The following is an 81,383-nucleotide window of genomic DNA, read 5'->3' on the forward strand; positions in this document are numbered from 1 at the left end:
CACCGGCACCGCGATCGCACGCCCAGTGTTCTCGGCCACCAGACCACGCTTGAGGCCATCGGTCGAGCCCAGCGCGATGGTGCGAACCACGCCGTCACCCAGCTGCTGCTGCACTTCCAGCGTGATGTCGGTGCCCTGCACCTTCAACGCGTCGTACACCTTCGGCACGTGCTCGCGCGGGAATTCGACGTCGACGACCGCGCCGATGATCTGTACGACCTTGCCCTGGTTGCTCATGGTTGTTTCCTCGGGAACTCTTGAATGCTGCTTCGATGCTTGCTGGGATCAAACCGCCGCGGCGCCGCCGACGATTTCCGAAATCTCTTGCGTGATCGCCGCCTGACGGGCCTTGTTGTAGACCAGGTTCAGGGTGCCGATCAGCTTGGTCGCGTTGTCGCTGGCCGCCTTCATCGCCACCATGCGCGCGGCGTGCTCGGAGGCCACGTTCTCCATCACCGCCTGATACACCAGCGATTCCACGTAGCGGGTCAGCACGTGCTCCAGCACGCTCTCCGCATCCGGTTCGTAGATGTAGTCCCAGTCGTGGCGGGCCACCGGCACCTGCGCCGCGGGCAGCGGCAGCAGCTGATCGAAGGTGGCGCGCTGGGTCATGGTATTGACGAAATCGTTATAGGCCAGGAACACCTTGTCCACGCTGCCGGCAGTGTAGGCATCGAGCATGACCTTGATCACGCCGATCAGCTGCTCGACCTTGGGCGTATCGCCCAGATGGGTGACCGAAGCCAGCATTCCGACCTTCACGCGACGGAAGAACACCGAGGCCTTCTGGCCGATGGTGACCACGTCTACCTCGATACCCTGCTGCTGCAGCGCCCGGAACTCGGCCAGCAGCTTGCGGAACATGTTGTTGTTCAGGCCACCGGCCAGGCCGCGATCGGACGACACCACGATGTAGCCGACCCGCTTCACCTCGGCGCGCTGCACCAGGTACGGATGGCGATACTCGGAGTTGGCCTGGGCCAGGTGCCCGATCAGCTGCTTCATCGCCCGCGCATACGGACGCGAGGCCTTCATCCGGTCCTGCGCCTTGCGGATCTTGGAGGCCGAGACCATCTCCAGCGCGCGGGTCACCTTGCGGGTGTTCTGCACGCTTTTGATCTTCGTCTTGATTTCGCGTCCGCCTGCCATGCTCGTCTCGTCAGTATGGATCGACTGCGCAGGTCAACCGACCCGCGCGGATGCTTCCGGGGCTTACCAGCTGCCGGTCGCCTTGAACTCCTCGATGCCCTTCTTGAACGCGGCCTCGATTTCGCCGTTCCAGTCACCGGTTGCGTCGATCTTCTGCATCAGCTCGGCAGCGGTATTGGCGAAATGCGCCTGCAGGCCAGCCTCGAACGCCAGCACCTTGGCCACCGGAACATCGTCCAGGTAGCCGTTGTCCACCGCGTAGATCGACAGCGCCTGCTGCGCGACCGTCATCGGCGCGTACTGTTTCTGCTTCATCAGCTCGGTGACGCGCTGACCGCGCTCCAGCTGCTTGCGGGTGGCATCGTCGAGATCGGAGGCGAACTGCGCAAACGCCGCCAGCTCGCGGTACTGCGCCAACGCGATACGGATGCCGCCGGACAGTTTCTTCATGATCTTGGTCTGCGCGGCGCCACCGACGCGCGACACCGAGATACCCGCATTCACCGCCGGCCGAATGCCTGCATTGAACAGATCGGTCTCCAGGAAGATCTGGCCGTCGGTGATCGAGATCACGTTGGTCGGCACGAACGCGGACACGTCGCCGGCCTGGGTTTCGATGATCGGCAGCGCGGTCAGCGAGCCGGTCTTACCCTTCACAGCGCCGTTGGTGAAGCGCTCCACGTACTCCTCGGACACACGCGCGGCGCGCTCCAGCAGGCGGCTGTGCAGGTAGAACACGTCGCCCGGATAGGCTTCACGACCCGGCGGGCGGCGCAGCAGCAGCGAGATCTGGCGATAGGCCACGGCCTGCTTGGACAGATCGTCGTAAATGATCAGCGCGTCCTCGCCGCGGTCGCGGTAATACTCACCCATGGCGCAGCCGGAGTAGGCGCTGATGTACTGCATCGCGGCCGACTCGGACGCCGAAGCGGCCACCACCGTGGTGTACGCCATCGCGCCGTGCTGCTCGAGCTTGCGCACGATGTTGGCGATGGTCGAGTTCTTCTGACCGATCGCCACGTAGATGCACTTAATCCCGGAGTGCTTCTGATTGATGATCGTATCCACCGCCAGCGCGGTCTTGCCGGTCTGACGGTCGCCGATGATCAGCTCGCGCTGACCGCGGCCGATCGGAATCATGCTGTCCACCGCCTTGTAGCCGGTCTGCACCGGCTGGCTGACCGATTTGCGCCAGATCACGCCTGGAGCGATGGTCTCCACCGGCGAGCTGGTCTTGGCATTGATCGGACCCTTGCCGTCGATCGGCTCGCCCAGGGCGTTGACCACGCGACCGAGTAGCTCGGGGCCGGTCGGCACCGACAGGATCTGGCCGGTGGTCTTGGCGATGTCGCCCTCGCGCAAATGCTCGTAGTCGCCCAGCACCACCGCGCCCACCGAGTCGCGCTCGAGGTTCAGCGCCAGCGCGTAGGTGTTGCCCGGCAACTCGATCATCTCGCCCTGCATCACATCGGCCAGGCCATGGATGCGCACGATGCCGTCCGACACCGAGGTGACGGTGCCTTCGTTGCGCGCCTCGGCGGCAAGCGCGACCTTCTCGATGCGGGTCTTGATCAGTTCGCTGATTTCAGACGGGTTGAGCGTGGTGGTGGCCATCTTGGTTTCCTTGAGGCCGACGTCGCCGCCAGCCTGTTGCTAGATTCTGGATATTCGGATTACTGCGCCAGCGCCGCCTGCAGACGGGCCAGCTTGCCCTTCAACGAGCCATCGATGACGACATCGCCGGCATCGATCACCGCGCCGCCCAGCAGGGCAGGATCAACCGCGGTCTCGAGCTCGACCTCGCGTCCGAAGCGACGCCGCAGCGCGGTTTTGATCGTCTCCAGCTCGGGGGCCGGCAGCGCCACCGCCGAGGTGACCCTGGCGCGCATCGTGCCTTCCGCGTCGCGCCGTAGCGCATCGAACAGCCCGGCGATCTCCGGCAGCAGCGTGAGCCGGCGGTTGTCGAACAGCAGCCCGAGGAAGCGGATGAATGCCTCGTCCGCGCCCTCGGGCGCCAGCAGACGCAGCGCGTCGTCGCGGGTGAGCCTGGGATTGCCGAGCAACCTTGATACCTGCGGATCGGCCGCCACACGCGCGGCAAAGGCGAGGGCATCCGACCACGCCGGCAGACACGCGGCGCCGCGTGCCACCGCGAAGGCGGCGCGGGCGTAGGGACGGGCGAGAGTCACGGCCTGGCTCATCGATCTCCCCTCAGAGCTGCGCGGCCAGTTCGTCGATCAGCGCCTTCTGATCGTTGGCGTTGATTTCACGCTGCAACAGACGTTCGGCGCCCGCCACGGCCAGCGCCGCCACCTGCTTGCGCAGCTCTTCCTTGGCGCGATTGGCGGCGGCCTCGATCTCGGCTTCGGCCAGCGCCTTCTGGCGCGCCGCCTCGGCGACCGCCTCGCGCTTGGCGGCATCGATCAGCTGATTGGCGCGCTGATGCGCCTGCTCGATGATCTCATTGGCCTTGGCACGCGCCGCCTTGAGCTCCTCGGCGACCTTGGCATCGGCCTGCGCGAGGCTCTTCTGCGCATTGTCGGCAGCGGCCAGCCCTTCGGCGATCTTGCGCTGGCGCTCTTCGATCGCCTGCATCAACGGCGGCCAGATGAACTTGACGGTGAACCAGATGAGGATCGCGAACGAGATCATCTGGCCCAGCAATGTCATGAAGGTCGGGTTCATGTCGTACCTTGGATGTCGAACGGACGCCACACCGTGGCGCCCGCTGGGCAACGCCGCGACGGCATGCCGCGGCGCAGTGCAGCCGGTGCGCGCATCTCGCCGCGCGCACCACGAACAGCCGGGATCAGGCGCCGGTCGCCGCCTGGACGGCGGCCAGCAGCGGGTTGGCGAACGCGAACATCATCGCCACACCCACGCCGATCAGGAACGCCGCATCGATCAGGCCGGCGAGCAGGAACATGCGGCCCTGCAGCATCGGCACCAGCTCCGGCTGACGGGCAGCGGCCTCGAGGAACTTGCTACCCATGACGCCGATACCAAGAGCGGCGCCCAGCGCACCCAGGGCGACGATGATGCCGATGGCGACGGCGGTGAAAGCCTGGACGTTGGCGATGAATTCCATGGTGAATCTCCGGTTTTGGTACTGAACAGTGTTGAAGGGGTGGAACGGTGAACAGCGAAACGCGGTGTGCCGCAGGCGGCCTCAGTGATGCTCGTGCGCCATCGCCAGATAGACGACGGTGAGCACCATGAAGATGAAGGCCTGCAGCAGGATGATCAGGATGTGGAAGATCGCCCACACCGACTGGAACAGAACGCCGGGCAGGAAGGTCGCCCACGACATGAACAGCCCGGCGATCAGCATGAATACCAGCTCGCCAGCGTACATGTTACCGAACAGTCGCATCCCTAGACTGACCGGCTTGGACAGGTACTCGACCAGGTTCAAGAACAGGTTCGGCACCGCCAGCACGATCTTGCCGAGCACGCCGTGGGCATGGAACGGCGCGGTGAACAGCTCCTTGACGAAGCCCCAGCCGCCCTTGGCCTTGATCGAATAAAAGATGATCAGCAGAAAGACGGTGATCGATAGCGCGAAGGTGGTATTGACGTCCGCGGTCGGCACCACGCGCAGGAAGGTGTGATGCGCCGCCTCTTCGCCCGCGACGGCGGCGATCACGGCCGAGGGCAGATCCAGCGGCAGCAGATCCATCGCATTCATGAACGCGACCCAGACGAAGATCGTCAGGGCCAGTGGCGCGATGAAACGGCGATCGCCGTGGAAGGTATCCTTGACCTGGGAGTCCACGAACTCGACCACCAGCTCGACGAAGGCCTGCCCCTTGCCCGGCACCCCCGAGGTCGCCTTGCGCGCATACAGCCACAGCCACAGGCAGGCCAGCAGACCCAGGCCCAGCGCGATCGCCCAGGAATCCAGGTGAAACCCGGCATCACCGGCGACGGTGGTGGTGTTGTGAGTGAGGTGGTGGACAATGTAGCCGGTCAGGCCGCCGCCTTCGCCACCTTCGGGAGCCAACCCCATTGCTTCCAGGATCACGCGTTCGTCCTCGTCGTACTGCGCTTTGCCACGAATCTCATCGACACCAGAAACGCCGCCGCGGCCATCGCCGCCCCAGCCAGCACAGGCACCGGCGGCAGCTTCCAGACCGCCATCGCCAGGTACAACCCGACGACCACGATCAACCACTTGACCGCCGTCCCCAGCAGCAGGCGCGCGAGCGCGACGCCACCACTCGAGACACCCACTCCGAACGCTCCCCAGGCTGCCACCAGGCTTCCCAGCGCCAGCGTTCCACCTCCGGCCAGCGCCGCCAGGGCAGCGCGCGGCCCGAGGGTCATGCCGGCAGCGGCGGTCGCCAGCGCGGCGGCGACTTGGAAAGCCACCGCCCGCAGCGCCAGCCGCCAACCTGCCTTGGCGGAGTTCAGCACGCGGATGTTTCCCGAGCAGGACCAAACGGAGGGTTCGGCATGTCCGCAGGCCGCCGAAGCGCCCCGCGAAGCTGGAAAAGTCTAGCAGCCCGCCCCCGCCCCGGGCAACCGCCAAAGGCGGGCCCGCCGGCCGCGGCGCGGAGCGGGAACTTGGCCGGCCCGCGGCGGTCGCAGACGCCGCCGCCGATGCTTTCCTCGTCGATCGTCCTGTCGTTTTCGGCGGCCAGCGGATGCCCCGGCGCCTTCCCGGGCCGGGGCATTCGATCACGACCCCTGCTTACGCGACTATTTGCGCCTGGGCAGGTAAAGATCAGTGATGGTGCCGTCGTACACCTCGGCCGCCATCCCCACCGATTCGCTCAGGGTCGGGTGCGGATGGATGGTGTGGCCGATGTCCTCGACCTCGCAGCCCATCTCGATCGCCAGCGCGATCTCGGCGATCAGCTCGCCCGCGTGCGCGCCGACGATGCCGCCGCCGATCACGCGATGGGTGGCCTCGTCGAACACCAGCTTGGTGAAGCCTTCGGTGCGCCCCAGGCCGATCGCGCGGCCCGAGGCCGCCCACGGAAACTTGCCCACGCCGATCTTCAAGCCCTTGGCTTTGGCCTCGGCCTCGGTGACGCCGACCCAGGCGATTTCCGGATCGGTGTAGGCCACGCTCGGGATCACCCGCGCCACCCATTCCCTCTTCATGCCGGCGGCAACTTCGGCCGCGAGCTTGCCCTCGTGGGTGGCCTTGTGCGCCAGCATCGGCTGCCCGACCAGATCGCCGATGGCGAAGATGTGCGGCACGTTGGTGCGCATCTGCGCATCCACCGGGATCAGTCCGCGCTCGCCGACGCGCACCCCCGCCTTCTCGGCCCCCAGCTTGGCGCCATTGGCGCTGCGCCCAACCGCCACCAGCACGCGATCGAACAGCTTGACCTCGGGGATGGACTCGCCCTCGAACGTGCAGGCGATGCCGTTCTTCTGCGCCTTCGCCTCGACCACCCTGGTCTTGAGGTGGATGGCCACGCCCTGTTTTTTCAGGCGGTCGGCCAGCGGCTTGACCAAGTCGGCATCCGCGCCGGGGATCAGCTGCGGCATGAACTCGACCACCGTCACCTCCGCGCCCAGCGCACGATAGACGGTGGCCATTTCCAGCCCGATGATGCCGCCGCCGACCACCAGCAGCTTTTTCGGAATCTCAGCCAACTGCAGCGCATCGGTGGAATCCATGATGCGCGGATCGCCCCACGGGAAGCCCGCCAGCTTCACTGGCTGGCTGCCCGCGGCGATGATGCACTGACCGAAGCGCAGCCGCTGGACGCTGCCATCCGCGGCGGCAATCTCGAGCTCATTGGCGGAAACGAACTGCGCCGTACCCTGCACGGTGCGCACCTTGCGCTGCCTGGCCATGCCGGCCAGGCCCTGGGTGAGCTGACCGACCACCTTGTCCTTGTACGCGCGCAGCTTGTCGAGATGCAGCTTCGGTTTGCCGAACTCGACGCCGTAGTCGCTGGCGTGCGCGGCCTGGGCGATCACCTCGGCAGCGTGCAGCAGCGCCTTCGATGGGATGCAGCCGACGTTGAGGCAGACGCCGCCGAGCGTGGGGTAGCGTTCGACCAGCACGGTGTCGAGCCCGAGATCGGCGGCACGGAACGCGGCGGTATAGCCGCCGGGGCCGGCGCCGATCACCACCAGCGCGCATTCGATGTCGGCTTTGCGGCCGGAGGTGGCGGCCGTCTGCAGCAGGGGCGCCGCCTGCTCCGGCTTCGCAGCCGGGGCGGCGGCAGGCGCTGGCGCTGGGGCCACCACCGGCGCCGGCGCCTGCTGCGCATCGCCGCTCGCCGCGGTCTCGATGATCGCGATCACGCTGCCTTCCGACACCGTATCGCCCAGCTTCACCTTGAGCGCCTTGATGACGCCGTCGGCGGCCGCCGGCACCTCCATGGTCGCCTTGTCGGACTCCAGCGTGACCAGGCCCTGGTCCTTTTTCACCGTATCGCCGACCGCCACCAGCACTTCGATCACCGGGACATCGGCATGGCCGCCGATGTCGGGCACCTTGCTTTCGATCTCCGCCATCCGAGTTCTCCTCACGATTCAGAGCATGGCCCGACGCAGGTCGGCCAGCAGTTGCCCCAGGTAGCTGGTGAAGCGCGCCGCCGCGGCGCCGTCGATCACGCGGTGGTCGTAGCTGAGCGACAGCGGCAGCATGAGGCGCGGCTGGAACTGCTTGCCGTCCCACACCGGCTTGGTCTCCGACTTGGAGACGCCGAGGATGGCCACTTCCGGCGCGTTGATGATCGGCGTGAACGCGGTGCCGCCGATCCCGCCCAGCGAACTGATGGTGAACGTGCCGCCCTGCATCTGCTCGGGCTTGAGTTTGCCCTCACGCGCCAGCGCCGCCAGCTCGCCCATCTCGCGCGCGATCTCCAGCACGCCTTTCTGATCCGCATCGCGCAGCACCGGCACCACCAGCCCGTTCGGCGTATCAGCCGCGAACCCGATGTGGTAGTAGCGCTTGAGGACGAGATCATCCCCTTCCAATGATGCGTTGAAGGTCGGGAACTTCTTGAGCGCCGCCACGCAGGCCTTGATCAGAAAGGCCAGCAACGTGACCTTGCCGGCCTTGCCCGCGGCGATGGCCTTGGCGTTCTCCTCGTTGAGCGCCACCCGCAGCGCCTCCAGCTCGGTGATGTCGGCCATATCGTGCTGGGTGACGTGCGGGATCATCGCCCAGTTGCGCGCGAGGTTGGCGCCGGAAATCTTCTGAATGCGCGACAGCGGCCGGGTTTCGACCGGGCCGAACTTGGCGAAATCCACCTTCGGCCACGGGATCAGGTTCAGCCCGCCACCACCTGCCACCGCCGGCGCGGACGCAGGCGCGCCGCCACTGGCCAGCGCCGCCTTCACGAACGCCTGCACGTCTTCTTTCAGGATGCGGCCACCGCGTCCGCTGCCGGTCACGCGCCCAAGATCCACGCCCAACTCACGCGCGAACAGGCGCACCGCAGGACTCGCATACGGCACCTTCTCGGGCAGTATGGCCTCCGCCTCGAACCGCATCGGCGGGATGCCGGGCTGACCCGGCTCGGCCACCGGCGCCAACGCCGGCACCGGCGCGCCGCTCTCCACCGCGAGCGCAGGCGTTGGCACTGGCTTGGGCGGCTCCGGCACGGGCGCGGCCGGCGCCGCCGGCGCGGGCGCTTCTGTCGTGGCCTGGGCGATCTCGATCAGCGCCACCAGCGTGCCCTCGGAGACGGTATCGCCCAGTTTCACCTTCAACTCGCGCACCACCCCAGCGAACGGCGAGGGTACTTCCATCGTCGCCTTGTCCGACTCCAGCGTGACCAGCCCCTGGTCCTTGGCCACGGTATCGCCGGGCTGCACCAGCAACTCGATCACCGGCACGTCGGTATGCCCGCCGATGTCGGGCACGCGCGCTTCTCTCAGTTCGGCCATGTCGTCAGTCTCCGCCGCAGGGAAAGCGCTATGGGAGCACATCCCGCCATACCCAGCAAATCGAACAGCGCGAAAGCTTCAGTTTTACCCGGATTTTTCATTCGAGCGCACGATGATGCGCCGAAAAACGCCTCATCCCGCGCGCAAGAGGCATTTCACCCCCGGCAAAACCCGCCCGCTCAGCGCGCCCCCAAGGCACGCACCTGGAAACTCACCGGAACCGCACCAGCGCGCTCGAACACCAGCGTAGCCGGCACCTGCATCCCCGGCATCAGCGCCTGCCGCGGCTGGATGAACATCAGGTGATAACTGCCGGGCTTGAGCTCCACCTGCCCGTGCGCCGGCACGGTCAGGCCGTCCGGCAGGGCACGCATGCGCATCACTCCGCCGTCGGCGAAGGTTTCGTGCAGTTCCACCCGCGCCGCCTCGGGGCTTTCCACCCGCAGCAGGCGGTCGGCCTGATCGCCGGGATTGACCAGGATGGCGAACCCGCCGGCCACGCGCGCGCCCGGCGGAGTGGCGCGCATCCACGGGGCCTGCACCTGCACTCCGACCGGACCGGCGGCCAGCGCCGGCAGGCTCAGCCACAGGGCCAACAGCGCGGTCATGATCACTCGCATCGCATCGCTCCTCACATTTGACGTTGCCATGAGTCAAGCATCGCGCGGGCGTGAGCGGCTCACGCTGAACCCGACCCGGTCACAGCGCGCGCGCCGCCGCGACGATGTGCTCGACGGTGATGCCGAAGTGCGGGAACAAGGCCTCCGCCGGGGCGCTGGCGCCGAAGCTGTCGATGCCCACCACCGCGCCGTCCAGGCCCACGTACTGGCGCCAGAATCCGGTGATGCCGGCTTCCACCGCCACCCGCCTGCGGCAGGCCTTGGGCAACACCGATTCGCGGTAGGCCGCGTCCTGGCGCTCGAACACGGTGGTCGAGGGCATCGACACCACGCGCACGTGGTCGCCCAGCTGCTGCGCGGCCTGCATCGCCAGCCCGACCTCGCTGCCGGTGGCGATGAGGATGAGCTCCGGCGCGCCCACGCTGTCCTTCAGCACGTAGCCGCCGCGCGCGATCGCGGCCAGCTGCGCCTCGCTGCGCGTCTGGTGTGGCAGGATCTGACGGCTGAATACCAGGCAGGACGGACCGTCGGTGCGGGCAATCGCCATTTTCCAGGCCACCGCCGATTCCACCGCATCGCACGGACGCCAGACGTCGTTGTTCGGGATCTGGCGCAGCGAAGCCAGGTGCTCCACCGGCTGATGGGTGGGGCCATCCTCGCCCAGACCGATCGAGTCGTGGGTATAGACGTGGATCGCGCGGACCCCCATCAATGCGCTCATACGCACTGCGTTGCGGGCGTAATCGGAAAACACCAGGAAGGTGGCATCGAATGGAATGAACCCGCCGTGCAGGGCCAGGCCGTTGCTGATCGCGCTCATGCCAAACTCGCGCACGCCGTAATAGACATAGCGGGCGTCGGGATCCATGCGGGTCACTGATTGGCAGCCCTTCCAGAGCGTCAGATTGGAATGGGCCAGATCCGCCGAGCCGCCGACCAGCTCCGGCAGCAACGGCGCGAAGGCTTCGATCGCGTTCTGCGAAGCCTTGCGGCTGGCGATGGAAGGCCCCTCCTGTGCGGTGCGGGCGATGAAGGCATCGGCCGCGGCGGCGAACCCGGCCGGTAGCGCGCCGGACAGGCGGCGCTCGAACTCGGCCGCCGCCTCCGGATACGCGGCCTTGTAGGCGGCGAAACGGGCGTTCCAGTCGGCTTCGGCGGCGGCGCGGTCGCGCCGCCGCCAGCCGGCATAGATCTCGGCCGGGATCTCGAACGGCGCGTGCGGCCAGCCCAGCGCCTGGCGGGTGGCGGCGACCTCGTCCTTGCCCAGCGGCGCGCCGTGGCTGGACTCCTTGCCGGCCTTGTTCGGCGAACCAAAGCCGATCGTGGTGCGGCAGCAGATCAGGGTCGGCCTGCCCTCGGACTTCAGCGCGGTCTCGATGGCGGTCTTGATCTCCACCGGGTCGTGCCCGTCCACTCCGCGGATCACGTTCCAGCCGTAGGCCTCGAAACGCTTCGGGGTGTCGTCGGTGAACCAGCCGACGGTGTCGCCATCGATGCTGATGTGGTTGTCGTCCCAGAACGCGATCAGCTTGTGCAGGCCCCAGGTGCCGGCCAGCGAGGCGGCCTCATGCGAGATGCCTTCCATCAGGCAGCCGTCGCCCAGGAACACCCAGGTGCGATGATCGACGATGGTATGCCCATCGCGGTTGTAGCGCTGCGCCAGCAGCTTTTCCGCCAGCGCGAAGCCGACCGCATTGGCCAGACCCTGCCCCAGCGGGCCGGTGGTGGTCTCCACCCCCGGGGTGACATGGTTCTCCGGATGCCCCGGAGTGCGGCTGCCCAGCTGGCGGAAGCGCTTGAGTTCCTCGATCGGCAGGTCGAAGCCGGCCAGATGCAGCAGCGCATACTGCAGCATCGAGCCGTGCCCGTTGGACAATACGAAGCGATCGCGATCCACCCAGCCGGGATTGGCCGGGTTCACTTTCAGATAGTCATTCCACAACACCTCGGCAATGTCGGCCATGCCCATCGGCATGCCCGGGTGGCCGGAGTTGGCGGCCTGCACTGCGTCGATGGCGAGGAAACGGATGGCGTTGGCGAGATCGCGGCGGCTGGGCGTCGTCATGGCGGAAGGCGAATCGTAGGGAATGCCTATTGTCCCATCCCGGACGGGGCGCTGTCGCGCGGCGGGCCCGCCAGCGCCGTGCAGGCCTCAGCGCACGATGTCGTCCAGCTTCTCCGCCGCGGAATCGCCCAGCTCGCTCTCACCGCTGCGATTGGCCACCACCACCGCCATCGCCAGATCGCCGGTCACGTTCAGCGAGGTGCGACACATGTCGAGGAACGTGTTCACGCCCAGGATGATGCCGATACCCTCGGGCTTGAGGCCCACGATGCCGCAGATCATCGCGATCACCGGCAGCGAGCCGGACGGGATGCTAGCAGTGCCGATGCCGCCGAGGATGCACAGCACCAGCACCAGCGCCTGCTCGCCCAGCGGCAGGTGCATGCCATAGACCTGCGCCAGGAACAGGATGGTGATGCCCTCGAACAACGCCGAGCCGTGATGGCTGGCCGAGGCGCCCACGGTCAGCACGAAGCGGCTGATCTTGCGCGGCAGCTTCAGGTTCTCCTCGGCCACGCGCAGCGTCACCGGCAGCGTGGCCGCCGAGGACGCGGTGGCGAACGCGGTCAGCGAGGCTTCCTGGGAGCCGCGGAAGAACTCGCGGATGCCCATCCCGCCCATGAACTTCACCCACAGCGGCAGCACCACGAACCCGTGGATGGCCAGCGCCAGCACCACCGTGACCACGAACCAGCCTAGCCCGACCAGCACATCCCAGCCCAGCTGCGCGCACAGGATGAACATGAAGCAGGCCACCGCATAGGGCGCGAGCTTCACGAACATCCCGATCAGGTGCATGCACACCTCGAACAGCCCATGCAGGGTGTTCTTGAACGCCTGGGTGCCGGGAGTGGGCCGCATCACCAGGCCGATGCCGAACATCAGCGCGAAGAACACGATGCCCAGCTTCTTGCTGTCGTCGCCCATGGCGCCGACGATGTTGTGCGGGACGATGTCGACGATGATGTCGACGATGTGCAGCTCGCGGCCCTTCTCGACGATGGCGCCGGTCTTCGCCGCGTTGCTGCTCAGTGCCTGCTCCACCAGCGCCGGGTCCATGTGCGTCCCCGGCTGCAGCAGGTTGGCCATCACCAGCCCGATCAGCACCGCGATCCCGGTGACCACCGCGGTATAGACCAGCGTGCGCCAGCCCAGCCGGCCCAGGCTGGCGACATCGCCCAGCTCGGCCACGCCCAGCACCAGCGCCGAGAAGATCAGCGGCACCACCATCATGAACAGCAGGTTGAGGAAGATCGTGCCGAACGGGCGCGCAGCGTACTGGATCACGTCGCTCACCCAGCCGGCGCCGGGCGCGACCACGTGCACCGCCAGCCCCAGCAGGGTGCCGAGCAGGAAGCCGATGCCGACTTTCAGATGCAACGGCAGGCCCTTGGCAGACGCGACGGGCGTGGAATCGGTCGTGTGCATGGGAAGCTCACAAAAAGGCAGAGCCTGCAGCTTAGCAAAGCCTCAGCGTGGCTCCGGGTAGAGCGGCGGCAACGCATCATCTGCCGTCGCCCGCGCCGCCGCGCGCCAGCGCGGACCTTTGGCGAAGGCCTGGCGCAGGGCCTGTAGCGCGGCCTCCGGCGCGCCACCGCCCCAGCGCGCGGCCTGCAGGGCGCGCACGGCCCGCACCTGCTCCGGACTCTCCAGACGCGCGCAGACTGCGTCCAGATCCTCACCCGCCGCCCCAACTTCTGCGGACAGGGCGCGCGCGATCGCCGCCAGATCGCCGCTGGCGAGCGCCGCCGGCAGCTCCGGCGCGGCTGGACGCGGCGCGGAAACCTGCGCAGCGGGACTCGGCCTGCGCAGCCGCCAACCGGCCAGGCCGATCGCCAGCAGCGCCAGCGTCAGCACTCCCAGCCACAGCCAGAACGTTCGCTCCTCCCGGGCCCCCGCCACAGCCGGCGCCGCAGGCAGCGGCCGCGCTATCGCTGGCGCCGGCGCGGGCGCAGCAGCGGCAGGCGCCGGTGCGCCCGTGCTGGCCAGCCCCGGCGCCACCTGCAGCGATAGCGGCGGCAATGCCGTCACCCGCCGCAGGCCATGCTCGGCATCCCACCACGCCACCCGCGGCCCCGGCAGCGACAGCGCGCCCGGCTGCTGCGGCACCAGCGCAAACACCTGGCGCACGCTGACCCGCGGCCGTCCATCGACGAAACGCTCCTGCACCTGCGCCGGCTCCGGGAACACCTGCACCCCCGGCGTGGCCGGCCAGGCGAGCGCCGGCGCCTGCGCGGCGGTGGCGCCATCCGCCTCCAGTTCCACCTCGACATTCGTCGCCGCGCCGGCGAAGGCCTGGGTCGGCGCGCGCAGGTAGCGCAGCTGCAGCGCATGCAGCGGCAGCCACGGCGAGGGTGCATCCGCCGGGATTGGCCGCACTTGCAGCAGCCGCGCCGGGGCCGCGGCGGCCACCGGCGTGCGGTCGTCCTCGAACAGCGGGCCGGTGAATCCGGCGCCACGGATCGCGTTCAGGCGCGCGCCGGGCAGCAGCAGCGGGCCGCTGCGCTCCGGCACCAACAGGTAGCGCCGCTCCAGCACCTGGTAGCGGCGGCCACCGAGCATGCGCTGATAGCTGATGTCCTCGCCCACCCGCTGCAGGCTGGCGCCAGCCGGCGGCTCCAGATCGAGCTGGCCGGACAGCAGCGGGATGGCGTAGTTCAGCCGCACGGTGACGCCCACGGTCTGCTGCACGTAGGGATGCTCGGTATCGACCGTGGTTTCCACGAACACGTCCGAGTCCGGCGTGGCCGGCTGCACGGTGGGCGCGCGCACCACCAGCCGCAGCGGCGCGGTGCTGGCCTGGCCCACCCGCAGCGCCGGCACCGTCCAGGTGCCCGCGCCGCGCGGCCGCAGCCCCACCGAAAAAATGGTCTGGCGGCGGGTCTGCCCGTTCACCCATTCGAACTGGCGGCGCACGCTCTGTCCCCCCAGTTCGAACTGTGCGCGCAGCGGGGCATCGTCGATCTGGTCCACGGCCTGGTCGGTGGCGATGTTCAGCACCACCGTCTCGCCCAGGCTGATCTCATCGCGATCCAGCCAGGCGCGGGTCTGCGCCGCGGCCGGCAGCGCGACCCACGCCAGCAGCGCCAGCAGGCCAATGGCGAAGCGCCGGATCACGGCCCGCCCGCCTCGGCCCGGTGCCGGGCCTCCAGCTGCAGGCGCGCGCGCAGCAGCGCGCCCGGGTCGTCCGGCACCCGCTGCAGCCACGCCTGATTGGCCAGGCGGCGCTCGCGTTCTTCGGCAGTCTCCGCACGCGGCGCCGGCGCACCCTGCACCGGCGCGGCCCCGGCCGGGCGGCCCTGCAGCGCCTGCTGCATGCGCGACCGCAGCGCGGCATCGGCCCGCGCTTGCGCACGCGCCTGTTCTGGCGATGGCTGCGATGGCGACGGCCGAGCATCATCCGGTGGCCTGCCGGCTGCTGTCTGCGCTCCGGGGCGGTTCCGTGCAGACGGCGACGGAGGCACGCCGCCCCTGCCCGCCGCGTCCGTGCGGCTCTCGTCCCCTCCTTTTTTCGCAGCCTGCCCGGGCGGCGGCTGGCCGCTGCCGGCGCGCGGCGGCGCGGCGTTGCCGGACGAAGACGAGGCAGAAGGAGGCGGCGACGTCCGCTGTCGGGCCTCCTCCACCCGCTTGCGGTTGTAGATCGCATCCGGCATGCCGGGGCGCAGGCGCAGCGCGCGGTCGTACGCGGCGATCGCCTCGTCGTAGCGCCCCGCCTGGGCCAGCGCGTTGCCGAGGTCGTACTGGCTGTCGGCATCGGGCAGGCCCGAGAAATGCGCGATGGCGGCGGCGTAGTCGCCGCGCCGGTAGGCCGCCACCCCCTGCAGCCGGCGCGCATATGCCACCTGATCGGCGCGTTGCCATAGGGTGCCGCGTGGGGCCTGCGCGGCGACAGGCGGCGGCAACGCGGCCTGCGCCGTGGCCGGAGGCGCGGATCCAACGGCGGCCACCACCAGCAGCAGGGCGAGCACCCCGCGCCGGAACAGCGGCAGCACGCACAGCAGCACCAGCGGCAGCAGCCAGTAGCCATCGTCGCGCCAGATCTGCGCCGCCTGCCCCGATGCCAGGCCTTCGGCCGACCGCGGCTGCAGCACGCCCAGCGCGCGCAGGTCGGTATCGTCCGCGGTGATCGCCTGGTAGCGGCCACCGCCGGCCGCGGCCAGCGCCTGCAGCGAAGCCGCATCCAGCCGCGCCTGCGCGAGCCCGCCCGTCCCCGCAAAGACGCCGCCCTGCGCGCGGCCCACGCCCAGCGCGGAGACGGCATAGCCGGCCGCATGCGCCTGCGCGGCGGCCGCCAGCGCGGCGGCGTCGGCATGGTCGGTGAGCAGGAGGATATCGCCGTAGGCGAAGCCGGCCTGCTGCAGCAGCCGCTGCGACCAAGCGATCGCGCGCGCGGGCTGCTGGCCGTCGGCAGGCATCACGTCCGGGGACAGCGCATCGAGGAACAGGGCGACGTTTGCGGCGTCGTCGGTCAGCGGCGCCACCGTGTAGGCATCCTGCGCGAACACCACCAGCGCGACCTCGCCGCCGCTGCGCTCGCGCAGCAGTGTGGCCAGCTTGGCCCGCGCCTGCACCAGCCGGCTCGGCGGCAGGTCGCGCGCCAGCATCGCCGACGACAAGTCGAGCGCCACCACCAGCGGCTGCCGGCTCTGCCACAGCGGCTGCGCGCGCTTGCCGGTACTCGGCCCGGCCAGCGCCAGCAGCGCCAGGGCCAGCCCCAGCAACCCCAGCCACTCTGCCCAAGCGCGGCGCGCGCCGGTGGCACCTTCCAGCAGATGCGGCAGCAGATGCGGATCCACCGCCTCCTGCCAGGCATCACCACGGCGCTCGGCGCGACGCAGCCAGACCGCCAGCACCGGCAGCACCACCAGCCCCAACAGCCACCACGGGCGCAGGACATGCAGCGTGCCCAGCAAGGTCAGCGGCGCGTTCATCCCCGCCTCCGCGCCCAGAACACCGCCAGCAGCCCCACCCCCAGCGCCGCCGCCAGCGGCAGGGGATAGCGCTCGATCCGCGGCCGCACCGCCTGCCCGGCCTGCGCAACCGGCTCCAGGCGATCGATCTGCGCATAGATGCCAGCCAACTCGTCGGTGGCGCGCGCGCGGAAGAAGTGGCCGCCGGTCAACCGCGCGATGCGCGCCAACCCGGCTTCGTCCACGTCATCTCCCGCACCCAAGGGCAGCCGGATGCCGAATACCGAGAGCGTATCGCCATCCCCGCCGAAGGCAATGGTGTGGATGCGCACCCCGGCATCACGCGCGATCCGCGCCGCCTTTTCGGGCTCCAGCACCCCGGCGGTATTGACCCCGTCGGTGAGCACGATCAGCACGCGCTCCGCTGCCGGGACCTGCTGCAGCCGTTTGACCGCCAACGCGATCGCGTCGCCCAGCGCGGTGCCGCGCCCGGCCAAGCCCAGCACCGCATCGCCCAGCTGCTGGCGCACGCTGGCCAGATCCGCCGTCAGCGGTGCCAGCACATAGGCGCGATCTCCGAACACGATCAAGCCGACCCGGTCTCCGCTGCGGCGATGCAGAAAATCCGCGAGCACCGCGCGCGCCGCGGTCAGACGATCCACCTGCTGCCCGCCCAGCTGCATATCCTGCTCGCCCATGCTGCCGGACAGATCCAGCGCCACCATCATGCCGCGCGCACGCTGTGGCGGCAGCACCGGCGGCCCCCATTGCTGTGGGCGCGCCGCGGCCACGCACAGCAGGACCCACGCCAGCCACGCCAGCCAGAGCGCGGCACGGGCGGACCTGACTGCCGAAACGCCGGCGGCGATCCGACCCAGGCGCGCGCCCCACGGCACCCGCAGCGCCGCGCCGGTCGCCGCACGCGGTGGCCACAGCAGGCGCGCCAACAGCGGCAGCGGCGCGGCCAGCAGCAGCCACGGCCAGGCGAACGTCAAATCCGACAGCCCGCCTTCGCTCATGTCGCCGTCATCCACTGCACGAAGCGACGCCGCGCCAGACTCCGCAGCGCCTCCAGCGCAGCCGGATCGATCTCCCGCCGGTACATGCCTTCGAGCAGCAGCTCTCCCGGCCCTGCGGCGAACGCCGGCACCTTCCAGCCGGAGTCCAGCAAGCGCAGCCAGTCCTCACCCTGCAAGCGATCGGCCTGGGGATCGATCCGGCGCGCTGCGCGCCGCAGCAACGCCGAAATCTCCGCCACCTGGGCGGCGGCGGTCGGGGCCTGCCGCAGCGTCTGCTCGAAATATGCCCGCCAGTGACGCTCTTTCCGGGCGCGCCATCCGCGCCACGCCGCGAGCACGAGCAGCACCAGCAGCGTCCCGCCGAGCAGCCACCACCAGCCAGGTGCCGGCGGCCACCACGGCGGCGCCAGCCCGGGATGCACATCGCGCAGCGGCAGTGGCGTCTGCGGACTCATCGCCACCTCCGCTGCCTGGGCGCATCCAGCAGCGGCAGCCACGCATCGCTGGGCGCATCGCCCGCGAGCGCCAGCGCGCGCACGCCAGCGCCCTGCAGCTGCGCTTGCGCCTGCGCCAGCGGCTGCGCGAAGGCATCCTGCCAGCGTCGGCGCACCTCCTTGTCATCGAACGCCAGCGTCAGGCGCCGATCGCGCGCCGGAGCGAACGTCAGCGTGCGTGCCGGCGGTGATTGCTCCAGCGGATCAGTCAACAGCAGCACGAGGGATTCGAACTGCGCAAGCGCCGTCCACAGCGACGGCGGCACCGCAAGCACGCTGGCCGGCTCTGCCAGCACCAGCACGCGCGCGCCGGGCCGCAGCAGCCGGCGCGCATGCTCCAGCGCCGCCGCCAGCCCGGCATCGTCCTGCGGCGACCGCGCGTACCAGCGCACCAGGGCATCCAGCACGCGCAGCACGCCGCGCATGCCTGCCGCCGGCGGCACCGGCCCCTCCTGCAGACTCCCACGCAGGGCCGCCACGCGATCGCCGTCGCGCAGCGCCAGCCATGCCATCAGCGCCCCCGCGCGTGCCGCCTGCACCGACTTGAAGCGCACCCGCGTGCCGAAATACAGCAGCGGCGAGGTATCCGCCACCAGCAAGGTGAGGCGCTCGCGCTCGGCCTGGAACAGCTTGGTATGCGCCTTTCCGCTGCGCGCGGTGAGTCGCCAGTCGATATGGCGGGCATCGTCGCCGGGGCTGTATTCGCGCGATTCGGCATATTCCATTCCGCGCCCGCGCAGGGTGGACAGGGCGTGCCCCTGCACGCCATGCGCCCCGCGCCGCGACGGCCGTCGGCCCTGCACCCGCGCGCGCAGGGCCAGCAGTTCGGGCAACCGTGGGGCGATGCCTGTTTCGCCCTCTGTCGCCTGAGCGCTCCTGTGCATGGTCGCGCGTGCCTCCATCGGCTTACGGCAGCGGCACCCGCTGCAGCAGTTCCTCCACCAGCCGCGCGCCGTCCCAGCCTTCCGCGGTGGCCTCGAAACTGGGCAGCACCCGGTGCCGCAGCACGTCGGGCGCGACCGCGCGCACGTCCTCGGGGGTGACGAAATCGCGCCCGGCCAGCCAGGCGCGCGCGCGCGCGCAGCGCTCCAGCGCGATCGAGCCGCGCGGACTCGCGCCCCAGGCGATCCGGCGCGCCAGCGCGGAGTCGTAGCGGCCGGGATCGCGCGAGGCCAGCACCAACTCAACCAGATAACGCTCCAGCGCAGGTGCCAGATGCAGATCGAGCACCGCCTCGCGCGCCGCGAATACTTCCTGCTGCGTGATGCGCGATGCCAGCGCCGGCGAAACCGCCGCGCCCTGCAGGGCGCCACGCGCGCGCTGGCGCGCCAGGCGCAGGATCTCGGTTTCGGTCGCCGCCTGTGGATAGCCGATCCGCACGTACATCAAGAAGCGGTCGAGTTGGGCTTCCGGCAGCGGAAACGTCCCCTCCTGCTCGATCGGGTTTTGGGTGGCCATGACCAAAAACAGCGGCGGCAGCGGGTACGTGTGCCGGCCCACGGTCACCTGACGCTCGCCCATCGCCTCCAGCAGCGCCGACTGCACCTTGGCCGGGGCGCGGTTGATCTCATCCGCCAACAGCAGGGAATGGAAGATCGGCCCTGGCTGGAACTCGAACTTTCCGTCCTGCGGGTGCCAGACCTCGGTTCCGGTGAGATCGGCCGGTAGCAGATCAGGGGTGAACTGCACGCGCGCGAAATCCGCTTCCAAGTGCGCCGCCAGCGCCCGGATCGCGGTGGTCTTGGCCAGCCCTGGCGCGCCTTCCACCAGCAGATGGCCATCCGCCAGCAGCGCGATCAGCAGGCGTTCGACCAGGGCGGCCTGGCCGATGATGTCCTGCTGCAAGGCCTGCTGCAGCTGCAGAAACCGGGCATGCAGGGACGACGAGGGCGCGTGTGCGGTATCCATAGGCGGGGCGTGTGTGGGTGGCGATTGGACCACGCGATGCGGCAAAGGTTCATCCATGCGACTGCCGCACAAACGAAAACGGGAGCCGCAGGGCTCCCGTTTTCCGATATCGCCAGCGTCTCAGCGCTGGGCGACGCGCATGACCTTCGGGGTGACGAAGATCAACAGCTCCGCCTTGGTCTTGGAACGGCTCTTGTTCTTGAACAGGTTGCCGACGATCGGGATATCCCCAAGGAATGGCACCTTGGAGATATCGGTGGAGTCGTTGAACTCGTACACGCCACCGATCACCACGGTCTGCCCGTCGTCCACCAGCACGGCGGTGTTGACCTCGCGGCGGGCGATCTGCGGCACTCGGCCGTAGTTGCCCAGGTCGATGAAGCCGTCCAGCTCGTCCTTCTTCACGCCCATGTTGAGGAACACACGGCCATCGTTGGTGATGGTCGGGGTGACCTTCAGCTCCAGCAGCGCTTCCTTGAACTGCACGGTCGGGACGTTGCCGCCCTGGCCACCGGACACGGTCAGGTAACCGACTTCCTTACCCTGCCGGATGGTGGCTTCCTTCTGGTTGCTGGTCACCACGCGCGGGTTGGAGATCACCTCGGCGCGGCCCTGCTCCTGGATCGCCGACAGCTCCACGTCCAGCGCATAACCGGCGTTGAGGATCGACAGGGCAAGCGAGCCACCCGGGTTCTGCAACACGGCCGGCATGTTCCAGTTGAGGCCACGGGTGATGGTGGGCACCGCCGGCGGGCTGGGCGGCGGCGTGGTGCTGTTGGCCAGCGCGGCGTTGATGATCGCGTTCTGGTTGGCGATGTTGTTGGCGACGCTGCTGCTATAGAAGATCTTGTTGTTGTTGCCGGTGCCGGTGATACCGAACTTGGCGCCCAACTCACGCGCCACGTTCTCGTTGGCGATCACGATGCGGGCCTCGATCACCACCTGATCGACCGGTTTGTCCAGCTCCTGCACCAGCTTCTTGATGTTCGCCACCCGCTGTGGAATATCGATCACCAGCAGGGTGTTGGTGCGCTTGTCGAAGCTGATGCTGCCGCGACCGGACAGGAAGCCGCGGTCGAGCGCGCCTTGCCCCTGCTGGACGCCCTGCTGGTTGCCCTTGCTCTCCTCGGTGAGCAGACGGGCGATGTCCTCGGCATTGGCGTAGTTGACCGGGATGTATTCGGTGACTTTCTCGGCACGCTCCTCGAGGCTGATGCGGGCGTCTTCCTTGGCCTGCTCGAAGTCCGCGATCTCCTTCTGCGGCGCCACCCACACCACGTTGCCATTGCGGCGCTTGTCCAAGGATTTGGCCTGCAGCACGAGATCCAGCGCTTGATCCCAAGGCACGTTCACCAGGCGCAGGGTGACATTGCCCTGCACGGTATCGGCCGCGACGATGTTGAGGTTGGACTCTTCGGCGATCAGTTGCAGGACGGTGCGCACCGGTACGTCCTGGAAGTTGAAGGTGACCGGCTTGCCGCTGTAGCGCACGCCCGTGGTGCTGCTGGCGGCATCCCCGCTGCTGACCGCGCCCATCGCCTTGCCGGCGCCGGCCGTGGCGGCGGCAACCGGATTCGCGCGCGGCACGATCTCGACGATGTACTCATTGCCGCTCTGATAGGCCATCGACTCGAACAGGCCCTTGGTGCCCAGTACCAGCTGCGCCCCGCTGCTGGTGGCATGCGCCTCGACCCGTTGCACCGGGGTGGCGAAGTCCACCACATCGATCGGACGCTGCAGCGAGGCCGGCAGCAGGGCGTTGCCGATATCGATCACCACGTTGGAGCCCGTGGTGCGCAGGTCGGGAGCGGCACCATTGCCGGAGAAGCGCAGGATCAGCTTGCCGGAGCCGCCATCGCCACGCTTGAAATCGATCGCGGACACGGTGACGGCGTCTGGCGCGCGCTTGGCCGGGTCGGCCATGCCACCGGTCGCGGTCTGACCGATGCCGGCCGCACGCACCGGCGACGAGGCGGTGCCTGCGCCGACCGCGGCCAGACCGAGCGCAACGGCAACGGCAAGGGCCCTCGTGGGCAGGTGGCGCCGGACAGGCTGCATTTGCTTGGCGTTGGTGAAAGTCATCTGTCTAGTCCCCAATCAATTGTCGAGCGCCATCTTGGCGGGGCGTTCCAACCAGCCGCCCGCGCCATCCGGTACCAGTTCGACCAGTTCAATCCGGTCTTCGAACACGCCGGTCACCCGGCCATCGCTTTGCCCCATGTAGTCGCCGGGTTTCACGCGGTAGGTGACCTTGTCGGGCGCCATCACCAGCGCCACCAGGTTCTTGCCGCTACCGAGCGTCCCCACCATCTTCAGGCTGTCCAGCGAAAACATCTCCAGCGTCTGCTTGGGCCGCGCCGGATCCGGGCGCGGGCCGCCGGCGCCCTCTCCGCTGAACGTCTGGTCGAACGGATCGCGCAGATCCTGCGCGGTGTATTCGAACGTCTCGAACTGCTGTATGGTCGGCAGCGGCTCCAGCGGCGGCGCCGGCCTGGCCTTGACCTCGGCGACCCACTTTTCGAGATCCCCGCGGCTGCCGCCGCAGGCGGTCAGCGACAGCGCAACCAGCAGGGCGACCGCGCCAGTGACGCGACGAAGCATAGACGTGCGCATGCTCACTTGCCTCCCTTCTTGTCGCCGCTCTCGCCGGCGTCTGCCTGGGCCTCGGCCGCCTCGTCCTCGTCCAGATAGCGGTAGGTCTTCACCGTACCCGCAAGCTCCAGCGGCGTATTGGGGCCGATGCGTGCATTCGGATTGGATTTGTTCTTCGGCTGCAGGGAGATGTCATGCATGGTCATGATCACCACCCGCGGCAGCGAAGCCACCCCGCTCACGAAGGCGCCGAACTGGTGATAGGTCCCCACCATCCGCAGCATGATGGGCTTCTCGGCGTAAAACTCCTGCTTGGTCTCCGGCCCCGGCTGGAACAGATCGTTCTGGATGCCGGTGGCCAGGGCCGTCTGCGAGATATCCACGATCAGGTCCGGCATCTCGGTCTTGCTCGGCAACTGCCGCAGCATCTGCTGCAGCTGCTGCTCCATCTGCGCCAGCTGCTGCTTGAGCGGCTCGAGATTGGCGGCGCGTCCCTGCTTGTTCTCGAACTCGGTGCGCAGGTCGGCTTCCTGCGCCTCCAACCGCTTGAGCTCATCACGCTGGCCGCTGATGGCCACGAACCAGGCCAGCACCACGATCACCAGCGCGAGCAGGCCGCAGAACACCAGCTGCGCCTCGCGCGGCCAGCTGCCGATGTTGTTGAGATCGAGTTCGCGCAGATTGATTTTCTTCTTCGTGCTCACGACGCATTCCCTCCGGCAGCAGGCGTGGCGGGGGCGGCTGCAGGGGCCTTCTGGACTGGCGCGTCGCCTGGCTGGGCAGCCCCTTCCTGCTGCGCCTGCTTGACCGCGCTGGGATTGGCCAGGCGCACCTTGAGCGTGAACTCGTAGGGCAGGGCCGGATTACCCTCCTTGGCCTCGATCACGTTGAGGTCGGGATTGGTCATCCAGCCCGAGCCTTCCAGATTGCGCATGTAGGTGGACACCCGCGCATTCGACTGCGAACGCCCATTGAGGGTGAGGATGTCGCCTTCTTGCTTGATGGAGGTCAGCGCCACGCCGTCCGGGATGGTGCGCACCAGCGAGTCGAACAGATGCACCATCTGCGAGCGGTTGGCCTGCAGCTGCTCGATGACTTCCTTGCGCTTCAGCAGCTTTTCCTTCTTTTTGTCCAGTTCCTGGATTTCCTTGATCTGGTCATCGACCTTGGCGATCTCGCCGCGCAGGTACTCGTTACGTGCGTTCTGCCCGGCGATCCAGCCACCATAGAGACTGTAGATCAGGATCGACAGCAGGACGCCGGCCAGCACCGACAGGCCGAGCATGCCGTAGAACTCTTTTTGCCGGGCCTTGCGGCGCTCTTCGCGCCACGGGAGGAGATTGATGCGTGCCATCAGTCGAAGCTCCTGAGTGCGAGCCCGCAGGCGATCATGAGTGCGGGCGCGTCCTGCGCCAGGGCGTTGGCCTGGACCCGCGGCCCCAGGGTCATCTGCGCCAGCGGATTGGCTACCACGCTGGGAATGCCGAGCTGCTCCTCGACCATCGCCGCGACGCCGGGAATGGAAGCGCAGCCACCGGCCAGCACCACCTGGTCGACCCGGTTGAATTCACTGCCGGCGTAGAAGAACTGGAGCAGACGGCTGATCTGCTGGACCATCGCCTCCTTGAACGGCTCCAGCACCTCGATCTCGTAACTTTCCGGCAGGCCGCCCCGGCGCTTGGCCAAGCCGGCCTCCTCATAGCTCAGGCTGTAACGGCGCATCACCTCGTCGGTGAGCTGCTTGCCGCCGAACACGTTCTCGCGGGTGTAGATGCTGCGATTCCCGCGCAGAACGTTGAGGGTGGTCATGGTGGCGCCGACATCGACCAGCGCCACCAGACCATCGCGCGGGATGTTCAGGGTCGGCGCAATCAGCGCAAAGGCATTCTCGATGCAGAAGGCCTCGACATCGATCACCTTGGCCACCAGGCCGCCCAACTCGAGCGCCGAGGCCCGCATTTCCACATTCTCCGAACGCGAAGCCGCGAGCAGCACCTGCACCATTTCATTGTTGCCAGGCACCGGGCCGAGCACTTCGAAGTCGAGATTGACCTCTTCGATCGGATACGGGATGTAGTTGACCGCCTCGAGCTGGATCTGGGACTCCATCTCGTCTTCGTCCAGCGCCGCCGGCATGGTGATGACCTTGGTGATCACCGAGGAGCCCGACACCGCGGCGGCAGCATGCTTGACCCGCGTGCCGGAGCGCGCGACGGCGCGCCGAATGGCCTCACCAACCGCCTCGACCTCGACCAGATTCTTCTCGACCACGGCGTTCGGCGGCAGCGGCTCCACCGCGTAATGTTCGACCCGATAGCGGTCACCGGTACGCGATAGCTGCAGCAGTTTGACCGCAGTCGAACTGATGTCCACGCCGATCAGCGGCGTTTGCGTTTTCGTCCCCAGCCTCACGGCATCTCCCCTTCCCACGGGCGCTTACGCGCACCTTGTGCAGTACTACATGAATAACGGAGTTTTCACCCCAAGGCAAGCCTTGCGGCATCGCCCGCGTGCATCCGCCATCTTCTGCCCCGCTCGGCCGCACCGACGCCAGCGTCGTCTGCGGACCAGCCCCCCGTGGGCCAGTGGATACCAACGGCTCCATCATATACTGCGCAGCCTCGTTTGCCGCAACCGGAATCCCGATCCCCATGCTCCGCCTTCCCCGCCTGCTGCGCTGGCTGCTGCTGGCCGTCCTCGCCATTGGCCTGCTGGGCGCCGGAGTGCTCGGCGTGATGGCGTACGCCGTCAATGCGCGCCTGCCCGACGTGCAAACCCTGCGCAATGTCGAGCTCCAGGAGCCGCTCTATGTGTATGCCCGAAACGGTGGGCTGATCGGCCTGTTCGGGGAGATGCGGCGTTATCCGGTGCGGATCGAGCAGGTGCCGCTGCGGGTGCGCCAGGCGTTTCTGGCTGCCGAGGACGCCAACTTCTACGAACACCACGGCGTGGATTTCACGGGCGTGGCCCGCGCGGTCTGGCTGCTGATCAAGACCGGCGGACAAGAGCGCGTCCCAGGCGGCTCCACCATCACCCAGCAGGTGGCCAAACAGTTCTTCCTGAGCTCGGAATACAGCTTCCGGCGCAAGTTCGCGGAGATGCTGCTGGCGATGAAGATGGAGCGCGAGCTGAGCAAGGACGAGATTTTCCAGCTCTATCTCAACAAGAGCTTCTTCGGCAACCGCGCTTACGGCATCGCTGCTGCCGCCGAGTATTACTACGGCAAGACGCTCGACCAGCTCACTCTCGACGAGGCCGCGACCCTGGCCGGCATCCCCAAGTTTCCGTCCAGCGGCAACCCGATCAGCAACCCCGAGCGCGCGCGGTTGCGCCGCGACAACTACATCCTGCCGCGCATGGCCGAGCTCGGCTTCGTCAGCCGCGCCGAGGCGGAGGCGGCGCGCCAGGTCCCGATGCACGCCGCGCCGCACGAGCCCAAGGTCGAGGTGTATGCCCCTTACGTGGCCGAGATGGTGCGCCAGCAGATGGTGGACCGCTTCGGCGGCGACGTGCTGAACAAGGGCTACCGCGTGATCACCACGATCGATCCGGTGCTGCAGGCCGCCGCCGACCGCGCGGTGGTGGACGGCCTGCGCGTGTACGACCGCCGCCACGGCTGGCGCAAGCCGGAGCAGAGCGTGCAGATCCCGGCCGGCGCCGACCCGCGCGCGATCGGCCAACTGCTGCGCGCCATCCCCGCCCAGGGCGGCCTGCTGCCGGCGGTGGTGGTGGACAACGGCGGCGGGGCGCTGCGCGTGGTGCTGACCGATGGCCGCGAGCTGGCGTTGACCGGCAGCGCGCTGGCCTGGACCGGCAAGCCGGCGGCGGCCCTGGCCCAGCGCGGCGACGTGGTACGGGTGCGCCGGCTGCCCGCGGACAAACCTGACGTATCGCCGCAGTGGGAGCTCGACCAGATCCCGCGAGCGCAGGCCGCGCTGGTGTCGCTGGATGCCGATACCGGGGCGCTGCGCGCGCTGGTGGGCGGCTACAGCTTCGCCGGCAACAAGTTCAACCGCGCCACCCAGGCCCGCCGCCAGCCCGGCTCCAGCTTCAAGCCGTTCCTGTACGCAGCGGCGTTCGAGCGCGGCTTCAACCCAGCCTCGGTCGTGCTCGACGCGCCGGTGGTGTTCAAGGATCGCAAGGGCCACGAGTGGCGGCCGCAAAACGATACCGGCGACTTTGCCGGTCCGATGCGCCTGCGCGAGGCCCTGGTGCAGTCGCGCAATCTCGTCTCGGTGCGCCTGCTGGATGCCATCGGAGTGGACTACGCGCGGCGCTACATCAGCCACTTCGGCTTCGACGAGGCCAGCCTGCCCCCCAACCTGTCGATGGCGCTGGGCACCGCCTCGCTGACCCCGCTATCGATCGCACGCGGCTATACCACCTTCATCAATGGCGGCTATCTGGTGACACCGTGGCTGATCGACAGCGTGCGCGACCGCGCCGGCAAGATCATCTTCCAGGAGCAGCCGGCCATCGCCTGCCCCAGCTGCCTTTCGCCCGCTGCGCCCGGGCAGCCGGCCGGCAGCGACGGCAAGGTGGACGGCTTCGATCTCGGCCCGGTCGCCGCCGCGCCGGCGGCCACCCGTCCTCCTGCGCAGGCCGCCAGCCCCGCGCCGGCATCCACGATGCCGAAACAGCCCGCGCAGCCGCTGGCACCGCGCGCGATCGATCCACGCGTGGCCTGGCAGCTGGCGTCGATGATGCGCGACGTGGTTCGCCGCGGCACCGCCACCGCCGCGCGGGCGCTGGGACGCGACGATGTGGGCGGCAAGACCGGCTCCACCAACGATCACCGCGACGCGTGGTTCTCCGGTTTCGGTGGCCCGTATGTCACCACTGTCTGGGTCGGCCGCGACGACTTCCAGTCTCTGGGCTACCGCGAATACGGCGGCAAGGCCGCCCTGCCGATCTGGATCAGCTACATGCAGGTGGCCCTGAAGGACCAGCCGCCGCGGCTGCCGGATCCGCCCGCCGGAATGGTGCAGGTCGTGGTCGGCGCTGACGGCCGGCTGCTGCCTCCTGGCAGTAGCGGCCCGGTGGAGTGGATCAAGATCGAGGACCTGCAGCGCCTGCAAGAGGAGGCATTGACTCCGCCCGAGCCGCAGGATCAGGCGAACGACACCGAGCAGACGTTCGACATCTTCTGACCGCGCGCCCGTCATCCGCCGCGGATGACGCCCAGGCCCCGGCTCGGGTACAGTCGGGGCAGGCCACCGCGGAGGATCCGACGATGCCTGGACCGCGTCCACATGCGCCCGCGCATGCCCACACCCATGCCGTCACCCGGGTACGCGAGCGTCGCCAACGGCTGGCTACCGAAGCCGCCCGGCTGATGGTCGAAAGCGGCCTGCGCGACTACCACCTGGCCAAACGCAAGGCCGCGCAGCGGCTGGGGATCTTCGACGACGCCTCGCTGCCGGGCAATCGCGAGATCGAGCAAGCCCTGCGCGAATACCAGCGCTTGTTCCAGCGCACCCAGCAGCCAGAGGCGCTGCGCCTGCGGCGCCAGGCCGCGCTGCCGGCGCTGGAGTTTTTCGCCGCATTCCAGCCGCGGCTGGTCGGCCCGGTCTGGGACGGCACTGCCGATGCGCATTCCGTGATCGCCTTGCACCTGCACAGCGACGACCCCGAAGCGGTGCCGCGTTATCTGGCAGAGCACGGCATCCCCGCGCGGCCCCGCCACCACCGCCTGCGCCTGGATCCCGAGCGCGAGCTGGACGCGCCAGCCTGGCTGTTCAGCGCCGACGGCCTGGAGTTCGACGTCACCGTGCTGCCATCGGTCTGCCTGCGTCAGGCGCCGCTGTCCGGCGTGGATGGCCGACCAATGCGGCGCGGTAGCGCACGCCGGCTGCGCGAGCTACTGGCCGCGGAGGAAATCGCCGGCTACGAGGCCGACGCGCTGCCGCGCTGAACCTGGGAGGGCGGGCCTTCCGGTCTCCACCCGGAAACGCAACGCCCCGCGCGGAGCGGGGCGTTGCGGGCACCTGCCGGGACTTCTTCTCTGCGCGCTGGGCTTCAGCGCTTGTCGACCGGGACGTAATCGCGCTTGGCGTAGCCGGTATAGAGCTGGCGCGGACGCCCGATGCGGGAGCCGGGGGTCTCGTGCTGCTCGATCCAGTGCGCGATCCAGCCGGCGGTCCGCGCGATCGCGAACATCACCGTGAACATCTCGGTCGGGATGCGCAGCGCCTTGTAGATGATGCCGGAGTAGAAATCCACGTTCGGATACAGCTTGCGCTCGATGAAGTATTCGTCCTTGAGCGCCGCCTCTTCCAGCTTCATCGCCACTTCCAGCAGCGGATCGTTGACGCCCAGCTCGGCCAGCACCTTGTGGCACATCTCGCGAATGATCTTCGCGCGCGGGTCGAAGTTCTTGTACACGCGATGACCGAAGCCCATCAGACGGAAGCTGTCGCTCTTGTCCTTGGCGCGCCGCACTGCGGATTCCACGTTGTCGGGCGTGCCGATCTCCTCCAGCATCTTCAGCACCGCCTCGTTGGCGCCGCCGTGCGCCGGGCCCCACAGGGCAGTGATGCCGGCCGCGACCGAGGCATACGGATTGGCGCCGGTCGATCCGACCAGACGCACCGTGGACGTCGAGGCGTTCTGCTCGTGATCGGCATGCAGAATGAACAGCAGATCCAGCGCCTTGGCCGCTACCGGGCTGAGCTGCAGCGGCTCACTGGGCACCTCGAACATCATGTGCAGGAAGCGGGTGACATATTCGAGGTTGTTGCGCGGATAGCGGAACGGCCAGCCGATCGAATAGCGATAGCAGGCGGCGGCGATGGTCGGCATCTTGGCGATCAGGCGGATCGCAGCCATCTTGCGGTCGGCCGGGTCCTCGACGTCCAGCTTGTCGTGATAGAACGCCGACAGCGAGGCCACCGCCGCTGCCAGCATCGCCATCGGATGCGCATCGTGATGGAAGCCCTGGAAGAAGTTCTTCAGGGACTCGTGCATCATCGTGTGGTGGGTGATCTGATGCTCGAACTCGGCGAACTGCTGCTTGCTGGGCAACTCGCCATTGAGCAGCAGGTAGGCCACCTCCAGGAAGCTGGACTGCTCGGCCAGCTGCTCGATCGGATAGCCACGGTACAGCAGCACGCCCGCATCGCCGTCGATGTAGGTGATCGCGCTCTTGGTGCTGGCGGTGGCGCCGAAGCCCGGATCAAAGGTGAAGCAGCCGGACTCCTTCGGCAGCGCGGCGATGTCGATGCAGGGCTGGCCCAGGGTGGGCTGCAGCACGGGCAGGTCGAAGGATTTCCCGCCCGCGGTCAGGGTGATCTTGTCGAGTTCGGACATGGCGCAACTCTCCTTGTGGGGTAGTGGGCGCGGGCGCGAGCGCGCCATGCGCCGGCGCATGGGAAGCATTCATTATCGCATACGGCATACGCAACCCGACGGCGAACCTCGTCGCGGATCACAACGCCCGCATCCGGCTTCTCCCGCTTCTCCCGGAAAACGCAAAGGCCACCCGCCGGGGTGGCCTCTGTGATGCTGCGTGGGCGCACGCGCGCCGCGCGCGATGCGTCGCGGCGGGCTTACTTCTGGTAACGCTTGCGGAACCGGTCCACGCGGCCGCTGGTGTCCACGATCTTGTTGCCTTGACCGGTGTAGAACGGATGCGAAGAGGACGAGACTTCCACCTTGATCAGCGGGTACTCCTTGCCGTCCTCCCACTTGATCGTCTCCTTGCTGGAGAGGGTGGAACGGGTGAGGATCTTGAAGTCCGAGGTCACGTCCTGGAAGACGACTTCGCGGTATTCGGGATGGATGCCGGCTTTCATGGGCAGACTCTGGCAAATGGCGGCAGGAAAGAGCCGCATATCATAACGATGATCATGGCCGCTGCGCAAGCCGCGTTTCGGCGCTGCGCTTATGCCGCCAGGGCGGCGGCGATCATGGCCTCGAAACGCGCCTGGTCATAGCGCAGCAGGATGTCCACGTTGTCGGCCCGTCCGGTCTGGCGGTTCCAGTCCACCACGGTGGCGCCGCGGGTATGCAGGCCAGCCGTTTCCACCACCAGCGGCCGTGAGACCGACTCCAGCACACCCTCTGGCTGCAGCGCCAACGCCATCGCCAGCGCGTCGGCGGCATGCCAGCGCTCGCCGCGGCCGGCGCGCGACCAGGCCCGCGCATGCGCGGAGATGTCGGCATAGAAGCGCGCGCGCGGGGAATCGGCCGCCAGCCAGCGCTCCACGTCGGTGTGCAGAAAGCCGTGCGCCAGCACCGCCTCCCAGTCGGCCAGCTCGATCCTGGGGAACTGGCTGAAGACCACGTGCGCTGCCTCCGGGTCGAACGCGATGTTGAACTCGGCGGCCGGAGTGATGTTGCCATGTGCAGTGACCGCCGCGCCCATCACCACGCAGCGCGCGATGCGCTGCGGCAGGCTGGGGTCGAGCTTGAGCGCCAGCGCCAGATTGGTCAGCGGCCCCAGCGCCACCAGCACCAGGCGCCCGGCATGTGCGTGCGACAGGCGCAGGATCGCCAGCGCCGCGTGCTCGGCCTCGGCGCTGCGCGCGGCCGGCGCATAGCCGGTATCGCCGAAGCCGTCGCGGCCATGCACGTAGGCGGCGTCGCGCGCCGGGTGCACCAGCGGCGCGTCGGCGCCGGGGAACACGGGCACATCGACGCCCGCCACCTCGCACAGCTTGAGCGCGTTGGCCACGGTATGGCGCAGGCCGACGTTGCCGGCGGCGATGGTCAACCCGACCAGGCGATGGCGCGGATCGGCGAAGGCCATCAGCAGGGCCAGCGCGTCGTCCACGCCGGGATCGGTATCGATGAGCAGCGGAATGCGGGCGTCGTCCATCGCCGGATTATGCGGCAGGCGCGCGCCCGCGCGCAGACCCCATAAACGCCGACGCCCTCCCCGCGTGCGGGAAGGGCGCCGGAGACGCGCGCTGCGATGGCTTAGCCGGCCAGGCGCCGCGCCATCGCTGCGCCGAGATCGCCCGGAGAACGCACGGTGGTGACGCCCGCCTTCTCCAGCGCCGCGAACTTGCCCTCGGCGGTGCCGGAGCCGCCCGAGGCGATCGCCCCGGCATGGCCCATGCGCTTGCCCTTGGGCGCGGACGCGCCGGCGATGAAGCCGACCACCGGCTTGGTGACGTACTGGGCGATGAACTCGGCCGCCTCTTCCTCGGCGCTGCCGCCGATCTCGCCGACCATGATGATGCCTTCGGTCTGCGGATCGTCCTGGAACCAGCGCAGGGCGTCGATGAAGCTGGTGCCGTTGATCGGGTCGCCGCCGATGCCGATGCAGGTGCTCTGGCCCAGGCCGGCGTCGGTGGTCTGCTTGACCGCCTCGTAGGTCAGGGTGCCCGAGCGCGACACGATGCCCACCTTGCCGGGCATGTGGATGTGGCCCGGCATGATGCCGATCTTGCACTCGCCCGGGGTGATCACGCCGGGGCAGTTGGGGCCGATCAGCACGGTGTGCGGGTGGCTCTTGAGCACGTTCTTCACGCGCAGCATGTCCAGCACCGGGATGCCTTCGGTGATGGCCACGATCACGCGGATGCCGGCGGCCACCGCCTCCAGGATGGCATCGGCCGCGAACGGCGGCGGCACGTAGATCACCGAGGCATCGGCGCCGGTGGCGTCCACCGCCTGCTGCACGGTATCGAACACCGGCAGCCCCAGGTGCTGCGTGCCGCCCTTGCCGGGGGTGACGCCGCCGACCACCTGGGTGCCGTAATCCAGCATCTGCTGGGCATGGAAGGTACCCTGCGCGCCGGTGAAACCCTGCACGATCACCTTCGTATTCTTGTTGACGAGAACGGACATGGAATGATTCCCTCGCGCGTGGTCAGGTGGCGGACTTGACGGCGGCAACCGCCTTCTTCGCGCCATCGTTGATGTCATCGGCCGGGATGATGGCCAGGCCGGAGTTCGCCAGCAGGGACTTGCCGGCCTCCACGTTGGTGCCTTCCAGACGCACGATCACCGGCACCTTGACGTCCACTTCCTTGACCGCGGCGATGATGCCTTCGGCGATCATGTCGCAGCGGACGATGCCGCCGAAGATGTTGACGAAGATCGCCTTCACCTTGTCCGAGGACAGGATCAGCTTGAACGCCTCGGTGACCCGCTCCTTGTTGGCGCCGCCGCCGACGTCGAGGAAGTTGGCCGGCTCACCGCCATTGAGCTTGATCACGTCCATGGTCGCCATGGCCAGACCGGCACCGTTGACCATGCAGCCGATGTTGCCGTCCATGGTGACGTAGTTGAGGTCGTGCTGGCTGGCCTTGACCTCGGTCTCGTCCTCCTGCCGGATGTCGCGCATCGCGGTCAGCTCGGGATGGCGGAAACTGGCGTTGTCGTCGGAGTTGATCTTGCCGTCGAGCACCGCCAGGCTGCCGTCGGTGAGGATCGCCAGCGGGTTGAGCTCGATCAGCGCCAGATCCTTGTCGTTGAACAGCTTGAACAGGCCCAGCATGATCTTGGTCAGCTGGCCGACCTGCTTGGCGTTCAGGCCGAGCGCGAAGCCGAGGTTGCGGCATTCATAGGGCTGCAGGCCCTGGACGTAGTTGACGTGCAGGGTCTTGATTGCCTCCGGCTTCTCGCGCGCGACCTGCTCGATGTCCATGCCGCCTTCGGACGAGGCGATGAAGGTGATCGACTTGCTGCCGCGATCGACCAGCACCGACAGGTACAGCTCCTTGGCGATGTCGGTGGCCTGGGTCACCAGCACCGCATCCACCGGCAGGGCGACGCCGGCGGTCTGATAGGTCGCCATGCGGGTGCCCAGCATCGCCTTGGCGTGCTCGCGCACCTCATCGAAGGACTTGGCCAGCTTCACGCCGCCGGCCTTGCCGCGGCCGCCGGCATGGATCTGGGCCTTGACCACCCAAAAATCACCGCCGATCGCCCTGGCCGCATCGACCGCTTCTTCCGGCGTGCGCGCGACGCGCCCGACCGGGACCGCAATGCCGTAATCGGCAAACAACTGCTTCGCCTGATACTCGTGGAAGTTCATGGATCACCCGGGGAAAGGGATGGGAACGCCGGGCCGCCGGCATCTTCCCGGCCCGACCCGGGCAGACCGCCATTTTAGCGTGTTGCGCCGCATCATGCCGCAGCCTGGGATTGCTTGCCGCATACTCGCCCCACGATGACCGCCGACCGCACCCCGGACGCCACCCCGTCCGCCCTGCAAGCCGCCATGCGCCGGGAACTGCATTTCTTCGCCCTGTACCGGGTGTTCGAGGCGGCCCTGCTGTGCCTGGCGGTGTTCAGCCCGGTCGCCGGGCTGTTCGCCGAACCGCGCCACCCGCAGCTGGCGATGGCGGTGGCCAGCGGCTACCTGCTGCTGGCCTGCGGCCTGTTCGTGCTGCGCCGGCACGGCGCGATCGCACCCCAGGTAGCCGCGGGCGTGGCGATCGACATCGCAGTGACCGCGCTGGCGATGCACGCCCTGCCCGGGCTGGCTTCCGGCATCGCGATGATGCTGCTGTTCAACATCGGCGCGGCGGCCCTGCTGCTGCCGCTGCGCGGCGGGCTGACGGCGGCGGGCCTGGCGGGCCTGGCATTGGCGCTGGAATTCGTCTGGAGCGCGCTGGTCGACACCCCGCAACGACCGGCCGCGGAAGTGCCGATGTTCGTGGCCAGCTACCTGGCGATCGCCACCCTGACCAGCCTGCTCGGCCGCCAGCTGCGCGCCAGCCAGGCGCTTGCCGAGCAGCGCGGCAGCCAGGTCGCCAATCTCGCCGAGATCAACGAACTCATCATCCGGCGCATGCGCACCGGCGTGCTGCTGGTGGACGGCGAGGGCGAAATCCGGCTTGCCAACGAGGCCGCGATGCTGCAACTGGGTGACGCCGGCGAGGGCCGGCGCCTGCTGGCCACCGCCGCACCCGCGCTGGAGGCCCGCCTGCGCCGCTGGCTGCGCGACGGCCAGAACGAGGCCACCCCGCTGCGACTGATGCCCGACCTGCCGGAAGTGCTGCCGCGCTTCACCCGCCTGCTGGCCGAAAGCGACCAGGTGCTGGTATTTCTGGATGATGCGGAACTGGCCTCGCGCCGCGCCGAGACCCTGACTCTGGCTACCCTCGGCCGGTTCTCGGCCAGCCTCGCGCACGAGATCCGCAATCCGCTGGCAGCGATCAGCTATGCCACCCAACTGCTGGAGGAATCACGCGAGATCCCGGAGGCCGACCGCCGCCTGCTGGAGATCATCTACCAGCAGACCCGGCGCATGAACGGCATCATCGAAAACGTGCTCAGCCTGGCGCGGCGCGAGCGCGCCCAACCCGAGCCGGTGGAACTGGGCGAGTTCGCCCGCCAGTTCGTGGACGACTACCGACAAAGCCACCCCCTGGAGGACGACCGCCTGGAAGCGCGCCTCCCGCCGCAGCCGGTGCACTGCCTGGTGGACCGCCGCCAGCTGCAGCAGGTGGTGACGGTGCTGATCCATAACGCGCTGATCTACGGGCGCATGCCGAACCAGCCCGCACACGTGGTGCTGCACGTCCATCGCGACGACCGCGGCCATCCGATCCTGGACGTGCTCGATCACGGCCCCGGGATTCCGGAGGGCATCGCCAGCCAGCTGTTCCGGCCGTTCTTCACGACCTCCGCCCACGGCACCGGGCTGGGCCTGTACATCGCCCGCGAAATCTGCACCGCCAACCAGGCCGATCTGCGCCATGTCCCGCTGCCGGGCGGGGGCGCCTGCTTCCGCATCCGCCTGGCCGGGGTACGCGCGATCACCACCGCCTGAGCATCCACCAGCTGCCGCTACGCGTCGCACTTGGACGCAGCGCGGCAAGCGGGTATCGTGATGGCGCCATGAGCGCCCCCGCCCGCAGTCCGCACATCCCGCACGTGCTGATCGTCGATGACGAGCGCGACATCCGCGACCTGCTGGTGCTCACCCTCGGCCGGATGGACCTGCATTGCGACACCGCCTCCTCGCTGCAGGACGCACGCACGCTACTGAAGCGCCATTCGTACGCCCTGTGCCTGACCGACATGCGCCTCCCCGACGGCTCCGGGATCGAGCTGGTGCAGGAAATCGCCCAGCTCTACCCGCACACCCCGGTGGCGATGATCACCGCCTTCGGCAATCAAGAGGCGGCGGTGGAGGCACTCAAGGCCGGCGCCTTCGACTTCGTCAGCAAGCCGGTGGACCTGGCGGTGCTGCGCGGGCTGGTGCAGCACGCCCTGAAACTGGCGCCGCCGCGCCCGGCCGAGCCCGAGGCCGGCCGCCCGGCCAGCGGCGCGGCCGCGCGCCTGCTCGGCCAGTCCGCGGCCATGCAGGCGCTGCGCGCCACCCTGGCCAAGGTCGCGCGCAGCCAGGCGCCGGTCTATATCACCGGCGAATCCGGCAGCGGCAAGGAACTGGTGGCGCGCCTCATCCACGCCGAGGGCGCGCGCGCGGCCGGCCCGTTCGTGCCGGTCAACTGCGGCGCGATCCCGGCCGAGCTGATGGAAAGCGAGTTCTTCGGCCACAAGAAGGGGAGCTTCACCGGCGCCCACACCGACAAGACCGGCCTGTTCCAGGCCGCGCAGGGCGGCACCCTGTTCCTGGACGAAATCGCCGAACTGCCGATGGCCATGCAGGTCAAGCTGCTGCGCGCCATCCAGGAAAAATCGGTGCGCCCGGTCGGGGCCAATGCCGAAGTGCCGGTGGACGTGCGCATCCTCTCGGCCACCCACAAGAACCTCGCGGCCCTGGTGGAGGAAGGCAAGTTCCGCCACGACCTGTACTACCGCATCAACGTGATCGAACTGCGGGTGCCGCCCTTGCGTGAGCGCCGCGAAGACCTGCCAGTGCTGATCGAGGCCATCCTGACCCGGCTGGCCGCAGCCCAGGGCCGCCCGCGCCCGCCGCTGCACCCCGAGGCGATGGAGGCGCTGGCGCACTACACCTTCCCCGGCAACGTGCGCGAACTGGAGAACATCCTCGAGCGCGCCTTCGCCCTGGCCGACGAGGACGGCATCCGCGCGGCCGACCTGCGCCTGCCGGAACACCGCCCGGCCCCACCGCTGCCGGCGCAGGCCATCGCCGCGGCCGCCACCCTCGACCCCAGCAAGATCGACCCGCGCGAATCGGCCGCCAGCGCCCTGCCCAGCTTCATCGAGGAAATCGAGCGCAAGGCCATCGAGCAGGCGCTGCAGGACAACCGCTACAACAAGACCAAGACCGCCGCGCAGCTGGGCATCACTTTCCGCGCGCTGCGCTACAAGCTCAAGAAGCTGGGCATCGAGTGAATGCCAACGCCGGCCGCCGGCAAGACCCCCCTCGGCGCGCGGCGAGGCCCAATGCCGTCCCCTGCCCGCCGCGGCGGGCCGCGCCCGTCATCGGCACGCTGCGTGACCGGGTCGAGGGTTCCGGCGGAAACTGCCGCAATACGTCAGCAACTGACAAAAAATGTCGTAAACTTCGCCGGCGCCAGCCCGACGCATCCGTGATGGATGCCGCAAATGCAGGCGCGCCGCGGGAATCTCCGCATTTGGCACGATTCCTGCGTTATAACGGCTGCACGTGTCGCCACGCCCGTGTCGGGACCGGTACCGGCGGGCAACGCAGCACGTGAACCACCCAACCACACCCTAGGGGATACACCATGAACAAGCAGCAAGGCTTCACCCTGATCGAACTGATGATCGTGGTCGCGATCATCGCCATCCTGGCCGCCATCGCGCTGCCGGCCTACAACAACTACCGCATCCGTTCGGCCGAAGGCGCCTGCCAGGCCGAGGCCAAGGCCTATATGAACTCGGCCGTGGCAGCGGTGATCTCGCAGTTCTCCAGCATCCCGGCGCCGCCGCAGAAGGCCTGCACTTCGCCGACCGCGGCCATCACCTCGAGCGATGTCACCAGCAGCGCCGCCATCACCTTCGTACCGAAGTCTCCGGGCGTGGCGTCGACCATCTGCTACGCCGATTCGGCCACCTGCTCGATGACCCCGTCGGTCTAAGGCAAGCCGCACGCAGCACCGGAACCCCGCCGCAGGGCGGGGTTCTTTTTTGCGCGTCTGGCAGCGCGCAGCCCCCTTATTCCTGGCCCGATCCTTGCTTGGATTTCGCCGCCAGATGCCACCCAGGGGTTGACCATGCGCCGCACCGCCGCCGGTTTCACGCTGATCGAACTGATGATCGTGGTTGCGATCATCGCCATCCTGGCCGCCATCGCGCTGCCGGCCTACAACAACTACCGCATCCGCAGCGCGGAAGCGGCGTGCCAGGCCGAAGCCAAGGCCTACATGAACCAGGCCGTCACCGCCGTGATCGGCCAGTTCTCCGGCTTTCCACCGCCGGCCAACAAGGCCTGCGCGTCGATGACCGGAACCATCGATTCCGCCGCCGTCGCCGGCAGCGCCACCATCACCTTCACGCCGCGCGCGCCGGGCAGCGCTTCGACCTACTGCAAGGCCGACACCACCAACTGCTCGCTGACACCGTCGGTGTGAAGTCCGCGCGATATCGCACTCGCGTCCCGGGCGCGCCGGATCCATCTTGACTGCTGGCATACTGCACAGATGAATCTGCTCCGCCGTTTGCTGGCTTCCGACCTGCCGCGCTATTTCATCGCCTCACTGATCGCGCTGGCAGTGGATACCGCCACCTTTTCGTTGAGCCTTCGCCTGCTGCACCTGCCGCTGGCGCTGGCCGCCACTGCCGGCTTCACGTTGGGCGCACTCATCGCCTATCTGCTGAGCATCCGCTGGGTGTTCCGCCAGCGCACCCTTGCGCGCGCGCCGATGCTGGAGTTTCTGACCTTCGCTGCGATCGGTATCCTTGGCCTCGGCGTGACCCAGCTGGTGCTGTGGGTCGGGGTCGCCGAACTGCATCTGCTGCCGGAAGCGGTCAAGCTGGCCGCCGCTGCCATCACCTTCGCCTTCAACTACTTGGTGCGCAAGGCGCTGCTGTTTGCCGCTGCGCGCCGCATTGCCCCCGCCACGGAGAGCCCGGTTTGAACCCACAAGGAAACGGCGAACACGCCATTGTCATCATCGGCGCCGGCCCGGCCGGCCTGACCGCCGCGCTGGAGCTACAGGCCGCCGGCATTCGCAACATCACCGTACTGGAAGCCGATACCCAGGTCGGCGGCATCTCGCGCACCGTGGCGCACCATGGCAACCGCATCGACATCGGCGGCCACCGCTTCTTCTCCAAGTCCGACTGGGTGATGGACTGGTGGCGCGCCCTGCTGCCGGTGGCCGCGCCGGCCGACCCCGAGGTAGGGCGCGAGCTGCGCTACCAGGGTGCCAACGCCTCCGTGCCCACCGCCGAGGCCCGCGAGAGCGACGAGAACGTGCTGCTGATCCGCAGCCGGCTCTCGCGCATCTATTTCAACAAGCGCTTTTTCGATTATCCGCTCAAGCTCAATCCAGACACCCTGCTCAAGCTCGGCCCGTGGAAGACCTTCACCTTCGGCCTGAGCTATGTCTGGGCGCGTCTGAATCCGCGCAAGCCGGAAACCTCGCTGGAAGATTTCCTGGTCAACCGCTTCGGCAACAAGCTGTACCGGCAGTTCTTCAAGGAATATACCGAGAAGGTCTGGGGCGTTCCCTGCAGCGAAATCAGCGCGGCCTGGGGCGCGCAGCGCATCAAGAGCCTGTCCATCACCAAGGCCATCGCGCATGCGCTGAAGAAGGCGCTGGGGCTGGGCGGCAAGGCCGAACAGACGTCACTGATCGAGAGCTTTCTGTATCCCAAGTACGGCCCCGGCCAGATGTGGGAAACCGCCGCCCGCAAGTTCGTCGCCCAGGGCGGAAGCCTGCGGATGCAATGCCGGGTGGAGGGCCTGGACATCCGTGAAGGCCGCGTGCAGGGCGTGCGCTACCGGGACGCGCAGGGGCACACGCATGAGCTCGCCTGCACCCACGTGCTGTCCACGATGCCGATCAAGGAGCTGGTGCAGGCCGCCGGCGATGCTTTCCCGGCGGCCGTGCGAGAAATCGCAAGCCGGCTGTCCTACCGCGACTTCATCACCGTCGGCCTGCTGTACCCGCGCAGCGCCTTGCCGCGCCAGCTCGACGACAACTGGATCTACATCCAGGAGCCCGGGGTCAATGTCGGCCGCGTGCAGATCTTCAACAACTGGAGTCCGTACATGGTGGCCGACCCATCCACCGTATGGATGGGCCTGGAGTTCTTCTGCAAGGAATCCGACCCGCTCTGGCAGATGGACGACGATGCCCTGAAGGCATTGGCCCACCGGGAAATGGTGCAGATCGGCCTGATCCGGGCGGAGGCCCCCAAGGATTCCCTGGTGCTGCGCGTCCCCAAGGCGTATCCCGGCTACTTTGGCGAAGCCTATGCCCGTTTCGGCGAGCTGCAGGCGGCATTGGATGCCATTCCCAACCTGTTCCTGATCGGCCGCAACGGCATGCACCGCTACAACAATCAGGACCACTCCATGCTGACCGCGCGCGAAGCCGCGCGCCAGATCGCCAGCGGCACCGTGGACAAGGCCGCGATCTGGGCGATCAACGTGGATGATGAATATCACGAGGAAAAATCTGGATGAGCATCCTCAAAGCAGCCTTACTGTCAGTCACGCTGCAGCTCATTATCTTCATCATCATTCGCAGACTCTTTCCTTCCGGAATCATCTTTTATCAAGGGCTACTCACCGCCCTCATTGTTTCCTGCCTGCACGCCAGCATCGCAATCCATCAGCGCGGTTTCGAGACGGGAGTTCCGGAAGCGCTGCTTGGGTTCTTCATGGGCTACAGTTTTTTCTTCACCATCCCCACGACCGTCGATCGCGCTTATTCGGTCAAATTTCTGCAAGCCCTGAATGCACGAGGGGAAATGCAATCACAGGAGATCAAATCCTGGTTTGCTGAACACTTCCTTGAGGACGGCGCTGTCGAAAAACGCCTAAGCGAACAAGAGGCTACCGGCACCATTATCCAGACCAGCACCGGAACGTACGTACTAACTATCAAGGGGCAGACGCTGGCGCGCCTGTTCGACCTCTCATGTCGAATGTTCAATTGTCAAAGTCGAATCCCATCGACATCGCCGGACCAATCCTGATCTATCTGGCGATTCCAAACTTGATATTTTTGATCGGCTTCATCGACCTGCCGATCGCCTACTTTCTAACACCCCTGCTTGGCTGGTCGGTGTGGCGCCTGATCCGGCAAACCGGACCCATCCAGCGCACCGGCTGGCTCATCGCACTGTTACCAACATTGGCGCTATTGATTCTGGCTGGCCTGCCGTACGGCGGCAACACGTACGACTGGATCAAACATTGGACTCTGCTCGACCTGCTGACCGACGCCCCGTGGCCGCCGCATCCTTCTATCGACGGACACATTTATTGGCTACGCTACTACATCGCCGCTTATCTTCCCGCCGCACTCATTAGCCACTGGCTCAACTGGCTGCCAGGTGCTATTTCCCTTACTTTGTGGCTGGGACTTGGCCTCTCCCTGCTATTCCGCAGCTTACTGGCGCTGGTGGGCAATGATCGTCGGCGCGGTCTGCTGCTAATACTCCTCACCGTTCTCGCTTCTGGCCTCGAGTTTCTACTTGCTCCGCACAAAATCGGGCAAACGACCGAGTGGGTCACCGCTTACAAGCTTGGACTGCAACTACAGATCTCATCTCCATTGACGCAACTGGTCTGGGCCCCCACCCAGGCGGTCCCTGGAATGCTGGTAACCTTACTCATCGGCTTTGACCGTACAGAAGGCTATCGTCAGCGCATCGTGGCAGCCTTGTGCCTGTTGTTGCTGTGGACCCCGTTTGCCATGCTAGGCCTTGCACCCTTGGCCGCCTGGGCAATCCTGGACAAGCAGAGCCGGAACGTTAGCTCACCACGCACGGCCATCGCATTGCTGCCATTCTTAGCCATGGCAGCCATATCGGCCATCTATTTCGCCGGGGCCGCCCAGGCCAAGCCTTATGATTTTCACTCATTGCTTCCGCGCACCCTCCTGATGCCCAAATATCTGCTGGCGTTCCTGATTGAGCTGGGACCGCTGCTTCTTCTATTGGGCCGCCAAAACCTGCGCACCCCTCCCGTTCTCATCAGCCTGGCGACACTTCTGGTGCTGGCGCTGACAACTGGACCCAAAGGCGACTTAATCATGCGCGGAGGAATCGGACCTGTTTTCCTACTCGCAGTGCTCGCCATCCGTCATTGGCTGGATTCACCCTGGCGCACCAAACATACGGTGCCCCGAGTAGCATTGATCGCGATGCTACTGACTTCGAGCAATGAAATGATTTACTTCGTGACGAAAAATTTCTCCACACCAAATCAATGTGATTTTCAGTCAGGCATATATGATAGACATTTCACCGTGACCGAGCTAGGGGCGATGTGCGGCGCTTGGGTGCTCCCACAATATTTCTCTCCACAAAAACCCTTGCCTTTACGATGATCTCCCAGCGTCCATACACAAAACTCTCCCTGGCAGCAGGATGGTTGCTGGGTGCCGCACTGCTCCTACTGATCCACCGCTACCCCGGCGTGAATCACGACAGCTCGATCTACTTCGGGTTGACCCTGTTCCGGCTGCGGCCGGACATCTTCGGGCAGGACCTGTTCTTCGCCTTCGGTAGCCAGGGCAGCTACACCCTGTTGCCCTGGCTGCTGGCGCAGCTTGCGCCCTACGTCAGCCTGCCAATGCTGTTCATGCTCGGCGCACTGCTCGGGCTGCTCGCGTTCGCCGCGGCCACATGGCTGTTCCTGCGGCGTCTGCTGCCATTCCCGCAGCGGGCCTGGGCGTGGCTGGCGGTGATCACCCTGCACGGCATGTACGGAGTCATCGTGGTCTTCACCTACGGCGAGCCGTTCCTGACCGGACGCCCGCTGGCAGAAGCCCTCAGCCTGCTGGCGCTGGCCCTGCTGGTCGGGCGCCGATGGGGGTGGGCGGCGCTCGTCCTGGCCGTGGCCGGCGCGCTGCATCCGTTGCAGGCCTTGGGTGCCAGCCTGATCGCCTGGCCGTGGCTGGTGATGCAAGATCGCCGCTGGCTGCACCTGGCCTGGCTGGGGCTGCCGATGCTGCTGCTCGGCTTCACACCGATCAAACCGTTCGCCGATCTGTATCGGGTGCTGGATCCTGCCTGGTATCAGGATCTGGCCGATTTCACCCGGCAGCTGTTCATCACGCACTGGTACCCCTCCGACTGGGCGACGCTTGCATTCGACGTGCTGCTGCTGGGCTATGCCGCCTGGCAGCTGCGCGATGCCTTCGGGCGCTGGTGCCTGGCGGCGCTGATCGGTCTGCTGCTGGGTTGCACGGCCAGCCTGGTGCTGGTCGATGGCCTGCATCTGGCCTTGCCCACCGCGCTGCAGCTCTGGCGCGCGCAGTGGCTGGCGCATCTGCTCGCCAACGCAGCCGTCGGCGTGCTGCTGCAACGCGATCTGGCGCAGCGCGCGGGCGGCCGCGCTTCCGTGCTGGCGCTGGCCGTGCTGATGGTCAGCAGCGGCTTTCTCTGGACCTGGATCCCGATTCTGGGCGTGTACGCGGCCTGGCCATCGCTTGCGCCTCGGATGACGCCGCTGTTTCGCAGAACCCTCGTCGCGCTGGCCTGGCTGACCATGCTCGGCCTGCTGGCCTTCTACGTGGCGGAAGAATGGCTGCCGTTCCGCCTGGCGCACTACCGCTTCGATCTGTATGCCATCGACCGCCGCATCCTGGCCTTCCCGCTGATCGGGATGGGCCTGGGTCTGCTTGGCCTGTGGTCATGGAATCGCTGCCGCACCGTCTGGCAGCGTGCCGCCTTGACGGGTCTGGCGGCACTGCTGGCGATCATCGGCGCGGCGCGCTGGGACGCGCGCTCCCCCGTCGCCCGCGCGATCGAGGCGCAGTCCTTCAATCCGGCCCTGTTCGGCACGCCGCTGCCGGAACGGGCGCAGGTATTCTGGGATCTGCCGATGTATCCGGCCGTATGGGTCGCGCTGCAGCGCGCCGATTACTTCAGCCCCTGGCAGCTGGCAGGCTCGGTGTTCAATCGCGGCACGCCCGAGGAAGGCCGTCGCCGCCTCGAACGCATGCGCGATGTGATCGAAGAAGACATGTACTGTCAGGATCGCTCGGTTCCGGCACAGGAGCGGGCGCATTGCCGGATCAGCAACGCCACCCTGTATCGGGCCTGCCGCCCGGGCCGCAGCCCGCCACCGGATTACCTCGTCTTGCCCTATCGGCAGGATCCGCCGGCGCTGGGCCGCTGGCGCATTGCAGACCCGGTCACTGGCGACACGGCCGCCACGTTCTGGCTGTATGCCTGTCCGACCATTCTGCAATCACTGTCTCACGCCACCTCTGCATCCAAGGATCCGGTGCCGCCCCGATGAACGCGCATGCCGATCGCTCCGTCCTGACCCCCGTGGCGGGGGCTGCGCTCGGGCTGGGCCTCCTGTTCATGACCCAGGCCTATTTCGGGATCGATCATGATTCCGTGCTGTACCTGGGCGAGGCCTTGCGTCTGCGCCTGCCGGACATCCTCGATCACGATCTGTTCTTCGCGCACGGCAGCCAGGGCCGCTATACCGCCTTTCCGCACCTGGTGGCAGCGCTCCTGGCCGCTGGAGCAGATGCATCTCAGCTATTCATGGCCGGCACGATTCTCGGCCTGCTGCTGTTCGCCGCAACCAGCTGGTTGGCATTGCGCGCGCTCCTGCCCCCTGGCCAGCGCTGGCTGCCCTGGCTGGCGCTGCTATGTCTGCCGACTGCCTACGGGGCCTATCGGATCTTCGGCTACGGCGAACCCTTCTTCACCCCGCGGGGGTATGCCGAATCGCTGTGCCTGCTGGCGCTGGCGCTGCTGACTCGACAACGCCTGCGGACCGCGGCGGCCTGCCTGCTGGCCGCCGGACTGCTGCACCCGCTGCAGGCGCTGGGCGCAGCACTCGTATTCTGGCTATGGCTGGCCCTGGCGGACCGCCGCTGGCTGCACGCGCTCTGGCTGGCACCGATCCCATTCGTACTCGGGCTAGCGGGGATTGCCCCTTTCGATGGGCTGCTGCATCCACTCGACGCGGCTACCTACAAACTGGCCTACCAGTTCAGCCGGCATCTGTTCGTCGGTGGCTGGCGCGCCGAGGATTTCCAGACCCTGGCATTCGATCTTTTGGTGCTGCTGCACGTGGCGCGTACGCAACCGCCTCCGCTGCGCCGCTGGAGCCTGGCGGCCGCGATCGCCATGCCGCTGGCCTTGGCGACCAGCTATGTCTTGGCAGATGTGCTGCGGCTGGCGCTGCCGGCCGGTCTGCAGCTCTGGCGCGCCCACTGGCTGGCGCACTGGCTGGCGATGGCCTCTGTGGGCGCACTGATCCAGCGCGACCTGAGCGCACGCGACACGCCGCGCCTGCTGCTTCTGGCGCTGGTCGTGACTCTCGCCTACGGTCGCCCGGGCTGGGCATGGATGCCGTTCGGGCTGCTCTACGTTTTCTGGCCACACCTCCAGCCTCGCCTGCGCCCTGCCCTGCAGCGGCTCGTCGGCGCCGGCTGCCTGCTCGCCGTGCTTCTGTTTTTCCTGGATTACATCGCGGGGGTGCATGCGGAGTTCGTGAAGGCGCACCGGCAACTGGCTCAAGTGCCTTTCGATCGCGCGTTTTTCACATTTCCTGCCTTGACCTTGACATTGGCCCTGGCGGGAAGCGCGCTATGGCAGCGCGCCGCGCGCGCGGGCCGACTCGTCCTGCTGGGCCTGCTGCTGCCCTTCTGCGCTTATGCCGGGCTGCGCTGGGACGCCCGGCCAGCCCTGTACAAAGCGCTGGAAGCGCATCCCTTCCGGCCGGGCCTGTTCGGAGTGCCGCTGCCCGAGCACGCGCAGGTGTACTGGGAACGTGCCAGTTCAGTCGCCAACTGGCTGGTCATCAACCGGGCCGATTACTACAGCCCGCAGCAGCTCAGCGGGCTGGTATTCAGCCCGGGGGCGGCAGCCGATGCACGTGCCCGCATGGACCGCCTGCGCCCCCTGCGCCAGGACGTGCAGAAATGCCTGGATGCTCCCGCGACGTCCGCCGTACCGGAGGCCAAGGCGCCGTGCCGGATTTCCTCGGCGGCGCTGCGCGCGGTCTGTGCGCCAGGGACTTCCGCCGCGCCCGCGCCGGATTATCTGATCCTGCCCTATCGCCAGTCGCCGCCCGCGCTGGGGCAGTGGACCGTGCGGCTCGGATTGGCGGAGGAACCCACCCGCACCTACTACCTGTACGACTGCCGCGACCTGCGCTGATGCCCGCGCGGGCGATGCCCCATATCGCAAACGTTCCCCGTCACTCTGCAATCGCGTGCGGAAATCCCGGCGTTTACGCTAAAGTCCCGCCAATGCTGCGGGAGGGCTTCTGACCAATGAACACCGCCACCACTCCGAATCTGATGGGCATCACCGGCATCGCCCGCCGCCTGGTGCTGGACGGCGCGCTGGACGAGGCTACGGCGCGGCGTGCCATGGAAGCCGCCACCGCCGAAAAGACGCCGCTGGCCACCTATCTGGCCGAACGCCGGCTGGTATCTCCGGCGGCGCTGGCGGCCGCCAACTGCGTGGAGTTCGGCATGCCGCTGGTGGACGCGCTGGCGATCGACCCGGCCTACACCGCCATGTCGTTGGTCAAGGAGGAACTGCTGCACAAGCACAACGTGCTGCCGCTGTTCAAGCGTGGCAACCGGCTGTTCGTCGGCACGGCAGATCCAACTAACAATCGCGCGCTGGAGGACCTGAAGTTCCACACCAATCTGGCGGTGGAGCCGATCCTGGTGGACGCCGACCAGATCCGGCGCTGTCTCGAGCTGTGGCAGGAGGCGGCCAATGCGCTGGAGGAGGATCTGGATGACGCCGAGGGGCTGGAAGGCCTGGAATTCGGCGACGCCGATGACGACTTCGGCAGCGATGCCGGGATCGATGCCAAGGGCGAGGACACGCCGACCGTCAAGTTCGTCAACAAGGCGCTGACGGAGGCCATCCGGCGCGGCGCTTCCGACATCCATTTCGAGCCTTACGAAACCGAATACCGGGTGCGCTTCCGTATCGACGGCATCCTGCGCGTATACAAAAAAGCGCCGGTGAAGCTGCACGCCCGCATCGCCGCGCGCCTGAAGGTGATGGCCAAGCTGGACATCGCCGAAAAGCGGGTGCCGCAGGACGGCCGCATCAAGCTGAATCTGAGCAAGGGCAAGCAGGTGGACTTCCGCGTCAGCACCCTGCCCACCATGTTCGGCGAGAAGATCGTGCTGCGCATCCTGGACGGCAACGCCGCCAGGATCGGCATCGATAAGCTCGGCTACGAGCCGGAACAGCAGAAGCTGTTCCTGGAGAACATCCACAAACCCTACGGCATGGTGCTGGTGACCGGCCCCACCGGCTCGGGCAAGACGGTGAGCCTGTATACGGCGCTCGGCATCCTCAATGACGAGACCCGCAACATCAGCACGGTCGAAGACCCGGTGGAAATCCGCCTGCAGGGCGTCAACCAGGTGCAGCAGAACGCCAAGCAAGGCATGACCTTCGCTGCCGCGCTGCGCAGCTTCCTGCGCCAGGACCCGGACGTGATCATGGTCGGCGAAATCCGCGATCTGGAAACCGCGGAGATCGCCATCAAGGCGGCCCAGACCGGCCATATGGTGCTGTCCACCCTGCATACCAACGACGCCCCGCAGACCATCGCCCGCCTGATGAACATGGGGATTGCGCCCTACAACATCACCAGCGCGGTCAACCTGGTGATCGCCCAGCGCCTGGTGCGCCGCCTGCACGACTGCAAGCGCGCCGTGCACCTGCCCGAACACGCGCTGCTGGCGGAGGGGTTCACGCCGGACGAGGTCCACGCCGGCATCACCGTGTACGAGGCGGTGGGCTGTCCGGACTGCACCGAAGGCTACAAAGGCCGCATCGGTATCTACCAGGTCATGCCGATGACCGAGGAAATCCAGCAAATCGTGCTGGCCGGTGGTAATGTCCAGCAACTGACCGAGGCCGCCCTGCGCAGCGGCGTCCGCGACCTGCGGCGCTCCGCGCTGGACAAGGTGAAACAGGGGATCACCAGCCTGGTCGAGATCAACCGCGTCACCAAGGATTGAAGGGGAGCCCCATGTCCGCACGCAGAGCCGCGATCAACAAAGCCCGCGAGAAAGCCGAAACCCGCCGCCTGAACCCCCTGGAAGAGTTCGTCTGGCAGGGCCGTGACCAGCGCGGCAAGATCATGAAAGGCGAGCAGCTGGCGCGCAACGCCAATCTGCTGCGTGCCGAGCTACGCAAGCAGGGCATCAACCCGATCATGGTCAAGCCCAAGCCGAAACCGCTGTTCGGCGGCGCGACCAAAAAGATCAGCTCGCGTGACATCGCCGTGTTCAGCCGCCAGATCGCCACCATGATGAAATCCGGCGTGCCGATCGTGCAGGCGCTGGAGATCATCGGCGGCGGCAACAAGAACCCGGCCATGAAGAAGATGGTCAACAGCCTGCGCAACGACATCGAGGGCGGTTCCTCGATCTACGAGGCCATGAGCCAGTTCCCGGTGCAGTTCGACGAGCTCTACCGCAACCTGGTGCGCGCCGGCGAGGCCTCGGGCGTGCTGGAGACGGTGCTGGAGACCATCGCCGACTACAAGGAAAACATCGAGAGCATCAAGGGCAAGATCAAGAAGGCGCTGTTCTATCCGGCGGCGGTGATCGCGGTGGCGATCATCGTCTGCGCCGTGCTGATGATCTATGTGGTGCCGATCTTCAAGGAAACCTTCGCCGATTTCGGTGCCGACCTGCCGGCTTTCACCAACCTGGTATTCGGCATCTCCGACATCCTGGTGAAGTGGTTCTGGCTGATCGGCCTCATCGCCGCCGCCGGGATCGGCTTTTTCATCTTCAGCTACAAGCGCTCCGATCGCCTGCGCTATACCGTCGACCGGCTCATGCTCAAGCTGCCGGTGATCGGCAAGGTGCTGCACGAATCGGCGATCGCCCGCTTCGCCCGCACCCTGGCCGTCACCTTCAAGGCCGGCGTGCCGCTGGTGGAGGCGCTGGACAGCGTGGCCGGCGCCACCGGCAGCGTGGTGTACGAGCAGGCCGTACACAAGATGAAGGACGACGTCGCGGTGGGCTATCCGGTCAACGTGGCGATGAAGCAGGTCGGCCTGTTCCCGCACATGGTGGTGCAGATGACCGCGATCGGCGAGGAGGCCGGCGCTCTCGACTCGATGCTGTTCAAGGTGGCCGAGTTCTACGAGGAAGAGGTCAAGAACACGGTGGATGCCCTGTCCAGCCTGATCGAACCGATGGTGATGGTGGTGATCGGCGGGCTGGTCGGCTCGATCGTCGTGGCCATGTACCTGCCGATCTTCAAGATCGCGATGACCGTGATGTAAGCGCAGGGCACATACGGCAGATGGCATTTCTCGACGCGCACCCCGGCCTCGGCTATCCCGCTGCGGCCGGGCTCGGCCTGCTGGTGGGCAGCTTCCTCAACGTGGTGATCCTGCGCCTGCCGCGCCGGCTGGAATGGCAGTGGAAGCGCGAGGCGCGCGAGATCCTGGAGATCCCCGAACTCTACGAGCCGCCGCCGCCCGGCGTGGTGGTCGAGCGCTCGCATTGCCCGCATTGCGGCCATCAGCTGGCGTGGTACGAGAACATCCCGCTGCTGAGCTGGCTGGCCCTAGGCGGGCGCTGCCGCAGTTGCAAGACCCCGATCTCGCTGCAATACCCGCTGGTCGAACTGCTGACCGGGCTGCTGTTCCTGGCCTGCGTCTGGCGCTTCGGATTCGGCTGGAAGGGCTTTGGCGCGCTGCTGTTCACCAGCTATCTGATCGCGCTGGCCGGGATCGACTTGCGCACGCGCCTGCTGCCCGACCAGCTCACCCTGCCGCTGCTGTGGCTGGGCCTGGTGGCGGCGATGGAGCATCTGTACGTGCCGCTCAAGCCAGCCGTGCTGGGCGTGATGGCCGGCTATCTCAGCCTGTGGTCGGTGTACTGGGTGTTCAAGCAGCTCACCGGCAAAGAAGGCATGGGCCACGGCGATTTCAAGCTGCTGGCCGCGATCGGCGCCTGGACCGGGCTGGCCGGGGTGCTGCCGACGATCCTGCTGTCCTCGCTGGTCGGCGCGGTGGTCGGCTCGCTGTGGCTGCTCGCCCAGGGCCGCGACAAGGCCACTCCGATCCCGTTCGGTCCATATCTGGCCATCGCCGGCTGGATCAGCTTCATGTGGGGCCCTGACCTGGTGCGGCTGTACCTGCGCTGGGCCGGGCTGGCCTGACCCCTCGATATCCAGATGAGCGCCTATGTGATCGGCCTGACCGGCGGTGTTGCCTCCGGCAAGAGCCTTGCAGAATCGGCGTTTCAGGCGTTGGGAATCGTCGTGACGGATGCCGATGCCGCCGCGCGCGCGGCGCTGGCCGTAGGCAGCGCCGGGCTGGACGAGGTGGTGGCGGCGTTTGGTTCGGAGGTGCTCGCCGCGGACGGCAGCCTCGACCGTGCGGCGATGCGGCGGCGGATCTTCGCGGATGCCCAGGCCAAGCGCGTGCTCGAAGGCATCGTGCATCCGCGCGTGCGTGCCGCCCTGCACGCCGCCTGTCAGGCCGCCGCCAGCCCGTATGCGATCGCCTCGATTCCGCTGCTGGCCGAGGTCGGCGGTCGCAGCGCATACCCCTGGCTGCGCCGCATCCTGGTGATCGACGCCGACGAAACGACGCGCCTGGCGCGCCTGCAGGCGCGTGACGGTATCGACGCCGGGCTGGCCAGGCGCATGCTGGCGGCGCAGGCCAGCCGCGCGCAGCGGCTGGCGATCGCCGACGACGTGATCCGCAACGACGGCACGCCGGAAGCGTTGCTCGCGCAGGTCGCAGCGATGGATCGGCTATACCGGCGGCTGGCGGCAGCCTGAGCGCACGCGCGCCGCTTCAGCCGGCTGCGCCCTCGAGCAGACGCTCGACCACCGGTCGATCCGCCGGCGGCATCGGGTAGTCCGGCAGCTTGTGCAGCGGCACCCAGGCCAGTGCCTGGCCCTCGGCACCGCGCGGCTTGCCACGGAAGCGCACCTCGCGCACGTCCAGCCGCACCCGCTTGCCGGGACTGTCGGCCTCCACGCAGGCGACCGGGGCGCCGACCTCGGCCTCGATCTCCAGTTCCTCGCGCAGCTCGCGCCGCAACGCATCCTCTGGGGTCTCTCCTGGCTCCACCTTGCCGCCGGGAAACTCCCACAGGCCGGCGAGGTCGCGCCCCTCGGTGCGCCGGGTCAGCAGGATCCGCCCGCGCGCATCGCGCAGCACCGCAGCTACCACGTGCACCGGCGCCGCGCTCATCCTTGCCGCCACCCGACTTGCCACCCGCGCTCCCGGCACGTCGCCGGGAGGATCGACAGAGCGTCTGGCTCAGGCCAGCTGTCCATGGCAGTGCTTGAACTTCTTGCCGCTGCCGCACGGGCACGGATCGTTGCGGCCGATCCGGCCGGAGGCGATCAGCTGCCGCAACTGGACTTCCGCCGCTTCCTCGTCGGCGCCAAGTCCGCCCGTGGCGGGATGCTGGAACTGCATCTGCCGCGCGACCGCCTCGGCGCGGGCGCGCTCCTGCGCCTCGGCCTCGGCCACCTCCTGCTCGCTGCGCACGCGAATGCGCGCCAGCAGCGAAATGACTTCGCGCTTGACCCGCTCCAGCAGTTCGGTGAACAGCTCGAACGCCTCCCGCTTGTATTCCTGCTTGGGCTGCTTCTGCGCATAGCCGCGCAGGTGGATGCCCTGGCGCAGGTAATCCATGCGCGCCAGATGCTCCTTCCAGTTCTGGTCGAGCACGTTCAGCATCACGTGCTTTTCCAGCATGCGCATGGTCTCGCTGCCGATCTGCGCCTCCTTCTCGGCGAACAGCGCTGCCATCGCCTGCTGCACGAACTCCAGGATCTGCGCGGCATCCACCTCTTCGCGACCCTTGACGAATCCGACCAGATCCAGCTGCAGCCCGAACTCGGATGCCAGCTCCGCCTCCAGCCCGGGCAGATCCCACTGCTCGTCGATCGACTCCGGCGGCACGAAGCGGGCCACGGTATCCGCCACCACGTCATGGCGGATGCCGTCGATGTTGTCCTTGATGCTGTCGGCCTCCAGCAGCTCGTTGCGCTGCTGGTAGATGACCTTGCGCTGATCGTTGTTGACGTCGTCGAATTCCAGCAGATTCTTGCGGATGTCGAAGTTGTGCGCCTCGACCTTGCGCTGGGCATTGGCGATCTGGCGGGTCACCAGCGGCGACTCGATGATGTCGTCCTCTTTCAGGCCCATGCGCTCCATCACCTTCTTCACCCAGTCGGCGGCGAAGATGCGCATCAGGTTGTCTTCCAGCGACAGATAGAAGCGGCTCGATCCCGGATCGCCCTGGCGTCCGGAACGGCCGCGCAGCTGGTTGTCGATGCGGCGCGATTCGTGGCGTTCGGTGCCGATGATGTGCAGACCGCCGGCGGCGACCACCGCGTCGTGGCGCTGCTGCCATTCGGCCTTCACCCGCTCCTTCTCGGCGTCAGACGCCTCCGGCCCGAGCGCTGCCAGCTCGGCGTCCAGCGAACCGCCGAGCACGATGTCGGTGCCGCGGCCGGCCATGTTGGTAGCGATGGTCACCGCTCCCGGACGACCGGCCTGCGCCACGATGTGCGCCTCCCGCTCATGCTGCTTGGCATTGAGCACCTCGTGCGGAATGCCGAGCTGGCGCAGTTGCTCGCTCAAGAGCTCGGAGACCTCGATCGACGTGGTGCCGACCAGCACCGGCTGGCCGCGCGCGACGCAGTCCTGGATGTCGCGGATCACCGCGCGGTATTTGCCCGCCTTGTTGAGGAACACGAGATCGGAATGATCCTTGCGGATCATCGGGCGGTGGGTCGGGATCACCACCACTTCCAATCCATAGATGCTCTGGAACTCGTAGGCCTCGGTATCGGCGGTGCCGGTCATGCCTGCGAGCTTTTTGTACATGCGGAACAGATTCTGGAACGTCACCGACGCCAGGGTCTGGTTCTCGCGCTGTACCGGCACCCGCTCCTTGGCCTCCACCGCCTGGTGCAGACCATCCGACCAGCGCCGCCCCGGCAGGGTACGACCGGTGAACTCATCGACGATGATCACCTCGCCGTCGCGCACGATGTAATCGACGTCGCGCTGGTAGATCGCATGCGCGCGCAGGGCCGCATTGAGATGGTGCACCAGATGGATGTTGTGCGCGGCATACAGGCTCTCGTCTTCGCCCAACACGCCTGCCTGCCGCAGCAAGGCCTCGGCATGCTCCTGGCCGACTTCGGACAGATGCACCTGCTTCTGCTTCTCGTCCACCCAGTAGTCGCCCTCGGATTCCTCGGTCTCCTGGCGCACGAGCGACGGCACGATCGCATCCACCTTCACGTACAGCTCCGGCGATTCGTCGGCCGGGCCGGAGATGATCAGCGGAGTGCGTGCTTCGTCGATCAGGATCGAATCCACCTCGTCCACGATGGCGTAATGCAGACCGCGCTGGACGCGGTCTTCTTTGGCCAACGCCATGTTGTCGCGCAGGTAATCGAACCCGAATTCGTTGTTGGTGCCGTAGGTGATGTCGCAGGCATAGGCGGGGGCCTTGTCGGCGTGGTTCATGCCGGGATAGATCACCCCGACCGACAGCCCCAGCCAGTTGTAGAGCTTGCCCATCTGGGCCGCGTCGCGGCGGGCCAGATAGTCGTTCACGGTGACGACATGCACGCCCTTGCCTTCCAGCGCGTTCAGATAAACCGCGAGGGTGGCGGTCAGGGTCTTGCCCTCGCCGGTGCGCATTTCGGCGATCTTGCCGTCGTGCAGCACCATGCCGCCGATCAGCTGCACGTCGAAATGGCGCATGCCGAACACGCGCACGGAGGCTTCGCGGCAGACCGCGAACGCTTCGGGCAGCAGCTTGTCGAGCGACTCGCCCTTGGCGATGCGGGCCTTGAACTCGGCGGTCTTGGCCTTCAGCGCCTCGTCGGAGAGCGCCTGCATCTGCGGTTCCAGCGCGTTGATCTTCTTGACCACGGCGCCGTACTGCTTGAGCAACCGTTCGTTGCGGCTGCCGAAAATACTGGTGAGCAAACTATTGAGCATCGGTGGGGCAATCCCTGCGGGATGGGCGCCTGCGGCGCGGCATCGTAGATGTGGACGGCAATGCGCCCGACCGCGGCAAGCCCGGCGATCGGGAATCTTCAAGTTTAGCGGGTCGCGGCCTGCCGTGTCGGCGCACCCAGCGTCGTCAGGCGGCGACCGGCCCGTGCCGCGCCAGCGCCGCGTTGTGGCCGAACAACGTGCGCGGATCGCGCACGACCCCCTCCTGCCAGTCGCGGGCGCCGCCCGCGCCACCGGCAGGCTGCACGCAACGCTCATTCGGCAATCGCGCAAGCGCCCGGCTCGCCGCTGAGGTCTGGCCCTGCCCGCACGCCTGCACCCTGCGCTGCGGCGGACTATGCACGCCGGCGGCGGTGACCGCCGCTGCCTGCATGCTCTGGACCCAACCGCCTCCGCCGCGCACCCCCGCACCGCACAGCATGCCAGCGCCGAGCAACAGCGCCAGCGCGGCCCATGGCCGCTGCCAGATCCAGCCCGGCAGACCCCAAGCCTGCGCGAATGCGCGGCGCGGAGTATCGTGTGCCTGGTTCGTTCTGGTCATGCCGGCATGCCCCTTTCCCGCTCCTCGCCCAGCCCCGCCGCGCGCACCGCGCTGGAAGTGCTGCTGACCGGCGCCTCCAGCCGGGACACCCTGCGCCGCGCGCAATGGCTGCGCGCGCTGGACCAGCTGCTGCGGCCACATCTGCCCGCAGATCTGGCGCCGCACGTGCGCCTGGCCAACGTGCGCGGGCGGCGGCTGGTGCTCCTGACAGACACCGCCGCCTGGCACACCCGACTGCGCATGGTCACGCCCACACTGATCGCCGCGGCGCGCGCGCTCGGGGTGGAGGTGGATGCGATCAGCATCAAGGTGAGTCCGCCGCCGCAGCTGCCTCCGGCGGCGCCCGCCGCACGCGTCTCGCCAGCCACCCGCTCCGGCCTGCAGGCCGCGTTGGCCCTGCTGCGCGCGATCGATCCGCCAGAACGCCGGATGTCTGCCGAACGGGCCGCAGCGGCTCGCGACGCCCCTCCAGCCGCGAGCAACCCCGCCGAAAAATCGTGATGGCCGCGCACGCAGGCAGCATGTCTCGACGGGCTCATCGGCCGCCCCACGGGTGGTGGTCGGGCCTGCGAGGCGTTGCCGCGGCCGGCCTTCGCCTCACGCGCTCGCTGGCGCCAGGGCCAGCCCATACCCCGGCGCTGCCTGCGCCGGGTCGGTGAAACTCACTTCCTCCCAGGCCTCGGCATCGGCCAGCAGCGTGCGCACCAGCTGGTTGTTCAGCGCGTGCCCAGACTTGTAGCCCTGATAGGCGCCGAGGATGGGATGCCCGGCCAGGTAGAGATCGCCCACCGCGTCGAGGATTTTGTGGCGCACGAACTCATCCGCGTAGCGCAGGCCGTCCTCGTTCAGCACCCGGAAGTCGTCCAGCACGATGGCATTGTCCATCGAGCCGCCCAGCCCCAGGTTGCGCTCGCGCATGTATTCGAGGTCGCGCATGAAGCCGAAGGTGCGCGCGCGGCTGACCTCGTGGATATAGTTGCCGGTGGAGAAGTCCAGGGTGGCGCGCGACAGTGCCTCCGGGATGGCCGGATGGTCGAACTTGACCGTGAACTCGAGGCGAAAGCCGTCGTATGGCTCGAAGCGGGCGAACTTGTCGCCATCGCGCACCTCGACCGGCTTGCGAATACGCAGGAAGCGCTTGGGCGCATCCTGCTCGAGGATCCCGGCGGATTCCAGCAGGAACACGAACGGCCCGGCCGAACCGTCCATGATCGGCACCTCCGGCGCGGTCAGCTCGACGTAGGCGTTGTCGATGCCCAGCCCGGCCAACGCCGAGAGCAGATGCTCCACCGTCTGCACCTTGGCGCCGTCGCGGCTCAAGCCGGTGCACAACGTGGTCTCGGTCACCAGGGTGGCGCGCGCGGGGATCTCCACCACCGGCTGCAGATCGACCCGGCGAAATACGATGCCGGTCTCCACCGGCGCCGGACGCAGCGTCAGGAAGACTTTTTGGCCGCCGTGCAGGCCTACGCCAGTGGCGCGGATGACGTTCTTGAGGGTGCGCTGGCGTAACATCGGCGCACTTTAGCACGCCTCCGGCTGAACCTGAACGTAAACGCTGCGTTGCGTCAATGCCGACACTGCCTGCCTGCGGCCGACCGTACGCGGCGGAGGAAATGGCCGGCCAGCGCACGGCTGGCCGACCCAAGTCCCGCCGGGGCGGCCCCCGGCGGCAATCGGACACGGACCCTTCGCCCTGCGGGGTCGCGGCAGGCTCAGTCCGCCTGTCGGCGCAAGAACGCCGGGATGTTCAGATAGTCGTCCTTCGGCAGTTCCACGGCGACTGGCGCCGCGTCTGCGTTGCGCCGCAATGCGCTGGCGAGGCTGGAGGCGGGCGCCGCCGAATAGCCGTCCGCGATCGCATCGATCGGCAGCCCGGTGGTGCCGTCGCGCTTGCCCTGGGTGTTGATCAGCTCCACCTGCGGGCGCCGCGGACGCTCCTGGCTGGCATCGAACCGGCTGGACCGCAGATGCCCCTCCACCGGCGCCTGGCGCACCGCCGCGCGACTGAGGCCGGTGGCGACCACGGTGACCTTGACCTCGTCCTGCATCGCCGGATCCAGCGAGGTGCCGATGATGACGGTGGCATCCTCCGAGGCGAACTCGCTGACCACGCGGCCGATCTCGTCGAACTCGGCCATGGTCAGGTCGGTGCCGGAGGTGATGTTGACCAGCACGCCGTTGGCGCCATGCAGGTTGACATCGTCCAGCAGCGGGTTGCGGATCGCCGCCTCGGCCGCAGCCTGCGCGCGGTCGTCGCCGCGGGCCACGCCGGTGCCCATCATCGCCAGCCCCATCTCGCTCATCACCGTGCGTACGTCGGCGAAGTCCACGTTGATCAGCCCCGGGCTGACGATCAGGTCGGCGATGCCCTGCACCGCGCCCTGCAGCACTTCGTTGGCGGCGCGGAAGGCCTGGATCATGGTCGCGTTGCGGCCGAGCACGGTGATCAGCTTCTCGTTCGGGATCGTGATCAGCGAGTCGCAGTGCTGGCTCAGCTCCTCGATGCCCTTCTGCGCCACCTGCATGCGGCGGCGACCCTCGAACGGGAACGGCTTGGTCACCACCGCCACCGTCAGGATGCCCATCTCCTTGGCCAGCTGCGCGACCACCGGCGCCGCGCCGGTGCCGGTACCGCCGCCCATGCCGGCGGTGATGAACACCATGTCCGCGCCCTGCAGCGCGTCGATGATCGCCTCGCGGTCTTCCAGCGCGGCCTGACGGCCGACTTCCGGGTTGGCGCCCGCGCCCAGCCCCTTGGTGACATTGCTGCCGAGGGTGAGCTGGATGCTGGCGCCGCAGTTCTTGATCGCCTGCGAGTCGGTGTTGGCGGTGATGAACTCCACCCCCTCGACGCCGCTGTTGACCATGTGCGCCACCGCGTTGCCGCCGCCGCCGCCGACACCGATGACCTTGATGACCGCGTTGGGTGCTACTTGGTTGATCAGTTCGAAATGTGCCATGTCCGTGTCCTTTGTTGTTGTAGATACCTAGCCAATCCTTGACCCGCCTGCCGTCCTTCGACTGCTCCGCCGCCGCGGGCGCAGCCTCTCAGAACTCTCCGCGGAACCACTTCAACGCCTTACCCAGCACGCCCCCCACCTTGCCGGTGGGCAGCGTCGCGCGCTTCGGGCTCTCCATGCGCGCGCCCATCAGCAGCAGGCCGACCCCGGTGGCATGCACCGGGTTGCCCACCACTTCGCCAAGTCCGCCGACGTGCTGCGGAATGCCGATCCGCACCGGCATCTGCAGCATTTCCTCGGCCAGCTCGGCCACGCCCTCCATCTTCGCGGCGCCGCCGGTGAGCACCATGCCGGCGCGCACCCGCTGCTCGAAGCCGCTGCGCCGCAGCTCCGCCTGCACCATCTCGAAGATTTCCTCGTAGCGCGCCTGCACCGCCTGCGCCAGCGCGTGCCGCGGCAGCCGCCGCGGAGGCCGGTCGCCGACACTCTCGACCTGGATGCTCTCCTCCGCGCGCGCCAGCTGCGCCAGCGCGCAGGCGTACTTGACCTTGATGTCCTCGGCGTGCGGGGTCGGCGTGCGCAGCATGTGCGCGATGTCTTCGGTCACGTTGTCGCCGGCCACCGGCAGGCTGGCGCTATGCGCGATCGCGCCGCCGACGAACACCGCGATGTCGGTGGTGCCCGCGCCCATGTCCACCAGCACCACGCCCAGTTCGCGCTCGTCGTAGGTCAGCACCGCATGGCTTGAGGCGAGCACGCTCAGCAGCAGCTCGTCCACCTGCAGCCCGCACTTCTGCACGCACTTGGTGATGTTGGCGGCAGCCGCCGCGGCGCAGGTCACCAGATGCGCATGCACTTCCAGACGCACGCCGGTCATCCCGATCGGGTTGCGGATGCCTTCCTGCGAGCCGTCCAGCACGTAATCGCGCGGGACCGCATGCAGGATCCGCTGATCGGCCGGGATCGCCACCGCCTTGGCCGCGTCCAGCACATGCACCAGATCGGCCTGGGTCACCTCGCCGTCGCGGATCGGCGCCACGCCTTGCGAGTTGCGGCACTGGATGTGACTGCCGGAAATGGAGACGTAGGCGCTGCTGACTTCGCAGCCCGCCATCAGCTCCGCTTCTTCCACCGCGCGCTGGATGGAATGCACGGTGGAATCGATGTCCACCACCACGCCGCGACGCAGGCCGCGCGATTCGTGGGAACCAATGCCGATCACCTCGACCGGCTCGCCGGGCGCGTATTCGCCCACCAGCGCGGCCACCTTGGAGGTGCCGATGTCGAGTCCGACGATGAGGGTCTTGTCGCCTTTACGATTCATGTCTTGGAGCCAGTATTCGAGTGGGGGATGGAGGCGGCTGCGGCAGGCGTGGCGCCTGCGGGCGCAGCAGGCCCGGGCGCGCTAGCCCAGCTCAGCGCGAACCCATTGGTGTAGCGCAGGTCGGCGCGCAGCAGGCGCCGCTGCGGATCGTGTGCGATCAGCTGCGGCAGCAGCGCAGCGAAACGTTCCAGCCGGGCGGACGGCGCGTCGCGGCCGAGCACCACCTGGGTGCCGTCGGCGAGCGTGATCGACCAGCTGCCGCGCCTGTCGATCACCACCCCGCGCACCCCACCGACGCTGGCCAGCTGCTCGCGCGCCTGGTCGTAGAGGGCCACCACCTCCGGCACCCGCGCCTCCGGTCCGTCCAGCAGCGGCAGCCCGGCAGGCACCTGCACCTTACCGGCCGGAAACAGGTGGCCACGCTCCGACAGCAGGCGCGTCGCGCCCCAGCGCGCGAACGGCCGGTATTCGCTGATACGCAGCTCCAGCACATCCGGCCAGTGCTTGCGCACCTGCACCCGCTCGACCCACGGCAGGCGGCTCACCGCGCGCTGCACCTGGCCCAGGTCCACGGCGAAGAAGCCGCGCTGCGCGTACGGCAGCACGGTCGCACGCAGCTGCGCGCGGTCCACCCGCTGCAGCTCGCCCTGCACGCGCAGGGTCCGCAGCGGGAAGTGCGCGGTCAGCCACCAGCCGTCCACCACGCCCACCACCGGCAACGCGACGGTGACCAGCGCGAGCAACCAGATCAGCGGCATCCGCCACGCGCTCATAGCGTCTGCTCCAGAATGCGCCAGCACAGCTCCTCGAATCCGATGCCCAGCTGCGCGGCGGCTTTGGGAAGTAGCGAGTGGCTGGTCATGCCCGGCGCGGTGTTGACCTCCAGCAACAGCAGGCGGCCATCTTCACGCGCGCGCATCACGTCCACCCGGCCCCAGCCGCTGGCACCGGCAGCGCGGAACGCGTCCAGCGCCAGCGCGCGAATGGCCTCCTCCTCGGCGCCCTCCAGTCCCGGGCACAGGTACTGGGTGTCCTCGGCCACGTACTTGGCCGCGTAGTCGTACCAGCCGCCCTTGGGCACGATCCGGATCGACGGCAGCGCAAGCTCACCAAGGATGCCGACGGTCAGCTCGTCGCCGATCACCATCTCTTCCATCAGCATCTCGCCGCCGTAGGCGCGCGCCACCTCGACCGCGGCATCGAGATCGGCCGCGTCCTGCACCCGCGCCACGCCGACGCTGGAGCCTTCGCAGGAGGGCTTGACGAATACCGGCAATCCCAACTCGTCAGCGGCGGCCACCAGATCGGCGCCAGGCGCCAGCCGCACGAAGCGCGGAGTCGGCAGACCGGAGGCGATCCACACCTGCTTGGTGCGGATCTTGTCCATGGTCAGCGCGCTGCCCAGCACGCCGGAGCCGGTATGAGGAATGCCGAAGGCCTGCAGCAGACCCTGCAGCACCCCGTTCTCGCCTTCGCCGCCGTGCAGGATGTTGAACACGCGGTCGAAGCGCCCCTGCAGCAGCCCTTCGCGCAAAGCAACGAGACCGTCCACCGGATGCGCGTCGATCCCGCGCGCGCGCAAGGCCTCCAGCACGTTGCGGCCGGAATCCAGCGACACCGCACGCTCGCTGCTGGTGCCCCCCAGCAGCACCGCGACCCGCCCGAACGCGGCCGGGTCATGCGTGCGCAGTGGCGGCAGCGGCCGGCTCATACGCCACCTCCGGCGAGGCCGTCGCGGGCCAGCTGCTGGGCGACGGCGCCGATGTCGCCGGCGCCCATCATCAGCAGCAGATCGCCGTCGCGCAGCACGCCCGGCAGCGACTGCGGCAGCTCTGCGGCGCTCGCGACCAGCACCGGCTCGACGCGCCCGCGGGTGCGGATGGCGCGCGCCAACGACTTGCCATCGGCGCCGGCGATCGGCGCCTCGCCGGCGGGATACACCTCGGTCAACAGCAGCGCATCCACGCCGGACAGCACCGCCGCGAACTCGTCGAACAGATCGCGGGTGCGGGTGTAGCGATGCGGCTGGAACGCGACCACCAGCCGGCGCTCGGGCCAGCCGCCGCGCGCCGCCTCGAACACCGCGGCCAGCTCCTTCGGATGATGGCCGTAGTCATCCACCAGCAGCACCTTGCCGCCTCCGGGCAGAGTCAATGTGGCCAGCTGATTGAAGCGGCGACCGATGCCCTGGAAGCCTTCCAGCGCGCGCGCGATCGCCGCATTCGACACGCCCAGCTGCCAGCCGATGGTGGCCGCGGCCAGTGCGTTCTGCACGTTGTGGCGCCCCGGCAGGGCCAGCGTGCAGGGCGTGCGGCTGCCGTCCGGCAAGCACAGGGTGAAGTGCATGTGTCCGCCCTGCTGACGCACGTCGGCGGCGCGCACGTCAGCCTCCGGCCCCAGCCCGTAGGTCAGCACGTGGCGCGGCGTGGTGCGCGCCAGCTGCGCCACTTCCGCATCGTCGCTGCACAGCACGGCCAGACCATAGAACGGCAGCCGGTGCAGGAACTCGGAGAAGGCCTGCTTCACCCGCGCGAAGTCGCCGCCGTAGTTCTCCAGGTGGTCGGCATCGATGTTGGTGATGATCGCCGCCACCGGGTTCAGGCGCAGGAAGCTGCCGTCGCTCTCGTCAGCCTCCGCCACCAGCCAGTCGCCGCTGCCCAGGCGCGCATTCGCGCCGGCCGCGAGCAGCTTGCCGCCGATCACGAAGGTCGGGTCCAGCCCGCCTTCGGCCAGCACGCTGGCGGTCAGCGAGGTGGTGGTGGTCTTGCCATGGGTGCCAGCCACCGCGACCCCGCGCTTGAAGCGCATCAGCTCGGCCAGCATCTCCGCGCGTGGCACCACCGGGATGCGCTGCGCGCGCGCTTCCAGCAGCTCCGGGTTGTCCTCGCGGATGGCGCTGGAGACCACCACGCAGTCCGCATCCAGCACGTTGGCCGAGGCGTGCCCGTGATAGACGGTGATGCCCAACGCCGCCAGACGCCGGGTGGCGGCGTTGTCGGCGCTGTCGGAGCCGCTGACCTGATAACCGAGGGTACGCATGACCTCGGCGATGCCGCTCATGCCAACGCCACCGATACCGACGAAGTGCACCCGCGGCCGGGCGCGATCTGGATCGTCGAGCTGCTGCAGATGCAGACGCTGCGCGCTCATTCAGATACCTCATGGGGAATTTCGGACAAAACCGCCGCGGCGACCTGCGCGGCGGCATCGGGCTTGGCCAGCGCACGCGCCGCGCGCGCCATCGCCAGCCGCCGCGGCGCATCACCGGCCAGCTCGGTCAGCACCGCGCGCACGCGCAAGGCCAAGTCATCGGACTGCGGCAGCAGCACGGCGGCGCCGCGCTCCACCAGATATTCCGCGTTGCGGGTCTGGTGGTCGTCCACCGCCTGCGGGAACGGCACCAGCACGCTGCCGACGCCGACCGCGCACAGCTCGGCCAGGGTCAGCGCACCCGCACGGCAGATCACCAGATCGGCCCAGGCATAGGCCGCGGCCATGTCGGCGATGAAAGCGTCCACCCGGGCCGGCACGCCCGCTTCCACATAGGCCTGCCGCGCCTCATCCAGCAGCTTTTCGCCCGCCTGATGCCACACTTCGAGCGCCACGCCGAGCCCCGCCAGCGCCTGCGGCAGCGCCGCGTTGAGCGCGCGCGCGCCCTGGCTGCCGCCCAGCACCAGCAGGCGCATCGGGCCGGAATGCATGAACTCGCGCCGATCCGGCGGCGGAACCGCGGCGATCGCTTCGCGCACCGGATTGCCGACATGCACCTCGCGCGCGAAGGTCTGCGGGAAGCCCACCAGCACCTGCCGCGCCAGCCGCGCGAGCACTTTGTTGGTGAGCCCGGCCGCGCGGTTTTGCTCGTGCACCAGCAGCGGAACGCCAGCCAACCACGCCGCCAGGCCACCGGGGCCTGCGGCATAGCCGCCAAAACTGATGACCACATCCGGGCGGCGCATGCGCAGGATGCGACGCGCGCCGCGCAGCGCGCGCGCGAGCCGCAGTGGCGCTGCCAGCAGGGTGCGCAGCCCCTTACCCCGCAGCCCCGTGATCGGCAGGGTGTCGATGGCGATACCGTGCGCCGGCACCAGCCGGGTCTCCATGCCGCCGTCCGCGCCCAGCCAGCACACCTGCGCGCCGCGCTCGCGCAGCGCCTGCGCCACCGCCAGGCCCGGGAAAATATGGCCGCCGGTGCCGCCGGCCAGCACCATCACGTTTGCGATGCGCACGCTCATCGCGCCCTCCGCAACGCCGCCAGCGCGGCCGATTCCACGCGCGCCGGCTTGCCCATCACCGGCTCCACCCGCGCGCGCGCCGGCTCCACCCGGGCGGTGGCCGGCGCGAACGCGGCACCGGTGGTCGCGCCACTGTCCGCCGCGGCCGCCGGCGCCAGCGCGCCGACGGCCTTGCGCCGCGCCACCTGGCGCACGGCGCGCTCGTATTCCCATGACACCCGCAGCAGCAGCCCAAGCGCGGCGCAGGTCATCACCACCGAGGAGCCGCCGTAGGACACCAGCGGCAGGGTCAACCCCTTGGTCGGCAGCAGGCCGAGGTTGACCCCCATCGAGATGAAGCTCTGCATCCCCATCCACAGCGCGATTCCGAATGCCAGGTAGCCGGCAAAGTGGCGGCGCAGCTCGATGCATTTCAGGCCAAGCCAGAGCGCGCGCCCGACCAGCAGCGCATACAGCCCGACCACCAGGGTGACCCCGAGCAGCCCCAGCTCCTCGGCCACCACCGAGAAGATGAAATCGGTATGCGCCATCGGCAGATAGGACAGCTTCTGCACCGAGCCGCCCAGGCCGACCCCCAGCCATTCGCCGCGCCCGATCGCCATCAGCGCGTTGCTGAGCTGATAGCCGGCGCCGAGCTGGTCCTGCCAGGGATCCATGAACGAGGTGACCCGGCGCATCCGGTACGGTTCCAGGACCACCAGTGCCACCGCGCCCGGCAGCAGGACGAGCCCCGGCAGGATCAGCCGCTTCAGCGGCGCGCCGCCCAGCACCAGCATGCCCACGGTGATGCCCAGCAGCAGCATCGAGGAGCCGAAATCCGGCTGCAGCATCAGCATCGCCACCAGCAGCAGCGCCACCCCGGCCGGCTTGAGCATGGCATACCAGCGCTCGGCCACGTCCTCGCTGTAGCGCTTGAGGTAGCTGGCCAGCCACACCAGGTAGAACACCTTGACCAGCTCCACCACCTGGAAGCTGGCCGGCCCGAGGTTCAACCAGCGGCGAGCACCGTTGATGGTCTTACCCACGTGCGGCACCCACAGCACCAGCAGCAGCAGAATGCAGGACAGCAACAGCCAGTGCGCGTGCTGCTCGACCTGCTTCAGCTCCAGCCGCATCACCAGCAGCGCCGCCGCGATACCGGCGGCGAGATAGACCACATGCCGAGACAGGAAATACCAGGGCCCGACGTTCTGGCCTCCGCCGGCGATCGCAGCCGAGCCGACCATCACCACCCCGAGGCAGGCCAACGCGATCACCGCGCCCAGCAGCCACGGGTCGAAGCGCCCGCCGATCTCGTCCAGACGGGTCGCCTGCCCTGTGGTGTCGAAGCCGATCGCGGCCATCTCAGCGCACCTTCAACGTCGCCAGCCCGACCAGCACCAGCACCACGCTGATGATCCAGAAGCGCACGATCACCCGCGGCTCCGGCCAGCCCTTCAGCTCGAAGTGGTGGTGGATCGGCGCCATCCGGAACACGCGTCTGCCGGTGAGCTTGAAGCTGGCGACCTGGATCATCACCGACAGGGTCTCGATCACGAAGATCCCGCCCATCAGCACCAGCACCAGTTCCTGCCGCACGATCACCGCGATCGTGCCCAGCACCGCGCCCAGCGCCAGCGCGCCGATGTCGCCCATGAACACCATGGCGGGGTAAGTGTTGAACCACAGGAAGCCCAGCCCCGCGCCGGCGATCGCGGTGCAGATGATGATCAGCTCACCCGCGCCCGGCACCCGCGGGATCTGCAGGTAGTGGGCGAAGGTGGCGTTGCCGGAGGCATACGCGAACACGCCCAGCGCGCAGGCCACCAGCACGGTGGGCATGATGGCGAGCCCATCGAGGCCGTCGGTCAGATTGACCGCGTTGGAGAAACCGACGATCCAGAAATAGGCGATCGCCACGAAGCCCGTTCCGGCCAGCGGCAGCGCGACGGTCTTGAACAGCGGCACGTAGAAGGTGGTGGCCGCGGCGACGTCGGCGTTCACGTACAGGAAGATGCCGGCCGCCAGCCCCAGCAGCGACTGCAAGGCGTACTTGGTACGCGAACGCATGCCGTTGGGATCACGCTTGACGATCTTGATCCAGTCATCGGCCCAGCCGATCGCGCCGAAGCCCAGCATCACCGCCAGCACCACCCACACGTATTTGTTGCGCAAATCGCCCCACAGCAGCACGGATGCGGCGATCGCCAGCAGGATCAGAGCGCCGCCCATGGTCGGGGTGCCGGCCTTGGAGAAATGCGACTGCGGACCATCCTTGCGGATCGGCTGGCCGCCGCTCTTGAGCCCGGCCAGATAGCGGATCATCCCCGGCCCCCACCACAGCGACAGCGCGAGCGCGGTCAGCGCGGCCAGGATGGCGCGGAAGGTCAGGTAGTTGAACAGGTTGAAATGCCTGTGCAGCTGTTCCAGCCAGCGGATGAGCTCAAGCAGCATCGGTTCCCTCCTCACTGCCGCGCGCGGCATCCCGCGCCAGCAGCGCGGTTACGATCGTGTCCATCGCGCTGCCGCGCGACCCCTTCACCAGCACCCGCACGCCCGGGCGCAGCGCCGGCGCCAGCGCCTGCAGCAGTGCTTCGTGCGACTCGAACTGCTGCGCGCCCGGCCCGAATGCGGCGCTGGCATGCGCGCTCAGCGGCCCCAGCGTGAACAGGCGGGCGATGCCCGCCTCACGCGCGCGCGCGCCGGCCTCGGCGTGCAGCGCGACTTCGCGCTCGCCCAGCTCGCGCATGTCGCCCAGCACCAGCCAGGCCTCGCCACCGCCTTCGGCCAGGGTGTCGATGGCGGCCGCCAGCGAGTTCGGGTTGGCGTTGTAGCTGTCGTCGATCAGCAGCGCGCCATTACGCAGGGCATGCGCTACCAGCCGCCCGCCGACGCGCTCGCAGGCGGCAAGGCCGGCCTGGATCTGCGCCAGATCGGCGCCCACCGCCAGCGCCATCGCCGCCGCCGCCAGCGCATTGCGCACGTTGTGCCGCCCCGGTAACGGCAGCGCGATCTCGATCTCACCGGCAGGCGCCACCAGCGCGAAGCGCGAGCCCTCGAGGCCAGTCCGGATCGCGCGCGCGCCGACCTCGGCCGCAGACTCGATTCCGAACGTGATGACACGCCGCCCGCGCAGACGCTCGCGGAAATACATCGCGAACGCATCGTCCGCATTCACCACCGCCACCCCGTCCGCAGGCAGGGCCTGGTAGATCGCGCCCTTGGTCTGGGCCACGCCGAGCAGGCTGCCCATGCGCTCGAGATGGGCCGCGCCGACGTTGTTCACCAACGCCACGTCGGGACGCGCAATCGCGCACAGATACGCAATGTCGCCCGGCTTGCCGGCGCCCATCTCGTACACCGCGAAGCGCGCATCGTCGGGCGCCTCCAGCACCGCCAGCGGCAGCCCGATCTCGTTGTTGCGGTTGCCCGGATTGGCATAGGCGCCACCGAGCTGGCGCAGGATCGACAGCAGCAGGGTCTTGACCGTGGTCTTGCCGTTGCTGCCGGTGACCGCCAGCACCTTGGTGGCGCGCCCAGCCTGCACCGCAGCGGCCAGGCGACCCAGCGCGCGCTGGGTATCGGCCACCACCACCTGCGGGATGTCCACCGCCTGCGGCTGCGCGACCAGCGCGGCCACGCAGCCGCCGTCGGCCGCGGCCTGCACGTGGGCATGCCCGTCGAAGCGCTCGCCCTTGAGGGCGACGAACAACGCATCCCCACCCGGCAGCGCGCGGGTGTCGGTAGCGATCGCATCCACCGTGCGGTCGGCGCCGTGCAGGCGGCCGCCCGTGATCTGCGCGATCCAGCTGAGCTGACGCGGCTTCATTCACGACCTCCAGCGCGCCGGCGCAGGCATTCGCGCACGACGGCGGCATCCTCGAACGGGTGCTTGACCCCCGCGATCTCCTGATACGGCTCGTGGCCCTTGCCGGCCACCAGCACGACGTCTTCACTCCCTGCCTGCGCGATCGCCGCCGCGATCGCGGCGGCGCGGTCGCGCTGCACGTGCGCGGTCTGCGGCGCCGTCATCCCAGCCAGGATGTCGGCCACGATCGCATCGCCATCCTCCCCGCGCGGGTTGTCGTCGGTGACGATGACCACATCGGCCAGACGCTCGGCGATCGCGCCCATCTGCGGGCGCTTGCCGGCATCGCGCTCACCACCGCAGCCGAACACGCAGACCAGCCGGCCGGCGGTATGCGCGCGCAGCGATACCAGCGCCTGCTCCAGCGCATCCGGCGTGTGCGCGTAATCCACCACCACCAGCGGCAGCCCCGCCTCGCCGCCCAGCCGGTTCATGCGGCCATCCACCGGCAGCAGCTGCGACAACGTTTCAGCGATCAGCGCCGGCGCCACCTCCAGCGCATGCAGGGTGGTCGCCACGCCCAGCAGGTTGTCCACGTTGAAACGCCCCAGCAGCGGCGAGCGCACCGGATGCGCCTGACCGCCGGCGTGCAGCATGAACGCGATGCCGCGCCCATCCAGCACCAGTTCTTCGGCGCGCACGCTGGCGCCGGGAGCGCCACGCGAGGAAAAGCCGAGCGCGCGCACCTTGCCCTGCACCGCCGCGAACAGCTCGCGCCCGAACGCATCGTCCAGATTCACCGCCGCCGCGCGCAGGCCCGGCCAGTCGAACAACCGCGCCTTGGCCGCGCCATAGCGGGCCATGTCGCCGTGGTAGTCGAGGTGGTCGCGGGTGAGATTGGTGAACACGGCCACGTCGAAATGCACGCCGTCCACCCGCCCCTGGTCGAGCGCGTGCGAAGACACCTCCATCGCCACCGCTGCCGCGCCCTGATCGCGCAGTTCGGCGAGCAGCGCATGCAGGCGCAGCACCAGCGGGGTGGTGAAGCCGGTCGGCACCGCCTGCGGCCAGATCCCGGCGCCCAGCGTGCCTACGGTCCCTGCCTTCTGTCCGCGCAGCGTCCACGCCTGCGCCAGCAGCTGCACGGTGGAAGTCTTGCCGTTGGTGCCGGTGACGCCAACGGTGGTCATCGCTGCGCTGGGATGGCCGTGGAAGGTATCGGCCAACGTTCCCAGCCGCGCGCGCAGATCACGCACCGGGATCGCATCGGCAGGCACGGGCAACCCCTCCGGGGCCGGCGGCTCGTACAGCACGGCGGCCGCGCCGGCGGCCTTGGCGGCGTCGGCGAAGTGCAGGCCGTGCGCGCCGAAGCCGCCGATCGCCACGAACGCATTGCCAGGCCGCACCTCGCGGCTGTCCTGCGCCAGCCCGGTGATGGCCAGCTGCGCAGACAGCCCTTCCAGCTCGGGCAACAGTTCCCCCAGCAACATCTGGCGCACGCGCTCGGCGCTCATCGCGCACCTCCTGCGACCGGGGACGAAACCAGCGCCGCCAGCGGCGCTGGCCCAGCGCTCTTCTGGCGCCGCGCTTCGGCCGCCTGCTGCGCGGCCAGCCATGCCGGCAGATCGTCGGGCGCCACGTCCATCAGGCGCAGCGCACCTTCCATCACATTGCGGAACACCGGGCCGGCGACCACGCCGCCGTAATAGCCCTTGCGCGTGGGATCAGGATCATTGATCGCCACCACCATCGCAAAGCGCGGATGCGCCACCGGCACCAGCCCGGCGAAGTAGCCGATGTAACGGCGCGAATAGCCGCCGGCGCTGGCCTTGCGCGAGGTGCCGGTCTTGCCGGCCACGTGGTAGCCCAGGATCGCCGCCTGGGTGGCGGTGCCGCCCGGCTCGGTGACGGTCTGCATCATCTTCAACACTTCCTGCGCGATCTTGGGGTCCAGCACCCGCCGCGGCGGGTTGTGCTGCCCCTTCACGAAGGTCGGCTGGTGCAACAGCCCGCCGTTGCCCAAGGCGGCATAGGCCACCGCGATCTGCAGCGGAGTGACGCTCAGGCCGTAGCCGTAGCTCATGGTCTGCTTGGTGGTGCCGCTCCAGCGCTCCGGCGGCGGGAACAGTCCGGCGGCCTCGCCGGGGAAGCCGCTGCCGGTGGTGCGGCCGTAGCCGAAGCGGCGCACGAACGCATTGAACTGGGCATTGCTCAGGCGGCGCGCGATCAACGCCGCGCCGACGTTGGAACTCTTGCGGATGACGCCGGTGGTATCCAGCACCCCGTAGTTGTGCGTATCCGTGGTGCGGTAGTTGCCGTTCGGAATCCAACCCGGATTGGTGTCGAACAGCGTGCTCGGCGTGATGACGCCCGCCTCCAGGGCTGCCGCCACCGTGATCGGCTTCATGGTGGAGCCCGGCTCCATCAGGTCGGTCACCGCGCGGTTGCGATGGGCATCGCGCGGACTGCCGCCGACCGCGTTCGGATTGAACGACGGAATGTTGGCCATCGCCAGCACTTCGCCGGTGGCCACGTCCAGCACTACCGCCGAGCCGCTGCTGGCGCCGGTTTCGGCGATGGCGTTGCGCAGCTCGCGATAGGTCAGGTACTGGATGCGGCGATCGATGCTCAGCACCAGGTCATGCCCCGGCTGCGCCGGCCGCACCAGGTCCACGTTCTCGACGATCCGCCCCTTGTTGTCGCGAATCACCCGCTTGGCTCCAGGCTCACCGCGCAACCAGTCGTCGAACGCCAGTTCCAGCCCCTCCTGACCGCGATCATCGACGTTGGTGAAGCCCAGCACGTGCGCCAGTACTTCGCCCTGCGGATAGAAGCGGCGATACTCGCGCTGGCTGGCGACCCCGGGGATATCCAGCGCGAGGATGCGCGCGGCCTCGTCGGGATTGATCCGGCGCTTGAGGTACACGAACTCGCGGTCGGCGCGCGCGCTCAGGCGGCTGGCCAGCTCATCCAGCGGCATGCCCAGCGCCTGCGCCAGCTGCGGCAGGCGCTCGGGCGACTTCAGCAGCTCGCGCGGATTGGCCCAGATCGATTCCACCGGCGAGGAGATCGCCAGCGGCTCGCCGTTGCGGTCGGTGATCATCCCGCGCGAGGTGGGGATCTCGATCTCACGCACGAAACGCGCATCGCCCTGCCTACGGTAGAACGCCTGGTCCACCACCTGCAGATTGAAGGCGCGCACCAGCAGCGCCACCGAGCACAGGCCGAGCCCGGCGCCGATCAGCAGCAACCGCTTGCGCAAATCCAGCTGTAGACGCGCGCGCTCGCGGCGATCGCCACCCGCGCCGGCCTTGCGTTGCCGTCGAAGCCCGAACCCCATCATCGCTGCAGCACCACCACATCTTCGGTGCGCGGGAACACCATGCCCAGCTGGGTGCGCGCCACCTGATCCACGCGATTGCTCTCGGCCCAGGTCGCCTGCTCCAGTTGCAGGCGGCCGAACTCGATGTTCAGATCATCGCGCGCCTTCTCCAGCCGGGTCAGCGCGATGAACGCCTGCCGGTGCTCGTGACGATCGCGCACGATCAGCAGCGCGCTGACCAGATTGGCCAGCACCAGCGCGGCGATGAGCAGAGTGCGGATCATGCCGCCACCCCCAGCTTCTCGGCGACGCGCAGCACGGCGCTGCGCGCGCGCGGATTGGCGGCCAGCTCGTCCGCTCCGGCCTTCTGCGCCCCGCCGATGAGGCGCAGCGTCGGAGTGAACGCAACCTCCACCGGCAGGCGCCGGTTGGCCGGCGGCGCCTTCGCATGGCGGGCCATGAACTGCTTGACGATGCGATCTTCCAGCGAATGGAAGCTGATCACCGCCAGCCGCCCACCGGGCTTCAGGCGCGCCAGCGCGGCGTCGAGGCCCGCTTCGAGATCGACCAGCTCGCGGTTGATGTGGATGCGGATGGCCTGGAAGCTGCGGGTGGCCGGATGGGTCTTGCTGTCGCCGCGCGGCATCACCTGCGCGATCAGCTCGGCCAGCTGCGCGGTGCGCACGATCGGCTGTTCGCGGCGGCGGGCCACGATCGCGCGCGCGATACGGCGGCTCTGACGCTCTTCGCCATAGGCCCACAGCACGTCCGCGATCTCCTGCTCGGACGCACGCGCCAGCCACGCGGCCGCGCTTTCGCCGGCCTCGGGATCCATGCGCATGTCCAGCGGGCCATCTTTACCGAACGAGAAGCCGCGCGCGGCCACGTCCAGCTGCGGCGAGGACACGCCCAGATCGAGCAGGACGCCATCCAGCCCGGCCGCGGTCTCCTCCCAGTCGGCCAGGGAGGCGAAACTGCCGCGCCGCCAGCGCAGGCGCGCATCGGCCTGCGCCAGACGCATGGCCTCCGCAATCGCCTCGGGATCCTTGTCCATCACCAGCAAACGCCCTTGCGGCCCCAGCCGCCGCAACACCCCGCGCGCGTGCCCGCCGCGCCCGAACGTGCCATCCAGATAGCGTCCATCCCCCTTCACCGCCAGACCGTCCATGACCTCGGCAAACAGCACCGGCAGGTGGGCGGACGCGCTGTCCGCGCCACCGCCCGTCACAGCGGCAAGCCCAACAGGTCATCGTCCATGTCCTCATCCCCGAGGACCTGATGGACCTGACCCAGATGTGCCTGCTCGCTGCGCAGCTCGAACTTGTCGCCACTGCCCTGCAGCACGACCCGGCGATCGATCCCGACCGCCGCGCGATGGCTGGCCGGCAGCGAGATGCGGCCACTGCCATCGGGCTCCACGAACGTCGCCGCGCCGACCAGCTTGAACTGCAGGATGCGGTTGGCGCGCTTGGCCTTGGGTAGCGCGTTGACCTTCTCGCGCAGCACCTCCCAGACGTGATGCGGGTAGATGTAGAGCGCGTCGGTATCGAACGGGCTGTAGGTCACCACCAGACGGTTCCCGCACGCACGCGCGATCAGGTCCCGGTAGCTGGTCGGAATCGCCAGCCGGCCTTTGTCGTCGATGGTGATGGCGGTCTCGCCGTGAAACATTGCCCGTTGCCTGCCCCGTCTGTCGCGGAGTTCACCCGGGAAAACCACTTTTTTCCCGGTTTTCCCACGAAACGCCACATTAGCAGGCAATCACCTGCTGTCAACAACTTCGTGCAGGAAATTTCCCAAGGCCGGTCAAGGACTTGCAGCAAAGTTCAAGAAGTTTTTCAAGGTTTATCCACAAGCTTATGTTCCGCATCATTTTTTGCAGAAAGCCGCGCATCCCGTGCGGACCATTCAGGCGCGCGCCGGAACTCCTCCAGAATGCTGCATCGCAACAAATCCTGTCTCACCGCATCCGGCACACTGCGCGCATGTGCATCGTCGCCCTCGCCTGGAACACCCACCCGCGCTGGCGCCTGATCGTGGCCGGCAATCGCGACGAGGCACACGCACGCCCGGCCGCCGCGCTCGCCGCCTGGCCGGGCCGGCCGATTCGCGCCGGCCGCGACCTGCAGGCCGGCGGCACCTGGCTTGGGCTGGGCCCGGACGGACGCATGGCGGTGGTGACCAATGTACGCCTCGGCCTGCCGCGCCCGTTCGCCGGCCCCTCGCGCGGCGACCTGCCGGTGGCGTTCCTGGCCGGCGACCTCTCCGCTGCGGACCACGCCGCGCAGGTCGCGACGCAGGCGGCCCGCTACGCGCCGTTCAACCTGGTGCTGGCCGATGCGCAGGACTGCCTGTACGTCGGCAATCATCCGGCGCCGGCATGGCGCCATCTCGCGCCTGGGGTGCACGCGCTGTCGAACGGCCCGCTGGATGCCGACTGGCCGAAGATACGCCGCCTGCGCGCGGCGCTGCAGGCCTGGGTGGACGCCGGCGACGACGACCTGCAGCCGCTGTGGCAGGCACTGGCGGATGACACTCCAGCCGCGGACGCGGAGCTGCCGGATACCGGCGTCGGGCTGGCGCTGGAGCGGCAGCTGTCGCCCTGCTTCATCCGCGGCCCGCGCTACGGCACCCGCGCCAGCACGGTGCTGCGGGTGGATGCCGCCGGGCGCGGGCGCATCAGCGAGCGCCGGTTCGGGCCGGACGGCGTGTTCCTGGGCGAAACCACGTTGGCCTACTGAGTGCGCGCGGCAGCCCCGTATCCCGCCCGATCAGGCCGCGAGCAGGCGGCGCATCGGCGCCAGCCGCACCCGCGCCTGCGCGAGCCACTCGTCCAGCGCGGGCGCCGCCAGCACCGCGAACTCGGCCTGGCGCGCCGCCGCCAGCGCATCGCCGGCGCGGTCGCCGGGATGGCACATCAGCAGATCTCCGTCGCGCGCCGCCGCCAGCCAGCCGCGCAGCAGCCCGGCGTAGCGCGCCTGCCCGCCGGTGAAGCCGTACACGCCGAGGAAGCCGCGGTTCTTGCGGAACCCGGCGCGACGCGCGCCGGCCGCCAGCGCCCGCGCGCCCAGCGCCGCGATCACCCCGGCCTTGGCCGCATCCTGCAGGCCCGCCACCCGCATCCCGGCCCAGCGCCCGCGGGTGTCACGCAGCCACGGCCGCGGGCCGGACGCCGGATAGCGCCGCGCCAGTTCCTCCAGCAGCGCGCGCCGGATCACCGGCAGCTGGTGCACGTGCTGATGGCCATCGACGAAGGCCGGCGCGCACCCCAGGCCATCCTCGAACGCGTCGAGCTGGGCGCGGATCTCGGTGCGCACCATCGCGGCATCGAGCGAACCCACGTAGGATTGCGCGATCAATGCCGGCAACCGATGGCGCGCCCCCGGCGTCAGCGGCGCCTCGGTGAAGTCCAGATGCAACCCCACCTCCAGCCCGCCGACGGCCCCGTCGCGCAGCCAGTGCAGGCCCTGCCGCCAGGCCGGCGCGCCCACCAGCGCCCCGGTGGCCTGCAGGCGGCCGCGCCCGGCCAGCTGCGCCACCGCGGCATTGACCCCCGCATCCAGCCCGTAATCATCGGCGCAGATGCACAGCCCCACCTCCGGCAGTTCCTCGACCATCCGCATCGTCTCTTCAAGCCCTGACCCCGCCATGGTGCACCACATCCCGCGCCCCTTGCGCTTCATCGCCGTCGGCTGCGCCGCCGCCGCCGTGCACTGGCTGGTGGTGGTGGCGCTGGTGGAACACTCCGGCCTGGCGCCACTGGCAGCGAACGTGCTGGGCTGGTTGGTGGCCTCCACGGTGTCGTTCGCCGGCCACCATCACCTGACCTTCCGCGGGCACGGGGTGCCGGTGCACGATTCCGCGCGCCGGTTCTTCCTGCTCTCGGCCTTCGGCTTCGCCCTGAACGAGGCGACCTACGCGCTGGCGCTGCATCTGAGCCGGATTGGCTACCAGCTGCTGCTGGGCGCGGTGCTGGTGTTCGTGGCCGGGATCACCTGGATACTGAGCCGGCTGTGGGTGTTCCGGGACAGCCCGGCGCCGCCCTGACCGCAGGCGTCTCCGGTGTGATCCGCCACAGCGCGGCCTCGCCGCTCGCCGCCACTTGGCGCGCCTGCCCCAGCAGCGGGAAGGCCTGCGGCGCGGTCTTCGGCCCCACCAGCCAGGCCACCGGCGCCCGGCACAGCGCCGGCGCCAGCTGCGGCGGGCGCAGCAGCAACCGGGCCGCCAGCGCCGGGTCGAAATCGCCGGCATCGGCCAGCTCCTTGCGCCAGGTGTCGCGGCGGCGGATCGCCGGGTCGTCCCAATCCAGTACGTAAATCTCCGGCTGTTCCAGGCGCGCGTAGATCGGCAGGTCGAAGTAATACTCGCCCAGCAGGAACACCGGCTCGCCCGCCTGCCGCTGGGCGCGCAGCTCCAGCCCCAGCCCCTTGCTGGAATGCGGCGTGCGCGCCACCAGGACGCCGATCACCAGCACGCAGAGCGCCACCGAGACGCCCGCGCTCACCCAGACTCCGCGCCCGAGGCGGCCATGGCGCTGGCGATGCGCAGCGATGCCGTCCGCCAGCAGCGCCGCCAGCGGCGGGATGGCCGGCAGGATGTAGCCCACCAGCTTGGACGCCGGCAGCGAGAAGAACGCGGTCACCACCACTACCCACAGCCACATCAGCCGGCGCAGGTCGGCGCGCAGCGGATCCACGGCCTGCCCGCGGGCCAGCAGCGGTTTCAGCCAGGGCAGCCACGGCAATGTGGCCAGCACCAGCACCGCCGGGTAGAACCAGAACGGCTGCACGTTGTTGAAGCCGGTCTGCGCGAAACGCTCAAAGTGCTGGACCACGAAGAAGTAGTGCAGGAATTCCGGGAACCGCTGCTGCATGGCGATGAACCACGGTGCGGCGATCAGCGCGAACAGCACCAGCCCTGGCAGCGACAGCAGCCGCAGCCAGGTGCGCCAGCGCCCGCCCGAAAGCAGCCAGACGGTCACCACCAGGCCCGGCAGCACCATCCCGATCAGGCCCTTGGCCAGCACCGCCAGCGCGGCCGCGACGTATGCGCCCAGCAGCGCGCCGCGGTACGGCAGGCCGCGCTCCAGCGCCAGCGCCGCCTGCGCCAGCAGCGCGATGGTGACGGTGATCGCGCCGGCCACCAACATGTCGAGGTTGGCGAACTGCGCGCCAAGGTAGAACGCCGGCTGCAGCAGCAGTACCCACAGCGCCAGGCGCGCATCGCGTTCGCCCCACCAGCGCCGCAGCAGCGCGAACACCGCCAGCGCCCCGGCCCAGGCTCCGAGGATGGAAGCCAGCCGCGCCGGCCACTCCCACACCCCCAGCAGCCTCATCGCCGCCGCGGTGATCCAGTAGAACAGCGGCGGCTTGTGGAAATACGGCAGCCCGTCCAGGGTCGGGGTCAGCCAGTCGCCGCTGCGCAGCATGCCCCAGGCCACGCCGACATAGCGGCCCTCGTCCGGCAGCATCAGCGGCCGCGCCCAGGCCAGCAGGGCCAGCCACAGCAGCGCCAGCAGCGCGATCCTGGCCGGCCCGCGACGGTCATCCTGCATGCGCGTGCTCACTCGCCCAACCCCTGGCCGCGGCGGCGTTTGACGATGTACAGCGGGCGCCGCTTGACCTCCTCGAAGATGCGCCCGACGTATTCGCCGACCACCCCCAGCGACACCAGCTGCAGCCCGGCGGAGAACATGATGCCGACCACGATCGTGGTCCACCCGCTGATCCGGTGCCCGTGCCGCAGGTATTCGACCACCAGGAACAGGCCATAGCCGAACGCCAGCATGGCCAGCGTAAAACCAGTGAGCGTGAGCAGGCGCAGCGGCCAGGTCGAAAAGCCGATCAGCCCATCGAGGGCGAAGTTCACCAGTCGCATCGGGCGGAAATGGGTGCGCCCCGCGGCACGCGCGGCCGGCATGTATGGCACCGCCACCGCGCGGAACCCGACCCAGGCGTACAACCCCTTCATGAACCGGTTGCGCTCGGGCAGGGCCAGCAGCGCCTCCACCACCGCGCGGTCCATCAGCCGGAAATCGCCGGCGTTGGGCGGGATCTTCACGCGGTCGCCCGCGTTCACCAGCGCGTAGAAGCCGCGCGCGCCGAGCCGCTTGAACAGGCTCTCGTCGGCGCGGCTGCTGCGCACCGCGTACACGCTGTCGGCGCCTTCCCGCCATTTCTCCAGCAGGGTCGGGATTAGCTCCGGCTCGTGCTGCAGATCGGCATCCAGCATCACCACCACTTCGCCGCACGCGGCCTGCAGCCCGGCGGTCAGCGCCGCCTCCTTGCCGAAATTGCGCGACAGCTCGAGCGCGCGGATGCCAGGCTGCTGCGTCCATGCCGCCAGCCGTTGCGGGGTGTCGTCGGTGCTGCCGTCATCGACCAGGATGATCTCCCACGCTGGCGTCAGCGGCTCCAGCACCGCACGCAGGCGTGGCAGCAGCAGGTCGAGGTTGCCGGCCTCGTTGCGGCACGGGATCACGCAGGAGATGCTGGGTCGCGCGTGCGCGCGGGCCGCGAGGATGGCGTCGGTCCCGGGATCGCCAGCGGAGACTGAGTCGGGTTCAAAGTGCATGCATCGCCTCGTTCGGGGCTGGGAGGGCCAGCGCCAGCCGGGCATAGCATGCCGCACTCCCCTTAAAACAAGCTTCAGGCTGCGATGGCGGTGGGTTAAATCGTCATCGTGAAGGCGGCGGAGCCGGCCGATAAGCCGGGTTCTGTCGGCGCTTGCACGCCGTGGCAGCCATTCCTCTAGGCGCCGCGTCGCCGCGGCGCTCGAGCAACCTACCCGGAGACTCGGCGGGCCGCCTCATCGTCTCCCTACTTGGTCTTGCTCCCGGTGGGGTTTGCCGTGCCGGCCTGTTACCAGGCTCGCGGTGCGCTCTTACCGCACCATTTCACCCTTGCCTGTGCCCTGCCACCCCTTTGCCGTCTCCGGAACGGACTTTGCCAGCCATGCCGTCAAGTCCGATGCGTGGCCACCGCGGCCTGCGGCGGCAAAGGGGTGACAGGGCCATCGGCGGTATCTTTCTGTTGCACTTTCCGTCGGCTCGCGCCGCCCAGGCGTTACCTGGCACCGTGCCCTGTGGAGCCCGGACTTTCCTCGGCATCCGCAAAGGATGACGCGACTGCCTGGCCGACTCCGCCGCGGCGGATTGTCGCACTTATCGACGCTGCGCGCCTGACTCCGCCCCATACAGCGCCTTGCGCGGCGCGCCGGACAGCTCCGCGGCGAGCTTGGCGGCGGTGGACGGCGGCAGGTGCTCCTTCAGCCGGGCATATAGACGCAGGCCTTCGGCCACCTTGGCATCGCCATCCTCGGCAGCGCCCTGCACCAGCACGACGAACTCGCCCCTGCGCTGGTCGGGATCGGCCGTCACCTGCGCCAGCAAGCCGGCCAGGGTGCCGTCCAACACCTTTTCGAACAGCTTGGTCAGCTCGCGCGCCAGCACTGCGGGGCGCTCATCGCCGAACACTGATGCCATGTCGGCCAGGGCCTCGACGATGCGGTGCGCGGACTCGTAGAAGATCAGCGTGCGCGCCTCGCCCGCCAACGCCTTCAGACGTTCGCGCCGAGCCGCGGCCTTGGCCGGCAGGAAGCCCTCGAACGCGAAGCGGTCGCTGGGCAGCCCGGCCACGCTGAGCGCGGCGATCAGCGCGCTGGCGCCCGGCACCGGGCTAACCTTTACGCCCGCCGCGCGCGCGGTGCGCACCAGCCGAAAGCCGGGATCGGACACCAGCGGGGTGCCGGCATCACTGATGAGCGCCAGCGACTCGCCGCCAAGCAGGCGCGTCACGATCCGTTGCGCGACCGCGTCCTCGTTGTGCTCGTGCAGCGCCAGCAAGGGCGTCGCGATGCCGAAATGCGCCAGCAGCTGGCCGCTGCGGCGGGTGTCCTCGGCGCAGATCGCCGCCACCTCGCGCAGCACCTGCTGCGCGCGCGGGGTGAGATCGCCCAGGTTGCCGATTGGGGTGGCGACGACGTAGAGGGTGCCGGTGGCGTGCATGCGGCTCTCGAAAAATGCGCGGGTAGAATCCTAACTGGTTCCCCCTGCGAGCGCCCCGCCCGTGGCCCCGATGCGATCCTTCCTGCTCGTCCTGCTGCTGGCCCTGGCCGGCTGCGTCAGCGCGCCTCCGCCGCCTCCTCCGCCGCCTCCGTATGCCGAGGCCACCATGCAGGCGCAGGCGCTGGCTGCCCAACATGCCCATCTGCGTGGCACTGAGCGGCGTGCCAATGGCGAAGCCATCGAGCGCCTGCTGGCCGGGCTCGACGATGCCACCCTGGCGCGCGATGCCGCGCGCCTGCCGGCCGATGATCCGCTCTACGCCTTTGCCGGCCGTGCCCTGCTGCGACGCGGGCTGGCGCTGCCGCATCCATTCGCTCGCCGCGAGGCCGATTTCGGGTCCGCCCAGCGCCCGCCGGCCGCGGCGGACGGCTACCGCCCGCCGCTGCAGGTCGCGGTGCTGCTGCCGCTATCCGGCCCGCAGGCCCCCGCAGCGGCGGCCGTGCGCGACGGCTATCTGAGCGGCTATTACGGCGAAACCCGGCGCCGACCGCGGCTACGCTTCTACGACACTACCCCGGGGGTCGCTACCGCGCTCGCGCGCGCATCCGCCGACGGCAACGATTTCGCGGTGGGTCCCCTGCTGCGCGAAGACGTGGACGCGGTATTCGCGGACGATCCACCGCTGCCGCTGCTGGCGCTCAACCGCGGCGAGCACAGTCCGACGCCCGGCAGCGCAGCGTTCTCTTTATCGCCGGAGGACGAAGGCATCAGCCTCGCGCTGGCGCTGATCGAGCGTGGCCGCCGCCACGTGTTGCTGATCGCCGGCAGCGAAGACGCCCAACGGCGCACCGCCCATGCGGCCGAAACCCTGCTGCGGCAGCGCGGGGCGCAGGTGACGCGACTCCCGGCCTCGCCCACGCTCGCCAGCGCACTCGCCGCGCTCACGCCGGCGCCGGACGCAGTGCTGCTGGTGCTCAAGGGTGCGCAGGCGCGCAGCGTGGTACCGCAGCTGGCGCTGGCCAACCTCGGCACGTTGCCGCGCTATGCCAGTTCGCAGATCACCCAGGGCACCGGCAAGCCGAGTGAGGACATGGCGCTGGACGGCACCCTCTTCCCCACCGAGCCCTGGCTGGTGGAGCCGGTCGCCGGACTGCCGAGTCAGGCCGCCGCAGCGACGCAGGTGGCGACCGCCAAGGGGCCGGCGGCGCGGCTGTTCGCCTTCGGCCTGGATGCCTGGCGGCTCACCGGATATTTGCAGCATCTGGCCCTGCAGCCGAACGCCACCCTGCAGGGCGCCACCGGCCACCTGCAGCTGGACGGCTTCGGCAACGTGCTGCGGCGGCCGGCATGGTCACAGTTCCGCGGCGGACGTCCGCTACCGCTGCCCGATGACGCGCCCTGAGCCCTCCCGCCAGCAGCGCGGCGCGGCGGTCGAAGCGGCTGCGCTGGCGTTCCTGCAAGCCCGCGGCCTGCGCCTGCTGGCGCGCAATGCCCGCAGCCGCGGCGGTGAGCTCGACCTGGTGATGGACGACGCCGGCAGCGTGGTGTTCGTGGAGGTGCGCTATCGCGCGAATCCCGACTTCGGCGACGGCGCGGCCTCGGTGGATGCCAGCAAGCGCCGACGACTGGTGCAGGCGGCGCAGGACTTCCTGGTCCGGCATCCAGAACATGCGCATATCCCCTGTCGGTTCGATGTCGTGGCCGCCTCGGGCGATCCGGCCGCACCTGAACTCGATTGGCTGCGCGACGCCTTCCGCGCCGACGAGGCGTGACCCGCATGGCACTGCCCGCCGCCCTCGCCGCCGAGCTCGCCGCGCTGCTGGGCGATGGTTGGCGCGTGGACGAAGCGACACGCGACGCCCACGGCGGCGACGACTCCCGGCGTCACGTGCTGCCACAGGCGGTGGCACTGCCGCGCACGCGCGATCAGGTCATCGCCCTCGTTCGCGCCTGCCGCGCCCACCGCGTGCCGCTCGTCGCGCGCGGCGCGGGCACCGGCACCACCGGCGCGTCGGTACCGACCCCCGATGCGATCGCGGTGTCATTCGCGCACATGAACCGGATCCTCGACATCCGCCCCGCCGACCGCTGCGCGGTGGTGGAACCCGGCGTTCGCAATGCCGATCTGCAAGTCGCGCTGGCGCCGCACGGCCTGTTCTGGCCGCCGGACCCCTCGAGCGCCGACAGCTGCACCATCGGCGGCAACCTCGCCACCAATGCTGGCGGCCCGCGCGCGGTGAAGTATGGTGCCACCCGCGACAACGTGCTGGGGCTGGTCGCGGTCACCGGCGCGGGCGAGCTGATCCGGGTCGGCGGCGCCTATACGAAAGCCTCTGCGGGCTACGACCTGACGCACCTGCTGATCGGCAGCGAAGGCACCCTGGCGCTGATCGTCGAGGCCACCCTCAAGCTGACCCCACGCCCACAGGCACAGGCCGGCCTGCGCGCGTTCTACCGCGATGCCACCAGCGCCGCCGCGGCGGTCGCGCGGCTGATGGCGCAGCCGGTGGCGCCGGCGATGCTGGAGTTCCTGGACCGCCGCAGCCTCGACCTGCTGCGCCGCAACGGCAGCGACGTGCCCGCGGCCGGCGCGATGTTACTGGTCGAAGCCGACGGCAGCTTGGATGCCCTGCCTGACATCCTCGCCACCCTCGGCGCGGCCGCCGACGGCGATGGCCTGCTGGACATGGACGTCGCGCCCGATGGCGCCGCGCGCGACCGCCTGTGGGCCGCGCGGCGCGCGCTGTCGCCGGCACTGCGCACGATCGCGCCAGGCAAGATCAACGAAGACGTGGTGGTGCCGGTCTCGCGCATCCCCGACCTAGTGGCCGGCGTGGAGGCGCTGGCAGAGGCGCAGGCGCTGACCATCGTGTGTTTCGGCCACGCCGGCAACGGCAACCTGCACGTCAACCTGCTCTACCACCCGGAGGATGCCGACGAAACCGCGCGTGCTCGAGCCGCGCTGCCGCACGTGTTCGAGCTGGCGCTGGCGCTGGGCGGCACGCTCTCGGGCGAACACGGCATCGGCCTGTCCAAGCGCGACTTCATGCCCCGCGCCTTTGATACCGCCACGCTGGAGGCCATGCGCGCAATCAAGCGCGCACTCGACCCTGACGGCATCCTCAATCCCGACAAGCTGCTACCGCCACCGTGAGCGCGAGGCGCCCGCCTTGGGCGGGCCAGTTCCAGCCGTAAGGCTGCGATCGGGGGTAGGGGGATTGGTTGCTTTACTGGTGCTTTCGGCAAAGAAAAAACCCCTCCTGTTGGGGAGGGGTTTGGGGATAAGGCCCTGGCGATGACCTACTCTTGCATGGATGGGACCACACTACCATCGGCGCGGCTGCGTTTCACTTCCGAGTTCGGGATGGGATCGGGTGGTTCCACAGCGCTATTGTCACCAGGGAGAGGGTGGAGGGTCGCCGGCTGTTGCGGAGGGATCCGGGTTCAGCAGCGCCGCGCTCTCAGAGGGAGGGAAGAAGAGTGGCGAGCGTTTGTCGCAAGCCAGCGACGTATCGCGGCCGAGGCGACTAGAGGTGATATGGTCAAGCCGCACGGATCATTAGTACAGGTTAGCTCA

General features: G+C 68.6%; 71 protein-coding genes, 1 rRNA gene, 1 other RNA gene and 2 pseudogenes (1 of these 75 running past the window's edge). 22 read left to right on the forward strand and 53 right to left on the reverse strand.

Features of this window, described 5'->3' with window-relative positions:
- The 24 genes from atpD to ML342_RS09740 form a co-directional block, all read right to left on the reverse strand.
- Nucleotides 1-237, reverse strand: the start of a protein-coding gene (gene atpD, locus ML342_RS09625) for a F0F1 ATP synthase subunit beta (RefSeq protein ID WP_240126831.1). 1,173 nt of this gene lie to the left of the window's left edge; only the first 237 of its 1,410 coding nucleotides appear in the window; its start codon is at nucleotides 235-237; its stop codon lies off the left edge, out of view.
- Nucleotides 238-285: 48 nt separating this feature from the next.
- Nucleotides 286-1,149: a F0F1 ATP synthase subunit gamma gene (gene atpG / locus ML342_RS09630; RefSeq protein ID WP_240126832.1), complete on the reverse strand. Its 864-nt coding sequence runs from the start codon at nucleotides 1,147-1,149 to the stop codon at nucleotides 286-288.
- 63 nt (nucleotides 1,150-1,212) lie between these two features.
- On the reverse strand, nucleotides 1,213-2,763 hold the full coding sequence (gene atpA, locus ML342_RS09635; protein ID WP_240126833.1) for a F0F1 ATP synthase subunit alpha: 1,551 nt from the start codon (nucleotides 2,761-2,763) through the stop codon (nucleotides 1,213-1,215).
- A gap of 59 nt (nucleotides 2,764-2,822) precedes the next feature.
- Entirely contained in the window at nucleotides 2,823-3,350 is a 528-nt protein-coding gene (locus ML342_RS09640) for a F0F1 ATP synthase subunit delta (RefSeq protein ID WP_240126834.1), read from the reverse strand.
- A 10-nt stretch (nucleotides 3,351-3,360) separates the two neighbouring features.
- Nucleotides 3,361-3,834 carry a F0F1 ATP synthase subunit B gene (locus tag ML342_RS09645; protein ID WP_240126835.1) on the reverse strand — a complete coding sequence of 158 codons (474 nt, stop codon included), beginning with the start codon at nucleotides 3,832-3,834 and terminating at the stop codon, nucleotides 3,361-3,363.
- A 124-nt stretch (nucleotides 3,835-3,958) separates the two neighbouring features.
- Nucleotides 3,959-4,237, reverse strand: a complete 279-nt coding sequence (gene atpE / locus ML342_RS09650) for a F0F1 ATP synthase subunit C (RefSeq protein ID WP_072755678.1) — start codon at nucleotides 4,235-4,237, stop codon at nucleotides 3,959-3,961.
- A gap of 81 nt (nucleotides 4,238-4,318) precedes the next feature.
- Complete coding sequence (gene atpB, locus ML342_RS09655; protein WP_240126905.1) at nucleotides 4,319-5,158, reverse strand: F0F1 ATP synthase subunit A; 840 nt, start codon at nucleotides 5,156-5,158, stop codon at nucleotides 4,319-4,321.
- A gap of 11 nt (nucleotides 5,159-5,169) precedes the next feature.
- Nucleotides 5,170-5,565: a hypothetical protein gene (locus tag ML342_RS09660; protein WP_240126836.1), complete on the reverse strand. Its 396-nt coding sequence runs from the start codon at nucleotides 5,563-5,565 to the stop codon at nucleotides 5,170-5,172.
- A gap of 285 nt (nucleotides 5,566-5,850) precedes the next feature.
- Entirely contained in the window at nucleotides 5,851-7,632 is a 1,782-nt protein-coding gene (gene lpdA / locus ML342_RS09665; RefSeq protein ID WP_240126837.1) for a dihydrolipoyl dehydrogenase, read from the reverse strand.
- 18 nt (nucleotides 7,633-7,650) lie between these two features.
- Nucleotides 7,651-9,054, reverse strand: coding sequence for a dihydrolipoyllysine-residue acetyltransferase (gene aceF / locus ML342_RS09670; protein WP_275672443.1), 1,404 nt, complete (start codon nucleotides 9,052-9,054; stop codon nucleotides 7,651-7,653).
- A gap of 137 nt (nucleotides 9,055-9,191) precedes the next feature.
- Nucleotides 9,192-9,632, reverse strand: a complete 441-nt coding sequence (locus ML342_RS09675) for a copper chaperone PCu(A)C (protein ID WP_240126839.1) — start codon at nucleotides 9,630-9,632, stop codon at nucleotides 9,192-9,194.
- Between the two features lie 79 nt (nucleotides 9,633-9,711).
- Nucleotides 9,712-11,697, reverse strand: coding sequence for a transketolase (tkt, locus tag ML342_RS09680; protein ID WP_240126840.1), 1,986 nt, complete (start codon nucleotides 11,695-11,697; stop codon nucleotides 9,712-9,714).
- An 87-nt stretch (nucleotides 11,698-11,784) separates the two neighbouring features.
- Nucleotides 11,785-13,125: a dicarboxylate/amino acid:cation symporter gene (locus ML342_RS09685; RefSeq protein ID WP_240126841.1), complete on the reverse strand. Its 1,341-nt coding sequence runs from the start codon at nucleotides 13,123-13,125 to the stop codon at nucleotides 11,785-11,787.
- A 42-nt stretch (nucleotides 13,126-13,167) separates the two neighbouring features.
- Nucleotides 13,168-14,814: a BatD family protein gene (locus ML342_RS09690; RefSeq protein WP_240126842.1), complete on the reverse strand. Its 1,647-nt coding sequence runs from the start codon at nucleotides 14,812-14,814 to the stop codon at nucleotides 13,168-13,170.
- Nucleotides 14,811-16,628 carry a VWA domain-containing protein gene (locus ML342_RS09695; protein ID WP_240126843.1) on the reverse strand — a complete coding sequence of 606 codons (1,818 nt, stop codon included), beginning with the start codon at nucleotides 16,626-16,628 and terminating at the stop codon, nucleotides 14,811-14,813. Before ML342_RS09695 ends, ML342_RS09690 begins: the two co-directional genes overlap by 4 nt.
- Nucleotides 16,625-17,626 (reverse strand): vWA domain-containing protein, encoded by a 1,002-nt coding sequence (locus tag ML342_RS09700; protein WP_240126844.1) that lies wholly within the window; start codon nucleotides 17,624-17,626, stop codon nucleotides 16,625-16,627. Before ML342_RS09700 ends, ML342_RS09695 begins: the two co-directional genes overlap by 4 nt.
- Nucleotides 17,623-18,081: a DUF4381 family protein gene (locus ML342_RS09705; protein ID WP_240126845.1), complete on the reverse strand. Its 459-nt coding sequence runs from the start codon at nucleotides 18,079-18,081 to the stop codon at nucleotides 17,623-17,625. The genes ML342_RS09700 and ML342_RS09705 overlap by 4 nt, the downstream gene beginning before the upstream one ends.
- Complete coding sequence (locus ML342_RS09710; RefSeq protein WP_240126846.1) at nucleotides 18,078-19,004, reverse strand: DUF58 domain-containing protein; 927 nt, start codon at nucleotides 19,002-19,004, stop codon at nucleotides 18,078-18,080. Before ML342_RS09710 ends, ML342_RS09705 begins: the two co-directional genes overlap by 4 nt.
- 22 nt (nucleotides 19,005-19,026) lie before the next feature.
- Nucleotides 19,027-20,028, reverse strand: coding sequence for an AAA family ATPase (locus tag ML342_RS09715; protein ID WP_240126847.1), 1,002 nt, complete (start codon nucleotides 20,026-20,028; stop codon nucleotides 19,027-19,029).
- A 120-nt stretch (nucleotides 20,029-20,148) separates the two neighbouring features.
- Nucleotides 20,149-22,110, reverse strand: coding sequence for a type IV pilus secretin PilQ (locus ML342_RS09720; protein WP_240126848.1), 1,962 nt, complete (start codon nucleotides 22,108-22,110; stop codon nucleotides 20,149-20,151).
- A 15-nt stretch (nucleotides 22,111-22,125) separates the two neighbouring features.
- Complete coding sequence (locus tag ML342_RS09725) at nucleotides 22,126-22,641, reverse strand: pilus assembly protein PilP (protein WP_240126849.1); 516 nt, start codon at nucleotides 22,639-22,641, stop codon at nucleotides 22,126-22,128.
- Between the two features lie 2 nt (nucleotides 22,642-22,643).
- On the reverse strand, nucleotides 22,644-23,324 hold the full coding sequence (locus tag ML342_RS09730; RefSeq protein WP_240126850.1) for a type IV pilus inner membrane component PilO: 681 nt from the start codon (nucleotides 23,322-23,324) through the stop codon (nucleotides 22,644-22,646).
- Entirely contained in the window at nucleotides 23,321-23,974 is a 654-nt protein-coding gene (locus ML342_RS09735) for a PilN domain-containing protein (RefSeq protein WP_338065002.1), read from the reverse strand. The genes ML342_RS09730 and ML342_RS09735 overlap by 4 nt, the downstream gene beginning before the upstream one ends.
- Nucleotides 23,974-25,032 carry a type IV pilus assembly protein PilM gene (locus ML342_RS09740; protein WP_240126851.1) on the reverse strand — a complete coding sequence of 353 codons (1,059 nt, stop codon included), beginning with the start codon at nucleotides 25,030-25,032 and terminating at the stop codon, nucleotides 23,974-23,976. Before ML342_RS09740 ends, ML342_RS09735 begins: the two co-directional genes overlap by 1 nt.
- A 239-nt stretch (nucleotides 25,033-25,271) precedes the next feature.
- On the opposite strand from ML342_RS09740, the gene ML342_RS09745 reads away from it, so the two are divergent.
- Together ML342_RS09745 and ML342_RS09750 are read left to right on the forward strand one after the other, a co-directional pair.
- Nucleotides 25,272-27,770 carry a penicillin-binding protein 1A gene (locus tag ML342_RS09745; protein WP_240126852.1) on the forward strand — a complete coding sequence of 833 codons (2,499 nt, stop codon included), beginning with the start codon at nucleotides 25,272-25,274 and terminating at the stop codon, nucleotides 27,768-27,770.
- Nucleotides 27,771-27,853: 83 nt separating this feature from the next.
- Entirely contained in the window at nucleotides 27,854-28,534 is a 681-nt protein-coding gene (locus ML342_RS09750; RefSeq protein WP_240126853.1) for a type 2 periplasmic-binding domain-containing protein, read from the forward strand.
- Nucleotides 28,535-28,638: 104 nt separating this feature from the next.
- Here ML342_RS09750 and ML342_RS09755 read toward each other — a convergent pair whose 3' ends face one another.
- From ML342_RS09755 to sucC, 5 genes are all read right to left on the reverse strand, one after another.
- Complete coding sequence (locus ML342_RS09755; protein WP_240126854.1) at nucleotides 28,639-29,928, reverse strand: citrate synthase; 1,290 nt, start codon at nucleotides 29,926-29,928, stop codon at nucleotides 28,639-28,641.
- Nucleotides 29,929-30,167: 239 nt separating this feature from the next.
- Nucleotides 30,168-30,413, reverse strand: a complete 246-nt coding sequence (locus ML342_RS09760) for a type B 50S ribosomal protein L31 (protein ID WP_240126855.1) — start codon at nucleotides 30,411-30,413, stop codon at nucleotides 30,168-30,170.
- 89 nt (nucleotides 30,414-30,502) lie between these two features.
- A complete protein-coding gene (locus ML342_RS09765; protein ID WP_240126856.1) occupies nucleotides 30,503-31,438 on the reverse strand; it encodes a nucleoside hydrolase in 936 nt (311 codons plus the stop codon).
- 101 nt (nucleotides 31,439-31,539) lie between these two features.
- On the reverse strand, nucleotides 31,540-32,415 hold the full coding sequence (gene sucD, locus ML342_RS09770) for a succinate--CoA ligase subunit alpha (protein WP_240126857.1): 876 nt from the start codon (nucleotides 32,413-32,415) through the stop codon (nucleotides 31,540-31,542).
- A gap of 22 nt (nucleotides 32,416-32,437) precedes the next feature.
- Entirely contained in the window at nucleotides 32,438-33,607 is a 1,170-nt protein-coding gene (gene sucC / locus ML342_RS09775; RefSeq protein ID WP_240126858.1) for an ADP-forming succinate--CoA ligase subunit beta, read from the reverse strand.
- Between the two features lie 135 nt (nucleotides 33,608-33,742).
- Between sucC and ML342_RS09780 the strand changes: the two genes are divergently transcribed.
- The 14 genes and pseudogenes from ML342_RS09780 (at nucleotide 33,743) to coaE (ending at nucleotide 50,415) form a co-directional block, all read left to right on the forward strand.
- Nucleotides 33,743-35,350 carry a sensor histidine kinase gene (locus tag ML342_RS09780; protein ID WP_240126859.1) on the forward strand — a complete coding sequence of 536 codons (1,608 nt, stop codon included), beginning with the start codon at nucleotides 33,743-33,745 and terminating at the stop codon, nucleotides 35,348-35,350.
- Nucleotides 35,351-35,418: 68 nt separating this feature from the next.
- On the forward strand, nucleotides 35,419-36,843 hold the full coding sequence (locus ML342_RS09785) for a sigma-54-dependent transcriptional regulator (RefSeq protein WP_240126860.1): 1,425 nt from the start codon (nucleotides 35,419-35,421) through the stop codon (nucleotides 36,841-36,843).
- Between the two features lie 356 nt (nucleotides 36,844-37,199).
- Nucleotides 37,200-37,298: pseudogene (locus ML342_RS09790) on the forward strand (prepilin-type N-terminal cleavage/methylation domain-containing protein); the annotation flags it as partial.
- Nucleotides 37,299-37,688: 390 nt separating this feature from the next.
- Complete coding sequence (locus ML342_RS11905) at nucleotides 37,689-38,045, forward strand: prepilin-type N-terminal cleavage/methylation domain-containing protein (protein ID WP_275672444.1); 357 nt, start codon at nucleotides 37,689-37,691, stop codon at nucleotides 38,043-38,045.
- 69 nt (nucleotides 38,046-38,114) lie between these two features.
- Complete coding sequence (locus ML342_RS09800; protein WP_240126861.1) at nucleotides 38,115-38,552, forward strand: GtrA family protein; 438 nt, start codon at nucleotides 38,115-38,117, stop codon at nucleotides 38,550-38,552.
- Nucleotides 38,549-40,108, forward strand: coding sequence for an NAD(P)/FAD-dependent oxidoreductase (locus ML342_RS09805; RefSeq protein WP_240126862.1), 1,560 nt, complete (start codon nucleotides 38,549-38,551; stop codon nucleotides 40,106-40,108). The genes ML342_RS09800 and ML342_RS09805 overlap by 4 nt, the downstream gene beginning before the upstream one ends.
- A complete protein-coding gene (locus ML342_RS09810; protein WP_240126863.1) occupies nucleotides 40,105-40,623 on the forward strand; it encodes a hypothetical protein in 519 nt (172 codons plus the stop codon). Before ML342_RS09805 ends, ML342_RS09810 begins: the two co-directional genes overlap by 4 nt.
- Nucleotides 40,581-41,981 carry a hypothetical protein gene (locus ML342_RS09815; RefSeq protein WP_240126864.1) on the forward strand — a complete coding sequence of 467 codons (1,401 nt, stop codon included), beginning with the start codon at nucleotides 40,581-40,583 and terminating at the stop codon, nucleotides 41,979-41,981. Before ML342_RS09810 ends, ML342_RS09815 begins: the two co-directional genes overlap by 43 nt.
- On the forward strand, nucleotides 41,978-43,900 hold the full coding sequence (locus ML342_RS09820) for a hypothetical protein (RefSeq protein ID WP_240126865.1): 1,923 nt from the start codon (nucleotides 41,978-41,980) through the stop codon (nucleotides 43,898-43,900). Before ML342_RS09815 ends, ML342_RS09820 begins: the two co-directional genes overlap by 4 nt.
- Entirely contained in the window at nucleotides 43,897-45,783 is a 1,887-nt protein-coding gene (locus ML342_RS09825) for a hypothetical protein (RefSeq protein ID WP_240126866.1), read from the forward strand. The genes ML342_RS09820 and ML342_RS09825 overlap by 4 nt, the downstream gene beginning before the upstream one ends.
- A 116-nt stretch (nucleotides 45,784-45,899) precedes the next feature.
- Nucleotides 45,900-47,624 (forward strand): type IV-A pilus assembly ATPase PilB, encoded by a 1,725-nt coding sequence (pilB, locus tag ML342_RS09830; protein ID WP_240126867.1) that lies wholly within the window; start codon nucleotides 45,900-45,902, stop codon nucleotides 47,622-47,624.
- 11 nt (nucleotides 47,625-47,635) lie between these two features.
- Entirely contained in the window at nucleotides 47,636-48,904 is a 1,269-nt protein-coding gene (locus tag ML342_RS09835) for a type II secretion system F family protein (protein WP_240126868.1), read from the forward strand.
- 20 nt (nucleotides 48,905-48,924) lie between these two features.
- Nucleotides 48,925-49,788: a prepilin peptidase gene (locus ML342_RS09840; protein ID WP_240126869.1), complete on the forward strand. Its 864-nt coding sequence runs from the start codon at nucleotides 48,925-48,927 to the stop codon at nucleotides 49,786-49,788.
- Nucleotides 49,789-49,803: 15 nt separating this feature from the next.
- Nucleotides 49,804-50,415 (forward strand): dephospho-CoA kinase, encoded by a 612-nt coding sequence (gene coaE / locus ML342_RS09845; protein ID WP_240126870.1) that lies wholly within the window; start codon nucleotides 49,804-49,806, stop codon nucleotides 50,413-50,415.
- A gap of 37 nt (nucleotides 50,416-50,452) precedes the next feature.
- Here the strand turns inward: coaE and mutT are convergent.
- The 3 genes and pseudogenes from mutT to ML342_RS09860 all read right to left on the reverse strand — a co-directional run.
- A pseudogene (mutT, locus tag ML342_RS09850) lies at nucleotides 50,453-50,833 on the reverse strand (8-oxo-dGTP diphosphatase MutT); the annotation flags it as partial.
- A 69-nt stretch (nucleotides 50,834-50,902) separates the two neighbouring features.
- Nucleotides 50,903-53,614, reverse strand: coding sequence for a preprotein translocase subunit SecA (gene secA, locus ML342_RS09855; RefSeq protein ID WP_240126871.1), 2,712 nt, complete (start codon nucleotides 53,612-53,614; stop codon nucleotides 50,903-50,905).
- 145 nt (nucleotides 53,615-53,759) lie between these two features.
- A complete protein-coding gene (locus tag ML342_RS09860) occupies nucleotides 53,760-54,173 on the reverse strand; it encodes a hypothetical protein (RefSeq protein WP_240126872.1) in 414 nt (137 codons plus the stop codon).
- Nucleotides 54,174-54,179: 6 nt separating this feature from the next.
- Here ML342_RS09860 and ML342_RS09865 point away from each other — a divergent pair, with 6 nt between their 5' ends.
- Complete coding sequence (locus tag ML342_RS09865; RefSeq protein WP_240126873.1) at nucleotides 54,180-54,674, forward strand: DciA family protein; 495 nt, start codon at nucleotides 54,180-54,182, stop codon at nucleotides 54,672-54,674.
- 96 nt (nucleotides 54,675-54,770) lie between these two features.
- On the opposite strand, the gene lpxC is transcribed toward ML342_RS09865, so the two are convergent.
- The 15 genes from lpxC to ML342_RS09940 all read right to left on the reverse strand — a co-directional run bounded on the left by lpxC (nucleotide 54,771) and on the right by ML342_RS09940 (nucleotide 71,472).
- Nucleotides 54,771-55,688 (reverse strand): UDP-3-O-acyl-N-acetylglucosamine deacetylase, encoded by a 918-nt coding sequence (gene lpxC, locus ML342_RS09870; RefSeq protein WP_240126874.1) that lies wholly within the window; start codon nucleotides 55,686-55,688, stop codon nucleotides 54,771-54,773.
- A gap of 200 nt (nucleotides 55,689-55,888) precedes the next feature.
- Nucleotides 55,889-57,136, reverse strand: a complete 1,248-nt coding sequence (gene ftsZ / locus ML342_RS09875; protein ID WP_240126875.1) for a cell division protein FtsZ — start codon at nucleotides 57,134-57,136, stop codon at nucleotides 55,889-55,891.
- 88 nt (nucleotides 57,137-57,224) lie between these two features.
- The gene (gene ftsA, locus ML342_RS09880; protein WP_240126876.1) at nucleotides 57,225-58,460 is read right to left on the reverse strand and encodes a cell division protein FtsA; all 1,236 of its coding nucleotides are present in this window, start codon (nucleotides 58,458-58,460) and stop codon (nucleotides 57,225-57,227) included.
- Nucleotides 58,457-59,233, reverse strand: a complete 777-nt coding sequence (locus ML342_RS09885) for a cell division protein FtsQ/DivIB (protein WP_240126877.1) — start codon at nucleotides 59,231-59,233, stop codon at nucleotides 58,457-58,459. The genes ftsA and ML342_RS09885 overlap by 4 nt, the downstream gene beginning before the upstream one ends.
- The gene (locus tag ML342_RS09890; RefSeq protein ID WP_240126878.1) at nucleotides 59,230-60,171 is read right to left on the reverse strand and encodes a D-alanine--D-alanine ligase; all 942 of its coding nucleotides are present in this window, start codon (nucleotides 60,169-60,171) and stop codon (nucleotides 59,230-59,232) included. Before ML342_RS09890 ends, ML342_RS09885 begins: the two co-directional genes overlap by 4 nt.
- Nucleotides 60,168-61,610 (reverse strand): UDP-N-acetylmuramate--L-alanine ligase, encoded by a 1,443-nt coding sequence (gene murC / locus ML342_RS09895; RefSeq protein WP_240126879.1) that lies wholly within the window; start codon nucleotides 61,608-61,610, stop codon nucleotides 60,168-60,170. Before murC ends, ML342_RS09890 begins: the two co-directional genes overlap by 4 nt.
- Nucleotides 61,607-62,692, reverse strand: coding sequence for an undecaprenyldiphospho-muramoylpentapeptide beta-N-acetylglucosaminyltransferase (gene murG, locus ML342_RS09900; RefSeq protein ID WP_240126880.1), 1,086 nt, complete (start codon nucleotides 62,690-62,692; stop codon nucleotides 61,607-61,609). The genes murC and murG overlap by 4 nt, the downstream gene beginning before the upstream one ends.
- Nucleotides 62,689-64,035 (reverse strand): putative lipid II flippase FtsW, encoded by a 1,347-nt coding sequence (gene ftsW / locus ML342_RS09905; protein ID WP_240126881.1) that lies wholly within the window; start codon nucleotides 64,033-64,035, stop codon nucleotides 62,689-62,691. Before ftsW ends, murG begins: the two co-directional genes overlap by 4 nt.
- Nucleotide 64,036: 1 nt before the next feature.
- Nucleotides 64,037-65,125, reverse strand: a complete 1,089-nt coding sequence (gene mraY, locus ML342_RS09910) for a phospho-N-acetylmuramoyl-pentapeptide-transferase (protein WP_240126882.1) — start codon at nucleotides 65,123-65,125, stop codon at nucleotides 64,037-64,039.
- Nucleotides 65,115-66,500, reverse strand: coding sequence for a UDP-N-acetylmuramoyl-tripeptide--D-alanyl-D-alanine ligase (locus ML342_RS09915; RefSeq protein ID WP_240126883.1), 1,386 nt, complete (start codon nucleotides 66,498-66,500; stop codon nucleotides 65,115-65,117). Before ML342_RS09915 ends, mraY begins: the two co-directional genes overlap by 11 nt.
- Nucleotides 66,497-67,969 carry a UDP-N-acetylmuramoyl-L-alanyl-D-glutamate--2,6-diaminopimelate ligase gene (locus tag ML342_RS09920; RefSeq protein WP_240126906.1) on the reverse strand — a complete coding sequence of 491 codons (1,473 nt, stop codon included), beginning with the start codon at nucleotides 67,967-67,969 and terminating at the stop codon, nucleotides 66,497-66,499. Before ML342_RS09920 ends, ML342_RS09915 begins: the two co-directional genes overlap by 4 nt.
- A gap of 20 nt (nucleotides 67,970-67,989) precedes the next feature.
- Entirely contained in the window at nucleotides 67,990-69,819 is a 1,830-nt protein-coding gene (locus ML342_RS09925) for a peptidoglycan D,D-transpeptidase FtsI family protein (RefSeq protein ID WP_240126884.1), read from the reverse strand.
- A complete protein-coding gene (gene ftsL, locus ML342_RS09930; protein WP_240126907.1) occupies nucleotides 69,819-70,082 on the reverse strand; it encodes a cell division protein FtsL in 264 nt (87 codons plus the stop codon). The genes ML342_RS09925 and ftsL overlap by 1 nt, the downstream gene beginning before the upstream one ends.
- On the reverse strand, nucleotides 70,082-71,029 hold the full coding sequence (gene rsmH, locus ML342_RS09935; protein ID WP_338065003.1) for a 16S rRNA (cytosine(1402)-N(4))-methyltransferase RsmH: 948 nt from the start codon (nucleotides 71,027-71,029) through the stop codon (nucleotides 70,082-70,084). Before rsmH ends, ftsL begins: the two co-directional genes overlap by 1 nt.
- Nucleotides 71,026-71,472, reverse strand: a complete 447-nt coding sequence (locus ML342_RS09940) for a division/cell wall cluster transcriptional repressor MraZ (RefSeq protein ID WP_240126885.1) — start codon at nucleotides 71,470-71,472, stop codon at nucleotides 71,026-71,028. The genes rsmH and ML342_RS09940 overlap by 4 nt, the downstream gene beginning before the upstream one ends.
- 314 nt (nucleotides 71,473-71,786) lie before the next feature.
- On the opposite strand from ML342_RS09940, the gene ML342_RS09945 reads away from it, so the two are divergent.
- Complete coding sequence (locus ML342_RS09945) at nucleotides 71,787-72,542, forward strand: NRDE family protein (protein WP_240126886.1); 756 nt, start codon at nucleotides 71,787-71,789, stop codon at nucleotides 72,540-72,542.
- Between the two features lie 30 nt (nucleotides 72,543-72,572).
- Here the strand turns inward: ML342_RS09945 and ML342_RS09950 are convergent, their stop codons facing one another.
- Nucleotides 72,573-73,418 (reverse strand): ChbG/HpnK family deacetylase, encoded by an 846-nt coding sequence (locus ML342_RS09950; protein ID WP_240126887.1) that lies wholly within the window; start codon nucleotides 73,416-73,418, stop codon nucleotides 72,573-72,575.
- Nucleotides 73,419-73,449: 31 nt separating this feature from the next.
- Between ML342_RS09950 and ML342_RS09955 the strand changes: the two genes are divergently transcribed.
- Complete coding sequence (locus tag ML342_RS09955) at nucleotides 73,450-73,848, forward strand: GtrA family protein (protein ID WP_240126888.1); 399 nt, start codon at nucleotides 73,450-73,452, stop codon at nucleotides 73,846-73,848.
- Here the strand turns inward: ML342_RS09955 and ML342_RS09960 are convergent.
- From ML342_RS09960 to rsmI, 4 genes are all read right to left on the reverse strand, one after another.
- Nucleotides 73,793-75,367, reverse strand: coding sequence for an ArnT family glycosyltransferase (locus ML342_RS09960; protein WP_240126889.1), 1,575 nt, complete (start codon nucleotides 75,365-75,367; stop codon nucleotides 73,793-73,795). The two genes, ML342_RS09955 and ML342_RS09960, sit on opposite strands and share 56 nt — an antisense overlap.
- Nucleotides 75,364-76,374: a glycosyltransferase family 2 protein gene (locus tag ML342_RS09965; protein WP_240126890.1), complete on the reverse strand. Its 1,011-nt coding sequence runs from the start codon at nucleotides 76,372-76,374 to the stop codon at nucleotides 75,364-75,366. Before ML342_RS09965 ends, ML342_RS09960 begins: the two co-directional genes overlap by 4 nt.
- A gap of 115 nt (nucleotides 76,375-76,489) precedes the next feature.
- Nucleotides 76,490-76,943: RNase P RNA component class A (gene rnpB, locus ML342_RS09970), an RNA gene on the reverse strand.
- A 20-nt stretch (nucleotides 76,944-76,963) separates the two neighbouring features.
- Nucleotides 76,964-77,806 (reverse strand): 16S rRNA (cytidine(1402)-2'-O)-methyltransferase, encoded by an 843-nt coding sequence (rsmI, locus tag ML342_RS09975; protein WP_240126891.1) that lies wholly within the window; start codon nucleotides 77,804-77,806, stop codon nucleotides 76,964-76,966.
- A 70-nt stretch (nucleotides 77,807-77,876) separates the two neighbouring features.
- Here rsmI and ML342_RS09980 point away from each other — a divergent pair, with 70 nt between their 5' ends.
- The 3 genes from ML342_RS09980 to ML342_RS09990 are packed head-to-tail and all read left to right on the forward strand — an operon-like array spanning nucleotide 77,877 to nucleotide 80,960.
- Complete coding sequence (locus ML342_RS09980; RefSeq protein WP_240126892.1) at nucleotides 77,877-79,208, forward strand: penicillin-binding protein activator; 1,332 nt, start codon at nucleotides 77,877-77,879, stop codon at nucleotides 79,206-79,208.
- Nucleotides 79,195-79,578, forward strand: a complete 384-nt coding sequence (locus ML342_RS09985) for a YraN family protein (protein ID WP_240126893.1) — start codon at nucleotides 79,195-79,197, stop codon at nucleotides 79,576-79,578. Before ML342_RS09980 ends, ML342_RS09985 begins: the two co-directional genes overlap by 14 nt.
- 5 nt (nucleotides 79,579-79,583) lie before the next feature.
- The gene (locus ML342_RS09990) at nucleotides 79,584-80,960 is read left to right on the forward strand and encodes an FAD-binding oxidoreductase (protein WP_240126894.1); all 1,377 of its coding nucleotides are present in this window, start codon (nucleotides 79,584-79,586) and stop codon (nucleotides 80,958-80,960) included.
- Nucleotides 80,961-81,093: 133 nt separating this feature from the next.
- Here the strand turns inward: ML342_RS09990 and rrf are convergent.
- Nucleotides 81,094-81,208: ribosomal RNA gene (gene rrf, locus ML342_RS09995) — 5S ribosomal RNA — on the reverse strand.
- Nucleotides 81,209-81,383 lie beyond the last annotated feature (175 nt).

The organism is Thermomonas alba, from assembly GCF_022419205.1.
In the GTDB taxonomy this organism is placed as follows: Bacteria; Pseudomonadota; Gammaproteobacteria; order Xanthomonadales; family Xanthomonadaceae; genus Thermomonas; species Thermomonas alba.

Bases quoted from the DNA above. Each gene is read 5' to 3' on its own strand.
- ML342_RS09715 (WP_240126847.1), bottom strand. From the start codon at position 20,028: ATGGATACCGCACACGCGCCCTCGTCGTCCCTGCATGCCCGGTTTCTG.
- ftsW (WP_240126881.1), bottom strand. From the start codon at position 64,035: ATGGCCGCGATCGGCTTCGACACCACAGGGCAGGCGACCCGTCTGGAC.
- ML342_RS09720 (WP_240126848.1), bottom strand. From the start codon at position 22,110: ATGACTTTCACCAACGCCAAGCAAATGCAGCCTGTCCGGCGCCACCTG.
- ML342_RS11905 (WP_275672444.1), top strand. From the start codon at position 37,689: ATGCGCCGCACCGCCGCCGGTTTCACGCTGATCGAACTGATGATCGTG.
- ML342_RS09985 (WP_240126893.1), top strand. From the start codon at position 79,195: ATGACGCGCCCTGAGCCCTCCCGCCAGCAGCGCGGCGCGGCGGTCGAA.
- ML342_RS09645 (WP_240126835.1), bottom strand. From the start codon at position 3,834: ATGAACCCGACCTTCATGACATTGCTGGGCCAGATGATCTCGTTCGCG.
- ML342_RS09885 (WP_240126877.1), bottom strand. From the start codon at position 59,233: ATGAGCGCGTGGCGGATGCCGCTGATCTGGTTGCTCGCGCTGGTCACC.
- ML342_RS09865 (WP_240126873.1), top strand. From the start codon at position 54,180: ATGCCCCTTTCCCGCTCCTCGCCCAGCCCCGCCGCGCGCACCGCGCTG.
- ML342_RS09965 (WP_240126890.1), bottom strand. From the start codon at position 76,374: ATGCACTTTGAACCCGACTCAGTCTCCGCTGGCGATCCCGGGACCGAC.
- ML342_RS09640 (WP_240126834.1), bottom strand. From the start codon at position 3,350: ATGAGCCAGGCCGTGACTCTCGCCCGTCCCTACGCCCGCGCCGCCTTC.
- atpG (WP_240126832.1), bottom strand. From the start codon at position 1,149: ATGGCAGGCGGACGCGAAATCAAGACGAAGATCAAAAGCGTGCAGAAC.
- ML342_RS09940 (WP_240126885.1), bottom strand. From the start codon at position 71,472: ATGTTTCACGGCGAGACCGCCATCACCATCGACGACAAAGGCCGGCTG.
- coaE (WP_240126870.1), top strand. From the start codon at position 49,804: ATGAGCGCCTATGTGATCGGCCTGACCGGCGGTGTTGCCTCCGGCAAG.
- atpB (WP_240126905.1), bottom strand. From the start codon at position 5,158: ATGGGGTTGGCTCCCGAAGGTGGCGAAGGCGGCGGCCTGACCGGCTAC.
- ML342_RS09980 (WP_240126892.1), top strand. From the start codon at position 77,877: ATGCGATCCTTCCTGCTCGTCCTGCTGCTGGCCCTGGCCGGCTGCGTC.
- ML342_RS09700 (WP_240126844.1), bottom strand. From the start codon at position 17,626: ATGAGCGAAGGCGGGCTGTCGGATTTGACGTTCGCCTGGCCGTGGCTG.
- ftsA (WP_240126876.1), bottom strand. From the start codon at position 58,460: ATGAATCGTAAAGGCGACAAGACCCTCATCGTCGGACTCGACATCGGC.
- ML342_RS09955 (WP_240126888.1), top strand. From the start codon at position 73,450: ATGGTGCACCACATCCCGCGCCCCTTGCGCTTCATCGCCGTCGGCTGC.
- tkt (WP_240126840.1), bottom strand. From the start codon at position 11,697: ATGACGACGCCCAGCCGCCGCGATCTCGCCAACGCCATCCGTTTCCTC.
- ML342_RS09800 (WP_240126861.1), top strand. From the start codon at position 38,115: ATGAATCTGCTCCGCCGTTTGCTGGCTTCCGACCTGCCGCGCTATTTC.
- ML342_RS09840 (WP_240126869.1), top strand. From the start codon at position 48,925: ATGGCATTTCTCGACGCGCACCCCGGCCTCGGCTATCCCGCTGCGGCC.
- ML342_RS09860 (WP_240126872.1), bottom strand. From the start codon at position 54,173: ATGACCAGAACGAACCAGGCACACGATACTCCGCGCCGCGCATTCGCG.
- atpA (WP_240126833.1), bottom strand. From the start codon at position 2,763: ATGGCCACCACCACGCTCAACCCGTCTGAAATCAGCGAACTGATCAAG.
- ML342_RS09735 (WP_338065002.1), bottom strand. From the start codon at position 23,974: ATGGCACGCATCAATCTCCTCCCGTGGCGCGAAGAGCGCCGCAAGGCC.
- murG (WP_240126880.1), bottom strand. From the start codon at position 62,692: ATGAGCGTGCGCATCGCAAACGTGATGGTGCTGGCCGGCGGCACCGGC.
- ML342_RS09915 (WP_240126883.1), bottom strand. From the start codon at position 66,500: ATGAAGCCGCGTCAGCTCAGCTGGATCGCGCAGATCACGGGCGGCCGC.
- ML342_RS09890 (WP_240126878.1), bottom strand. From the start codon at position 60,171: ATGAGCCGGCCGCTGCCGCCACTGCGCACGCATGACCCGGCCGCGTTC.
- ML342_RS09750 (WP_240126853.1), top strand. From the start codon at position 27,854: ATGCCTGGACCGCGTCCACATGCGCCCGCGCATGCCCACACCCATGCC.
- ML342_RS09925 (WP_240126884.1), bottom strand. From the start codon at position 69,819: ATGGGGTTCGGGCTTCGACGGCAACGCAAGGCCGGCGCGGGTGGCGAT.
- ML342_RS09710 (WP_240126846.1), bottom strand. From the start codon at position 19,004: ATGCACAGGAGCGCTCAGGCGACAGAGGGCGAAACAGGCATCGCCCCA.
- lpxC (WP_240126874.1), bottom strand. From the start codon at position 55,688: ATGTTACGCCAGCGCACCCTCAAGAACGTCATCCGCGCCACTGGCGTA.
- ML342_RS09825 (WP_240126866.1), top strand. From the start codon at position 43,897: ATGAACGCGCATGCCGATCGCTCCGTCCTGACCCCCGTGGCGGGGGCT.
- rsmI (WP_240126891.1), bottom strand. From the start codon at position 77,806: ATGCACGCCACCGGCACCCTCTACGTCGTCGCCACCCCAATCGGCAAC.
- sucD (WP_240126857.1), bottom strand. From the start codon at position 32,415: ATGTCCGTTCTCGTCAACAAGAATACGAAGGTGATCGTGCAGGGTTTC.
- ML342_RS09725 (WP_240126849.1), bottom strand. From the start codon at position 22,641: ATGCGCACGTCTATGCTTCGTCGCGTCACTGGCGCGGTCGCCCTGCTG.
- ML342_RS09835 (WP_240126868.1), top strand. From the start codon at position 47,636: ATGTCCGCACGCAGAGCCGCGATCAACAAAGCCCGCGAGAAAGCCGAA.
- ML342_RS09920 (WP_240126906.1), bottom strand. From the start codon at position 67,969: ATGTTGCTGGGGGAACTGTTGCCCGAGCTGGAAGGGCTGTCTGCGCAG.
- lpdA (WP_240126837.1), bottom strand. From the start codon at position 7,632: ATGGCGGAGATCGAAAGCAAGGTGCCCGACATCGGCGGCCATGCCGAT.
- ML342_RS09695 (WP_240126843.1), bottom strand. From the start codon at position 16,628: ATGAACGCGCCGCTGACCTTGCTGGGCACGCTGCATGTCCTGCGCCCG.
- ML342_RS09705 (WP_240126845.1), bottom strand. From the start codon at position 18,081: ATGAGTCCGCAGACGCCACTGCCGCTGCGCGATGTGCATCCCGGGCTG.
- ML342_RS09765 (WP_240126856.1), bottom strand. From the start codon at position 31,438: ATGGACGACGCCCGCATTCCGCTGCTCATCGATACCGATCCCGGCGTG.
- ML342_RS09810 (WP_240126863.1), top strand. From the start codon at position 40,105: ATGAGCATCCTCAAAGCAGCCTTACTGTCAGTCACGCTGCAGCTCATT.
- pilB (WP_240126867.1), top strand. From the start codon at position 45,900: ATGAACACCGCCACCACTCCGAATCTGATGGGCATCACCGGCATCGCC.
- ML342_RS09675 (WP_240126839.1), bottom strand. From the start codon at position 9,632: ATGCGAGTGATCATGACCGCGCTGTTGGCCCTGTGGCTGAGCCTGCCG.
- murC (WP_240126879.1), bottom strand. From the start codon at position 61,610: ATGAGCGCGCAGCGTCTGCATCTGCAGCAGCTCGACGATCCAGATCGC.
- mraY (WP_240126882.1), bottom strand. From the start codon at position 65,125: ATGCTGCTTGAGCTCATCCGCTGGCTGGAACAGCTGCACAGGCATTTC.
- ML342_RS09820 (WP_240126865.1), top strand. From the start codon at position 41,978: ATGATCTCCCAGCGTCCATACACAAAACTCTCCCTGGCAGCAGGATGG.
- ML342_RS09785 (WP_240126860.1), top strand. From the start codon at position 35,419: ATGAGCGCCCCCGCCCGCAGTCCGCACATCCCGCACGTGCTGATCGTC.
- ML342_RS09950 (WP_240126887.1), bottom strand. From the start codon at position 73,418: ATGGTCGAGGAACTGCCGGAGGTGGGGCTGTGCATCTGCGCCGATGAT.
- atpE (WP_072755678.1), bottom strand. From the start codon at position 4,237: ATGGAATTCATCGCCAACGTCCAGGCTTTCACCGCCGTCGCCATCGGC.
- ML342_RS09745 (WP_240126852.1), top strand. From the start codon at position 25,272: ATGCTCCGCCTTCCCCGCCTGCTGCGCTGGCTGCTGCTGGCCGTCCTC.
- secA (WP_240126871.1), bottom strand. From the start codon at position 53,614: ATGCTCAATAGTTTGCTCACCAGTATTTTCGGCAGCCGCAACGAACGG.
- ML342_RS09755 (WP_240126854.1), bottom strand. From the start codon at position 29,928: ATGTCCGAACTCGACAAGATCACCCTGACCGCGGGCGGGAAATCCTTC.
- ML342_RS09990 (WP_240126894.1), top strand. From the start codon at position 79,584: ATGGCACTGCCCGCCGCCCTCGCCGCCGAGCTCGCCGCGCTGCTGGGC.
- ML342_RS09685 (WP_240126841.1), bottom strand. From the start codon at position 13,125: ATGCACACGACCGATTCCACGCCCGTCGCGTCTGCCAAGGGCCTGCCG.
- sucC (WP_240126858.1), bottom strand. From the start codon at position 33,607: ATGAACTTCCACGAGTATCAGGCGAAGCAGTTGTTTGCCGATTACGGC.
- aceF (WP_275672443.1), bottom strand. From the start codon at position 9,054: ATGTGCTCCCATAGCGCTTTCCCTGCGGCGGAGACTGACGACATGGCC.
- ML342_RS09780 (WP_240126859.1), top strand. From the start codon at position 33,743: ATGACCGCCGACCGCACCCCGGACGCCACCCCGTCCGCCCTGCAAGCC.
- ML342_RS09945 (WP_240126886.1), top strand. From the start codon at position 71,787: ATGTGCATCGTCGCCCTCGCCTGGAACACCCACCCGCGCTGGCGCCTG.
- ftsZ (WP_240126875.1), bottom strand. From the start codon at position 57,136: ATGGCACATTTCGAACTGATCAACCAAGTAGCACCCAACGCGGTCATC.
- ML342_RS09760 (WP_240126855.1), bottom strand. From the start codon at position 30,413: ATGAAAGCCGGCATCCATCCCGAATACCGCGAAGTCGTCTTCCAGGAC.